The organism is Vibrio neptunius, from assembly GCA_019339365.1.
Lineage (GTDB): Bacteria > Pseudomonadota > Gammaproteobacteria > Enterobacterales > Vibrionaceae > Vibrio > Vibrio neptunius.
The window spans coordinates 1211104-1326446 of the sequence record CP079859.1 but is presented as its reverse complement, the minus strand read 5'-3'; the positions used below and the strand labels follow the sequence as shown (position 1 = coordinate 1326446).

General features: G+C 44.8%; 109 protein-coding genes, 21 tRNA genes and 11 pseudogenes (2 of these 141 only partly in view). 61 read left to right on the top strand and 80 right to left on the bottom strand.

Annotation, left to right across the window (positions count from 1 at the left end):
- The 3 genes from KW548_06470 to KW548_06460 all read right to left on the bottom strand — a co-directional run.
- Positions 1-1788 carry the 5' portion of a methyl-accepting chemotaxis protein gene (locus tag KW548_06470; GenBank protein QXX07615.1) on the bottom strand. Its footprint begins 84 nt before the window's first position, so 1788 of the gene's 1872 nt are visible here — the first part of the coding sequence; the start codon lies at positions 1786-1788; its stop codon lies beyond the left edge, outside the window.
- A 210-nt stretch (positions 1789-1998) separates the two neighbouring features.
- The gene (locus tag KW548_06465) at positions 1999-3075 is read right to left on the bottom strand and encodes an AI-2E family transporter (protein QXX07614.1); all 1077 of its coding nucleotides are present in this window, start codon (positions 3073-3075) and stop codon (positions 1999-2001) included.
- On the bottom strand, positions 3068-3304 hold the full coding sequence (locus tag KW548_06460) for a sulfurtransferase TusA family protein (protein ID QXX07613.1): 237 nt from the start codon (positions 3302-3304) through the stop codon (positions 3068-3070). Before KW548_06460 ends, KW548_06465 begins: the two co-directional genes overlap by 8 nt.
- A gap of 303 nt (positions 3305-3607) precedes the next feature.
- Here KW548_06460 and KW548_06455 point away from each other — a divergent pair, with 303 nt between their 5' ends.
- Genes KW548_06455 through KW548_06440 form a run of 4 tightly spaced genes read left to right on the top strand, consistent with a single transcriptional unit; the run spans position 3608 to position 6442 of the window.
- Positions 3608-5062, top strand: a complete 1455-nt coding sequence (locus KW548_06455) for a M48 family metallopeptidase (protein QXX07612.1) — start codon at positions 3608-3610, stop codon at positions 5060-5062.
- A gap of 48 nt (positions 5063-5110) precedes the next feature.
- Positions 5111-5455: an arsenate reductase (glutaredoxin) gene (gene arsC, locus KW548_06450; protein ID QXX07611.1), complete on the top strand. Its 345-nt coding sequence runs from the start codon at positions 5111-5113 to the stop codon at positions 5453-5455.
- Positions 5452-6018, top strand: a complete 567-nt coding sequence (gene wrbA, locus KW548_06445) for an NAD(P)H:quinone oxidoreductase (GenBank protein ID QXX07610.1) — start codon at positions 5452-5454, stop codon at positions 6016-6018. The genes arsC and wrbA overlap by 4 nt, the downstream gene beginning before the upstream one ends.
- A 4-nt stretch (positions 6019-6022) precedes the next feature.
- On the top strand, positions 6023-6442 hold the full coding sequence (locus KW548_06440; protein ID QXX07609.1) for a DUF2069 domain-containing protein: 420 nt from the start codon (positions 6023-6025) through the stop codon (positions 6440-6442).
- A 30-nt stretch (positions 6443-6472) separates the two neighbouring features.
- Here KW548_06440 and KW548_06435 read toward each other — a convergent pair whose 3' ends face one another.
- On the bottom strand, positions 6473-7681 hold the full coding sequence (locus KW548_06435) for a DUF2066 domain-containing protein (protein QXX07608.1): 1209 nt from the start codon (positions 7679-7681) through the stop codon (positions 6473-6475).
- Positions 7682-7929: 248 nt separating this feature from the next.
- Between KW548_06435 and KW548_06430 the strand changes: the two are divergent.
- A pseudogene (locus tag KW548_06430) lies at positions 7930-9173 on the top strand (uracil-xanthine permease family protein).
- A gap of 252 nt (positions 9174-9425) precedes the next feature.
- Here KW548_06430 and ybaK read toward each other — a convergent pair.
- From ybaK to hemA, 8 genes are all read right to left on the bottom strand, one after another.
- Positions 9426-9899, bottom strand: a complete 474-nt coding sequence (gene ybaK, locus KW548_06425) for a Cys-tRNA(Pro) deacylase (GenBank protein QXX07607.1) — start codon at positions 9897-9899, stop codon at positions 9426-9428.
- Between the two features lie 84 nt (positions 9900-9983).
- On the bottom strand, positions 9984-11645 hold the full coding sequence (ushA, locus tag KW548_06420) for a bifunctional UDP-sugar hydrolase/5'-nucleotidase UshA (protein QXX07606.1): 1662 nt from the start codon (positions 11643-11645) through the stop codon (positions 9984-9986).
- A 405-nt stretch (positions 11646-12050) separates the two neighbouring features.
- The gene (gene kdsA, locus KW548_06415) at positions 12051-12902 is read right to left on the bottom strand and encodes a 3-deoxy-8-phosphooctulonate synthase (protein ID QXX07605.1); all 852 of its coding nucleotides are present in this window, start codon (positions 12900-12902) and stop codon (positions 12051-12053) included.
- Between the two features lie 46 nt (positions 12903-12948).
- On the bottom strand, positions 12949-13758 hold the full coding sequence (locus tag KW548_06410; protein QXX07604.1) for a SirB1 family protein: 810 nt from the start codon (positions 13756-13758) through the stop codon (positions 12949-12951).
- Between the two features lie 19 nt (positions 13759-13777).
- Positions 13778-14161 (bottom strand): SirB2 family protein, encoded by a 384-nt coding sequence (locus tag KW548_06405; GenBank protein ID QXX07603.1) that lies wholly within the window; start codon positions 14159-14161, stop codon positions 13778-13780.
- A 2-nt stretch (positions 14162-14163) separates the two neighbouring features.
- Positions 14164-15033 (bottom strand): peptide chain release factor N(5)-glutamine methyltransferase, encoded by an 870-nt coding sequence (gene prmC, locus KW548_06400; protein QXX07602.1) that lies wholly within the window; start codon positions 15031-15033, stop codon positions 14164-14166.
- A gap of 3 nt (positions 15034-15036) precedes the next feature.
- A complete protein-coding gene (prfA, locus tag KW548_06395) occupies positions 15037-16125 on the bottom strand; it encodes a peptide chain release factor 1 (protein ID QXX07601.1) in 1089 nt (362 codons plus the stop codon).
- A gap of 54 nt (positions 16126-16179) precedes the next feature.
- A complete protein-coding gene (gene hemA / locus KW548_06390; protein QXX07600.1) occupies positions 16180-17436 on the bottom strand; it encodes a glutamyl-tRNA reductase in 1257 nt (418 codons plus the stop codon).
- 162 nt (positions 17437-17598) lie between these two features.
- On the opposite strand from hemA, the gene lolB reads away from it, so the two are divergent.
- The 25 genes from lolB (at position 17599) to KW548_06265 (ending at position 25122) form a co-directional block, all read left to right on the top strand.
- The gene (lolB, locus tag KW548_06385) at positions 17599-18216 is read left to right on the top strand and encodes a lipoprotein insertase outer membrane protein LolB (GenBank protein QXX07994.1); all 618 of its coding nucleotides are present in this window, start codon (positions 17599-17601) and stop codon (positions 18214-18216) included.
- Positions 18213-19085 (top strand): 4-(cytidine 5'-diphospho)-2-C-methyl-D-erythritol kinase, encoded by an 873-nt coding sequence (gene ispE / locus KW548_06380; GenBank protein ID QXX07599.1) that lies wholly within the window; start codon positions 18213-18215, stop codon positions 19083-19085. The genes lolB and ispE overlap by 4 nt, the downstream gene beginning before the upstream one ends.
- 29 nt (positions 19086-19114) lie before the next feature.
- The gene (locus KW548_06375) at positions 19115-20059 is read left to right on the top strand and encodes a ribose-phosphate pyrophosphokinase (GenBank protein ID QXX07598.1); all 945 of its coding nucleotides are present in this window, start codon (positions 19115-19117) and stop codon (positions 20057-20059) included.
- Between the two features lie 149 nt (positions 20060-20208).
- The gene (gene pth, locus KW548_06370; GenBank protein QXX07993.1) at positions 20209-20799 is read left to right on the top strand and encodes an aminoacyl-tRNA hydrolase; all 591 of its coding nucleotides are present in this window, start codon (positions 20209-20211) and stop codon (positions 20797-20799) included.
- 10 nt (positions 20800-20809) lie between these two features.
- Positions 20810-21901, top strand: a complete 1092-nt coding sequence (gene ychF / locus KW548_06365; GenBank protein ID QXX07597.1) for a redox-regulated ATPase YchF — start codon at positions 20810-20812, stop codon at positions 21899-21901.
- Between the two features lie 268 nt (positions 21902-22169).
- Positions 22170-22246, top strand: a tRNA-Met gene (locus tag KW548_06360).
- Positions 22247-22283: 37 nt separating this feature from the next.
- Positions 22284-22368, top strand: a tRNA-Leu gene (locus tag KW548_06355).
- A gap of 29 nt (positions 22369-22397) precedes the next feature.
- Positions 22398-22472, top strand: a tRNA-Gln gene (locus KW548_06350).
- A 79-nt stretch (positions 22473-22551) separates the two neighbouring features.
- Positions 22552-22628, top strand: a tRNA-Met gene (locus KW548_06345).
- Between the two features lie 47 nt (positions 22629-22675).
- Positions 22676-22760 (top strand) — tRNA-Leu (locus KW548_06340).
- A gap of 31 nt (positions 22761-22791) precedes the next feature.
- Positions 22792-22876: transfer RNA gene (locus KW548_06335), tRNA-Leu, on the top strand.
- Positions 22877-22906: 30 nt separating this feature from the next.
- Positions 22907-22981 (top strand) — tRNA-Gln (locus KW548_06330).
- Between the two features lie 129 nt (positions 22982-23110).
- Positions 23111-23195: transfer RNA gene (locus KW548_06325), tRNA-Leu, on the top strand.
- Positions 23196-23225: 30 nt separating this feature from the next.
- Positions 23226-23300: transfer RNA gene (locus tag KW548_06320), tRNA-Gln, on the top strand.
- A gap of 128 nt (positions 23301-23428) precedes the next feature.
- Positions 23429-23513 (top strand) — tRNA-Leu (locus tag KW548_06315).
- 30 nt (positions 23514-23543) lie between these two features.
- Positions 23544-23618: transfer RNA gene (locus tag KW548_06310), tRNA-Gln, on the top strand.
- A gap of 203 nt (positions 23619-23821) precedes the next feature.
- Positions 23822-23906, top strand: a tRNA-Leu gene (locus KW548_06305).
- A gap of 29 nt (positions 23907-23935) precedes the next feature.
- Positions 23936-24010: transfer RNA gene (locus KW548_06300), tRNA-Gln, on the top strand.
- 205 nt (positions 24011-24215) lie between these two features.
- Positions 24216-24300, top strand: a tRNA-Leu gene (locus KW548_06295).
- Positions 24301-24313: 13 nt separating this feature from the next.
- Positions 24314-24390, top strand: a tRNA-Met gene (locus tag KW548_06290).
- A 47-nt stretch (positions 24391-24437) separates the two neighbouring features.
- Positions 24438-24522 (top strand) — tRNA-Leu (locus KW548_06285).
- Positions 24523-24553: 31 nt separating this feature from the next.
- Positions 24554-24638 (top strand) — tRNA-Leu (locus KW548_06280).
- A gap of 29 nt (positions 24639-24667) precedes the next feature.
- Positions 24668-24742: transfer RNA gene (locus KW548_06275), tRNA-Gln, on the top strand.
- A gap of 205 nt (positions 24743-24947) precedes the next feature.
- Positions 24948-25032, top strand: a tRNA-Leu gene (locus KW548_06270).
- A gap of 13 nt (positions 25033-25045) precedes the next feature.
- Positions 25046-25122: transfer RNA gene (locus tag KW548_06265), tRNA-Met, on the top strand.
- Between the two features lie 232 nt (positions 25123-25354).
- Here the strand turns inward: KW548_06265 and KW548_06260 are convergent.
- The 25 genes and pseudogenes from KW548_06260 to KW548_06140 all read right to left on the bottom strand — a co-directional run bounded on the left by KW548_06260 (position 25355) and on the right by KW548_06140 (position 43951).
- Positions 25355-26488, bottom strand: coding sequence for a flagellin (locus KW548_06260; GenBank protein QXX07596.1), 1134 nt, complete (start codon positions 26486-26488; stop codon positions 25355-25357).
- 389 nt (positions 26489-26877) lie between these two features.
- Positions 26878-27117 (bottom strand): hypothetical protein, encoded by a 240-nt coding sequence (locus KW548_06255; GenBank protein QXX07595.1) that lies wholly within the window; start codon positions 27115-27117, stop codon positions 26878-26880.
- Positions 27118-27714: 597 nt separating this feature from the next.
- Positions 27715-28452: a hypothetical protein gene (locus KW548_06250; protein ID QXX07594.1), complete on the bottom strand. Its 738-nt coding sequence runs from the start codon at positions 28450-28452 to the stop codon at positions 27715-27717.
- Positions 28443-29129 (bottom strand): hypothetical protein, encoded by a 687-nt coding sequence (locus KW548_06245; protein ID QXX07593.1) that lies wholly within the window; start codon positions 29127-29129, stop codon positions 28443-28445. The genes KW548_06250 and KW548_06245 overlap by 10 nt, the downstream gene beginning before the upstream one ends.
- On the bottom strand, positions 29126-29692 hold the full coding sequence (locus KW548_06240; GenBank protein ID QXX07592.1) for an adenine glycosylase: 567 nt from the start codon (positions 29690-29692) through the stop codon (positions 29126-29128). Before KW548_06240 ends, KW548_06245 begins: the two co-directional genes overlap by 4 nt.
- The gene (locus KW548_06235) at positions 29665-30048 is read right to left on the bottom strand and encodes a hypothetical protein (protein ID QXX07591.1); all 384 of its coding nucleotides are present in this window, start codon (positions 30046-30048) and stop codon (positions 29665-29667) included. The genes KW548_06240 and KW548_06235 overlap by 28 nt, the downstream gene beginning before the upstream one ends.
- An 825-nt stretch (positions 30049-30873) precedes the next feature.
- Positions 30874-31716, bottom strand: a pseudogene (locus KW548_06230) (phage tail protein).
- A gap of 24 nt (positions 31717-31740) precedes the next feature.
- On the bottom strand, positions 31741-32355 hold the full coding sequence (locus tag KW548_06225; GenBank protein QXX07590.1) for a hypothetical protein: 615 nt from the start codon (positions 32353-32355) through the stop codon (positions 31741-31743).
- A 2-nt stretch (positions 32356-32357) separates the two neighbouring features.
- Positions 32358-33542, bottom strand: coding sequence for a baseplate J/gp47 family protein (locus KW548_06220; protein QXX07589.1), 1185 nt, complete (start codon positions 33540-33542; stop codon positions 32358-32360).
- Entirely contained in the window at positions 33542-33874 is a 333-nt protein-coding gene (locus KW548_06215; protein QXX07588.1) for a DUF2590 family protein, read from the bottom strand. Before KW548_06215 ends, KW548_06220 begins: the two co-directional genes overlap by 1 nt.
- A pseudogene (locus tag KW548_06210) lies at positions 33871-35741 on the bottom strand (phage tail tape measure protein). The gene KW548_06215 and the pseudogene KW548_06210 overlap by 4 nt, the downstream one beginning before the upstream one ends.
- A gap of 175 nt (positions 35742-35916) precedes the next feature.
- Positions 35917-36198, bottom strand: coding sequence for a putative phage tail assembly chaperone (locus KW548_06205; protein ID QXX07587.1), 282 nt, complete (start codon positions 36196-36198; stop codon positions 35917-35919).
- Complete coding sequence (locus tag KW548_06200; protein ID QXX07586.1) at positions 36195-36470, bottom strand: hypothetical protein; 276 nt, start codon at positions 36468-36470, stop codon at positions 36195-36197. Before KW548_06200 ends, KW548_06205 begins: the two co-directional genes overlap by 4 nt.
- Positions 36471-37058 carry a holin family protein gene (locus KW548_06195; protein ID QXX07585.1) on the bottom strand — a complete coding sequence of 196 codons (588 nt, stop codon included), beginning with the start codon at positions 37056-37058 and terminating at the stop codon, positions 36471-36473.
- Between the two features lie 3 nt (positions 37059-37061).
- Positions 37062-37484, bottom strand: coding sequence for a hypothetical protein (locus KW548_06190; GenBank protein ID QXX07584.1), 423 nt, complete (start codon positions 37482-37484; stop codon positions 37062-37064).
- Positions 37481-37708: a TraR/DksA C4-type zinc finger protein gene (locus tag KW548_06185; GenBank protein QXX07583.1), complete on the bottom strand. Its 228-nt coding sequence runs from the start codon at positions 37706-37708 to the stop codon at positions 37481-37483. Before KW548_06185 ends, KW548_06190 begins: the two co-directional genes overlap by 4 nt.
- A 7-nt stretch (positions 37709-37715) precedes the next feature.
- A complete protein-coding gene (locus KW548_06180; protein ID QXX07992.1) occupies positions 37716-38171 on the bottom strand; it encodes a DUF2597 family protein in 456 nt (151 codons plus the stop codon).
- A complete protein-coding gene (locus KW548_06175; protein QXX07582.1) occupies positions 38168-39289 on the bottom strand; it encodes a DUF2586 domain-containing protein in 1122 nt (373 codons plus the stop codon). Before KW548_06175 ends, KW548_06180 begins: the two co-directional genes overlap by 4 nt.
- Positions 39290-39309: 20 nt before the next feature.
- Positions 39310-39978 carry a hypothetical protein gene (locus tag KW548_06170; protein QXX07581.1) on the bottom strand — a complete coding sequence of 223 codons (669 nt, stop codon included), beginning with the start codon at positions 39976-39978 and terminating at the stop codon, positions 39310-39312.
- On the bottom strand, positions 39956-40438 hold the full coding sequence (locus KW548_06165) for a phage tail protein (GenBank protein ID QXX07580.1): 483 nt from the start codon (positions 40436-40438) through the stop codon (positions 39956-39958). Before KW548_06165 ends, KW548_06170 begins: the two co-directional genes overlap by 23 nt.
- Entirely contained in the window at positions 40438-40857 is a 420-nt protein-coding gene (locus tag KW548_06160) for a head completion/stabilization protein (GenBank protein QXX07579.1), read from the bottom strand. The genes KW548_06165 and KW548_06160 overlap by 1 nt, the downstream gene beginning before the upstream one ends.
- A complete protein-coding gene (locus tag KW548_06155) occupies positions 40854-41225 on the bottom strand; it encodes a hypothetical protein (protein ID QXX07578.1) in 372 nt (123 codons plus the stop codon). Before KW548_06155 ends, KW548_06160 begins: the two co-directional genes overlap by 4 nt.
- A 121-nt stretch (positions 41226-41346) precedes the next feature.
- On the bottom strand, positions 41347-42066 hold the full coding sequence (locus KW548_06150; protein ID QXX07577.1) for a terminase: 720 nt from the start codon (positions 42064-42066) through the stop codon (positions 41347-41349).
- 10 nt (positions 42067-42076) lie between these two features.
- Positions 42077-43087, bottom strand: a complete 1011-nt coding sequence (locus KW548_06145; protein ID QXX07576.1) for a phage major capsid protein, P2 family — start codon at positions 43085-43087, stop codon at positions 42077-42079.
- A pseudogene (locus KW548_06140) lies at positions 43087-43951 on the bottom strand (GPO family capsid scaffolding protein). Before KW548_06140 ends, KW548_06145 begins: the two are co-directional and overlap by 1 nt.
- Before the next feature lie 166 nt (positions 43952-44117).
- On the opposite strand from KW548_06140, the pseudogene KW548_06135 reads away from it, so the two are divergent.
- From KW548_06135 to KW548_06125, 3 genes and pseudogenes are all read left to right on the top strand, one after another.
- Positions 44118-45900: pseudogene (locus KW548_06135) on the top strand (terminase family protein).
- Positions 45897-46931 (top strand): phage portal protein, encoded by a 1035-nt coding sequence (locus tag KW548_06130; protein ID QXX07575.1) that lies wholly within the window; start codon positions 45897-45899, stop codon positions 46929-46931. Before KW548_06135 ends, KW548_06130 begins: the two are co-directional and overlap by 4 nt.
- Positions 46932-46996: 65 nt before the next feature.
- A pseudogene (locus KW548_06125) lies at positions 46997-47436 on the top strand (ogr/Delta-like zinc finger family protein).
- Here the strand turns inward: KW548_06125 and KW548_06120 are convergent.
- Complete coding sequence (locus KW548_06120) at positions 47437-47688, bottom strand: hypothetical protein (GenBank protein ID QXX07574.1); 252 nt, start codon at positions 47686-47688, stop codon at positions 47437-47439. It lies immediately after the preceding pseudogene.
- A 241-nt stretch (positions 47689-47929) separates the two neighbouring features.
- Between KW548_06120 and KW548_06115 the strand changes: the two genes are divergently transcribed.
- Positions 47930-48256, top strand: a complete 327-nt coding sequence (locus KW548_06115; protein QXX07573.1) for a helix-turn-helix domain-containing protein — start codon at positions 47930-47932, stop codon at positions 48254-48256.
- Between the two features lie 4 nt (positions 48257-48260).
- On the opposite strand, the gene KW548_06110 is transcribed toward KW548_06115, so the two are convergent.
- Together KW548_06110 and KW548_06105 are read right to left on the bottom strand one after the other, a co-directional pair.
- Positions 48261-48554 (bottom strand): hypothetical protein, encoded by a 294-nt coding sequence (locus tag KW548_06110; protein ID QXX07572.1) that lies wholly within the window; start codon positions 48552-48554, stop codon positions 48261-48263.
- A 12-nt stretch (positions 48555-48566) separates the two neighbouring features.
- The gene (locus KW548_06105; GenBank protein ID QXX07991.1) at positions 48567-51263 is read right to left on the bottom strand and encodes a replication endonuclease; all 2697 of its coding nucleotides are present in this window, start codon (positions 51261-51263) and stop codon (positions 48567-48569) included.
- A 70-nt stretch (positions 51264-51333) separates the two neighbouring features.
- Here KW548_06105 and KW548_06100 point away from each other — a divergent pair, with 70 nt between their 5' ends.
- Complete coding sequence (locus KW548_06100; protein QXX07571.1) at positions 51334-51654, top strand: hypothetical protein; 321 nt, start codon at positions 51334-51336, stop codon at positions 51652-51654.
- A gap of 133 nt (positions 51655-51787) precedes the next feature.
- On the opposite strand, the gene KW548_06095 is transcribed toward KW548_06100, so the two are convergent.
- From KW548_06095 to KW548_06070, 6 genes are all read right to left on the bottom strand, one after another.
- Positions 51788-52024 carry a hypothetical protein gene (locus tag KW548_06095; GenBank protein ID QXX07570.1) on the bottom strand — a complete coding sequence of 79 codons (237 nt, stop codon included), beginning with the start codon at positions 52022-52024 and terminating at the stop codon, positions 51788-51790.
- Entirely contained in the window at positions 52006-52470 is a 465-nt protein-coding gene (locus KW548_06090) for a DUF3850 domain-containing protein (protein QXX07569.1), read from the bottom strand. The genes KW548_06095 and KW548_06090 overlap by 19 nt, the downstream gene beginning before the upstream one ends.
- Positions 52467-52898, bottom strand: coding sequence for a hypothetical protein (locus KW548_06085; protein QXX07568.1), 432 nt, complete (start codon positions 52896-52898; stop codon positions 52467-52469). The genes KW548_06090 and KW548_06085 overlap by 4 nt, the downstream gene beginning before the upstream one ends.
- A gap of 64 nt (positions 52899-52962) precedes the next feature.
- Positions 52963-53310, bottom strand: coding sequence for a hypothetical protein (locus tag KW548_06080; protein ID QXX07567.1), 348 nt, complete (start codon positions 53308-53310; stop codon positions 52963-52965).
- Positions 53311-53322: 12 nt separating this feature from the next.
- Complete coding sequence (locus KW548_06075) at positions 53323-53865, bottom strand: phage regulatory CII family protein (protein ID QXX07566.1); 543 nt, start codon at positions 53863-53865, stop codon at positions 53323-53325.
- Between the two features lie 110 nt (positions 53866-53975).
- Positions 53976-54188: a hypothetical protein gene (locus KW548_06070; GenBank protein ID QXX07565.1), complete on the bottom strand. Its 213-nt coding sequence runs from the start codon at positions 54186-54188 to the stop codon at positions 53976-53978.
- A 149-nt stretch (positions 54189-54337) separates the two neighbouring features.
- On the opposite strand from KW548_06070, the gene KW548_06065 reads away from it, so the two are divergent.
- From KW548_06065 to KW548_06055, 3 genes are read left to right on the top strand one after another with little or no spacing between them, the layout of a single operon-like run.
- On the top strand, positions 54338-54997 hold the full coding sequence (locus tag KW548_06065; GenBank protein ID QXX07564.1) for a helix-turn-helix domain-containing protein: 660 nt from the start codon (positions 54338-54340) through the stop codon (positions 54995-54997).
- Positions 54998-55023: 26 nt separating this feature from the next.
- Positions 55024-55509 carry a hypothetical protein gene (locus KW548_06060; GenBank protein QXX07563.1) on the top strand — a complete coding sequence of 162 codons (486 nt, stop codon included), beginning with the start codon at positions 55024-55026 and terminating at the stop codon, positions 55507-55509.
- A gap of 2 nt (positions 55510-55511) precedes the next feature.
- Complete coding sequence (locus tag KW548_06055; protein ID QXX07562.1) at positions 55512-56555, top strand: tyrosine-type recombinase/integrase; 1044 nt, start codon at positions 55512-55514, stop codon at positions 56553-56555.
- Between the two features lie 458 nt (positions 56556-57013).
- Here KW548_06055 and KW548_06050 read toward each other — a convergent pair whose 3' ends face one another.
- The 16 genes from KW548_06050 to KW548_05975 form a co-directional block, all read right to left on the bottom strand.
- Positions 57014-57406, bottom strand: coding sequence for a hypothetical protein (locus tag KW548_06050; protein ID QXX07561.1), 393 nt, complete (start codon positions 57404-57406; stop codon positions 57014-57016).
- Positions 57407-57636: 230 nt separating this feature from the next.
- Positions 57637-58092: a hypothetical protein gene (locus tag KW548_06045; protein QXX07560.1), complete on the bottom strand. Its 456-nt coding sequence runs from the start codon at positions 58090-58092 to the stop codon at positions 57637-57639.
- A gap of 868 nt (positions 58093-58960) precedes the next feature.
- Entirely contained in the window at positions 58961-60100 is a 1140-nt protein-coding gene (locus KW548_06040) for a flagellin (protein ID QXX07559.1), read from the bottom strand.
- Between the two features lie 374 nt (positions 60101-60474).
- Positions 60475-61668, bottom strand: a complete 1194-nt coding sequence (gene flgL, locus KW548_06035; GenBank protein QXX07558.1) for a flagellar hook-associated protein FlgL — start codon at positions 61666-61668, stop codon at positions 60475-60477.
- 13 nt (positions 61669-61681) lie between these two features.
- Positions 61682-63556 (bottom strand): flagellar hook-associated protein FlgK, encoded by a 1875-nt coding sequence (flgK, locus tag KW548_06030; GenBank protein ID QXX07557.1) that lies wholly within the window; start codon positions 63554-63556, stop codon positions 61682-61684.
- A 279-nt stretch (positions 63557-63835) separates the two neighbouring features.
- On the bottom strand, positions 63836-64750 hold the full coding sequence (gene flgJ / locus KW548_06025; protein QXX07556.1) for a flagellar assembly peptidoglycan hydrolase FlgJ: 915 nt from the start codon (positions 64748-64750) through the stop codon (positions 63836-63838).
- 11 nt (positions 64751-64761) lie between these two features.
- Entirely contained in the window at positions 64762-65853 is a 1092-nt protein-coding gene (locus tag KW548_06020; protein ID QXX07555.1) for a flagellar basal body P-ring protein FlgI, read from the bottom strand.
- Between the two features lie 51 nt (positions 65854-65904).
- A complete protein-coding gene (flgH, locus tag KW548_06015) occupies positions 65905-66684 on the bottom strand; it encodes a flagellar basal body L-ring protein FlgH (protein QXX07554.1) in 780 nt (259 codons plus the stop codon).
- Between the two features lie 24 nt (positions 66685-66708).
- On the bottom strand, positions 66709-67497 hold the full coding sequence (flgG, locus tag KW548_06010) for a flagellar basal-body rod protein FlgG (protein QXX07553.1): 789 nt from the start codon (positions 67495-67497) through the stop codon (positions 66709-66711).
- 21 nt (positions 67498-67518) lie between these two features.
- Positions 67519-68268 (bottom strand): flagellar basal body rod protein FlgF, encoded by a 750-nt coding sequence (locus tag KW548_06005; GenBank protein QXX07552.1) that lies wholly within the window; start codon positions 68266-68268, stop codon positions 67519-67521.
- 214 nt (positions 68269-68482) lie between these two features.
- Positions 68483-69787 (bottom strand): flagellar hook protein FlgE, encoded by a 1305-nt coding sequence (flgE, locus tag KW548_06000; protein ID QXX07551.1) that lies wholly within the window; start codon positions 69785-69787, stop codon positions 68483-68485.
- 44 nt (positions 69788-69831) lie between these two features.
- Positions 69832-70545 (bottom strand): flagellar hook assembly protein FlgD, encoded by a 714-nt coding sequence (gene flgD / locus KW548_05995; protein ID QXX07550.1) that lies wholly within the window; start codon positions 70543-70545, stop codon positions 69832-69834.
- Between the two features lie 16 nt (positions 70546-70561).
- On the bottom strand, positions 70562-70978 hold the full coding sequence (gene flgC / locus KW548_05990) for a flagellar basal body rod protein FlgC (GenBank protein QXX07549.1): 417 nt from the start codon (positions 70976-70978) through the stop codon (positions 70562-70564).
- Positions 70979-71377, bottom strand: coding sequence for a flagellar basal body rod protein FlgB (gene flgB / locus KW548_05985; GenBank protein ID QXX07548.1), 399 nt, complete (start codon positions 71375-71377; stop codon positions 70979-70981).
- Positions 71378-71605: 228 nt separating this feature from the next.
- Positions 71606-72433: a protein-glutamate O-methyltransferase gene (locus KW548_05980; protein ID QXX07547.1), complete on the bottom strand. Its 828-nt coding sequence runs from the start codon at positions 72431-72433 to the stop codon at positions 71606-71608.
- 10 nt (positions 72434-72443) lie between these two features.
- Complete coding sequence (locus tag KW548_05975) at positions 72444-73370, bottom strand: chemotaxis protein CheV (GenBank protein QXX07546.1); 927 nt, start codon at positions 73368-73370, stop codon at positions 72444-72446.
- Between the two features lie 80 nt (positions 73371-73450).
- On the opposite strand from KW548_05975, the gene flgA reads away from it, so the two are divergent.
- The 3 genes from flgA (at position 73451) to flgN (ending at position 75032) form a co-directional block, all read left to right on the top strand.
- Positions 73451-74197: a flagellar basal body P-ring formation protein FlgA gene (flgA, locus tag KW548_05970; GenBank protein ID QXX07545.1), complete on the top strand. Its 747-nt coding sequence runs from the start codon at positions 73451-73453 to the stop codon at positions 74195-74197.
- Between the two features lie 82 nt (positions 74198-74279).
- Positions 74280-74594, top strand: a complete 315-nt coding sequence (flgM, locus tag KW548_05965; protein QXX07544.1) for a flagellar biosynthesis anti-sigma factor FlgM — start codon at positions 74280-74282, stop codon at positions 74592-74594.
- 12 nt (positions 74595-74606) lie between these two features.
- Complete coding sequence (flgN, locus tag KW548_05960; protein QXX07543.1) at positions 74607-75032, top strand: flagellar export chaperone FlgN; 426 nt, start codon at positions 74607-74609, stop codon at positions 75030-75032.
- A 63-nt stretch (positions 75033-75095) separates the two neighbouring features.
- Here the strand turns inward: flgN and flgP are convergent, their stop codons facing one another.
- On the bottom strand, positions 75096-75527 hold the full coding sequence (gene flgP / locus KW548_05955) for a flagellar assembly lipoprotein FlgP (GenBank protein ID QXX07542.1): 432 nt from the start codon (positions 75525-75527) through the stop codon (positions 75096-75098).
- A 9-nt stretch (positions 75528-75536) separates the two neighbouring features.
- Positions 75537-76172 (bottom strand): hypothetical protein, encoded by a 636-nt coding sequence (locus tag KW548_05950; GenBank protein ID QXX07541.1) that lies wholly within the window; start codon positions 76170-76172, stop codon positions 75537-75539.
- A gap of 164 nt (positions 76173-76336) precedes the next feature.
- Here KW548_05950 and KW548_05945 point away from each other — a divergent pair, with 164 nt between their 5' ends.
- The 5 genes from KW548_05945 (at position 76337) to KW548_05925 (ending at position 83050) form a co-directional block, all read left to right on the top strand.
- The gene (locus KW548_05945; protein ID QXX07540.1) at positions 76337-77470 is read left to right on the top strand and encodes a flagella assembly protein FlgT; all 1134 of its coding nucleotides are present in this window, start codon (positions 76337-76339) and stop codon (positions 77468-77470) included.
- Positions 77471-77522: 52 nt separating this feature from the next.
- Positions 77523-77599 (top strand) — tRNA-Arg (locus KW548_05940).
- A gap of 630 nt (positions 77600-78229) precedes the next feature.
- Positions 78230-81139, top strand: coding sequence for a protein kinase (locus KW548_05935; protein QXX07539.1), 2910 nt, complete (start codon positions 78230-78232; stop codon positions 81137-81139).
- 569 nt (positions 81140-81708) lie between these two features.
- Positions 81709-82260 carry a helix-turn-helix domain-containing protein gene (locus tag KW548_05930; GenBank protein ID QXX07538.1) on the top strand — a complete coding sequence of 184 codons (552 nt, stop codon included), beginning with the start codon at positions 81709-81711 and terminating at the stop codon, positions 82258-82260.
- Positions 82229-83050, top strand: coding sequence for a VUT family protein (locus KW548_05925; GenBank protein ID QXX07537.1), 822 nt, complete (start codon positions 82229-82231; stop codon positions 83048-83050). Before KW548_05930 ends, KW548_05925 begins: the two co-directional genes overlap by 32 nt.
- Positions 83051-83117: 67 nt before the next feature.
- Here KW548_05925 and KW548_05920 read toward each other — a convergent pair whose 3' ends face one another.
- Positions 83118-83891, bottom strand: a complete 774-nt coding sequence (locus KW548_05920) for a methyltransferase domain-containing protein (GenBank protein ID QXX07536.1) — start codon at positions 83889-83891, stop codon at positions 83118-83120.
- Between the two features lie 641 nt (positions 83892-84532).
- Between KW548_05920 and KW548_05915 the strand changes: the two are divergent.
- Positions 84533-85038 (top strand): annotated as a pseudogene (locus KW548_05915) (Fe3+-citrate ABC transporter substrate-binding protein).
- Between the two features lie 52 nt (positions 85039-85090).
- On the opposite strand, the gene KW548_05910 reads toward KW548_05915, so the two are convergent.
- From KW548_05910 to gltX, 3 genes are all read right to left on the bottom strand, one after another.
- Positions 85091-86041 carry an OmpA family protein gene (locus KW548_05910; GenBank protein QXX07535.1) on the bottom strand — a complete coding sequence of 317 codons (951 nt, stop codon included), beginning with the start codon at positions 86039-86041 and terminating at the stop codon, positions 85091-85093.
- A gap of 231 nt (positions 86042-86272) precedes the next feature.
- Positions 86273-86428 (bottom strand): hypothetical protein, encoded by a 156-nt coding sequence (locus KW548_05905; protein ID QXX07990.1) that lies wholly within the window; start codon positions 86426-86428, stop codon positions 86273-86275.
- Positions 86429-86552: 124 nt separating this feature from the next.
- Positions 86553-87980 carry a glutamate--tRNA ligase gene (gltX, locus tag KW548_05900; GenBank protein ID QXX07534.1) on the bottom strand — a complete coding sequence of 476 codons (1428 nt, stop codon included), beginning with the start codon at positions 87978-87980 and terminating at the stop codon, positions 86553-86555.
- A gap of 449 nt (positions 87981-88429) precedes the next feature.
- On the opposite strand from gltX, the gene KW548_05895 reads away from it, so the two are divergent.
- From KW548_05895 to KW548_05880, 4 genes and pseudogenes are all read left to right on the top strand, one after another.
- Complete coding sequence (locus tag KW548_05895; protein QXX07533.1) at positions 88430-91126, top strand: heavy metal translocating P-type ATPase; 2697 nt, start codon at positions 88430-88432, stop codon at positions 91124-91126.
- 8 nt (positions 91127-91134) lie between these two features.
- A pseudogene (locus KW548_05890) lies at positions 91135-91577 on the top strand (DUF411 domain-containing protein).
- Between the two features lie 303 nt (positions 91578-91880).
- Complete coding sequence (locus tag KW548_05885; GenBank protein QXX07532.1) at positions 91881-92480, top strand: porin family protein; 600 nt, start codon at positions 91881-91883, stop codon at positions 92478-92480.
- 192 nt (positions 92481-92672) lie between these two features.
- Positions 92673-94162 (top strand): annotated as a pseudogene (locus KW548_05880) (winged helix-turn-helix domain-containing protein).
- Between the two features lie 53 nt (positions 94163-94215).
- On the opposite strand, the gene hemH reads toward KW548_05880, so the two are convergent.
- The 3 genes from hemH to htpG all read right to left on the bottom strand — a co-directional run bounded on the left by hemH (position 94216) and on the right by htpG (position 98172).
- Complete coding sequence (hemH, locus tag KW548_05875; GenBank protein ID QXX07531.1) at positions 94216-95172, bottom strand: ferrochelatase; 957 nt, start codon at positions 95170-95172, stop codon at positions 94216-94218.
- Positions 95173-95305: 133 nt separating this feature from the next.
- Positions 95306-95950 (bottom strand): adenylate kinase, encoded by a 645-nt coding sequence (gene adk / locus KW548_05870; protein ID QXX07530.1) that lies wholly within the window; start codon positions 95948-95950, stop codon positions 95306-95308.
- A 317-nt stretch (positions 95951-96267) separates the two neighbouring features.
- A complete protein-coding gene (htpG, locus tag KW548_05865) occupies positions 96268-98172 on the bottom strand; it encodes a molecular chaperone HtpG (GenBank protein ID QXX07529.1) in 1905 nt (634 codons plus the stop codon).
- A 251-nt stretch (positions 98173-98423) separates the two neighbouring features.
- Between htpG and KW548_05860 the strand changes: the two genes are divergently transcribed.
- The 4 genes from KW548_05860 to KW548_05845 are packed head-to-tail and all read left to right on the top strand — an operon-like array spanning position 98424 to position 100888.
- On the top strand, positions 98424-99272 hold the full coding sequence (locus KW548_05860) for a transcriptional regulator (protein QXX07528.1): 849 nt from the start codon (positions 98424-98426) through the stop codon (positions 99270-99272).
- Positions 99273-99282: 10 nt separating this feature from the next.
- On the top strand, positions 99283-99798 hold the full coding sequence (locus KW548_05855; GenBank protein ID QXX07527.1) for a regulatory protein ToxS: 516 nt from the start codon (positions 99283-99285) through the stop codon (positions 99796-99798).
- Between the two features lie 49 nt (positions 99799-99847).
- On the top strand, positions 99848-100603 hold the full coding sequence (locus KW548_05850) for a sulfite exporter TauE/SafE family protein (GenBank protein ID QXX07526.1): 756 nt from the start codon (positions 99848-99850) through the stop codon (positions 100601-100603).
- A 6-nt stretch (positions 100604-100609) separates the two neighbouring features.
- Complete coding sequence (locus tag KW548_05845; protein QXX07525.1) at positions 100610-100888, top strand: SelT/SelW/SelH family protein; 279 nt, start codon at positions 100610-100612, stop codon at positions 100886-100888.
- Positions 100889-100914: 26 nt separating this feature from the next.
- Here the strand turns inward: KW548_05845 and yfcE are convergent, their stop codons facing one another.
- From yfcE to KW548_05820, 5 genes are read right to left on the bottom strand one after another with little or no spacing between them, the layout of a single operon-like run.
- Entirely contained in the window at positions 100915-101460 is a 546-nt protein-coding gene (yfcE, locus tag KW548_05840; GenBank protein QXX07524.1) for a phosphodiesterase, read from the bottom strand.
- 50 nt (positions 101461-101510) lie between these two features.
- Positions 101511-101915, bottom strand: a complete 405-nt coding sequence (locus tag KW548_05835) for a CBS domain-containing protein (GenBank protein QXX07523.1) — start codon at positions 101913-101915, stop codon at positions 101511-101513.
- Positions 101912-102262, bottom strand: coding sequence for a P-II family nitrogen regulator (locus tag KW548_05830; protein QXX07522.1), 351 nt, complete (start codon positions 102260-102262; stop codon positions 101912-101914). Before KW548_05830 ends, KW548_05835 begins: the two co-directional genes overlap by 4 nt.
- The gene (locus KW548_05825) at positions 102252-103046 is read right to left on the bottom strand and encodes a DUF1538 domain-containing protein (protein ID QXX07521.1); all 795 of its coding nucleotides are present in this window, start codon (positions 103044-103046) and stop codon (positions 102252-102254) included. The genes KW548_05830 and KW548_05825 overlap by 11 nt, the downstream gene beginning before the upstream one ends.
- A complete protein-coding gene (locus KW548_05820; GenBank protein QXX07989.1) occupies positions 103043-103777 on the bottom strand; it encodes a DUF1538 domain-containing protein in 735 nt (244 codons plus the stop codon). Before KW548_05820 ends, KW548_05825 begins: the two co-directional genes overlap by 4 nt.
- A 231-nt stretch (positions 103778-104008) precedes the next feature.
- Here KW548_05820 and KW548_05815 point away from each other — a divergent pair, with 231 nt between their 5' ends.
- The 5 genes from KW548_05815 (at position 104009) to KW548_05795 (ending at position 108472) form a co-directional block, all read left to right on the top strand.
- A complete protein-coding gene (locus KW548_05815; protein QXX07520.1) occupies positions 104009-104923 on the top strand; it encodes a TIGR01777 family oxidoreductase in 915 nt (304 codons plus the stop codon).
- A gap of 45 nt (positions 104924-104968) precedes the next feature.
- Complete coding sequence (locus tag KW548_05810; GenBank protein ID QXX07519.1) at positions 104969-105796, top strand: SDR family oxidoreductase; 828 nt, start codon at positions 104969-104971, stop codon at positions 105794-105796.
- A 301-nt stretch (positions 105797-106097) separates the two neighbouring features.
- Complete coding sequence (locus tag KW548_05805) at positions 106098-106952, top strand: co-chaperone YbbN (protein ID QXX07518.1); 855 nt, start codon at positions 106098-106100, stop codon at positions 106950-106952.
- Positions 106953-107087: 135 nt separating this feature from the next.
- Entirely contained in the window at positions 107088-108011 is a 924-nt protein-coding gene (locus tag KW548_05800) for an SPFH/Band 7/PHB domain protein (GenBank protein ID QXX07517.1), read from the top strand.
- Positions 108012-108019: 8 nt separating this feature from the next.
- On the top strand, positions 108020-108472 hold the full coding sequence (locus tag KW548_05795) for an NfeD family protein (protein QXX07516.1): 453 nt from the start codon (positions 108020-108022) through the stop codon (positions 108470-108472).
- A 540-nt stretch (positions 108473-109012) separates the two neighbouring features.
- On the opposite strand, the pseudogene KW548_05790 reads toward KW548_05795, so the two are convergent.
- The 4 genes and pseudogenes from KW548_05790 to zipA all read right to left on the bottom strand — a co-directional run bounded on the left by KW548_05790 (position 109013) and on the right by zipA (position 114568).
- Positions 109013-109805: pseudogene (locus tag KW548_05790) on the bottom strand (DUF2057 domain-containing protein).
- Positions 109806-109937: 132 nt separating this feature from the next.
- Positions 109938-110993: a porin gene (locus KW548_05785; protein QXX07515.1), complete on the bottom strand. Its 1056-nt coding sequence runs from the start codon at positions 110991-110993 to the stop codon at positions 109938-109940.
- Positions 110994-111486: 493 nt separating this feature from the next.
- The gene (gene ligA, locus KW548_05780) at positions 111487-113496 is read right to left on the bottom strand and encodes an NAD-dependent DNA ligase LigA (GenBank protein QXX07514.1); all 2010 of its coding nucleotides are present in this window, start codon (positions 113494-113496) and stop codon (positions 111487-111489) included.
- 155 nt (positions 113497-113651) lie between these two features.
- A pseudogene (gene zipA / locus KW548_05775) lies at positions 113652-114568 on the bottom strand (cell division protein ZipA).
- Positions 114569-114777: 209 nt separating this feature from the next.
- On the opposite strand from zipA, the gene cysZ reads away from it, so the two are divergent.
- Positions 114778-115343, top strand: partial view of a sulfate transporter CysZ gene (gene cysZ, locus KW548_05770; protein QXX07513.1) — the 5' portion only. 172 nt of this gene lie beyond the right edge of the window; 566 of the gene's 738 nt are visible here — the first part of the coding sequence; it begins with the start codon at positions 114778-114780; the stop codon falls past the right edge of the window.

Below are 115343 nucleotides of genomic sequence, written 5' to 3'. Positions count from 1 at the left end.
AGAGTCAGACACCTGTGTCGACAAGTCTTTAATCTTCACCGTGTTGCTGTTGATCTCTTCCGCCACTAAGCTCTGCTCTTCCGCAGCTGAAGCAATCTGCATGTTCATGTCGGTAATACTCTGAATCGCATCACGAATTTGTTGCAAAGACTCATTCGCTGCCTGAGCTTTTTCCACCGCGTCCACTGCCGTGTTCTTGCTTTCATGCATTGCCGCTGACACTGAACTTGCGCCCGCCTGTAGCTGCTCAATCATGCTGCGAATCTCGGTAGTCGATTCCTGAGTACGCTGCGCAAGTGTTCGAACTTCATCTGCTACCACAGCGAAACCTCGACCAGATTCCCCCGCACGTGCTGCTTCAATAGCCGCATTCAATGCCAATAGGTTCGTTTGATCGGCAATATCATTAATGACTTTAAGGATGGTTTCAATGTTGGCTGTCGCAGACTCTAGACCTTGCACTTCTTCAACGGCTTGATCGATTCGCGCCGACAATGCATCAATCGATGACGTGGTAGCACCCACCACAGAAGAGCCTTGCTGTGTCGCTTCATCCGCTTCTTTTGCGGCACCTGCAGCACCTTGAGCGTTGTTTGCAACTTCTGTTGCCGTCACAGCCATTTCGTTCATTGCTGTCGCTAGTTGCTCAAGTTCTTGCAATTGGCTGCGCATCGCCTCCGCTGATTCTTGTGAGCCCTGAACCGTCATTTCAGTACCACGAAGGATCTCAGCACCAATGGCTTTCGACTGCTGAATTTGCTTTTGCAAAGTTTCCGTAAAGGTATTGAAGCCTTCCGCCAGCTCAGCAAACTCCTTATCAGTGTTCGTGTCCAGACGTTTGGTTAAGTCACCCTGGCCCGAAGCAACGTCTTTGATGGCTTCGTTGAGTGTTCCTAGGGGACGCATCAGAACCTTGATTAAAAAGCTTAATACCGCAACGCTTAAGACCACACTTATCAAGGTATAAATAATTGAGCTGTTGCGCATCTCACTAATAGCTGCAAACGCGATGCTCTCATCAACAATCGCGCCGATATACCAGTTTTCACTTGGTACTTTAGTAAAGTGAACTAGGTAGGAGCGGCCGTCTTTTTCAATACGTTGATTACCCTCTTGAATAGTCGCTTCTGGCAAATAGGTAGTCAGGTTTTGGCCATTATTCTCGGCATCAGGGTGTGCGATAGTAGTCCCATCAGCGGCGATAATAAACAAGTAACCTGCATCCAATAGGTTGGCACTGTTAACTAAATCCGCTAACCCTGTTAACTCTAAATCGTAAAACATCGCTGCGGTAAACTGGCCATTGTCTCGAACTGGTGTACCGATAGAAATAATAACTTTCTTCGAGGAGATATCGACATAGGGAGCAGTGACGACAAGCTTGCCTTGCGCTTTGGCATCTTTATACCAAGGTCGGATACGCGGATCATAATCAGGACCAGCTTCCCAGCCATCATCATTTTCTACCACAAAACCATCCGCTTCATAGCCGTAACCAACCGCTAGGAAGCTCCCTTTGAGATTGGGTTTCTCAAGAATATCTTTAACTCGTGCTTTATTTTGAGGGTCGAGTTCCATCACCTCAGTGGTAGATTGGGCAAGGGATTTCTTACTCGCCATTTCTGACGTGACAGTGTTTTTCACTCCCTTTACCATCTCTATCAGACTGGTATCTACTAAGTCCTCTACTTCACTCTTTACTGTATTCAGTTGTTGCACCGAGAGTAATACAACGGTCACTAACAACAACGCTGATGATGCAGCAACGATTTTTTGACTAAATCTCATAGTGTCCCTCAAAGATTAATTCGTTTTTAATTTATAGTTGTTATATCTGTATCTAGTATTATCGTCCTAACTACAAAAGACTTAAGAAATTTCTTACAAAATTCATACTTTGTAAAACAATCTTTTAAAAAGTATATACCCTCTGCACAAATAAAAAGCCTCAAAGCTGTCGCTTTGAGGCTTTTTAACTAATAAATTTGTCGATTGAGCCTATCCGGGATGTGAATAGACTTCGTCTTCGTCATTGCTGGGCAGTGCATTCCAGACCGCCTTAACTAACGTGGCTAAAGGGATGGCAAAGAATACACCCCAGAATCCCCATAACCCACCAAATACCAATACAGCCACAATGATAGCCACTGGATGCAAATTCACCGCTTCAGAGAAAAGAACAGGAACCAGTACATTGCCATCCAAGGCCTGAATGATACCGTAGGCAAGCAATAACCAATAGAATTGCGGCGTGAACCCCCACTGAAACAACCCCACCATCGCGACAGGTACGGTCACCGCCGCAGCACCGATGTAGGGGATTAAAACCGATAAGCCTACAGCAACCGCAAGTAATACCGAGTAACGCAAGTCTAGAATGGCAAATGTCACATAACTCACACCACCGACTATTAAGATTTCCATTACTTTGCCACGAATGTAGTTGGAGATTTGATCATTCATTTCATGCCAGACTTTGGTCGCCAACTTACGATTCCGTGGCAAAAGGCCACTCGCCATGGCAATCATCTCTTGCTTATCTTTAAGCAGGAAAAACACCAGTAGTGGAACCAGAATGAGGTAAACGGCTAGGGTAGCAATGCTCACCAATGAAGCGAGTGAACCTTTAACAACCGTCTCACCCATCACAATGACTTGATTCTTCGCGTTAGTCACCAGAGATTCAACAATTTGGAAGTTATCCAACTCAGGATAACGTTGCGGAAGCTCCGCAATCACTTTTTGCAGTCCTGAATACATCGAAGGAATATCGTTAATAAGATTGCCGACTTGCTGCCAGATAGTTGGCACAAGGCCAAACACCGCTACCAACATCAAACTAGTAAAACCGAGAATCACTAAGATGACCGACAACGTTCTTGGAATACCGAGACGAGACAACTGAGAAACAGGCCATTCCAGCAAGTAAGCCAATACAATCGCAACAAGCAAAGGCGCGATCAGATTGCCGAAGAAATAAATCGTGATAAAACCGAAGAGCAGGATCGCAACCAAGCTCACAGCATGTGGATCAGAAAAACGTCGTTTGTACCAACGACTCACCATCTCAAACATTCGACAAGATTCCTTTAGTCACTTGCAAACAGTAATAACCATCCAGCTCTTCGCAGACCAACTCGAAGGATTGCTTTAGCAGGAAATGTTTTATATCGGACATCGAACTGGGATCTGAAACATAAATTGTTGTTTGTTGCCCCGCACATAACCCTGTAGTGTGACGCTTGGCAAGTAACAATGCCATAGGACAACGCTCTTGACGCAGATCCAAAAGATTCTGTTCCATTCTTTAGCTCGATGCTTATCATAGGGAGAATATTGTATAGTGTTTTTTTCCAAGCGTCAGTGCAAATACGTCGATGCGAAGAAAAGTTTCACTTTGTCATGACTTAATGCAATGGAACACTTTACACTCGACAGATGAAAGAAAGGCAGTCTATTCATCATTTGGTAGCCAATCGACGGTGAAACCAACTCAGTAAAAGAGTGTCAAACGCTATACCCCCAAGCCTGTGACATCGCTGATTATAACCGAATGACTCAGACTAAGTGGATAGACCAAATGATCACGGAGTATCACCAGTAAAATATGTTTAAACGTACGCGTTCACTTGTTTGCATTTGCTTAGCAACTTCGTTGGGTATCCAAACACCCACCTATGCCAATACACTCGACTTACCCGATATTGGTACGGCAGCCAGTAGCACTTTGACCATAGATCAAGAGCTACAGTACGGTGATGCCTACATGCGCATGCTGCGTAACAACCAACCTATCGTCAATGACCCAGTTCTGAATGAATATATTGACAGCTTAGGTCACCAGTTGGTCGCCAGCGCCAGTGATGTAAAAACCCCGTTTACCTTCTTTATGATCCGTGACCGCAATATCAATGCTTTTGCATTTTTTGGTGGTTACGTTGCTCTGCATACTGGGCTATTTCTTCATGCCAAAAGTGAAAGCGAGTTGGCTTCCGTTGTCGCACACGAGATAGCGCACGTTACTCAGCGCCACCTCGCCCGCAGTATGGAAGAACAAGCAAGGCGCTCTCCTGCAACGATGGCGGCGTTGGCAGGCTCATTGCTTCTCGCTATCGCTGCCCCTGAAGCGGGTATCGCCGCGATTACCGCAACCACTGCTGGCAATATTCAGGGCCAGATCAACTATACACGCAGCAACGAGAAAGAAGCTGACCGATTTGGCATAGACACACTCGCCAAAGCGGGTTTTGACGTGAACGCAATGCCGCGTTTCTTCAGCCGCTTAGCCGATGAATATCGATATGCCAGTAAGCCACCACCCATGCTCTTAACGCACCCGCTGCCAGAAGATCGTATCACCGACAGCCGAGCAAGAGCGCAAAATTATCCGGCAAGAAGAATCGACCCTTCACTGAATTACAACCTTGCTCGTGCTCGTATTGTCGCTCGCTATGCTAGTATCAATGCTAAAGCCGCCATGGATTGGTTGACTCGTACAGAGAAGAAGGCACCTGCGAGCCTGAAATCTTCGTTTCAATATGGTCGAGCTCTGGTCCACTTAGACAATAATGAGCTGGATCAAGCTAACACGATCTTACAATCATTGACTCAACAGCAACCGGACAACAACTTCTACTTAGACGCCATGTCCGATTTGTATATTGCGCAGAAAAAGGCTGGTGAAGCAGAGAAAATGCTGCAAAAAGCGTTGAAAAGTAAACCAAACAACGCCGTGTTAACCATCAATTATGCCAACGCTCTGATGAAGCAGGATAAAAATGCAGAAGCGGTGCGTGTCCTTCAGCGCTATACCCATGATAACCCTAACGATGTGAATGGTTGGCATTTACTGTCTGAAGCCAGTATTCATCTTGGCCGCAGCGACGAGGATCTTGCGGCTCGTGCGGAAATTTTAGCGTTGAAAGCCAATTGGAATAAGGCAATTCAGTATTACACTCAAGCCAGCCAACTGGCTGAACTTGGCAGCCTACAGCAAGCACGTTACGATGCACGCATCGATCAGCTTATGGTTCAGCGCGATCGTTTTATGGCTCTACAATAATGATGGAACGGATAGCACGCCGTTCCCAATAACTCGGAGACTCAACTTATGTCAGTCGTGATTTATCACAACCCTCGTTGCTCAAAAAGCCGCCAAACTCTGGCACTTCTGGAAGAAAAGAATATTCAGCCAGACATCATCAGATATCTCGACACACCACCGAGCGTGGCTGAATTAAAATCCCTGTTTGCACAGCTCAGCCTAGATAACGTCCGAGCTATGATGCGTACCAAGGAAGACGTTTACAAAGAGCTCAACCTTGCCGATGCAACAGACGAACAACTGTTTGAAGCAATGTCAGCTAATCCAAAATTGATTGAACGCCCTATCGTCGTCAGCAATGGTCAGGCGAAACACGGTCGCCCTCCAGAACAAGTGCTCGATATTCTATGAGTTGCCAGATTGTCGTTCTTTATTACAGCCGACACGGTTCTACCCTCGCATTAGCACGACAAATCGCCCGAGGAGTAGAATCTATTCCTCACTGCGAAGCCTTGATTCGAACAGTGGAAGACATAGATGAAAGGCAAACGGCACAAGATCCTGTACTGACGTTAAATGAACTGAAAGCATGTCACGGTCTCGCCATGGGTAGCCCGGTCTGGTTTGGTAATATGTCAGCGTCATTGAAACACTTCTGGGACCAGACGACTTCATTATGGGTGTCTGGCGATTTGATCGATAAGCCTGCATGCGTCTTTAGCTCATCTTCTAGTTTACATGGCGGGCAAGAGACCACCTTGCAAACCATGATGTTGCCTCTGCTACACCATGGCATGATGATCTTAGGGATTCCGTATTCTGAGCCAACACTGCACACCACGCAAACAGGTGGAACGCCTTACGGCGCGACATCGGTAACGCATGACGGATCATCGCTCAGTCAAGATGAAATGGAACTGGCACAACAACTGGGCAAACGCTTGGCAATCACTGCGTTAAAAATGAAGGACTGATGGCATGCAGGAAATGCAATCTCAAACCAAATTATTCCGGCTTCTAGCGTTATGTGGAAACCTCGGCCTGCTTGCTTGGGTGGCCTTATGGCAAATGAGCTTATCTCCTCACCCTCATATTGACAGTATTTCGCTTGCCATTGCTTGGAGCATTCCGTTGCTGTTGCCGTTACCCGGCATTCTAGCTGGAAAACCGTACACACACGCTTGGGCCAACTTCGTGCTGATGCTGTACTTTCTGCATGCTTTAACCATACTTTATATCGACGATGGTGAACGCTGGTTAGCAGGGGTAGAACTGATGCTTACTGCTGCGGCCTTCGCCGGTAACATTCTTTATGCACGCTCGCGTGGTAAAGAGTTAGGGCTCAAGCTCAAACGGCTGTCAAAAGTAGAAAAAGAAGAAAAAGAACGGTTCGAATAAAAAAGGTCTGGCATTTGCCAGACCTTTTTACTATTCAATCAGTTCATCAATGGTAGCCTGATCACTTTCAGGCTCAGAGCTTTCAGTCTCTTGGCCTAAGATAGTCGAGGGTGTACCTTGCCACTCATAGAGTAGGGTTTGATCTACAGGAGCAACGGTAGGTACATCCCCTGTGTGCTCTTCCGTATTCACAGGCTGACCACGACTAGCGACCTCTGTTGGTTGCTCTAAGAAAGACGGCGACTCACTTGTACTGTCCAGTTGTACCACTGGGCCCATTCGAAGGACTTCTTGTTCAAATTCTGCCTGAGAAGCGAGCAAGTGAACATTAAAGGTCACGTGATTACCCTGAATTTTCTGAATATCTAACGATGCTACTGAGCTCAGCGTCTTAAGCTGCTTTTCTAAAGTAAAAAAGTCGACAGCATTGTCTAGTGAAGTAAATCGTACCTTAATAGTTTCAGAAGATTCGCTGGCAACAACAACCGCACTCTTTTTCGCATAGTAGTCACTGATTTGGTTCACCATCTTAGCCGCTGAATCTGCACCACTGTTTGAACCAGAGACAGGGGCTTGGCGTGTTACACCGATGGTTGCAGGTTTTTGATCATACAAAGTCCAGCGCAACGATTTACCCTGCACTCGCACAACGATTACAGCATCAACGGGATAACGCTGGCTCGCTTCCCCAACAGGACGAGCAAAGCCACCCCACAGGTCAGAGGCAGCAACCCCGGTAATGTCGTCGAAATCTCCAACAGGTACAGTCAGAGGTAATCCACGCTTTTGAGCTTCAACGCGCATCTGATTCAATAATGGGGAATCTGAGTGTTCCCAACTAATACTGCGGTCATACTGTGTCTCTTCAACTAGCCATACCAGCAAGTTGGCACGGGCTGCTGGCCAGATCGGGAGCTGAGCCTGACTTAGTAGAGAGCGGATATGAGGAGCGCTAAACCCTAGTCGAAGTGTTTGCTGGCCATCAAGCTGACCGTAACTGATTTGCGAAAGGTACTGAGAATTTTGTTTCAGAGCCTTTTGTACGACCTGATTCGATAGCGCACTTTGATCGCCAGAAGCACGAACGATGATCTCTTTCATTCCATCAACACGAGCTTGTACGTCGGCATTTTCAACGCTTTGATCAAGTACAATCTCAGTTTGATATAAATCTACATTGGTCAAAGCAGCGGCAGGGAACCCCACCAGCCCTAAAGCCAACAAAACTAAATGGCGCATAGCTTTCCTAAGGTCAATTCTTCATTGCAGCTTCGGATGATAAGCAACTATCCCATCTTGAGCAACTAAAGGTCGGATTTATGTGTTTTAGCACCCTTAACTTATGACGCTAACAGATGAGTTAATTATTGTTTATTTGACCTACTTCAGATTGCAAACGATTGCCAAGGTGATAAAATCCCGCGAATTTTATTTTTCTGTTGAGCATTGACCTATTGCTCTTCGATCTAACATACAAGGAGTAAGCTATGAAAAACGCCATCCAAGGTGCGCAGATGCTATTTGTCGCATTTGGGGCTCTCGTGTTAGTGCCGTTGCTGACCGGATTAGACCCTAGTGTCGCTCTGTTTGGTGCAGGCGTCGGCACCCTTCTTTTTCAACTTATTACTCGCCGCTCTGTTCCTATCTTTCTTGCTTCCTCTTTTGCTTTTATTGCTCCTATTCTCTATGGAGTTCAAACTTGGGGTATTCCCGCCACTATGGGGGGCTAATGGCAGCTGGGTGCGTATATGTTGCTATGGGAGCGCTAATTAAAGCACGTGGTGTAGAAATTATTCACAGGTTGCTTCCACCCGTAGTTGTTGGACCAGTCATCATGGTAATTGGTTTAGGCTTGGCTCCGGTAGCGGTCAATATGGCGCTGGGCAAAGTAGATGGCTCACAAGTCATTGATGGCAATGCTTCTTTGGTCATCTCAGTTGCGTCTTTGTTAACGACCATCATTCTAAGCGTTTTCGCCAAAGGTTTCCTCAAACTGACCCCCATTCTCGGTGGTATCATTGTCGGCTATGCGCTGAGCCTAGGTTATGGCATCGTTGACTTCGAGCCAGTGCATAAAGCGGCTTGGTTTGCATTGCCAAACTTTACCACTCCAGAATTTAACATCAACGCCATCTTGTTTATGATTCCCGTCGCCATTGCACCTGCTGTTGAACACGTAGGGGATATGCTGGCAATCTCGAACGTAACAGGTAAGGACTACATTAAAAAGCCTGGCTTACATCGCACCATTGCTGGTGACGGTGTGGCAACCATAGCCGCTTCTATGGTCGGTGCTCCACCAAATACGACCTACTCAGAAGTGACGGGAGCGGTCATGCTGACTAAAGCGTTTAATCCTGTGATCATGACATGGGCCGCAGTAAGTGCGATTGTGTTAGCACTAGTAGGAAAGCTTGGTGCAGCACTGCAGACCATCCCTATGCCTGTCATGGGTGGTATTATGATTTTGCTGTTTGGCTCAATAGCCACTGTCGGTTTAAATACGTTGATTAAGAATAATGTCGACCTGCACAAATCACGTAACCTGGTTATCGTCGCAATCACCCTAGTATTTGGGATCGGTGGTATGGCTTTTGGTATCGGCGAGTTCAGCCTTCAAGGTGTGAGTTTATGCGGTATTGTAGCTATTCTGCTTAACCTATTGCTTCCAAAAGACTTGGGCGAAAACCACATCGTGGATAACGCGCAAATGGAAGAAGAAACGAAGTAGAATCGAGAAGTTTTGGAGGGTTGGCGTTTTGCGTCAACCCTTTTTGTTTCAAAGAATTTAACTAGTCATCCTCAAGAGCCAGTTGGGATATCTTCAAGCAAGTAGATAACATATTGAGATTCCCTACTCCTTCCTTCGTCAGTCTAGGGAATGACAGAACATGGTTGGGCAATATTCTCTCTCGCAGGGCGAAGCCCGATCTCGCTTTCTATAGCGAAGCGTTCCCGAGGATGCAGTCCGTCCCCTAACCCCCTACCCACACAACTCAGCAAACTGACCGCGGGTTAGGCTTGCTAAATCTTGCGGTGATAACTCAATTTCTAATCCTCGTTTACCCGCGCTGACACAGATCGTTTCTTGTTCAAAGGCACTTTGATGGATAAACGTTGGTAGAGCCTTTTTTTGTCCAAGTGGGCTGATGCCGCCCACGACATACCCTGTGGTTTTCTGTGCGATGTCCGGATTGGCCATCTCTGCTTTTTTGCCTTTTGCCGCTTTGGCTGCTTGTTTTAAATTGAGCTTCTTATCAACTGGAATCACCGCAACCGCGAGGTTTTTCGCCTCTCCATTTAGGCAAAATAGCAAGGTTTTGAACACCTGCTCAGGGTTTTGACCAAGTGCCTCTACCGCCTCTAAACCATAGCTTTCGGCTCTCGGGTCGTGATGGTACTGGTGAATGGTGTGAGCAATTTTTTTCTTCTTAGCGAGATTTATTGCAGGAGTCATACTCCCTCCAACTTTAGACAAACAAAAAGCGCTGCTCAAATGAGCAGCGCTTTAGCTTAAAGACCGTTATAAGTTGGTGTCAACTTACTTGTAAACAATCTCGCCAGCAGGAGCGTACTTGTTCACATCAACAGGGCTGTTCTCTTCTAGATACTCTTTTAGAACTTCAGCGTCTACGAAACCAGTGTTGACGTAGCCTGGGTGCCCTGTCAGTTTAGGGTAGCCGTCGCCACCAGCCGCATTAAAGCTTGGGATAGTGAAACGGTAAGTCTTATCTAAACGAAGCTGTTCACCACCGATCACAACATTCGATACTTTGCCGTTTGCCACTGTCATAGAAATACCGGCAAACTGAGCGTATGCACCAGAATCAATAGGTTTAGTTGCAACAACGTTCAGGTAATCCAGAACCTCTTTACCTGACATATCCGTGTAAGTGACGATATTCGCGAATGGCTGAACTTTCAGTACGTCTTTATACGTTACGTCGCCCGCTTCGATTGAATCGCGTACACCACCAGAGTTCATGACGGCGAAATCAGCTTTCGCACGTTCCATGTGTGCTGCCGCAATCAAACGACCTAGGTTAGTTTGCTTGAATCGAACGACATTACGGTCACCTTCTAGTTTACCGTTGGTGTCTGCAATCTTAATGTCCAACTGCGCTTTACCTTTTTCTTGGTAAGGACGTAGGAATTCCAGTAGCTCTTCATCTTGCTTGATTTCATCTTCAATAAGAACACGCTGCTTCTTACCGTCAATTTTAACCTTCTTCTTAAGGTTCACTGGGATTAGGTCATAACTCACCATCTCTAGCTCGCCATTACGGAATTCGTAATCTGCACGACCTACATATTTACCCCACTCATGAGCCTGAACAATGTAGGTACCGTTTTGCAGATCTGGCTTACATTCATCAGAAGGTTTGAAGTTCTTTTTAACGACATTTGGCGCTTCCATACAGACTGGTTCTTGAGAGTGGCCACCCACAATCATATCTAGAGAACCTTCATCTAGGTAACGAGCAAGAGCCACATCACCTGGTGCATTTACACCACGCTTACCATCTTCGTAATGGCCCATATGTGTAACAGCAAAAATCAAATCGGGCTTTTCTGTTTTTTTAAGCTCAGCGATCAACTTTTTCGCTTCAACTTTAGGATCGCGGAAATCGATACCATCAATAAACTCTGGGTTACCGATTTTCGCCGTATCTTCCGTGGTTAGACCAATAACAGCAATTTTAATACCCTGCTTATCAAACATCTGGTAAGCCTGGAACATACGCTTACCTGTTTCTTTATCGTAGATGTTTGCTGAAAGCATTGGGAAGTTAGCCCACTCTTGTTGTTTGAAAAGCACGTCAAGTGGATTATCGAACTCGTGGTTACCTAGAGCCATTGCGTCGTAACCGATTTTGTTCATACCTTTAAAATCTGGTTCTGCGTCTTGCAGATCAGACTCTGGCACACCCGTATTGATGTCACCACCTGAGAGTAAAAGAAGGCTTCCCCCTTCGGCTTCGACTTCCGCACGCAACTCGTCAACCAATGTTTTACGAGCAGCCATACCATACTCACCATATTTATTCTGCCAAAAACGACCATGGTGGTCATTGGTGTGCAGAACCGTCAGCTTATAAGTTTTATCCGTCTCCCACTCTTGTTGGGGTGCTGTCGCACAACCAGCGAGAGTTGCAAGAATCGCTGCGCTTAGTGCGGTTTTTACAATTAGGCGTTGCTTCATTGTTATACCTTTGAAATTTTTTGGGATTTTCACTGCATTAAATACCGAGTAGATTGAACAGACGTGGTCAGCAATTCATCGCTGATAACTCAGTAAAACTTGAACCAGTTTAAGTTAACCTATTTGGTGTGACATCTTGATTTCATATTTATGTAGAGCAGATCACCCTAATTGATATTTAAGTGTGTAACAAAGCAGCATAATTGCACTTGTTCTAACAAACGGTCACAAGCAAACGATTGACTGTGAGTGAATGTCACTAAACCGTTAGTGTGAGATTGACCGTTTTCTCAACACAGAACGAAAACATACTCGTCTTATTGAGCGAGGTCATCATGCATTTAAAGCGCTATGAAAACAAAAAAAAGGTGAGTCAATTGACTCACCTTTTTTAAACATCGAAGACTATTTAATCTCAATGTGCTCGAAGCCTTTAATCAAGTCATCCAGCGCTTTCATTTGCGCGAGGAAAGGTTCCAGCTTGTCTAACGGCAATGCTGATGGGCCATCACATCTTGCTTGCTCTGGGTCGGGATGTGCTTCAATAAATAGACCTGCAATTCCAGTCGCAAGACCCGCTTTTGCCAATTCAACCGTCTGCTCACGGCGACCGCCAGATGCTGAACCTGAAGGATCACGCATTTGCAGTGCGTGGGTCACATCAAAAATAATTGGGCTACCTTTTGACGCTTTCTTCATCACACCGAAGCCCAGCATATCAACCACTAGGTTATCGTAACCGTGACAAGAACCACGCTCACATAGAATGATATTGTCATTGCCGCATTCACTGAACTTATCAACAATGTTCCCCACCTGGCCCGGACTCATAAACTGAGGTTTTTTAACGTTAATCACAGCACCTGTTTTTGCCATCGCTTCAACAAGATCAGTTTGGCGAGCCAAAAACGCTGGCAGCTGGATTACATCCACCACGTCAGCGACAGGCTGCGCCTGAGCTTCCGTGTGTACATCAGTAATAATTTTCACACCGAACGTGTCTTTAAGCTCTTGGAAAATTTTCATTCCCTCCTCAAGACCTGGACCGCGGTATGAATGAACAGAGCTACGATTCGCCTTGTCAAAAGACGCTTTGAACACATATGGAATGCCAAGCTTTTCTGTCACTTTGACATAGTGTTCACAGATCTGCATAGCCAGATCACGAGATTCAAGAACATTCATGCCCGCAAACAACGTAAACGGCTTGTCGTTGGCAACTGGAATATCACCAACATGAACGATTTTCTGTTCCATTATTTTCTCTCTATTTCTATGTATATATGCCAACCTAGTGCTGGGCTTAATGTAGTGTCACTTGAGTTTCACTCATAGCGTTAACTTGATTTTTTAGCAGTTCAGCTGCCGGGTCATCGGGACATTGGTCGATAAAATACTGATAATCACTCAATGCCATCTGATGACAATCGAGCTGCTGATAGATAAACCCACGATCACGTATTTCATACGGGTCATCTGGAACAAAAGTCAGTGCTAAATCCGTGCACTTCAAGGCCAAAGTATAGCGCTCTTCACGCAGCAATGCGCTCTTGAGGAGCGCCAGCCAGCGGCCAATGACTGTCGGATTGTCAACCGATTTGAGATGCTCATGTTTCAGAGTCGCTAATGGCCCACTGTGACCAATCAACCACGCACCGAGTACATGCTTAGAGACGTACTCGCCATTGAACGGGTTGATAAACTGAGGGCTTTCTCCATACCACTCCAGCTTTAGCAAAAACTGACTTGGAAAGGTCACACCCGTAATGGGAAAGCCTAACTTGCGTCCTAAATAGAGTAATACCGCACCTAAGCTGACAGGAATACCCTTGCGACGTTCAAGGACTTTATCAATAAACGCATTGGAAGAATCGTAGTAAGCTTCCTGATCGCCAGTAAAACACCACTCGTGATAAAACAGTCTTAATAACGAATCAAAACGCTGCTTTTCGTCCGCATCTTGGCTCAAGTTCAGCTCTGCTTCTTTCAGTAATCGATGCAATTCTCTCTCGGCCCACTGATCATTGGTTGTAGGGTTGATCGCTTTATTCAGTATCAATGCCCCTTCTGCCAGTTCGATAGCGTCAAAATCTTCATCAAACAACTCAAGCATGAATATTACCTAGAACCTCTTAACCTAAAAATATTGGCGCTTTACTGATAGCGACTTTGCCAGCCATTGCTAACCAGCCTAATGCCCCAAAGAAAGAAAACGTACGCAGTAGTTTGTTTTTACCTAGTTTAAGTGCAAAGAATCCAAGTGCGATGTAGGCCAGTACACAAGTGATCTTCTCAGTCAGCCAAGGGGCTGCTGGTGTAAAAGGAATAAAGCCCGTGATAAATATCAGACCGATGCCAGACAACAATAGACAGGTGTCATTGATATGGGGAAAGATCTTAAAAAACTTCTTCTCAAGTAAACCTGAGTTTGCCATCATCATCGCATAACGAACAGACAATAAAGTGGCACTGATTGCTATCGTCAATAGGTGAAAGTGCTTTAAACCTTCGTACATAATTATCTCTCTTGCTTCTCTGGAGAAAATTGACCTATGGTTACGCGGTCGTTTTCGCCGTAGTCTTTATAAGTTGTAATATTGTGGTACCCCAGCAAGCCAAGAATCTCTCTCACTGCCATACCTTGATCGTAACCGTGCTCAAACATCAGCCAGCCATCGCACTGAAGGAAGTTGAGTGCCTGACTTGAAATATGTTTGATGTCAGCCAATCCGTTATCTTTTGCCACTAAAGCGCTCAGCGGTTCAAATCGCACGTCTCCCTGTGCCAGATGCGGGTCATGCTCTTCAATATAAGGAGGGTTTGATACTATGAGAGCAAACTTTGTACCACTTCCTATAGGTTCAAACCAGCTGCCTGATAAAAATTGTGCATTGCGAATACCCAGATGTTCAGCATTAGACTCAGCGAGCTGTTTAGCTTCTTGCTTAAGATCAATACCCCAAACTTGACGGTTTGGTAACTCTGAAGCAATGGCGAGCGCAATCGCACCGGTTCCTGTGCCTAAATCGAGAATATCACCTTGATTATCAATAGCTTTCTCTAGGGCAACTTCAACCAAACGCTCAGTATCTGGACGTGGAATAAGCGTACTAGGGGCGACTTTTAGCGGCAATGACCAGAACTCACGTTCCCCAGTAATGTAAGCGACAGGTTCGCCATTGATTCGACGCTGTAAGTTCGCTTCAAAAGCCAAGATAGCTTCTAAATCCAGAATTTTATCAGGCCACGTAAGCAGAAAGGAGCGAGGTTTGTTGAGGGTGTGGCAAAGCAATACCGCCGCGTCAAGAGAGGGCGAATCACTGCCACTCTCTTGAAGCCTATGGGAGGCACTTTTTAGTGTGTATTCAACACTGTGTAGTGCAGTCATTGATTAGTTGTTCTCAGCCAACGCCGCAAGTTGATCCGCCTGATGTTCCTGAATAACAGGTTCAACCAAGCATCCTAGATCCCCTTCCATGACTTCGTTAAGACGGTAGACAGTCAGGTTAATACGGTGGTCCGATACACGACCTTGTGGATAGTTGTAAGTGCGAATACGGTCACTACGGTCACCAGAACCAAGCAGGTTACGTCGAGTATCAGATTCTTCAGCAGCCCGTTTCGCTTCTTCCGCCTGAATAATTCGAGCGGCAAGTACCGACATCGCCTTCGCTTTGTTTTTGTGTTGAGAACGCTCATCCTGACATTCGACTACCGTTCCTGTCGGCAAGTGGGTAATGCGAATCGCAGAATCTGTCGTGTTAACGTGCTGACCACCAGCTCCAGAGGCGCGGAAGGTATCAATCTTTAGGTCAGCCGCTTTAATTTCTGGGATTTCCGCTTCTGGAATCTCGGCCATGATAGCCACAGTACATGCGGAAGTGTGGACGCGACCTTGCGATTCAGTCGCTGGCACACGCTGAACGCGGTGACCACCTGATTCAAACTTCAATACGCCATAAGCACCGTCTCCAGACACCTTAGCGATCATTTCTTTGTAACCACCGTGCTCTGCCTCATTCGAAGACATAACTTCAATACGCCAGCCATTTTTCTCAGCAAACTTACTGTACATACGGAAAAGATCACCGGCAAAGATACCCGCTTCGTCGCCACCGGCGCCCGCACGGATTTCTAAGAAACAGTTGCGGTCGTCATTTGGATCTTTTGGCAACAACAAAATTTGCAGCTCGTCACTGAGACGCTCGATAGTTTCTTTTGCTTCTTTGATCTCTTCCTGAGCCATTTCGCGCATCTCTGCGTCATCTTCCTTCGCCATTTCTTCAGCGGCTACCAAGTCTTCTTGAGCTTGCTGGTAAGCCTGAAAACACTTAGTGACTTCCTCTAACTGAGAGTACTCTTTTGATAAGGAACGGAATTTATTTTGGTCACCGATCACGTCAGGATCGCCAAGTAGATGTTGAACTTCTTCGTAACGCTCAACCAGTGTTTCTAGCTTAGTTAGAATCGAGGCTTTCATAGTTTTCTTAACTCAGGGTTCGATAAATTGGGCGTCTTTGACGGCCAAAAAAAATTAGGAGTCTTCCAGACCCAAACTTTGTCTTAGCGTAGCAAGCTTAGCTGGCTCGCCTTGCTCCGCCGCATTTTGTAAAGCTCGGGTTGGAGCATGAATCAATTTGTTTGTCAGTTTGTTGCTGAGTTCAAGCAGAACCTTTTCGGGCTCGACGCCTGCAGCTAATGACTGAAGGCTTTTGCTCAGCAGATCTTCTCGAATGTCGTTAGCCGACTTACGGTAGTCGCGAATACTGTCGACCGCTTGGAGAGAGCGTAGCCAAGACATAAAGATGGCGCTCTCTTCACTGACAATCGCTTCCGCCTGAATGGCTTCCACTTTTCGCTGTTCCATGTTGTTTTCAACAATTGACTGCAAATCATCCACAGAATAAAGGTATGCATCATCCAATTCCGCAACTTGCGATTCAATATCACGAGGGACAGCGATATCAACCAACAGAATTGGCTGGTGCCGACGAGCTTTCAGTGCACTTTCCACCATACCTTTACCAATGATTGGCAATGGACTGGCGGTGGAGCTTATCACAATATCAGCGCGCGGGAGATGTTCTGGTATCTCAGGCAAGCCAATAATCTGAGCCCCAAATTGTTCCGCGAGAGGCATAGCACGCTCTCTAGTGCGGTTAGCAACGATCATCTTACTACAGCCATTACTTGCCAGATGTTTAGCAACCAACTCAATCGTCTCGCCCGCCCCCACCAATAATACGGTCGAATCACGCAGTGATTCAAAGATGTGCTTCGCTAATGTGCAGGCTGCATAAGCGACAGACACCGCATTACCACCGATATCGGTTTCTGTTCTGACACGTTTTGCAACAGAAAATGTCTTCTGGAACAGTTTTTCCATCGCAGTATCAACCGCTTTGTGCTCACGAGAATCTGAATAGGCTTGTTTGACTTGTCCGAGGATTTGCGGTTCGCCTAATACCAAAGAATCTAAACCACAAGAGACTCGCATCAAATGACGAATAGCGGCTTGCTCTTCATGGACATAGAGGCTGGGTTTTAAATCTTCCGGGCTAACCTGATGGAATTGTGCCAACCAATCAATGACTTTGCTTTTTCCGGAAGACTTAACATCGCAATATATTTCAGTACGATTACACGTAGAAATAATCACACTGCCGTTTACAAGAGGGTTATCGCCTAACTGATTAAGTGCTTGAGGTAACTTCTCCGGTCCAAATGCGACTTTTTCTCGCAACTCTACCGAAGCTGTATTGTGGTTAATACCTATGGCAAGCAAAGACATGTAATCAAGGTTCTCTGAATCGGCGAATAAACAAATAAGAACGGAATTTTACTTGATGACCCAATTTAATTAAAGGGTATCCGGGATATGTTTTCATGACTTCGTGATTTCAATGATATAGTGTGGCACAAGATAAGGACTAAAATGGATAAATTATCAGCAATGGCGGCTTACTTTCGTCCCTTACTCATTTTTCTACTCTCTGGGTTGATTCTGTCTGGTTGTACCACGCTCAACACCAGCAAAACCAATGTCGAATGGCAAACTCATCAGCAACGCTTGGACAGTATTCTTCAGTATCAATCTAGCGGTAAACTGGGCTACATTTCTCCTCAACAGCGCCAATCTCTAAATTTTCATTGGAAACACAGTCCAGAGGCAAGTCAGCTTCGACTCACCACCTTTATCGGCCAGACTGCACTGAACCTGAAAAGTACGCCAATTGGTGCTTCAGTCGAAACCTATGAAGACCAAACCTACACTTCGCACGACGCCCAATCGCTTATTTATCGCCTAACAGGTCTCACCCTGCCTGTCGAGCAACTTAATAACTGGTTCTTAGGTAGCCCCATTGACGCTGACACGTACCGGCTCAATGACACCAATACTTTGGCCTCATTGACTAAACAGGTGAATGGGCAAATCTGGCAACTTGACTATCTTAACTATCAAGATATCCAGTATCAGGGCAGCGTTTTACCTTTGCCACAGAAGCTCAAGCTGAAACAAGGCGATATTTCAATCAACATCGTTATATCCAAATGGAATCTTGATCAATGATCAGCGAAACAACGCATTGGCCTTCACCGGCCAAATTGAACCTTTTCTTATACATCATAGGTCGCCGTGACAACGGTTATCACGAATTACAAACCTTATTCCAGTTTGTTGATCATGGTGACACCCTCACCATCACTGCTGATCAGAGTGGTGAAATCCGATTGACGCCCGATCTGCCGGGCGTAGCTTTGGAAGACAATCTGATTTGGCAAGCGGCTATGGCACTGAAAGCGAAATCAGATTGTTCATACGGTGCCCAAATTGAATTAAACAAAGTGCTGCCAATGGGCGGAGGCATCGGCGGTGGCTCATCAAACGCCGCAACTGTTTTAGTCGCCCTGAATCACCTATGGCAAACTCATCTATCAGAACACGAATTGGCGGAGATTGGGTTAGAGCTTGGCGCTGACGTACCCGTGTTTACACGAGGATTTTCGGCATTTGCTGAGGGCGTAGGCGAAGCGTTGACTCAGACTGAACCTGAAGAGAAGTGGTACCTCGTCGTTAGACCGGATGTGGCCATCGCAACTGTGGATATTTTCACTCACCCCGCCCTGACTCGAAACACACCAAAGCGTGATCTGGCAACACTTCTTGACAGCCCGTACGAAAACGATTGCGAAAAAATTGTTCGAATGCTCTACCCAGAGGTTGATAAGCAACTTTCTTGGCTGCTACAATATGCGCCGTCAAGACTGACGGGGACCGGATCCTGCGTTTTTGCTGAGTTTTCAAGCCAAAATGAGGCCAACAAGGTTCTTGAAAGAATGCCTGACAACGTCTCTGCTTTTGTAGCAAAAGGGAAGAACATTTCTCCTTTACATGAGACGCTCGCTAAGTATTGCTTAGCCCACAATATATCTATCTAAATACTGGACGCAACCCTGAGGTTTCCACCGTGCCTGATATGAAGCTATTTGCTGGTAACGCTACACCTGAACTAGCCCAACGTATTGCTGATCGTCTTTACATCTCTCTTGGTGATGCAAGTGTTTCTCGTTTTTCGGATGGCGAAGTCGCTGTACAAATTAACGAAAATGTACGTGGTAGTGATGTTTTTATCATTCAATCTACCTGCGCACCAACTAACGACAACCTAATGGAACTTGTAGTGATGATTGACGCAATGCGCCGCGCTTCAGCGGGCCGTATTACAGCAGTTATCCCTTACTTTGGTTACGCTCGCCAAGACCGTCGTGTGCGCTCAGCGCGTGTGCCAATTACAGCAAAAGTTGTTGCTGACTTCCTTTCTAACGTTGGCGTTGACCGCGTCCTCACTATTGACCTACACGCAGAGCAAATTCAGGGATTCTTCGACGTCCCTGTAGATAATATTTTCGGTACACCTGTTTTGCTCGAAGATATGGAAGCGAGAGGTCTTGAAAATCCAGTTGTGGTTTCTCCAGATCTTGGCGGTGTTGTACGTGCCCGTGCGACAGCTAAAGCTTTAGGCGACATCGATATCGCTATCGTTGATAAACGTCGCCCACGCGCGAACGTTTCCGAAGTGATGAACTTGATTGGTGATGTAGAAGGCCGTGACTGTGTGATCGTTGATGACATGATCGACACTGGCGGCACTCTATGTAAAGCGGCAGAAGCGCTTAAAGAGCGTGGCGCTAAGCGTGTCTTTGCTTACGCAACTCACGCAGTGTTCTCTGGCAACGCCGCTCATAACATCAAGAATTCGGTACTGGACCAAGTCATAGTGACAGATTCCATTACTCAATCAAAAGAAATGCAAGCTACGGGTAAAGTGACGACGCTGAGCTTATCGCGTATGTTGGCTGAAGCCATCCGTCGTATTAGCAACGAAGAGTCTATCTCTGCCATGTTCAACTAAGCTTGGATTAGATAAGAATGACTTAAAAACACCCCGCTTTGGGGTGTTTTTTTATGGCAATAAACTGGCAGTCAACGCACACCTCGCCCGAGCTAAGAAATCTGTGCTATCATACTGCGCTTTTTGAGATTCCAAGAGAGATCCTAACCTTGAGTCAACCGATCAAACTTCTTGTCGGCCTTGCCAATCCTGGGCCTGAATATGCCAGAACTCGCCATAATGCTGGGGCTTGGGTAGTAGAAGAACTGGCACGTGTTCATAACATCACACTGAAAAACGAAACGAAGTTTTTTGGCCTGACTGGACGCATTATGATCAACGGTCAAGATCTCCGCTTGCTTATTCCAACGACCTTTATGAATCTCTCTGGTAAATCGATTGCCGCACTGGCAAAGTTCTACCAGATAAAGCCAGAAGAAATAATGGTCGCTCACGATGAGCTAGACTTACCTCCCGGTATCGCCAAATTTAAGAAAGGCGGCGGGCACGGCGGACACAATGGCCTCCGTGACACAATTAGTAAGCTTGGCAATTGCAAAGATTTCTATCGTCTCAGGATCGGCATTGGCCATCCGGGGCATAAAGATAAAGTAGCGGGATTTGTTCTAGGCAAAGCGCCTGCCAAAGAGCAAGAGTTACTGGATGCAGCGGCGGATGAGTCCGTACGCTGTCTAGACATCCTAGTAAAGGATGGCCTATCAAAAGCGCAAAACCGTCTACACACGTTCAAAGCAGAATAAGGTTAATATCATGGGTTTTAAATGTGGCATCGTTGGTCTACCAAACGTCGGTAAGTCAACTCTGTTTAACGCACTAACTAAAGCAGGCATCGAGGCAGCAAACTTCCCGTTCTGTACTATCGAGCCAAATACTGGTGTTGTACCTGTACCCGATCTGCGCTTAGACGCGCTAGCAAAGATCGTTAACCCACAGAAAATCCTGCCAACAACGATGGAATTCGTTGATATTGCAGGTCTGGTTGCTGGTGCATCTAAAGGTGAAGGCCTAGGTAACAAATTCCTAGCGAACATCCGAGAAACTGACGCAATTGGTCACGTAGTGCGCTGTTTTGAGAACGAAAACATCGTTCACGTAGCTGGTAAAGTGTCTCCTATTGAGGACATCGAGGTTATCAACCTTGAGCTAGCGATGGCCGATCTAGATTCTTGTGAGCGCGCAATTCAACGTAACAACAAGAAAGCAAAAGGTGGCGATAAAGACGCTAAGTTTGAGCTAACTGTCTTAGAAAAACTACTTCCAGTTCTGACCGAAGGTGGCATGGCCCGCACGGTTGAGCTGGCAAAAGAAGAGCTGGCAGCGATCGGTTACTTGAACTTCTTAACCCTCAAACCAACGATGTACATTGCCAACGTCAACGAAGATGGTTTTGAAGATAACCCATACTTAGACGCAGTACGTGAGTTTGCGGCAAAAGAAAACAACGTTGTTGTACCGGTATGTGCTGCGATTGAATCTGAACTATCTGAACTGGAAGATGAAGATCGTGAAGAATTCCTTGCAGACATGGGCATTGAAGAACCAGGCCTGAACCGTGTGATCCGCTCGGGTTATGAGCTACTCACGCTACACACTTACTTCACTGCAGGCGTGAAAGAAGTTCGAGCATGGACGATTCCGGTTGGAGCAACAGCACCGCAGGCAGCAGGTAAGATTCACACGGACTTTGAAAAAGGCTTTATTCGAGCTGAAGTCGTTGGCTACGATGATTTCATCGAATTCAACGGTGAAAGTGGTGCAAAAGATGCGGGTAAGTGGCGTTTAGAGGGCAAAGAATACATCGTCAAAGATGGTGATGTCGTTCACTTCCGCTTCAACGTTTAATTTCTTCGCAAATCATTGACTTTCAAAGCCAGCACGAGTGCTGGCTTTGTTGTTTCTGAATCTTTGACGCCTATATTAAGTTAGCTAATGGGTCACACTTTGTTATCACTTTTCGGTGATTAACACGCCTCTTTGTTTAAAAAGAAACCGAACAGTTGATTTATCCCGATTTATTCAAAAAAACTATTGACGCCTTTGCTCCAACTTCGCATAATGCGCGCCGTTCCCGATGATAAGGTCAACTATCTGAAAGAACTCAATATGGTATGGCTACGTAGCTCAGCTGGTTAGAGCACATCACTCATAATGATGGGGTCACAGGTTCGAATCCCGTCGTAGCCACCATTCCTAAAACCTTTTACGAAAGTGTTTAGGAATAGATGCGGAAGTGGCGGAATTGGTAGACGCACCAGATTTAGGTTCTGGCGCCGCAAGGTGTGAGAGTTCAAGTCTCTCCTTCCGCACCATATTTAGATAGCTTCTTGCTATCGCCTGCAGGTCTATCGCCAAGCGGTAAGGCAGCGGCTTTTGATGCCGCCATTCCCTGGTTCGAATCCAGGTAGACCTGCCATTTATTTAAAGTGTTAAGCCTTTTAGAAAAAGGGCTTGTCACTAAGAGCGCGAAAGTTTATATTGTCTCGCTCACGAGTGGCTACGTAGCTCAGCTGGTTAGAGCACATCACTCATAATGATGGGGTCACAGGTTCGAATCCCGTCGTAGCCACCATATATTTCGATTGCTAGCTCAGGCTAACAGTCCTGTAGATTCAAGACGCGGAAGTGGCGGAATTGGTAGACGCACCAGATTTAGGTTCTGGCGCCGCAAGGTGTGAGAGTTCAAGTCTCTCCTTCCGCACCATCTTGATATAAAATCTACGTAAACAATTTATGCGGAAGTGGCGGAATTGGTAGACGCACCAGATTTAGGTTCTGGCGCCGCAAGGTGTGAGAGTTCAAGTCTCTCCTTCCGCACCATAAATTGAATAGTCTAAGACTATGCCCTGCAGGTCTATCGCCAAGTGGTAAGGCAGCGGCTTTTGATGCCGCCATTCCCTGGTTCGAATCCAGGTAGACCTGCCATTATTTATAGGTTCAGTGGATAACATCATTTGATGCCTCGTCTATTGTCCCTGGTTCGGCTCTAGGTAGCCTGCCATATACAACGTTATTGAGACTTTACCAATTGTCTTGATAACTACAGATTAAGTTGCGGAAGTGGCGGAATTGGTAGACGCACCAGATTTAGGTTCTGGCGCCGCAAGGTGTGAGAGTTCAAGTCTCTCCTTCCGCACCATTATATCGATAGCTTCTTGCTATCGCCTGCAGGTCTATCGCCAAGCGGTAAGGCAGCGGCTTTTGATGCCGCCATTCCCTGGTTCGAATCCAGGTAGACCTGCCATTATTTATAGGTTCAGTGGATAACATCTTTTGATGCCTCGTCTATTGTCCTTGGTTCGGCTCTAAGTAGCCTGCCATATACAACGTTATTGATGCTTTACCAATTGCATCAGTAACTACAAAATTGATGCGGAAGTGGCGGAATTGGTAGACGCACCAGATTTAGGTTCTGGCGCCGCAAGGTGTGAGAGTTCAAGTCTCTCCTTCCGCACCATTATATCGATAGCTTCTTGCTATCGCCTGCAGGTCTATCGCCAAGCGGTAAGGCAGCGGCTTTTGATGCCGCCATTCCCTGGTTCGAATCCAGGTAGACCTGCCATTATTTATAGGTTCAGTGGATAACATCTTTTGATGCCTCGTCTATTGTCCTTGGTTCGGCTCTAAGTAGCCTGCCATGTTTATAGGTTCAGTGGATAACATCATTTGATGCATCGTCTATTGTCCCTGGTTCGGCTCTAGGTAGCCTGCCATATTCAACGTTATTGATGCTTTACCAATTGCATCAGTAACTACAAAATTGATGCGGAAGTGGCGGAATTGGTAGACGCACCAGATTTAGGTTCTGGCGCCGCAAGGTGTGAGAGTTCAAGTCTCTCCTTCCGCACCATCTTTAGATAGCTTCTTGCTATCGCCTGCAGGTCTATCGCCAAGCGGTAAGGCAGCGGCTTTTGATGCCGCCATTCCCTGGTTCGAATCCAGGTAGACCTGCCATTATTTATAGGTTCAGTGGATAACATCATTTGATGCATCGTCTATTGTCCCTGGTTCGGCTCTAGGTAGCCTGCCATTATTTATAGGTTCAGTGGATAACATCTTTTGATGCCTCGTCTATTGTCCCTGGTTCGGCTCTAAGTAGCCTGCCATATTCAACGTTGTTAAGACTTTACCAATTGTCTTGATAACTACAGATTAAGTTGCGGAAGTGGCGGAATTGGTAGACGCACCAGATTTAGGTTCTGGCGCCGCAAGGTGTGAGAGTTCAAGTCTCTCCTTCCGCACCATACTTAATCCATCGGCTACGTAGCTCAGCTGGTTAGAGCACATCACTCATAATGATGGGGTCACAGGTTCGAATCCCGTCGTAGCCACCATTTATTTCGATTGCTAGCTCAGGCTAACAGTCCTGTAGATTCAAGACGCGGAAGTGGCGGAATTGGTAGACGCACCAGATTTAGGTTCTGGCGCCGCAAGGTGTGAGAGTTCAAGTCTCTCCTTCCGCACCATCTTGATATAAAATCTACGTAAACAATTTATGCGGAAGTGGCGGAATTGGTAGACGCACCAGATTTAGGTTCTGGCGCCGCAAGGTGTGAGAGTTCAAGTCTCTCCTTCCGCACCATATTTAGATAGCTTCTTGCTATCGCCTGCAGGTCTATCGCCAAGCGGTAAGGCAGCGGCTTTTGATGCCGCCATTCCCTGGTTCGAATCCAGGTAGACCTGCCATTATTTATAGGTTCAGTGGATAACATCATTTGATGCCTCGTCTATTGTCCCTGGTCCGGCTCTAGGTAGCCTGCCATTATTTATAGGTTCAGTGGATAACATCTTTTGATGCCTCGTCTATTGTCCCTGGTTCGGCTCTAAGTAGCCTGCCATATTCAACGTTGTTAAGACTTTACCAATTGTCTTGATAACTACAGATTAAGTTGCGGAAGTGGCGGAATTGGTAGACGCACCAGATTTAGGTTCTGGCGCCGCAAGGTGTGAGAGTTCAAGTCTCTCCTTCCGCACCATACTTAATCCATCGGCTACGTAGCTCAGCTGGTTAGAGCACATCACTCATAATGATGGGGTCACAGGTTCGAATCCCGTCGTAGCCACCATTTATTTCAATTGCTAGCCCTAGCTAACAGCCCAGAACACACAAGTTTTAAAAGTTAAAGTCCCTCTTCGTGTACCAGGCTCATATCAAAATCAGAATTATCATACCCAGCTTTATGCTGGGTTTTCTTTTTTTGGCGCTCACTTTTTGCTTTCCTCACAACATAAAAAATCCAGCCGAAGCTGGATTTTAGTTAAAGTCATGACTGTCTAATATGCTGAGAAATTACTTTCTTAGCCTAGAAGCCCCAACGCTGAGTTGGGCGCCTGCTTTGCTTGAGCAAGAACGGAGCTAGAGGCTTGAGACAAGATCTGAGCTTTTGTTAATGCTGTCGTTTCTTTGGCAAAATCAGTATCTTTGATGCGGCTCTTAGATGCATTTACGTTTTCGTTAATGTTATCTAAGTTATTGATCGCATGGCTAAATCGATTCTGGAAAGCGCCAAGTTCCGCACGGTGGCTATCGACAAATTTCAACGCTGAATCGACAATCGCAACCGCTTCTTGAGATCCAGCAACCGAAGTAACGTCGATGGTGTCCACCGTTACCGCTTGGGCTGGTCCCATGCTCAATTCACCGGCTAATGCACCACCGAATGTCACATCACTGGCAACACGGTTGTTATCAGTAAAGATTTGCAAATTACCATCCTCACCGACAGAGGCTTTGACCATATCAGTCTGACCATTGATGTACGTAGCCAGCTCCTCTATATCATCACCTTCTTTCGCCGTAATTGTGATGTTCTGCTGTTCACCAAACACATCTGTGAGAGCGAGAGTGAGATCATTGGAACCCGCTTGCACCTCCCAATCTTTGTCTTTGGCATTTGCTGCAGCATAGCTGTTACCACCCATCATGGTGTTGTCGCTGCGCAAGTTGTTGAGTGTCAGCATGACTGCTTCACCATTGTCTGCGCCAATCTGGAATGATTTGGTTGAGAATGTACCGTTCAGTAATTTATTGCCACCAAATGAGGTAGTTTCGGCAATACGGTTCAGTTCATCGTTCAGTGCCGTGATCTCTTCCTGAATCGCAACACGTTCAGACTTAGAGTTTGAGCCGTTTGCAGATTGTAGTGATAGATCGCGCATACGTTGCAGAATATTCGTTGTTTCATTCATCGCGCCTTCAGCAGTTTGCGCTATTGAAATACCATCATTCGCATTACGTACAGCAACATCTAACCCTCGGCTTTGTACATTCAAACGGTTAGAGATCTGCAAGCCTGCTGCATCATCTTTAGCACTATTGATTTTAAAACCAGAGGATAAACGTTCCATTGAGGATTGCTGTGCATTAGATGCGCTATTGAGGTAGCGCTGCGCAGTCATTGCCGCAACATTTGTGTTTACATTAACCGCCATAGTGGTTACTCCTATTGATTTTCCGTAGATCGGAAGTTTCGAAAGGTTTCCGACGTCTCGGTAAACCAAGTTCTCTCAAAGTAACCTTATTAGCGACGATAAAATGATTATCTTTAGAGCAATTTTTAAAATTCCTACGAAAACTAGGGAGAAAAGCAAAAATGTTGACCTCATCTTCAGATATGAAATCTATTGCTAAAGTTTTTGTCGAGGCAGCCGGGTAGATGCTAAAAGGTAGGGAGTTAAATTGAGAAGGCTGATGTAAAGTGCCGCTTCGACGGGCAAAAGAAAAGCCCCTTTTCATATTCGAATTAAAATAACCGTTAAATAACAGATATTTATATTTTAAAAATTAATACAGTGGCGACAAAGTGGCGACGCATAGGGAATTATATGCTCGGTTTAGGCGATTGAACCGGCACATATTTTCGTAAAATGAACTCTTCCCCTTTATATGTAAGATAAGGGAATGGGCAGACTAAATAGACCTCTCTATTACAGTTCGAACACGTGTGTCGCCATTGGTTATCCATTGGTTCAGTGGTGTGGTCTACTCGGAATACACCACCGTTGCATTCATCGCATTCAAACTCAACGATCTCTGCTGCGATAGGTTTACTTTTCTTCATAACCTTACCAATAAAATCCTATTTTTCGTGGGTGCCGCTTTCCACTGATAATACGTAATTTCCGCATCACTACGCCAGATCAATTTTGAAAAAACAAAACAAGTGTTAAAACACGCCTCAACCCTTGCTACTACTGGCTTCAGCACAAACAAACACGATCCTATTTTTAACACCACAGATCATTAAAAAACACACGAAAAAACCATCACCTATTTAAATTCAATAACTTAGAAAAAAGACAACTAGTTTCCTGATCTTCATTTTTGCAAAACAGATCAATTAATTTCATTTGTAGAAATTTTGTATCGCGCAATATGCGGCGTTTTGTGACTCCTTGAAATTCTGCCCCACTCCGCTATCCGTAAGGCTTTAACGCTTCTCAGAGCCTGATTTAGCTCCGTTAAATTTCACAAAAATGGAATTTCAATAAACTACCACACGAAAACATCGCAGGTGGGGAGGGGGAGTGATTTTTACGTCATCTAGTCGTTCGCTGTCGTGGCAATCCATCGGCTGTTATCCACATGTCGGTTCACTGAGGTTTAGGCAAAAAGAAACGCAGCCTATTGACTGCGTATTGCTGTGGGGTGTTAAGGATTAAGATTTGGTGATAGGCGTAAGTCTATCTTTTAGTCCAGTACTACTTTTACCATGTCCAGTAAACGTAGCCGATTGAATTGGCGCGGTTGTTGGGGCTCCACTTTCTGGGCTAGTGTGTGTATGTGCTGCACATGTATCGGATAAATCAGTGACTACTTGCATCAACTCACCTAGCAAGTTGAGTACGTTCTCACTTTCGGAACCTAGCCACGTCTTAGGCGAACGGTAGTCTTGTTCGGTGCTTGCGCGAACTTCTCTTAACTTACAGTGCAATTGCGCCAATTTATCGGTAATACTGCGAAAGTTACCAGACTGATCAACGTGGTGGTAAACACCTGGCCTTTGCTGGTATCGACTTTCACCAGCTTTGATTGCTGGCAGCTTCCAGCCCAGCCCCAATACCGTTCGAATGAATGGTTTATCAGGTTCACCATTAGCGAAGCCAATTTCAACTATTGCGCCAATCGCTGGCGGTTCTAATCGCCCTGCTTGTTCACCAATACCTGGCACTGGTAAAGGTACTGCTTGCATGATCGGCACATCTTTACGTTCAACTAACTTGCTATCAAGTAACTGAATATCTGCGGCATAGTGAGGATAAAAACGCTCTGATAAATCGCCCTCTTTCGGTAGTTCGGGCAATGCTACGACCTTTGCAAATTGAGGTAAATGCCAGTTACCTGTTAGTTCTGGGAATAGTCGGTAGACAATACGCTTAATTGTTTTTACGTCCATGTTATGACCGTCTCCGTTCCTATATGTTCAACGGTGGCTAGCTTGCGACCATTCACGATCACACCTGGTTTAAAGTGTGGCGTGCAAGGAACAGTTGCCGTTTTTTGTGCTTGGTGTGGATTGAGCATATTGACGGGAATAGTCGCTGGCTTGTCTGCCCAATAACTATCTGCCCAACTACCTACATATATTTGTCCATTACCTTGCTGCTGCCAGATGTAATCAGAAATACTAAAGGCCTGTGCTATCTCATCAAGTACCCGATAGCCATTACCTGTCGAATAGAAACAAGGGATAGCACTATTAGCATAAGCTCTGTCAGGGACCACAAACTGCAGCCCTGTTTGTTGAGTGATATTACTAAGCAATTGAACAAGCGTTGGATGTCGCATGATCACATTCAAAGGATGATAAAGTGCTGCGGCCAGTTCTCTACAGAAGATCACCACGTAACCTGATTTATCTGGTGAAACCCTTTCGATAAATCCTGTCAGTACACGCCTAATGTTATTACCCCAACCCAATTCGATAGCGACTTGCTGCATTGGGTCAGCTTCACCTTGTATCGTTAGCTTTGCTCTGCCTGGTGCATTATCAGAAAATGTCAGCCTATGTTGGCTGACTTTTCTTGGCTCACTGCCAACATAACATTGAATGGTAAACTCTGGTGTATTCATGCCAGTGCCTCATCGACTGATTGCAGATACCCCATTACACCTGTCATTTCCACTTCAGTATCCGGTGGTGTTTCTGTAGACGCTGTTGGTGGTGTGGTTGGCGTTTCTACCCCTGCGGCTTTTTGCTGTGCTGCTGGTTTTGGCTCTTCCCTGCTTTCGGCTCGCTCTGCCACACTCATATGTTCAACAAGTTCAAAACTAATTAACCATTGACGCAGTTGTGCGTCCTCTTGTGCTGTCATCGTACCTTGGAATTTAACCTGGCTAACCTTTAGCGCATTAGCGGTGCGGTTATCGATGCGGTAGATCACTCTTGCACCGTCAAGCTTTGCTCCAGCCAATGTGTAGAGTTGGTTTAATGTTGGAGCTTTGTTATATGGCAAAGTACCTGTTACTGCGAGAACCTTTCCTTTGTCGCCTGTTTCGGCTTGGTCAGTGGATGCAGAGTTGCCGGACATATCCTGTCCGGCAAGCTGTTGTCTTGCAGTGACCTTTAAGCCTTTAAGGGAATTCGGACTGCAGAGAGTGAAAGCATTTAAGCCACCTCTGGCGGAGTCGGCCACGGGTTTTCATCTTTTATCTTCTGTTTAGCGCCTGCGGCTTGCTGCTTCAACTGCAGAGCCTCCGCCTCCTTTCCTTCGTCCATTAGATCCAACGCTTCCATTTTTAATGGGTCACACATTTGGGCATACAGAGTGCGACGTTTGTCATCTACTTGATTGTATTCAGCAATGTATTTATCACTAGAATCAATCACCCAGTTCCCATTAGCGTATTCAAATGCATGGGTGGGGCGGCTCGTTTCAGTTTCAATCCATTGTGGATTATCAACTAGCCAACTCTCTAGATGCTTTTGATTGGTAAATGATTTACACAAGAACTCTTTAGATTGGGGGTTGTACAAGTTAAATGATTTCATCTATAGCACTCCATACACTCCAAAAACCGCGCCCGTATAACCGACATTAAACAGAAACGTTTTAGCGGTGGTATCCGTAACCTCTTCGAGCCCACCCATTACTGTATAGTTTGACAATGGCTCTGGATCGTTCATCACAATCCCAAACAACCTATTTCCAGTAGCTCGGCTAGATGGATGAAATTGTGAATATTCGCCTTTCATAGTGACCGTCCCCGTAAGAACTTTAGCAACGATTAGTAGACCTTTTAAATCACTGGTTTTATACCCCGTATTACTCCAGTCCAATAAAACACCATTACCCCACCCTTCCTCTGTTGTAATGAGCGGTACAATATTCGACTTCGCACTGTCTGCATCACTCAAAGGTAATGGAGGGGCCTTTTGATGAGACAAACACGGAGCGCCAATATCGTAATAGGTAGGTTGAGTATTAATATCCATCCATACATGCGTGCTATCTTCCCTGATAGTTATCTCGCCAACATCCGTAGAGTACCTACGCAAGCCGTCTTTACCTTCAATAGAGGCAATCAAGTCAGACGCCTTAGGCAAACCAGATTTATTTTTTTTGTATTTCCTAGCAATAACCGCTGTTGAATGACCATTCCGTATTAGTCTTCCATCACTGAGCGAAGCAATAAGGGTTCCGGACTTTACAAACCAACCTTTGGAAAACTCCTGACCAACAGTGAATGTTTGTTCTACTTCGGTCAAGGTTCCGTCCTTACCGGGAACATTAAAGTTCTGGTTTTCCCAAAACAGGTTCCTTACTGATTGTCGGCTTTCTTTCACATACTGTGGGTGAGGATCACTATCCGCCACATGCTTAGCCAAACCACCCTTTACACGCAAATCCACTATTGAGCCATCGGCCTCAATTCGTGCCACTTTCGCTACATAGTGAGGTCGGTTTTCGCTATCAGTGTAATCCACTAAGTCATCAGTAGTTGATACGATTTGGAACAGGTTTTCATGCTTAGAAAGTGCGGTACCATCCCGGTAAACATCAACCCATAAAGTGGTTGGCTTGCTATCGACCGTTTGCACCGTTGACAGTGCATTTTGAATGCGTAGACCACCGACATAGGCAACACCTGGTGCAATCATGTATTTGGTTTGGTCAAATTCGTGGCGTGTTACTTCAAAGCCATCAACGAAAGCGGTATGACCATAATTATCTAGGCAAGATAAGCGGTGGTCTTCATCCATTCCTTTCAATCGGGCTTGGTAGTCTATTTGCCATGTCGCGGCATCAATTGTCACATTCGCAGCCGCCGCAGCGCCATCGAACTGCATTAATAACGACTTCGTTAATGCCATTCCCGTTTCTTTGATTTCGGTAGCTTTGTAAACCACCATACCGCAGCTATTCGGTACGTTCTTGTCACGTAGGTACATCGCGTTGAAAGTGAATGGTGCTGTGCTACCTGAGATCACCACGGAATAGACGACCGAATTGCTGCCAGATTTACCAATTTGGTCTACGTCTTGTTGAAACACCCATTGTTCCAATGGTGGCAGTGACGCAGTACGGTCAATCGGTTGAGACAAATCAAGATCAGGAATCATCGCAAAAATGATTTCGTTGAGTTCAGTAGGCTGCTTCAGCGAAACCTTGTTTTGCAGGTACTGTTCAAACTCTAATGGGATAGCCGTTTGGCTCATGGTTAACGCTCCCTTTTACTTTGTTCAGTTCAGGCGCGCCATTGACGCGGTGAAAATCTGTTGATTGTGTTCGATGCGTTTTTCTCGCACCGCCACGGTGGATTCATCATTGGCTTTTGCAGCGTAAAGGTTGAACCGTTGACCAAACGCTGCAGCAATCATTTTCAGCGTTACCGGATAGGTCACATTGAACTGATAACGACGACACGTGCGACCGTATTGGCGAATCATGGCATTCATGAGCCAGTTCTTTTGGGCCAATTCGCTGTCAGCAGTTTCGATGGTAACAACGTCCCATTGCTCTTGGTCTTGACGTTCGTGGATTTCTACCCAGTCGACGCCCAACTTAGCAAACATGTTTTTAAAGCCGGCTGTCTCACCACCATGACGGGCAAACGAATACGCGTTGGCGACACGGATACGAAAAATCATTTCATCTTCACGTTCTAACGGCTCGATGTCTCGTTCCCAAGCCATCAGGCGAACAATGCCAATTGGCGCAGTGAGTGGGTCATGCTTTTTGAGTGGCATTCGCAATGCTTCGTCCACTCTTAACCAGTAGTTACGCAGTGCATTGGCAAACTTTGCCAGCTCACCTCTACCCATCCAGTACTTGAATTTAATTGGTGGTAGTTGCATAGCTACTCCTGCATTTTTATCGTTAGCGTAGACAGGCGCGGAATTTTCAAACTGCTCACAATGTCTTCTTGTTCGAATTGCAATGACTCGATGCCTTCAAGCAAGGTATGTAGCTCACCTTCTAGGCGTGAAAAGCTAAAACGACCAATGGGATTCGTCGGTGTCACTTTATAATCACTGTTTTCACGAAATGCCGCTCTCACTACATTTTCGATGTTTGCTTTTAACGTCACACGCTCTTGCTCTGTTAGCTTCGCTTTCGGCCAGACTTTGACACTGATAGCGTGTTGGGTTTCTGGCATCGCTTTCACCAACAAATCATCGCCATGTCCATGCAAACCAGTGGTTGTCACTTCGTGATTTAGAGCGTCGATCAGCGCTTGTGATGGATTACCCGTATCTAACAAGATCAGTGCGTTTGCGGTACCTGGTCCACGTGGGGCGTTATGCTCAAAATAGATGTTATCGTCTTGAATACCTGCTTTCTTCATCAGCAAGGAACGGTAAGCCGCATCAATGTGCCATTTAGCAACCGCACTCCACTGGTTACGCACACGTAAACGCAGTTCGTCTTCGTCTTCATCGTCTGCGCCCGCTTCTATCAACCATTCATCTTCATTAGTTGCAGCGGCAATACCCGAAATAGCAACGGGGATCACATGGTAGTAACCACCGCCCAAGTTATAAGCCGCACCTTTGTGTTCAGCTTCGACGGTTGCTGAAACAGTGGTTTCGTTCTCTGGCATCGTCGTGTCTTCCAGCACTTTTACTCGATAAATAGTGCCGTTAATCGGTACCGTTTGAACCCATGTGTCTTTAGGGATAATGAGTGCCGGCCCCTGCAAAGCAGCACGTTGAAAAACAATGGTACCTTTCGCCTTGGTTTTGGCTTTTGGCGCGATATCCACTTCCCAAGCTTTGAGTTTCAAAGACTCACCGAACGCAGTGGCTAGAAACGTATTGGGCAGGACGTATTTCACTAACAGGTTTTCAATCAGCCAAACGGTTGAGACGATCACGGCTTGCTCTATCATTCGCCAGAAAGGAGAAAAGCGGCTGTCGTTATTAATCACGCTACCTGCTTTATCCATCTCTTCTTTGAGCACCTTGCGCCAGCTCTCTGAATCCGTGGGAATGCCAGACTCTTTCAGAATTTCTTTGTAATCGGGCTTTGGAATGTTTGCCATTAGCTCTCAACCCCTATTTCGATGTCGCCAAAGTCACGTGTGGTTGCGAAAATCCAGATTTTGCCTAGTTCTGGCTCTTCCATTCGAACGGTACCTGGTACCAAGCGAATCTCTTCTTCAACCAAAAGCTCTATTTGCTTTTTAATATCACTGCGGCCATCACGCGACTTTTCACCAATCAAAGCCACTGCTAAACCGCTTTCGATAATGGCGTGTTTGATATCTTGGGCGATCACGGCTCTGTCTTGAATCATCACTGGATTTCGACCAGCATCTAAAACGACATCACCGTTTTCTATGAGCAAATCTTGGTACAGGTAATCTTTGGTCATGGCGCGGCCATCTCTAGTTCATTAGCCATATCTTGTGGGCTATTCATGTAGGTTGGGTAAATGTTTACGCCGCCGTAATGCGTCGAACTTCCTTGGTTATAAGTCGACATCTGACGAGCAACACCACCTTGTTGAACTCTCGCTTTTGGCGTGGCTTGCTGGACTGCACCAATGGTTTTACCTGGTGCTTCATCATCACCGAAATCTGGTATCCAACTGATCACGGTTTTAAAGCCTTCTCCAATCCAGCCGAACAGGTTTTCAAACACGGCTTTCACTTCATCTACAATGGCAAATAGACCGTCAAAGCCCGATAAGTCGGTAAATCCGCTTGTTACCCATTTCCAACCACCATAGATAGCAGCGAACAAAGCTCGAATAGGTGCAGTGATTGCGGTTAAGATTTGGAACCATGTTGTGTCGCCAAAGCTCGCTTTTAGATCATCCCAGTAGTACATGAGCCCGATGACTGCAGCACCTGCCGCAACACACGCCCCGACGATTAGAATGATTGGGTTGGCGGCCATAACAGCATTGACGGCAAACATGACGACCTTTAACAGTCCAAGGGCTTTTGAAACACCGCCAACGGCAAACATAAAGGCTTTTAGAATAACGCCATTAAGCAGTGAAACTGTCACGCCAAGCATTTGAAATGCACCCGTTAACATGGTGATTACCCCCCTGCAGCGACTAACCCAAAGAACGCAACCGTTGCATATCCAACATATCGAGTAATGTTTGGGAACAACTTGGTCCACTCGACAAGTTGCATTGCGCCATCTGCCAAACCTTGAACCATTGGCAACAAGGACGGAAGCAAAGCAGTACCAATCGCTGCTCTAATTGCATAAATTCCCTGCTCCATTCGCTCCCATTGGTCGGTCATTGCACCTGCCATCTGTTCAGCAGCGTCGAGTCCTTTCACCTGACCTAGTTGCTCTATTGAACCGGCTAAACCATCGGTGTTTTGCATCAGCAATTGGATCATTGCTGTGGCTTCTTGCGAACCAAACGCTTTTGACAGTTCCGCAGCTTCCGCAACCGAAATAGTTTCACCATATCGTTGCTTCAACTTTCCTAGAATGTCGACGATTGGAAGCAACTGCCCCTGAGAGTCAGTGAACGACATATTGAGGGTGTCTTGTGCTTTGGCTGCACCTGCTAAGAACGCTCGATACTTGGTACCTGCTTCACTACCACTCATGGTCGATTGAAGAGTGCCAAGAATAGCCATTTGCTCGGTCATCCCAACACCAACAGATGTCGCTGCAGCACCTACCGAAGTAAATGCAGATGACATTTCCGAACCTGTGGTTTTGAAGATTTGAACCGCTTTAGCAGTTTGACCACCAAGCATATTTACCCAATTGGCTTTACCCATATCGTTAGCGGTGTTCTGGAATATTCCATACATGGTGCCAACGTAATTGGTGATGGTTGCTGTATCTGCTTTCGTGGCAGCGGCCAACACACCAGAGGCGCGAGTAAATTGGGACAACTCATTGCCAGCCAACCCAGCAATTGCAGATTGAATATCATAGGAAGCGGCGACAAAATCAGAGGCCGACTTGCCATATTCAACAGAGAACTGTAGTGCGGTTTCCGCCAAGTTCTTTAACTGAGCATCAGCAACACCCAGTGATTTTACTTCACCTAGTGCTCTGTCCATCTCAATCGCTGGCATTAACGCTTGTTGCAAAGCAATACCAGCACCAGCGACGCCAGCCGCACCCGACACCATCGTGTGTGTACCGTCTCGGTAGGAAGAAGCCATACTACTAAACTGGCGCTGAATATTGCCCAGCGGTTTACTAATTTGGTCTATCAATCCAACTGTGAATCGTAGTGGTTCTGGTAAAGACATTCGTTATCCTGCAAAAGCTTTCGCTGTTCCGTTCGCATTAGAAATCGTGGTGTTATCCCAGTGTTGTTTCTCTAACCAAACCGCTTGAGCCAAGCTCATTTCTGTATCGGGTTCGTGGGGCAACCATTTCCTTCGTAATGCGTACATCTGGAGTAAGTCGCTTGATTCGAGCGACTTAACCAGCGCTTCTATTTTTTACTGAGATCGCCACCTTCGGTGCATACTCACCCACTAACGTCCCTGCCACCTGAATCATTGCGCCAGCGTTGTCTTCATCGAGCTTGCGTAATGTTTCTTTCTCTTCATCGCCTTGTGCTGACTGCATTACAAAGTTGTGCGCTGAATCGGTCATGTCACCACGTGCCATCGCACCGACATACTCACCGTAAAGCTCTGGTGTTGGTGCAAACTGAATATCTGAACCTGCAATCGTTAGGACGATAGTTTTCTTGCTCATGTGATTTTCTCTCTATCTAATTTCGTTTCTAGACGGTCGAACCGTCCGTTAATGGATTCTTTAAGGTCGTCCACGGCTTCCCTAAGCTCGTGTTTCGTTGCGTATTTCTCTGCGTTATCTGCTCTCATCCTTTCGATAGCAATTTCATTTTGATGAGTGCGCTGCATTAGCCTGTTTGCTGTGCTATTGGATTTCTCTGCACGTGTGTACACAAAGCCAATCAGAGTCAGTAGAAAAGCAGCCACTGCCAACCACACGCGCAAATCTTCCATTTAGCCTCCTTGCGTAATGGCTTGCTTTAAGCTCCCGATAAACCCTGCAGGTTTAGCACCGTGAGCGACTTGCTTATCTTGGCTTCGCTTATGGATGCTGATACCCAACACGGCTAGAGCAACACTAAACAAAGGAGTAAGAGCCACAACACTATTCACAACGCTGGCTGCTTGCTCTGGGTGGAAAACCAGCGCAAAAGCCAAGCCGAAGAAAAGCAGGGACCAAGCCAAACACATCGCATAACCAAACGTTGGTCGCCAACGTCGAACATAGACGTCATTGCTGGCTAACTCGGCTTGCTGGGTTGCGGCTTGAGTGGTAATCGCTAACTTGCGTTCTTCGCTTTCAATCTTTGAGTGACTCAAAGCCAACTCTTGCAGTTTGATGCGTTCATCACTTTCAAGTTGTTTGAGCTTTAGCAGTGCATCAGGATTGTTTCGCAACTCTTGTTCGATAGCTTCTGGTGTATTTTCTACCCCTAAAGTGCTCGCCACCATCGCACCTACGGCACCACCTGCAGGACCACCGATCACCGTGCCAATCATTGGCGCTGCTGTCGCAATTAATGATTTAACGCGTTCCCACATAGCTCAGTCCTTTACGATGGTTAAAAAAGCCGGTTGACCATCAAGCTCATGCATCAATGCTTCAAATGCGGCTTTTGAATTCACCACGGCCCATTCGTTCCCAACAAAACCAAAATCAACACCTGGTGCTAAACAGCCTTGAAGTTGGCTTGGTGTGTTCGCTTTATGGATCAGGATGTGAGTTCTTAAACTCGGTCCCTGACGGGTAACGCCCATTTCGCCAGCTTCTAGTGCATAGCAATCACCAAACTTAGGCGATTTATGTGGCAGAATTTGATAAGAACCCTCTGGCACACACGATTTACCAGGCAGGTTATTTCGCCAACTGCGTTCGGCAATCACACACACTTGGCTTCCATCTTCACGGTGAAGTGTTCCAAAAGTGCCGTCTTGAAAATATCGGCGTTTCAATACGAATCGTTTCAACGTTTTGCCCTCTTCTCTAGAAGTTGTTGGCAAGCTACACAGGTGCAGCAGTGAGGCAGATACTTTCGGCGTGCGGCTGGGATTTCCTCACCGCATTCAACGCAATGCGTTTCGCCGTTCGGGTGCTGCGCTTTCGCTTTGGCACTGGCAGCCAATTGCTTGGCCAGTGCCATTTCCGTTTGTTTGGTTTCGATACCGCTTGCATGATCAAATAAGTCCGGCATCTACCACCTACCCTATAATGTCGGCGGTTTCTTCGGGGCGTAGGTATGGCACGCCATTGATATTGATAAAATCAGGATCCGTTACATCGAACGGAATCTTATGAACCAGCGCACTGCCACCGTTGCTATCTGCATCAATCAGGTCAGAGATTTTTAACTTGATACCAAACATCTCTACTTTGAGTTCGTCACGCTCGGTTTTTCCGTAGCCCATCGCGTCGAACGCAGGCAAACCACGGAATGAGCCTGCGCCAGCGGCAGCTTTCATCAGCAAGTTAAATTGACTTGTGATCAGTTCTAATTCCCCAGACGCTTCGACATCGCCTTCTACAAATCCATCAGGTACGCCATTGGTTTTGGTCACCGCACTATTGTCAGTGATAGAAACTGTCCATTTCTGCGCACTGATCTTGAGGTCATTTAAAGTGAATTTGAGATTCTTACCGGAAATGCGCATGTTTATGCCTCCTGATCAGCTGGGTTAGACAGGTCTAGCGCAACATTGACGATAATGTGCTTAGGGCAGTTATGCGGCTGCACCATTAAACCGATCACCACTTTTGATTTAGTCATCCATTGGATAGTCACATCGCCATCACGTGGCGGCATGATTTCACCTGGGAATTGAATATCACCGAGTTGAATACCTTTGCTCATTTGGCGCATGTCTTTGGAGAAATACTGCTTATTGAGCTCGATAGACTCTGGTGTAGAGTTGAGGATTTTGTCACCGATACGACGAATCGCTTTCACGCGGACACGGCGATTAAGTTTGTGCACTGGACGGACATACTCTATGTACTGATAGTCACCGCCTTTTGCTTCGAGTGTCGTGGCATCGGTCCAATAAATCCCCTCATAGTCGGCATACCATTGCGGCACTGAATATCGAGCGCTGGCAAGTGCTTCAATGGTGGACATTTCAAAGGCTTTGCCAGCACTGTCTACTGGTGCATCTCCCAAGCCCAACACGTTGCCCGTTGCTACCCGCATAGGTGTATCTGCTACCGTGACACTGCGATCACACAGGCGACCAGCTAGCACACCGATGTTATTGCCGTGCAGTTGCGGCACTGGTACCACCATATTGGCGGCAACATCTTTGACCAGTGCAAGCATGGCCGTTTCGTATTCAGACCACGTTTGGTTTGCGGAATCGATACCCGGTACTGCAGCCAAGATGAACACCCAACGGCCTAGTTTACTCACTAGCTCGTTGTGTTTTGCCATCATGTCATCGAAAGCGCCTTTATCCGTGGTCTTGTCTACCAGAACAATACCTTCAAACGAATCCGTTTTATTGGCTTCATCTACTGCACTCGTCCAAAGTTCTGCAGCCGTTAAGCCATAGATTGCGGCAGTCCAGTTTTGCTTTCCGTTGAGTTGAGCGGCGATCACATTCGCCCCTAACTCATCATCTGCGACAACACCTGAAAGGTCTGTCATTGCCGAAACACGAGTGACTTCGCCTTGTAGTTCTGCTTTTGACGTCATGCCAATGAAAAGCAGATGGCGTTCAATTTCGGGGATATCGCCTTGCCCCAAGTTCAAGTTATTGACTTCTACCTTTCCGGTTGCCATCAGTTCTATCCTCTTTTCGCCTAGCGGTGCTTGGCTTTTTCGATGTTGCGTAACAGTCGTTTGGTGACCAGTTCTTTTCGTGTTCCAAGCAACTCACGTTCTGGTGTTTCTATCGTCCAGCTTTGTTTGCCTTTTGGACTACCTGAACGCATCATGCGGATAATTAGCCCTGCTTGACCTAACGTCAGTCGCTTTTGAATATTGCGTTTACTTAGGCGATTAAATCCGCCACCTTTTCGCCTGATTTTGTAACCTAATCGGCGCAGTGCATGGGCTTGTTCGTCAGTGGCTTGCGCTTCATAATCAGGTTGACCAAACCGTTTGTTCTGGCTCTTTATGTGCTGCCTGGCGGTGACCGTCTCTGTCCTACCTTGTTGATGAACAGCGGCTTTTTTTGCCTGAATTCGGCTTTTCCACGTTAAGTCGAGATCCTTTGCTCCGTTCTTAACGTAGGGTTCCATCCCGTTGGCGAAGCTCGTTAGTACTGCACCTTCGCCTTTCTTTCGCTTGTCATACGCTTTGTTTTTCGTGTCTTTCTGACGCTTAATGCGGCTTCGGGTATTGCGTATTTCCCAGCGACCTAAATCTTTTAGAATCCAAAATCGTTTCTTGGGTGGCAGCATCAACGCTTCAAGTGCTTTTCTGGCACTGATTGCATCATTGGCGTTAAGCGTTATCGTTGGCTGCATTGGTGATTTCACCTTCTTCCGCTATCCAGATTTCTACTGGATTTACTCGATAAGTTTGGCCATTCCAAAGCACTAACCCTTTCGGGTCTGGTATCAACTCGATGGGTTCTTCAAAGGCAATTTTTATTAATACATCTGCGCTTTCTTCGTTGTTTACGTCGATCTCAATATCAGGGTTGCCAAGCTCTTCGTTCTCGTCCCTTTCAGGGTCAAATTCAGCAATCCAACACGCCACCAACGCGAGCAACGTGTTTGGGTCTAATTTGTTGTGAGGGAAGTTCTCGATCAGTATCCCTGCTTGGTAAAACCAGTTAGCAATTCGATAACCGCCATTGCCTCTGTCTTCACCATTTACAATCAACTCACCGCCAGCTTGAGTGGCATGAATCTTTTTCGCGTGGACGTTGCCGTTCAGTTGCTGACATAGGTATTGGTGTAAGGCTTGTAATTTGGTTTTCATCAGATCAAATCCACCTTGTTGACGCTTCTACCAAGCAACAAACTCATGTCCCGTTTTGCTTGAGTTCTAAATCGGTCAGCCTGTTTGAAATCGTCTTCGGCTGTATTTTCTGCCGCTTCTCTTCGGTCTTGAGTTGCGAACTCTGGCAGTAAGTCAGCATGAGCGGTTCCATACACCGCACGCTTATAAACGGATGCTTTCAGCGTATTGAATGCCGGTGCTTCACCATCAACCAACAATTCATCCAGTTCACCTTGCACGTACAAGCTCGCGGCTTGAAGTGCCGTAATGATTGAGCTTTCATCGAACAGCGAAGGAATGCGTCTCATCTGGCGAAACTCACTGGTTTTCAGCACAGGCCAACCACCGGACTCGATGTCTGTATTTGCATTTTCTTCGACGTATCCACCAAAGCTCATCGTTCAACACTCGCCATTTGATCAAGAACGGACGTAACTAACGATGCAATCAGTGCGGCTATTAACCAGACTGCTCCCGTAATCCAATAACCAAAATAGATAAACGTGCAGCCGATCAGTGTCACGAGTGTTGATTGCAATTTGCTCTGCCAAGGCTTCAACCCAGATGTTCTAATCCGATCCGCAAAGTCATTTAACTTCTTGTCATCAAAGAGTACGAAGAACATACAAATCAGTAATGCTGCATTGATCCAAGCGGCTACCAGCATGAGATTGACCACTCCTTCACTGACATAACCCAACTGGTGACTAACTAATGCCACTATCACTAGCATCAAAGTAACTATCCATTTAACTAAGTTCTTCATGATCAATCCTTACGATTTTTCAAAATAGGTGCGCTCTTGCCACTGGGTCGACGGTTTACAATGAACCTTTGTGGTTATTGCAACCTCGCCAGCCGAGCGCGGTGGCGTAGGAGTCTTTGAGTTACAGATTTTTGCCTTCTTGTAAGGCGTTAATCCGACTATTAATTTTGTTGATGTGCGTTTTCACCTGGGCTTTTTCGCTTTTGTCGTCAGCGTGCTCAAGCAGCACTAATGCTTTTTGTAGCGTTTCAACACAACCCACCGAAGAGGCGAGCGGTTTGCCTTCTTCATTCCGAATCAGGTGCAGCCCTGCAAATTTGAACCATTTGGCATGAACCTCTTCATGCAAGCGCCAGTCTTTTTCTATTTTCTCGAATACCTGGCTAAAGTACGGTTCTACACTTCGACCTTCTGCAGACTCTTTCTCTGCCCACTGCAGAACAAAATCAGCACAGACGGTTCCCCAGTCTTTTCGACGCCATCCCTCTGGAAGAGGCAAGCCCAAATCGATCGCTTTGAAACACCAGTCGATTGCCAATTCAAGTTCTTGAATATCAAACAACCACACGATCATGTCGCTAAAAATAGGGTTCGAATAAACGTCACCATCTTCTAGGTATTTTTCGATATACGGCTTGTACTTAGGCACTAATACAGAGCGTTTATGTTCCACTCGATCAGCAATGGCGTTAAAGCCTTTTAAGTGCTTGCGGTCTTCTTCGAACTCGATGAGCTTGATATGCAGGCTGTCGGTATCGGCACCAGAAACCTTTTCTGGTGCAGACGGGTTAGCTTGCCGCTCTAGTATTTGTTTACGCTGCCTTGCTAATGAGCTAACCATGTTTCACCCCTTATGCTGCCGTCGCTGGCGCAACAACAGTGACCGCTTCAATAGCAGCAAACTTTTTAAGGTTGCCTACTGCATAACCTTCCATACGGATATGGTTTTGCTTAAAGCGAAGCTCGTCTTCGTCGTTCTTCTGCTTGCGCCACTGCGTACCCTCCTGCGTTAGGATTTGCAGGTTTTTGGTATTGGTTACCCAAATTTGATTGGCAGGGAAGAACGGCGGTGTGTAAGCCTTTTTACCTGCAATCGTCTTAGCTAGACTTTGTGCAGCTTTGTGTTCCGTTGGACTATCTGCAGCTTCAAGTAGACGGTGCTGTTCAGCAGCAACTAAGTCAGAGCCAACCAACACGACAAGATCCGGATCTTGACGGTGCTCTGGCGCAATGGTGGTGTTGATTAAGTCTTGAGTCAGTGAATCAAGATTTTTGTATGAATCAGGTGTTGTACCCGTTGGGTCGAGGGCGGCTGACGCTAACACTTGAGCTGCCGCTTTCTCTTTTACAATTTTTAACCAGCCCTTGTTGACATCTTGGCCTAACGGATTAGCAACTGGGTCGGTTTTGGCTGCGATAGACGTACCATTGAAACCAATACGCAGCATATCCAGTGCAAAACGACGAGAAATGGCATTTTTCATCATCTTTAACCATTGGTCTTTGGAACCGGAGTTGGCCCATTGAGTCATGGTTTCCCACAGAATATGTGCGCCTGAATCGGTCTTGGTCAGTTCGTAGGTGTTACCACTTTGTCCCACTTCAACGCTAAAGCGTCCAGTATCGGAACGACCTGTCGACAGACCATCATCGCCAACATCGACCACTTGGCCTTTAATTTGTTGAACAGGCAGTAGTGAAACCATTCCAAGGAACGCATCAGACTGCATAATTGCTTGGCGCAGTTTAATTTCCATTGGTGGTGTTAGATTAAACGACTGTGTACCCTGCGGAGCGTTGGCGGCTGATAGCGTTGCTGTGCAGAACTCTTGTAAATAGGTGGTTGATAGTGCATTCAGCATTAAAACATCTCCTTAGATGAGAACTTTTCACTGACACCCGATGGATTAGGCTCTTGATCAGGTACTTCTTTTGATAGTTCAGCGAATTTAGTTTCTAGGCCGCTCACTTTCTCAAGCAACGGATTGAGTTTTTTATCCAGAGTCGCAGAGAACTGCTCAACCGTTGGGCTTTGGTCTTGTTCTTCTACTGGTTGTTCTGGGGCTTCCGCATTGAGGTTGAACTCTTCGGCCAGTTCCTTTTTGAACTCGCTTTTGAATACAGAAAACTGCTCTTTTAGAGCGGCTTTGAGTTGCTCTTCGGTCACGTCGGTGTCCTCTACTATTGATGGAGTTTCTGGCTCTTCATCGCCAGAAGAGAAAAATTCATTGAATGCCGCAAAGAAGCGGTCTTTCTTGGTGAAACAGGCTGAGAAGTCGACTTCTTCAAGAGCACTGCATTCAAGTTCGGTGGTTTCGCCTTGCTTTCGCGAGAATTGAAGGAGCGATGTACCTGTGGAGGCTGGGGAGTCAGTCGCAGCTAGGCCCATTAAATAGCAACGCCCTTCGCCCTTGTAATCGGGATTTGGTTCGATAGATGTAAATAGCTTTTGCTTTTTGCGGTTGGCTTCCAGCATGTAATCGTTAGGCTCAAGCTTTGCGAACAAGCGTAATTTGCCGTCTTTTTCTTCCGCTTTTAGCTCAACCACTTTGCCCCAGTTTTCACCGTAACCATAAAAACGGCGGTGCTCCGGCCAAATCAGTGCGGTGTACTCTTTTGCTGTCATAACTTGCGGCCATTTGCTCTATCCACTCACGGGTAATTTTTCTCCCGTCAACGGTTGGGCCTTCTGTTGCAATGATTTTCCAGTCACTAGTTTTTGGCATTGTTGTACTCAAGCTTGTCAATCACATCTCTGTTTGAGCAAACAATACGCCTTTGAATAAGTCGTTTCAGCCACTTCAATTCCTAGAAATTCGGATTTCGCCCATATCCGAATTCATCCGAATTTTGCTTAGTCATTTGCGAGTTTTCGGGGCGTATGATGCGCTTATGGCCTATTCAGATGAAATAAGAGAAGCCGCCAAAAGGATGTATATCCGTGGCGTACTTCCTAAAGAAATAGCAGCGGAACTGAGCTTAAACAGTTCACGCATTGTTTATACCTGGGCGGAAAAATTCGGCTGGGATTTGCTCGTTAACGATTTGTCTGTTGAAGAGATGGTTAACCGCCGTTTAGCGGTGTTGATTGATAAAGACGAAAAGAGCGACCAACAGCTCAAAGAGATGGACCGTCTTATCGAACATCACGTTAAACTGCTCAAGGCGAATGCTGACGCTAAAGCCAAAGCTGAACGCATGCTTTCGCAAGGCAACTCGAATTCGAATGATTCCGAACAGTCTAATCAAAGCCGCGGTGGTAGTGGCAACAGCAAGAAAAAAAGGCAAAGGCAAAAACAACATCGAGCACCTTTGTGAAGGTGACTTTGTCGATTGGCATGAATCGCTATTCGAATATCAGCATGTCATGCGTAACAACATTAAGCAGCGTATTCGCAACATCCTTAAATCACGCCAGATTGGTGCGACTTACTATTTCAGTGGTGAAGCCTTAGAAGACGCAATTCTAACGGGCGATAACCAAATATTCCTTTCAGCTTCTCGCGCTCAAGCCGAGGTTTTCCGCAGCTACATTATTGCAATTGGTAAAGAGTTCTTAGACATCGAGTTAACTGGCAACCCGATCATTCTTTCTAATGGTGCCGAACTTCGCTTTTTATCAACCAACAGTAAAACAGCCCAGAGTTACCACGGCCATGTTTATGTCGATGAGTATTTCTGGATACCCAAGTTTGACGAGCTGAACAAACTTGCTTCAGCTATGGCTACGCATAAGAAGTGGCGCAAAACTTACTTTTCTACGCCATCATCGAAGATGCACCAGGCTTACCCATTTTGGACAGGCGACCAGTGGCGCAAAGGCAAAGATTCTCGCGCAAAGATTGAATTCCCGACCTTTGAAGAATATCGCGACGGAGGCCGACTCTGCGATGATAAACAATGGCGTTATGTTGTCACCATTGAAGATGCGGCCAACGGTGGTTGTGACCTATTCGATATTGACGAACTGCGTGAAGAGTACAGCCAAGACGATTTCGAAAACCTGTTCATGTGTGTGTTTGTTGATGGGGCCCTGTCTGTATTCAAGTTTTCAGACCTTGAAAAAGGCATGGTGGATGCCGCCCACTGGCAAGACTTCAAGCCAAATAACAAACGTCCTTTTGCCCATCGAGAAGTTTGGTTGGGTTACGACCCAAGCCGAACCCGAGACAACGCATGTTTGGTGGTCGTGGCTCCGCCTGTCGGAGCGGGTGAAAGGTTCCGCGTACTAGAAAAGCACTATTGGAAAGGGCTCAACTTCCAATATCACGTTTCAGAAATCGAAAAAGTATTTGAGCGCTATAAGGTAACTTATATCGGAGTAGATACCACTGGCATTGGCGGTGGTGTTTGGGATTTGATTTCGAAGAAGTACCCGCGTGAAGCTCACGCAATCCACTACAGCAACGAAAACAAAAACCGCCTAGTGATGAAGATGATCGACATCGTAGAGGCCAAACGAATTCAATTTGATGCCGAACACAAAGACATTGCAATGGCGTTTATGGCGATTAAGCGAGTACCAACGGCCAGCGGCAACGCCATGACATTCAAAGCAGAACGCAGCCAAACCACAGGCCACGCCGATGCATTCTGGGCTATCTCACACGCCATTATTAATGAGCCGTTAGACCACTCAACACCAACTAAATCAACTTGGGCAACCGCAGCATGACAGAACAAACCGATCACTTAGTAACACAAGAATACAACTCCCCATCATCGGTGTATGGCGTAGACCTTGGCGCACCTGAATCCATTGATTCAAATAGTTGGATGACAAACTACACGGACTTGTTTTACAACGACACTGACGATTATTGGGAACCGCCAATCTCACCCGAAGGGCTAGCAGATATCGCAAGGGCAAACGCCTACCATGGTTCGCTATTGGTTGCCCGTGGCAATTATGTCACCGCTCGTTTTCAGCAAGGTGCCATCCGTCGAAAGCAAATGCTGGCTTTCTGCCGTGATTACTTCCAATTTGGTCATGGTGCATTATTGAAGATTCGAGATCACTTTGGTCGAGTAGTCCGCTTTCATCCATTACCCGCTATGTACCTTCGTAAACGCAAGAATGGGAAAATTGTTATTTTGGAGCGTGACAACAAACAACGCACTTACAACCCAGATGATGTCATTTTCTTGAGCCAATACGACCCACAACAGCAGGTTTATGGTTTGCCTGATTATCTAGGCAGCATTCAAAGCAGCATGTTGAACCAAGACGCCACGTTGTTCAGACGTCGATACTTCAAGAACGGTGCTCACATGGGCTTTATCTTCTATGCCACTGACCCGAATCTAAGTGATGATGATGAAAAGATGTTAAAAGAGAAGATCGCCAGTTCGAAAGGGGTTGGTAACTTTAGAAGCATGTTTGTGAATATTCCCAATGGTCATGAAAAGGGCATTCAGTTGATACCCGTTGGCGACATAGCCACAAAGGATGAATTCGAGCGAATTAAGAACATCACCGCTCAAGACATCCTTGTAGGTCACCGATTCCCTGCAGGGAAAGGGGGAATGATGCCGCAACCTGGTTCAAACTTCCCTGATCCAGAAAAGGTCGGTCGTGAATATGACAAAGACGAGATAATTCCCGTATGCGAACTGATTATGGATGAAGTGAACAATGACCCGGAAATCATAAGCTTAAAAAGTCTGCATTTAAAGTTTGATGTAGTGGGTGGAGACCAAGCATGACACTGTACAAAAAACCATATACTGACGTATTATTAGACTGTCAGTCAGTTATGTTAGGTCCAAATATGAAAGTGCTTTGTAAGTGCGGAAAAGCCTCGTTTATTAGCCGCGAAAACCAAACAGAAGAAAACGCCGCCGAATTGCTGTGTTCATGCAGTGACCCAACATGCGGTCATACCTTTGTTAATTCGGTTGCCTATAAAAAAACTCTAAAGCAATCCGCACTTCACTTAGGTATTGGAGCTACATTCTCAAACGGTAGGGTCACATGTGGTTGCGGCTCCAATGCTGTCATTAATAAGACGAATCGCCTCTCAATAGATTGCGCTGATATGTATTGTGAGTGTAAGAATGAGTCTTGTGGGCATCAATTTGTCATGTCTTCTTACTTCAGCCATTCGCTTAGCCCATCCGCGAAAACGACCAGCGAACTGGCCGTTTCTTTGATTCGAGCCCTCCCCCTCAACAGAGGCATGAGCTCAACCAACAACTTTCAATGTTCTAGTTATTTTCTGAAAGCAGGATTTTCTATATCTGAAGCCATCTCGATGATACTCAAGATGGCTTTTTGTTTTTCTGCATCCAAATTGCCGTTCATGTCTGCCATGATCAGTCCCGAGATGTACACCCCAGCTTGCTGCATAACTCTGCTTGCTTCACTACACGCAACACCATCTATTACGATCTGCAAAGCTGCAAGGGATACATCTTCCTTACCGTAAGTCTGACCTACAGCTACTTCTTTTAAACCAGACATTTAGCCTCCTAACTGACGATTTTACTGTATATTAATACAGTAGTTTTTGACTAACAAATTTATTGTGATGTTTTGTCGCCTATAATTTTTAGTAATGCGACATAAACTCATACCTAGCTCGCGCATAATACATAAGGTGCATACCCGTAAAACCTATGCGGATCACCATTCCATAAAGGCTCGTCACCGTTGGCATATAAATCGCAATTACTAGTCAGGAGTGACTTAGGAATCTGACTCTGTGCCTAAAAAAAACAAACAATTAGAGCCAATAATTGAGTATTTGATCCAATTAAGGGTTCAAAATCGCAAAAGCCAAGAGCAAATTGCGAATCAAACTAGTATCTCGCTTACGTCTTACCAGCGCATCGAGCAGGGAAAACGCGATCCTAGACTGAGCGAGTTACAACGGCTATTTGAATACTACGGTATTACTTGGTTGGACTTTGCGTGGGCTGAACTTGAAAAACGGTCAATCAGTGAGATGGATTTGGCGGCGGCTATGAAGCATGTTCCAGTTCATATCCGCCAACCAATACTTGAGTTGATAAAGGCTGTTAGTATCTAGAACATTATCTTTGGGGTTTTCTCGATTTTACCTGAAAAGGGAAAAAACACTGTCGACTATAGCTGCCACTTGGCCCGTGACCAGAAACGGTAAGTAATGGCGACTCTTTACCGCGTACAGCACTCTCAAGTTCCCCTTTACTTATTGTCGTCATTTTAGGGCTCCACCCGAAAGTTCTAAGCAATGCTGAATCTTCACCCTCACTAATATCTAAAGGGAAACTGCTAGGGTTCTTAATTGCTTCAACAATCTTTTCTAAAACTATTAGGGCTTGTTGTTCTTGTTTGTTCAATTTCATAGTTCCTTTCTCCTACATTAACGGCCAGTCGTCCCCGTCAGGGAAAATCGACAGGTCAGGTTGTTGATACTCTTGCTTTTCTGGTTGGGCGAATAGGTTGTCCCAACCCTCGAAGTCCATCCAATTGGTGTCCTCCGAACGTTGACGGCTCACTTCTACCAACTGGGCAGGGCGTTTATTGCCGCGTTCGTCTAACTCCGCTGGGCGGATTTGAATACTGGTTGCATCGTCGATGCGAATTGAACTGCCTTTTAACAGTGCGGCCAGTGTCGCTTCATCAATGTTTGGTGGTGAATCCACCATTTTTCTCTTTGGATTTAATAAACGGGTAAGCTGATCGCTGACCTGTACGATCGAAGGCTCCGTACAGTTATTGACAGAACTCCGAGAGGAGCCAAAGGCTCCAATTGCGGTCGCGTCGCTCCCTTGGGTGCACGCTTCAGCATCTTCGTTAACTTTTGATTTTTTGATAATCGTCCAGACTTTAGTGCGGGTTTTGACGGTTTCTTCTGGTGTGGTGAAACCTTCAATCTTACGGACGTCTTCGCCATGTGGTGAGGCAAAGGGTAGAACCTGATAAGAGTTCACGATAAGCAAATCATCACGCTTAACGAATGGACCACCTTGCCCCATGATGTAGCCTTTCCAATTTCCATGGTCAGCAGCCGCAAGCGTACCTGCGATTCTTGATTGTTTTGAATCGCCTCGCGCTTGGTAGCTATCACCGATCACTTGCATCAACTCTTTGTTGGTTATCAACTTGCTAGGCTTGATTGGCCCAACCAAATCACGTTGCAGCATCGAGTAAATAGTGAGTAGGTCGACACGCTCTTGCATGAAGAGGTATTTCATAAACGCTTTTTTGTTTTGGCTAGCGAAGCGGCGTAGTTCTCGGTAAGTGGTCACTGGCGCACCACCGAAGAACTGAAACTGGCGAATGTTCCAACGGCTCTTCCACGCACTAACATTTTTAGCCATGGCTTTGACAGATTTTCCAGTTTCGTCTGAAACCTCATCATCCATCGCATAGCCATCAATGTTCTTTGAAATGTATTTGGCAATGTAGCCCGTAGCTGTACCTTGTTCTGGATCGATAAAGCCCACATCACAACGGGGTGTGTAATCTAGGTTAAGTGTGGTTAACCCCTCCTGCTTTATTGGCCAGACTTGCACTGACTCTGGCAACTCCACACGAGGGCGGCGAGTCATTGGTTTAACAGGAAAATTGTTTTCGTAGACCTTTTTGTAAACCTTGAATGGGTTTTCAGCGGTTGGCTGCACGTAGTTAAATGACGCCACGGGCAACCACTGTTCTTTAGGGAGCAACTCTGCACAATCTTCCTTCACGGCGTATTGAATAAAGATATTGGTAATGCGCAGTACGTCTTGGGGCTTTACCCAAATGAGCAAGTGCCAGTGCGGAGTGCCATCATGATGCGGCTCGGCAACACGTACACCGAACCAACGCAAACCTAATCGGCCTAGCTTGGCGCGAATTCGTTGCCAGACATTGTTTAAGTATGATTGTGCATCACGCGGGCTTGCTCCGTTCCAATGGTCAATAAAGCCGCCTTTGTTGTAGCTGTTGTGGTATTTCGAAGGAGTGGTCAGCGTAAGAAACAATCCCTGTAAACCCAGCTCATCGCCAATGTTTTCAAAACCTCGGCAGCGGGTCATAAGCTCATGACGACGAATCGCAGGGTTAGAAACACTCTTGAGCACCATGTCTGCAAGCTCTGCTTTTTCTCCCGTTTCTTCATCAAGTAGCGACCTGTTTTTGATAGCTTGCCAATTATTGTGGTCCTGCTCTTTATGTTCGCGAACACAATCCCAACTCGCATAAGGTGACGCTTTTGAAGAAACTTGACCCATAGCAATTGCTAGGTGTTCACGCATGATTTTTCGTGCTTTCGCTAAGCAACGCAGCCACCACTTTTCGCAGCGAGTCTTTGAGATATGTTGGAAGACATTTTCAGGACTAAGCTTTTTTCCTGCACCAGGTGGTTTAATTCCAAACCCTTGAATCAGCTCAGCCGTCTGGCGGTATAAAATCAGCGCGGCAAACTCCTCTCCTTCTGGAGTATCACAGTCTGTGTCTTCGGTGAGTCGGGTTTGGAATTTAACGACTATGCAAGACAGCTTGAATGCCATCTCCTTTAATTCGCTTTTTTCCAACTCGGCCAGTAAACGATTCTTAACTGGTTTATGGCTTGCTTTCACTTCACCAAAATCAAACGAGCCTTGCTCTGGTTTTAGGTATTCTGGTTCACGGTGCTCTGTAAAGAACGCGGGGTGAAATGGATCGTCCCCTTCTCCGAATTCTTTAGACAGCAGCGCTACTTTTTGGGTGGTTGGTAGTAGCTTGTATTTTTCAAGTACCATCAATGCACGTTCGGAGGCAGGTGCCACTTTCGTGCGAAGATATGTATTGGCTTTTTGGTATCCACCTTTTTCGCAGAGATCGACATAGCGGCGAACAAAGTACTTGGTTAGATAATCAGGCAGGTCTTTAATCCTGTCTGAAATCCACTCAAAGTCCCTTGGGTTAGCTTCAAACAATCGACGCTCAACAACGCTTAAGTCATCAGGCTCTACTTGTTTTTTGGGATGATAACTTGGCTCAATGCAAGCATCCCTCTCGTCAATAGCAACAAGAGGAGTTCGCCATTTAAACTTTAGAGGTGTTAGGGGATGGTAGTAAGTTAGCATTTTCAATCTGTCTCACTGGAAAACAACTTTCACATATGATTTAGTTGGCATATCAAAAGGATGGAAAGTTATGAAAACAAAGAAATTTACGAATCGCGGAATAGAGCCTTCGCAAGAGCCACAGATAGCCGCATTTGTTGAACAATGCCCGCCCTCACCTAGAACGGGCATGATCATGCGTGTTGCGATACTCGCCAACGCACAAGATGGACTCACAGAACCAAAGCCATATCGAACGTTCAAAACCATTGGCAAAGACGAATACTTTTCACTGTGTGAACACCTTGAAAGCATTGGTTTAAGTGAGTACTCCATTAAAAACACAGACTTCGATGCCATTTTTTATGAGCCAGTATTTGAAATGGAGTTCTTCAACGAGGGAATGCTGTAGCCCTTTCTTACATCTCTGAACTCTTGTCTGAGTACTTCTAAGCCAAAAACAGAAGCTACTTTTCGAACGTAGATTTTGGTGTAGTAGTAGCGAGTTGGCGTTAGCATTCCTATTTTTGCTTTGGTCGCTGTAATCATGCTGCCTCCAATTCTTGAGTTGTCACCAACATATAGCCGCCTTTGCCACTTCCCTTGCTGAGAATGCCTCTATCAACTGGGGGAATCACGCAGCAGTCGAGAACACTGCAAGCTTGGTTTACGGCATCAGCCATTGATTCAAAGTCACCAATCAGTACATTAGCCACTTCCTGCGTGTCTTCATGGCGAATAATTCCGCCATCCGGACAAAGCGCTATCGCTGCGTATTGCATGGCTCACCTCCTACTTTCACAACAAGCTCGTTAGCCATATCAATAAATGCACGAGCATCATTCGCCGTTCTTTCAGCATCTGCAGTGGTATGCCCTGACTGCTTGATGATGTCGTGGCTTGCATCAATGCAGTCACACGTTTCCTGCAGACGATCACGTAAAAAGCAGATCAGGTTTAGAGCTGATTTGCTGGTACCGCTTTTTAATGACAGGACACACCAACCCTCTGCGATACCAAATTGACCACCGTGTAAAACGTGGCTAACTTCGGCATTCGCTTCTTGTCCGGTGTATTCACCGTTTAAATCGATTTCACGCAGGTGTAAGCAGTCACCCGTTTGATAATCACGATCATTGATGCGGACTTCGTGTGTTTTGCGGTGGGCGAGAACGTCAGCAAAATGGACGGATTGAATTTTTAGTTCATGAATAGTGCGGTTGCTCATGCTTCCACCTCTGCTTTTGCTTCGGCTTCTTCACGGGCTTCAATGATTAGCTCTGTTAGTTGGCTTTCGATAAATAGAAGCTGTTCAAGAGCATTCTTTCTGTCAACGTATACGCATTCGAACATCAATTTTTTGCGGTCATGCGATTGGTAATCAGTGCTTGCTTGATTAACATAAACTTGGAGTTGTCTTACATGCCCTGAAAATTCAGTAAACACATGAATCACATCAGTGTTCGCAATCGCCAGCGCATTAATTGCGTTAACGATGTCCAATACTTCTCTATCCGTATTCAAACCACTAAGTAATTTCTGTTTATATGCCAATGCTTCAGCAGGTAGGCTTTTGTTACCGATAGAACCAATGTTAGCGGTTAACGCTTCATCTATGAGGTTTCTTGCTTTGGTTAGTTTTTCATATGTATTCATCTTCTATGCTCCTACGCTAAGACGAAAAAAAAGCCCCCTTTTACAGGGGCAAGGCTGGCTAGGTTTAATGTGTACTACTGAATTGGAAATGCTTGAGGCGACGAACATCACCCAACTTGTTGTCGAACCCGACAATCGCATCTTTCAGATACCCCATACCCTTGCGCACTTTGTGCAGCTCTAGGTCTGTGAAATCGTCAAAATCTCTTTGATAGTCTCTAGGGGGCATCCCACCTGCGATCAGGATTAAGCCGCGAGTTTTATCGGGTAGAGAGTTATAAAAACTGCGGATCTTGCAGCGTGTCGCTGCGCCATTGAACAAGGCTCTGCAAGACGCAATGCTCACTGCTGCATCTGGTGTTGTTTGTGTTGTTTGGAATTCTTCTTGTTGTGTAGTAGCTAACTGACTCATGGTTGTCACTCCTTAGGCAAAGCCGGGCATAGGCGCACCATTAGCCAGAAAGTCTGTGCCCATCTGTACTAGGGGCTGCAGGCCTGTGGTGCGGTTTTCAAGGTCATTGATAAGCAAAACGAGGTTGCCCAAAGCCGCTTGTGCTTTGGCGAGTGTTTTGCGTTTGGTAGATCGCGGTAAACGCTCTGCATTGCAGATATTCAATGCATTGCTAGAAAGCTCACCCGAATCGGCCGAGAGTTGAAGCACTCTCTCTAGATAGGTTTTCTGCTCTTCTGCGGTTTGTGGTACCGGAACAGTAACGACTCCATCTTCTGAAAAAATCGTGTTTGGGATGGTGTAGTCGCCCGTGACTTTGCAGATCATGGCCATTATTGGCGCGGGTAGATGGCGTGGCTGCGCTGGATTAAGCATGTTTCTCAATGCCTGACCATCCATGCCAATTGCTCTAGCCACTTTCTCAATGTCGTGATTGACAACAAAATCACAACAAACAGCGTCATAAGATTGTTGTTTGCGTTCACGTAATTCAAATATGGCGTTATTCATCGTCATAACTCAAACTCTTATAAGAACGGAGGAACGAGAATGACTGCCCACGCGAAGACGTGTAGCCACAATGGGCAGTAGTTTTTAGTCGGGGTTAAGGAGGAAAAGCGCATGACTTACCCTAGCTTCTCTAACGTTTCACGAGCTGCGATTTCATACATCGCAACCAAGTTCACTTCTGGGTTGTCACGAGGGTTTAGTTTGTTTCTCAGTATGATGCGACCGTCATTAACCATGTCGGTGAAGGTTGAGTTCGCAATTCCGGTAATGTCTTGAAACTTACGTTTTGGAAGAAATGCGACCAAAGGCGGTTGGGCTAGTATCTGCATGATGTTATCCTGACTCGTTAAATGACTAACTGTGTGTTTTCGGGTTTGTCCGGTTCGAAGCGTCATCGTCCGAAAACAATATGAGTATAGATCGTCAAACATCGAATTTAAAAGCGATAAATGACAATTTAGGATTAAAAGTGTGATCTATGGATGCAAATAGCAAGATTATTCCGCCATTTGAATATATGAAAGGTACTGAATTCACTAAACAGCTAAAGAGAGTTACTGGCTGTGTAGACTTTCAAGAGCTTGGATTGTTACTTAACGTCCCTAAAGCCACATTTAGCACCTGGAACACGCACGACAGAACGTCACATGAGCTAATCGTGCGCTTACACCTAGCTCTAGGGATTCCGATTGAAGAATTAGCTCTGAATCCTGAAGACCGAAAACTTGCAAACCAAGTAAAGGAACCTGCAAAACTCTATAAGGTTAATAGTGAAGATAAGTCACAAATCGCTAAACAGCATTCTGTAGTCGTTCTGTCCTCTTATTGCCTCACTAATGGTCAGTTGATTGAAACTGGCGAAATTCCTTATTCAGTTCGCATGTTCAATAGTTGGGATTTGTCTTCTAGTGAAACAATTGAAATTGAAACTAATGAAGGACGGTATCTGGTAGACAAACGGTTTACAGATCCCGTAAGCGGATACTACTTGATTGATATGAATGGTCGTATGTCGATTAACCACATTCAAATGCTACCGAACAAACTAGCTATTGTCTTTGGTGATGCGACCGTAGAAGTTGCCGAAGAGGACATCAAGGTTGTCGGTCGTGTGGCAGTAAATTTAACGAAACAATAATTTTTAAATTGGTTAGGAATAAAATCATGAAAACTAAACACTTACTCTTCTTATCAATAAGTGCAAGTTTAGGCTTAACAGGATGTGGTGGTGAAGCCAACGAGCAATTTAAAGTCAATAGCGTCACAGCATCTGATTTCGCCTATACAATGGCAAACCAACCTGCTGTAGATTTGCAGCTTCAACAGAGTGAAAACAATTTTTGCCAAATCACCTTGCTACGTTCAAATGTTAAAGAAGGGTTCACAGCGTCTCTTAAACAACAAAGTACTGGTTCTTTAAGCTCTAGTTGTTATTGGAATGGTAATTTGTACATTCAATCTTCTAAGCACCCTACGATTGCCAACCTGAAAATCAATAAGATCGACGAAACCAATCAGTCTGCTTCATTCACTACTTCACTAAAGCTTGTAAACAATAAGACGCTTGATAGTTACTTCGAGATTAAAGATGTCACTTTCACAGTAGCAGGTCAGCAATACACCAATTTAACGACGATTCCCTCTGAATAAAAATGACCGTTCGTAATCTAAAAGACGGCAGTAAAAAACCTTGGTTAGTAGAATGTTACCCAAACGGGCGCGCTGGTAAGCGCGTCCGTAAACGTTTCCCAACTAAAGGTGAGGCTAGCTCATTTGAAGTTTACTTGATGCGACAAGTAGACGATAAACCTTGGCTCGGAGATAAGCCCGATCACCGTAGACTTAGCGAGTTACTTGAGGTTTGGTGGCAGGTTCATGGTCATACAATAAAGTCCGGCAAAGATATTTACCGAAAAACAGCGCTTACTATCAAAGAACTGGGCGACCCTGTCGCTTCTACTTTCACAGCAAAACAGTATCTTGAATTTAGGGCCAATCGAGTCAGCCACTTTCACAAAGACGATAAAAAGTCTTTGTCTCCGGTTTATCAAAACTTTCAGTTGTCTTTGCTGCGGGGAATGTTTAGCCGGCTAATCAAGTACAAGCAGTGGAAGTTACCCAACCCACTTGAAGAACTAGAGCCAATCAAAACCGATCAACGCTCATTGGCGTTTTTGGCAAAACCAGATATACAAGTATTTTTAGACCAACTGATTGGGTTCGATAACCATTCCGTTAAGTCGGTTTCTATTCCGCAAATTGTCTTGGTTGCTAAAATTTGTTTGGCCACTGGTGCTCGAATTAGTGAAGCACTATCGCTTAAGTGCTCTCAAGTCTCTAAGTACAAGCTGACTTTCACAGAAACGAAAGGTAAACGCATTCGTTCGGTACCAATTTCAGAGAACCTGTACAATGAGATCATGGATATGGCGGTTAGCAACAACGATGTGTTTTCCACCACTTATGGTTCTGCTCATCGCTACATAAAGCAAGCACTACCAGGCTATGTTCCAGATGGACAGGCTACCCATGTTCTGAGGCACACTTTCGCCACTCACTTTATGATGAACCGTGGCGACATTCTGATTTTGCAGCGAATTCTTGGGCATCAGAAAATTGAACAAACGATGGCCTACGCACACTTCTCCCCTGACCACCTTATTCAAGCAGTGCAGCTTAATCCGTTAGAGAATTAGTTTCGGCCAAGATTTACGAAGTGGTAATGAAAGTTGCTCTAGTTGCAACTTGGCTTGGGACAGAGGCGTGTCAGGGTCTCTTCTAATTTAGCGATCCTTGAATAACTTTTCGTATACCAAAATGCGGAAAGTCACCGCTTGGTGAGGTGCCTTTTGTGATAAGAAATGGACAAAACTGAGTCAATAACTTCGCTAAATTAGCAAGTGATGTATTAACTAAGGTATGGCATCGCTGAGATGATTTAAAATTCTGTTTTTGGATTTTGATAAGAAAGGACGCATGTGCTTCGCCGTATGAATTCGAACTCTCGATTACAAGCCATTAAAAATAAGTTTCTTATTTTCAAAAATTTAATGACAGGGCAGTCCTTAGCTTTGTACCAGTTCTTTGTACCACTTTGTTCTTGTCAAAGAGAAGGATTGATAAGTCGACTCCTAATTAAAGCTAAGCAGCTTTCTTAACTACGTGCTGCTATAAACTGAAGCAACTCAATACCTTCATCTGTTAACTGATCACCGGTATCAATGATGTCAATTGCTTGATGACCATCCGAGAACAAACTTCTTATACCAGTTAAAGCTCCACCGTTAAGGCCAACTACCAAGCCATTGTAAATCCTGTTCATTACCACTCTAAAAAAGGTTCTGATTTCACCGTGAGTCATAGACAGTGTCTGCTCTACACCAATAACATCATTAACTATTGTCTGAAGTATGAATACCCTATATGGGCTAATCTCGATACCTTTATAGTCCAACGCTTCTGGAAGCTCAGGCTTCTTATCAATCGTTGGATTGTTCATTTCCACTTTTGCCCCTTTAATAGCAGTTACAACAGTATCAACGTCCATCACAACATCATTGTGAGTTTCTACAGAACATTCCCCTTCCGCATTAATGTACTTTTTCCACCACTGATAAAGCTATCGCTTATCCGAATCCCATAATTATCTTGGCCACCGTCATCAATATCATGAAAGCCAAAGTATTCTCTACAGTCAGGACACTTGCTAGGTCTTGCAGACAGCAGCATACTGATATTCAAGCCACAGTTAGAACAGTTGACATGATATTTTTTCATTTACCTTTCCACATCAGTATCATTGACTTTTACAACACCTTTATTAGATGCCTTTGCAACTGCTTCGTAGTTCTTTATCCTGCCTCCATTAATTATTACTTCTCCTCCAGAATCAGCTTCGAATGCTCTTGGCTTCGACTGAGACCTTAGTTCTTCAACGTTATCCACTTTATTACTTTGTACTCTCTCTTGATGCTCTAGGTAACGATCTATTAATATCAGAACAATACCCAAGATAATTAAACATACTGATAGCAACGGGGTGAATGAAGGCGCACTATAGCCGTCTGACTCTGATACTAAGTTAAAAGTATTTCTTATTAAGTCATCTAACAATGGGTACCAATACGGATATAAGCCACCAGTAAAGCCCCCCGTAATCAAAAGGCCTCCCATCAAAGTACATTGATTCGGTTTCATTTCTTTTCTTATCTTTATAACGGATTTCACTATCATATTTCACCTCCCCTCGTTCTAAAACATCCTTTATATGCATATGGTAGTATTTGTTCAATATTCAAGCCCTGTATGTAGCATTCTTCCAAGTCAGCGTATTAATAAGGCATACCCATATGGCTGCAGTCAAATCATGATCGGACAATACCCATTAGGGTTAGTTTGCATTTATGAGCGCTATAACTTTGAGCATATCTAAGAACCAAGTGAGTACATTTAGTGGCACGTATCGCTTACTGATGATAATCCATTGAGACACCAAAAGGCCCTTAGCTACATCATCTTACGAATATTCGTATAACTTTTATAGGGCAAATCACCATGAACAGGTTGCGAATGAGTAATTGCACTAACTGAAAATGGGGCAACATCGAGATAGATTCATTAACCTCAACGGTCCAATGTTGGGGAAAAATAATCAGCCTTCATTGTTTAGAATCACTTTCCCCCTTCGACACCAACGCTTTTTAGTGGCGACAATATGGCGGCAAAGGCCACTTTCAGCCGTTTTCATTCGGCCAAATCTGTGTATTTTTGTTCAAACGAGAGTTTATCAAACTGTAAAACCAGAGCCATAAAATTTCATAAAAACAACAGTTTAAAATTAACCAATGACTAGTTAATTTGATTTGGTGGATTTTGGAAGACATAAAAAGAAGAAAAGCCCCTTTTCCTTTGAGAGAACCGGGGCTAGTGTGGTAGCCATTGTGGAGATCGAGAGAAATGATCACAGCCTGGCTGCCGTGTGCATAAGTCACTCAGTGATAAAAGCGGATGTGAGAGAGCTCTTAAAACCTAATCACTTATGCTTGCCGAAACATCTTCACTAACCCCACGTCTAGGTTAATGCTAGTGAAGATATTTACTACTACTGCAATAAAGACATTGCAGAGTTTGGCAACTGTTTTGCTTGGGCTAGAATAGAAGTACCAGCCTGTTGCAGAATTTGTGCTTTCGTCATCGCAGTCGTTTCTTTCGCGAAGTCCGTATCTCGGATTCGACTGTTCGATGCTTCTACGTTTTCTTGGATATTCGCCAAGTTGTTAATACTGTGGCTTAATCGGTTTTGTTTCGCGCCTAAGTCAGCACGTTGTGAATCAACGTATCGCAGAGCAGCATCCACAATACCAACCGCATTTTGTGCACCACCAACGGTGTTTACATCAATGTTTTGAACGGTTGTGTTCAGGCCTGGGCCACCATTTAAGCCCAGCTCTGTAGCAAGACCACCGGATATATTCAGGTTACCCTCCAGATTCGGCTCTGCGGCAAAAATTTGCAGTTTACCTTCTTCATCCACAGACGCTTTCAATTTATCTGTCTGACCATTGATATACGTCGCTAGCTCTTCTATATCATCGCCATCTTTTGCAATGATATCTAACGTGATGGCTTCACCGTCTTTTGTCGTGAACTCAAACTTGAGGTCCTTCGCCGTTGGTGAAACACCCCAGTCTTTGTTCTTTGGCTGTTCGGCAATAAATGACTGACCACCCATACGGAAATCATCCGCACGAATGCTGGTGAGGCCCATGATAATCGCTTCACCTGAACTGGCACCTATCTGGAACGACGCTTCACCAAACGAACCGTTGAGCAGTTTACGACCACCAAACGAAGTCGTCTCCGCAATACGGTTCAATTCATCTTGTAGCGCCTCGACTTCTTCATTAAGAGCCTGACGCTCTGACGCAGAGTTTGTCCCATTTGCTGACTGCAACGATAGATCACGTATACGCTGTAGGATTAACGTAGATTCGTTCATTGCACCTTCAGCGGTCTGAGCAATAGAGATACCATCGTTAGCATTTCGCATGGCAACATCCAGACCACGTGATTGTGCTGTTAAGCGATTTGAGATCTGAAGACCCGCAGCATCATCTTTTGCACTATTGATTTTCTGACCTGAAGATAACCTTTCCATCGAGGTGTTGAGATCACCTGTGGCCTTATTCAGGTAACGTTGGGCAGTCATTGCCGAAACGTTAGTATTTACAGTAATGGTCATAGTTTGCTCTCCTAATGAGTTCGCAAGTGCTTTGCGAAGCGGCCAGCTTAATCTCAGTTGGAAGCACTGACCGTAAATGACTTGCTAAGCAGAAAGTGCCTGCTTAAAACCTGTTCGTTAAACTCTTGGTTTTATCGATACAAGTAGTGTGCCAACTTTAAAGAACAAATAATAAATTAATTTTATTCATTATTTTCATGTAGTTAATGAGACTCTTACGTTTATAGGTATGTGCTCATTTTATCACCACACTCTGGCGGCAATGACCTTGCCGCCTATTTGCCACTTGGTTGCCACCACCATGTAAACAGGGTTTCTGGTCAACCAGCTATGTCTGACTTCGCACATACGGCTTAGCACGTATGGCATTGAAGTTAGATATAGTTAAACAGTGTTAAATCTTTCGTTTTGCCAAAGGCTTGTTGAGAAGCTTGGAGCGCTCGCGAGTTTTCATTGAACTCTATAATCGCATCGGCATAGTCAAGGTCTTCAAAGTTACTCTTGGACTTCGCCAAGGTCATTTTGAAGTCGTCATGCTGTTCTTCTTGGATATCCAGTGTACTCAGGCGAGCACCGACATCTGTTCTTGCCTTATTCAGGTGAATAAATGCCGCATGGAACTCTTGAGTAATCTGATGAAGCTCTGCAGTGTTCGATGTATCAGATACTGACCCTTCTGCTAATTTCATCGCTTGCTTAAACGTGTCGAAGATACTGTACGTTTTTCGCGGCTCTAAGGTAATCGCATCCCCTTTGGTGATCTGGCCCTTAACCTGAATCGTGACGTCTTCAAACTTAATCCCAATTGCAGGATCAAAATTATCTGCTTTCACGACCGCTCCATCACGCTCAAGCTGATAGCCATAATTACCATCGGGCATATCAACAAACGTCACTTTGTAAGTCGATTGATCATCGGGATTAGTATTGATCGCGCGCTCGAGCAATAGCTCAGAAACACCTTTGAGGTCATATTGAGGCTCAAAGTCTCCATAAGGGTTGTCGATTTCCATAAACAGCTTGCTGCCCGGATCATTGATGGGCATTTCCAAGCTGTTAGAGATCTTCATCTTACGTTGGTAATCATCACCGGCGTAAACCACATCACCATCTTTATCACGGAAAAACGGCTGGTTTTTCGGCTTAGTCCCCGCAAAAATATAGTTACCTGATTCATCTTGCACATTGGAAAGATTGAGGAAATTATTCGAAATTTCCAACAACTCACGGCGCTTCGCGATTCGATCTTCAGGTGATAAAGAACCATTAATCATCTCCATGACCGTACGCTTGGCTTCATCAGCATACTGTTCCGCATTGGAAATAATTACTTCATGGTGCTCTAGACGGTTGCGACTAAGTACAATCGCATCGGTAAACTGGCGTAACTGCTCTTTCTGTTGACCAATGTTTTGGATGTAATGCGTCGCTAACGGATCATCACTGGCTCGCATTAACTTCTTACCCGAAGCTAGCTGAGCTTGATTGTGGTGAACTTTGGCTTCCTGGCGGCGTAGATCATTCTGTACCGATTGATAGTTATGGAAGCTGGAAATACGATTCATCATTTATCTGCCTCCTCTATCTCAACGCCAATATGGTGTTAAAGGTATCGTTCGCCGCTTGCATAATGCGAGATGATGCCATGTAAGCCTGCTGAAACTTCATCATGTTGGCAGCTTCTTCATCAAGGTTAACCCCAGAGATAGAAGCGACCCTTTCTTGCGCGGCTTCTTTCTCCAGACGCGATACGTCGGTTAAGCGAGACGCCGTGGACATTTGCAGGCCTACATCAGTATTCAGGTTATGGTAGATATCCAATACCGTTGATTCACCATCATTGAGGTGCTTGTTGGTCTGGATATTCTGCATTTTCAGTAAGTTGCCGTTATCACCTTCGGATGGGACAAGGTTTGCCGTGAACTTGTCATTAGCAATCGCCCCTGCAGACAACTCAAACGTGGTACCTTGCACGGTCACAGGCCCTGTAGGTGGGTAAGCCTGAGGTTGAAGTAGAATCTTACCTTTGGTGTCTGTGACGGCAAACTGCTTGCCATCTGGTGAAATAATCACCTCAAATTCGCGTAAGTCACCCGCTGTATCAATAGAAAAGGTGGCGCTTCCCTGAGCAAACGTCGTTGAGGCTTCGTAACTCTGTGCAGCAATAGCAGAAGGGTCATTGGTTGCCATCTTCATTTGCGCAGCCCCATTGCGGGTCGGTCTGATCAATACTCGCTCACCCGCCTGTAGACCGTTGTTGATGTCAATGCGAATACCATCGAGCGATATTGAGTTTCCGACCACAGGAACAATCGACATATCACCATTTGGACGCGTTATGTAGTAGTCACCACCATTAAATTGAAGTGAATACTGGCCACCCACCAATTTATTGGTGTCTTCGATGTATACTTCAAGATCAGCAGTAGAGTTAGAAGAGGTGATAACACGAGACTTAGCCACCACTTCAGAGTTTACGTCGGTAAAGACTAACCCACCGATGTTACCTCTGAGATCTAAACCTTGAGATTGAAGTTCGTTCACATCATAAGAAAAAGCGGTCGCCATCCTACCTAATTCATCCATCAGATAAGGGATCTTCTCATCACGCATCGTCAGCATCGCACCGAGTTTGCCATCAATGTCTTTCGTGGTGATGGCTTTAATGCCTTTGCCTTCTATCATTGCTAAACGACGCTGATGAACATCAGGATAGCCATCAATCATTTTCAACTGGCTAGCCTCAGTGCCTGAGACTAGGGTGTGTCCATTACCAATATGAACGTTAAAACCTTCTGCGTTTTTACGCGGCGTTACCGTCACCTTAGTGTATTCGGACAACTCTGTTATTAGCTTCTCATGCTGATCCATTAAATCATTATGCGGGCCAGGAGTACGCATCATCAAGCGATGTAAGTCTCTGATTTCCAAAGCGAGCTGGTTGACTCGTTCAATACCGAGATCAAGTTTTTTGTTCGTAACATCTGACTGCCGACGTATCGTTTCGTGAAAGTCATTGAGGTTTTGGGTGATCAAATCCGCTTTTTCCAGCACCACTTTTCGTGCCCCAACGTCATTGGGACTATCAGCTAATGACTTGACAGCATCAAACCATTCATTGAGGTTTTCAGGGATTTTTTTCGAAGCGACCGATGACAGCATGTTGGATAACATTTCTAGATTAGCCTCATCATCGACCTTGTGCGCGTAATTCGTCGTTGAGATGTTCATCTCGTTGACGGCAAATTGATCCCAAGAGCGGCGAACTTTTTCCACATGCACGCCCATGCCATAGGTTTCCCCACCATATTGGCGTGGCATATTCGCACCTTGGATCACCGACTGACGGCTATAACCCTCTGTATTGACATTAGAGATGTTATGGCCCGTGGTGTTAAGTTGTCTCTGAGCCGTCAGTACGCTTTGCGAACCAAGATTCAGAAGATCAGACGCCATATAGCCCCCAGGAAACCTAATAAAATCAGTAGAACTGAATAACTTAGTTAACTAAAAGCAATATGTGTGCCAAATGCGGGATGCGGGATGCGGGATGCGGGATGCGGGATGCGGGATGCGGGATGCGGGATGCGGGATGCGGGATGATTTTATCTAATTGGAGAGAAGCTCTGTCAATAGCTCCTCTCGCCTCTCGAAACGGAGTGTTCTGTAGGACGAAGTCCGTTCCGATATCTGTAGGGCGAAGCCCGTTTCAGTATCTCAGGACGAAGTCCATCCTTACATCTGATCGATTTGCGCTTTAACCCTTAGTACCTTATCTGCATACTGCGGGTCGGTCGCATAACCTGCCTGATGAATACCGTGAATAAACTGTTCATTGTTACCTTGATGACGAAGCGCCATTGTATAGCGAGGGTTGTCATTCAAGAAGCGTACATAATCATTAAAGCTTTCTTCAAAGTTAGCGTACGAACGAAACGCCGCCTTTTCTTTTACCGGAACACCTTGATGATATTCAAGGGTTTGTGTCGCCACTTTATCTCCGCTCCAGCTCTTGTCAGCTTTGATGTTAAACAAATTGTTGCTGCTACCACGACCATTACTGACCATCTTTTGCCCCCATCCCGTTTCCAACGCTGCCTGAGCCAATAGCAAAGATGAGTCTACGCCTAGTGCTCGTGCTGCTTTATCAGCATACGGTTTCATTGAGGTTACGAAAGACTCCGGAGACTCGAATGAAGTCGATGTTGGGGCACTGGAAGCAACAGGCTCAAGTTGAGGGTTCTCTCGGCGAGATTGACGAACATGGTCAATTTTGTTCATCAAAGCCTCAAAATCGGCTTCGCGAGTGGCGGCATTAGGGTTTTCCACTGATCCTGAAGTGAGCTGAGCTACTATCATATCTGCTAACCCAAGAGAGCCAGAGGAACTGAGTTCACTCGCCATTTGCTCATCCATCATCTGGCGATAAAATTGCTGATTTTGGCTGTCCATCAGGCCAGATTCAAATGTCGAGTTCGCATCACGCATCGACTTAAACAGCATAGAAGTAAAGATAGCTTCGAACTGCTTCGCGGCTGCACTCAGTGCTTCCCTTTCACTGTTTTCATCTCCATCGACCGCTTTTTGACGTAATTTGTCGAGATTAGCGATATCGTGAATAAACCCGATATCTTTTCCATTGTTAATCATAACGCTTCTCCTTAGATTACGATCAACTGACCTTCAATGGCACCTGCTTGTTTGAGCGCTTGGAGAATAGCCATAAGATCTGACGGCGCAGCTCCGACTTCGTTAACCGCACGAACGAGATCATCTAGCGTCAGTCCTGGTTCGAACTTAAACATTTTTCCTTGCTCTTCGGTCACTTCAATATCCGTGTCTGGCGTAACGACTGTCTCGCCACCACCAAACGCGTTTGGCTGACTAACATTAAGATTTTCTTTGATAGCAACAGTCATTCCGCCATGAGTCACAGCCGCTGGTTTGAGTCGAACATGCTTGCCAACAACAATGGTACCAGTACGTGAGTTGACGATAATTTTTGCAGAACCTTCAGCAGGGTTAAATTCGAGGTTCTCAATTGCAGACAGGAACGAGACTCGTTGAGAGATATCACGTGGAGCACGAACTTTAACGGAAGTGGCGTCAATCGCTTGAGCCATTTGTGGACCAAGAAAGTTGTTGACCGCATCTGCCATACGCTGCGCAGTCGTGAAATCAGATTCTAATAAGTTAAAGGTAATGTAATCTCCGCGAGCAAATGGTGATGGAATTTCACGTTCAACGATCGCACCATTAGAAATCATGCCCGCCGTTGGATTATTACCGACAATTTTTGAACCATCCGCTCCAGTCGCACTAAAACCACTGACGACCAAATTACCTTGAGCAACGGCATAAATTTGCCCATCAAGACCTTTTAGCATCGTCTGCATCAAGGTGCCGCCACGCAAGCTTTTCGCTGAACCGATAGATGAAACAGTGACGTCGATGGTCTGGCCTTGCTTAGAAAAAGCGGCTAAGTCAGCAGTAACAATGACGGCTGCGACGTTCTTTGATTTCGGTTTAGTGCCAGGGGGAAGCTGAATACCAAAATTTTCGAGCATGGCGTTAAAGCTTTGATCAGTAAAAGGCGTCGACTCCCCGGTACCAGGTAATCCAGTGACCAAACCGTAGCCAACCAATTGGTTACTACGTACCCCTGCGACTTGCGACACGTCTTTGATACGTGCAGCGTAAGCGTGCGTCGATACAATAATCATGCTGATCAGTAACAAAAATAGCTTCTTCATCGGGATACCTTTACTCAATACTCTGCGCCAAAACTTCGACTTCAAGCTGACTTATAAAGCCACATTAAAGAATCGTGCCAAGAATCCAGGTTCTTGCATATCTTGTTGAGTGCCAGTACCTGAATAGCGAATTCTAGCGTTAGAGATGCGGTTCGAGGCTATTGTATTCTCATAGGAAATATCATCTGGGCGAATTGTGCCGCTTAGACGGATATATTCATCCCCAGTATTGAGCGTTAACCATTTTTCACCACGAATCACCAAATTGCCGTTTGCTAGTACTTCAACCACTTCAACAGTAATTGAACCGGAAATACTGTTACTCTGGTTTGCGGCCGCACTGCCACTGAACTTGTTATCATTGCTCAAATTGTACGAGAAGTTGTAATCACCAATGTTAAGTTGCTGACCACCCACTTCTAGTGGATCCATTGACGCATCATTGTTTTTCGACAAATCCGCATCGGAGCTTTTTGCAGCTTTGGTATTTTCATCTAAAGTCACAGTAATGATGTCACCCACACCACGCGGTTTGGAATCATCATAAAGACTAGTCGCCTGAGTCGTATTGAAAAGAGACCCTGTTTCTGCCGCATAATGCTCTGGTTTATGCTTTGGATGGATTGGCGCCCAAGCAGGGTCACCTGCTACGGGATCGGTTCTTCCACGAAGGGAGTCAATAATACCAGAGCTTCCGTCTTGGGATTTATCCCCTTCAACGGCATCGACCGTCGTCGTCCCCTGAACAACATCCGATGACTCAATGGGTGCTTCCAGCATTGAACAGCCTGATAGTAGAGCGATAGCTGTTATGGTCAGTAAGCGATTCATAGGTGATTCCTCAATTTCTCAAGCTTATAGCTGCTGGTTAACGAAGCTCATCATCTTATCAACAGCTGAGATTACTTTTGAGTTCATCTCATAAACACGTTGAGCTTCTATCATATTCACCAGTTCTTCGGTGACATTTACGTTCGACGTTTCCAACATGGATTGACGGATATCACCAAAGCCATCAAAGCCGGGAACCCCTTCTTGAGGATCGCCGCTTGCACCAGTCGGCAAGTATAGGTTTTGTCCAATAGGCTCGAGGCCTCCGGGGTTAACAAAATCTACGGTTGCTATCTGACCAACGACTTGGTTGTCTTGCTGACCACGCACTCGCACAGACACCTCACCATCCGTACCGATCGTAATACTTATCGCATCTTCAGGAATGGCAATTTCTGGCTCGAGTGGGTAGCCTGCACCAGATGTCACTACGACACCTTCGTCATTAACGGTGAATTGGCCATTACGGCTATAACCAATGTTGCCGTCTGGCATTAGGATCTGGAAGAAACCATCACCTTCGATCATCATATCGAGACTATTATTCGTGGTCTGAGTGTTGCCTTGAGTATGAACTTTTTGCGTCGCAACGACTTTTGAGCCTGCACCCAGCATCAAGCCGCTTGGCAGTTCTGTGTTTTGCGAAGACTGACCACCAGGCTGGTTGATGTTTTGATAGAACAAATCTTCGAATACCGCACGGCTTTTTTTGTAGCCCACTGTTGAGGCGTTCGCCAAATTGTTCGAAATCGTTGAAATATTGGTTTGCTGAGCGTCTAGGCCCGTTTTACTTACCCATAATGCCGGATGCATATCTCTCTCCTAATAATCTGGTTAGCTCATGCGAAGCAGTGAATTAGACGATTTGTCCATCTCTTCTGCTGTACTCATCATCTTGACCTGCATCTCGAACTGACGCTGGAGGTCAATCAGATTGGTCATTTCGCCAATTGCATTGACGTTACTGCCTTCCAACGCACCGGTCAGCAGTTTGACGCCGGCATCCATTTCGTATGCGGCATTAGGATCTTTGGCACGGAATAACCCGTTGACATCTTTGTAAAGTGACTGGTTATTGGTACTGGTAAGCTTAATTCGATCGACGATTTCAATCGCGTCTGCTGGCGCACCTTGCGGAACCACAGAAATCGTACCGTCTGTACCGACTTCAATCTTGCTAACTGGGATAGGTATCGTAATTGGTGCTCCAGTCTCTCCCAAGACTAAGTTGCCATTCCCCGTTGTCAGCATGCCATTAACATCAACATTCATGTTGCCATTGCGTGTCAGGCCTTCTTTACCTGTGTTATCAAGAACGGAGATCCAACCTTGATCCTGAATGGTGACATCTAAGTCCCGTCCTGTGGTAATCACGCTACCTTGCTGAAAATTATGGCCCGGACGCTCTGTCATGCTGAAGACACGGCTTGGCATACCATCACCGTAGGCTTGCATAGAACGGGCTTGCGCCAAGTCAGCACGGAAACCTGTGGTGCTGACGTTTGCTAGGTTGTTCGCTCTAAGCTGCATAGCCTGCATATTCTGCTTTGCGCCACTCATAGCAAGAAACAGTGCACGATCCATAATTTGCTCCAATAATCACAATTAAGATCAATAAAGCAAATGGTATGCCAACTTTAAAATCCATTAAATATCAATGTTTTATGGTTTTTTTATTGATAGGGAAGAGAAATAAATGAAAAGAATTGCCACGGGTGGCAATAATAGCAAGCTGGTTGTTGCCACCAGCTTGCTATTCAGATGATTGCGGAATGTCTTTAAACTCTCAGAACCGTGGTTAACGAATCTGCAGGATGTTCTGTTGAGTTTGGTTATGCACTTCTAAAGAACGTGAGTTAGCTTGGAAGTTACGTTGCGCCGAGATCAAGTCAACAAGCTCCTGAGTCATATCAATGTTTGACTGCTCTAGAGTACCGCTGCTGATGCTACCGAATGAACCTTTGTTTGACTCACCCCAGATCTTGTCACCAGAGAACTGAGTAGCATCCCACTGTGTACCACCCTTCTTGTCCAGACCTTGTTCGTTAGCAACACGAACTAAAGAGACACGCCCAAGAATAATGTTTTCACCGTTTGAGTATGTACCTAACACGCTACCGTTCTCGTCAAAATCAACTTTAGTCAAGAAGCCTGTCGTCGCACCATCTTCATCAAACTTAGTTAGCTCAAACGGCGCAGCAAACTGAGTCGCACTGTCTAAATTAAAGTTCAGAGTCTGGTTTGCGTCTGCACCGTTTAGATCGACTGGGTTAGCGCCCGTACCTAAAGGTTCAGAAACAATATTTTGACCATTGTTGAGGCTAGCGAGAGTACCGTCATTGTTGAACTTCATACTATGACCAACATGACCAGTAGGTGCCGAAACGTCGCCACCAACAATGTTAATCGCCTTCTCACCTGCACTATCAGTCACGGTGTAGTAGGTTTGCCAAGTGTTAGGCTGATTCTGGTCTTTAAGGTAGTAAGTTGTCATCTTGTACGATTGACCCATTGAGTCATAAACCGTAGAAGAGGTTGAACGGTTGTAGGTTTCAGGATCTGTGAAATCAAACAGGGCAGGATCTTTCAGATCACCATTCGCTGGCAAGTTGACGCCGACTTCAATGTTTGCAGTCTGCTTCGGTTTACCGAACTCTTTCGGAATATTAATTGGCGAAGGCTCGTAAGACAGAACATCACCAGTATCTTTGTTCACTTGATAACCCAACAAAAACTCGTCGTTCGACGTAACCATGTAGTTATCTTTGTTTAGGTGAAAAGCACCATTACGCGTTAACTCATTGGTTGTTGGCGTTAGTCGATCTTTTGCTACCGCAAAAAAGCCAGTGCCGCTAATACGCAAATCCATTGGGTTGTTAGTATAGATACTAGAACCTTCATGAAATTGCTGAGCAACTTTTTGAGCTTGTACACCTTGTCCAGGTGTTGTTTTAGCGTGAGTAAAAAGTGAGTTTGAGTAAACATCGCCGAACTCAGCACGAGACTCTTTGAAACCAAAGGTATTCGCGTTCGCAATGTTGTTACTGGTTGTGTTCAGATCTAACTGAGCTGCGGACAAACCGCTTAATGCAACATATGACATTCCAAAATCTCCTAATCTAGCTAGCTTTACTACATCAAGTAGAGTTACGCTTTGCCAACTTCTAGTACTTCAGCAAGTCGAACTGGCGACTCAAAGCCAGCCAGATTGAGTAGTACGTTACCATCACCTTTACCGAGCAAGACGCTATTTACGTTAGCGTAAGTCGAAACTTCAAAATCTTTCGCCTGCCCGTCCAGCAAACCTGATGCTTTCACATTGTATTTGCCAGCCGGCAATGGATTACCGTTTTGATCTTTACCATCCCACTCAACGCGGTTGTCACCTGCAGGTTTTGAACCGACATCAAAGGTACGGATTAGCTGCCCCATTTGGTCTTCAACTCTCACCATCAAGTTATCAACGGATTGAGGCAGTTTGACCATAGCAGCCATGGCTCCGTCACCAGCCTTCACCCCAGCCGCCCCTGGAACTAAAACGTCCCGACCGACAAGTGATGATGCCTGAAGTGCTTGGTTGGACGTCATCGATGCATTCAGTGTTTCAAACTGATTGTTCATTTTTCCGATACCATCCACCGTCGCAAACGACGCCATTTGAGCAATCATCTGGTCATTGCTAACCGGCTTAAACGGATCTTGCTGGGCAAGCTGCTTGGTGAGCAAAGATAAGAAGTCTTCTTGTTTAAGATCCTGCTTACCTGTTGTTTCATCAGGCTTATTCTTGTCCTGAAGTTGTTTAAGCTGGTCAACATAGGACAAGCCACTCTGACCAACATTATTATTAATGCCCCCGGCCATATGTTACCTCCTATCCTTATTGACCCATCTGCAGCGTACGCAGCAGCATTTGTTTGCTTGCATCTGCTACTTGCACATTCGTTTGATATGAACGAGAAGCAGATATCATATTAGCCATCTCTTCCATCACATTAACGTTTGGCTTGTAGATATAGCCATCGTCATTAGCGAGTGGGTGATCTGGGTTGTACTCCGCATCAAGCGGTTTATCACTTTCAACTATCCCCAATACTTGCACCGGCACCGTATGGTCTCGACCATACTTAGCCTTACTTAACTCAGCACCAAATACAGCGTGGCGAGCTTTATAAGTGTCTTTCGCAGAGCTAGAGACACTATCGGCGTTTGCCAAGTTGCTTGAGGTTGTATTTAGACGAACAGATTCAGCGCTCATGGCAGAACCAGTTACATTGAAAACGTTAAACAAGCTCATCTAGTTACTCCCCTTTAATGCTTTCGTTAAGTTCTTGAATTTACTTCCTAAGAAGTCAAGTGATGCCTGATGTCTAATTTGGTTTTGCATAAACAAGTTACGTTCCAAATCTACATCCACCGTGTTGCCATCACCGGTGTCAGGTTGAGTCGGAAGTCGATAAAGCACTTCCCCAGTCACTTGTGTAGAGGCAGGAATGTGCCGACTGTCGGTACGGCTAAGTCCAATGCTTGCCTCCGACGTTGCCGCCTGCAATGCCTTTTGGAAGTCCATGCCTTTCGATTTATAGCCAGGAGTGTTCGCCTGAGCAATGTTGGTGGAAATCACCTCAGCATTGCGCTCACGTACGCCCACCGTGTATTGGTGGATACCTAATGCGTTGTCGAAAGATATAGCCATGTTAACCTCTACATAAAAAGAACTGACCGTTACTACTGAATAACAAAGCAATTAGCGTACCAACTTTAATCGAATCCTAATTTCTTTGTCATAAGTCCATCAGCAAATACCACGCCAAAGTGTGAAATTGTGGTGCCATGGAATGTCCCTATAAGTATAGAGACATAATACCAATACGAAAAAGCCCAGCGAGTTGTCGTCGCTGGGCTTGAATGAAATGAGTAAAGCTTATTTAAGTTTATAAATAATACCTGGGTTACAGCGGACCATCTCGAAACGGTCAGTTAATCCAGTTAAAGACTCAGACGCTCCAAGTAGTAGATGTCCTCCTGGGTTTAAACTGTTAGCCATCTGGTTTAAAACCTGAGATTTCATGTCAGGAGAGAAATAAATCAACACGTTACGACAGAAAATGATATCGAACTTACCTAACAAGGCATAACTGTCCATCAGGTTTTGAGGGCGGAAATTAACCAAACGCTTAACGTTATCTTTGACCTTCATCCGGCCATCGCCAGCGTCCTCAAAGAAATTTCGACGACGCTCAGGAGACAGACCACGCCCAAGCGCAAGGTTATCGTAAACACCGGCGCGACACATATCCAGCATACTCGCAGAAATGTCTGTTGCCGTGACAGATACGTTGGGCAACATTCCTGGTTTGCGTTGTTGAGTTTCGAGAATAGTCATCGCCATGGAATATGGCTCCTGACCAGAAGAACTCGCTGCTGACCAGATTTTTATTGGTCGTTTGCTTGCCGCCGCTTCCGGCAGCAGTTTATTAGCAAGGACTTCAAATGGGTAAGTATCACGAAACCAAAGCGTTTCGTTGGTTGTCATAGCATCCACAGCGGCAACACGTAACTCTCGGTTACGACCAGTGACAACATCTCGAAGAAGATCGGACAAAGAGCTGAGCTTAAACTTTGTCACCAGAGGGCTCAATCGACTCCTCACTAAGTATTGCTTGCTGTCACCCAGCACAATACCACATTGAGATTCTAAGAAACGGCTGAAATCACGATACTCTTGATCGCTTATAGTTATCGCTGTCATTTACTTCTCTTTATTCAGTAAGCGCAGTCTTCACTGCATTACCAAGTTCATCAGGGTTGAATTTCGCAATAAAGGAGTTAGCTCCTACACGCTCAACCATCGCTTGGTTAAATACACCACTGAGTGATGAATGGAGAATAACATAAAGATCTTTAAGATCAGGGTTACGTCTTACTTCTGCTGTTAAAGTATAGCCATCCATTTCTGGCATCTCTATGTCGGAGATAACTAATGAAATCTGGTCGTAGATACTGCCTTCCGCAGCCATTTCAACCAATTTTTCATAAGCTTGCTTTCCATCAATAACAGCTATGGCTTCAAAGCCCAGTGATGTAATTGCACGTTCAACTTGCTTACGGGCAACAGTGGAGTCGTCCGCGATTAAAATTCGGCGAACTATCTCTTTCTGTGACTCGACCTGAGCTATCTCCTCGCCGATTGAGGCGTCCATTGTTTCGTCAACTGGCGCGATTTCTGCAAGGATTTTTTCAACATCGAGGATCTCGACAAGCTCGTTATCAATGTTAGTGACTGCCGTCAAATAATTGGATTTACCAGCGCCTTCAGGCGGTGGCAGTATCGCTTCCCAGTGCATGTTAATGATACGTTCTACTGATGTCACAAGGAAAGCTTGGATCGTACGGTTAAATTCAGCAATAACAACAAACGCTTTTTCAACATCCGTAGTCGGACGACCACCAACAGCTAAACTCAAATCAATAACTGACACAGTATGGCCACGGATATGAGCCACACCTTTGACTAAATGGTGCAAGTTTGGCATCGAAGTAAGCTTGGGGCACTGAAGTACCTCTTTTACTTTAAATACGTTTATCCCGTAGCGTTGTCGCCCCATCAGGCGAAACGTTAAGAGTTCCAATCGGTTTTGACCGACGAGTTGCGTACGCTGATTCACCGAATCAAGAATACCCGACATAAGCTCATCTCCATCTCAAACTTTCATGCTAAAAAAATGGTAGTCTACTAACGGCCATGTAAAACTATTAGAGAAACAGAATGACATACTTAAAATCACACTTATGCTCATTTTCCATAACTAATTGTAGAGCTTTCTATAAAAACTTTTATAAGTCTATCGTCTTTTTATGCTTTTTCTTTAGTTTTTCAGCAACATCAGCCACACCTGAGCAAATTATCACTATCCAGAGAGCAGCAGAAGAGTACGTTCTATCAACCATCGAATGGCCTTTAGGTGGTACACTGGACGCAAGAGCGGCAAACATTGACAGCCGTGTCTCCGCCACTGATTGCCCTAGCCCGCTAGACACATCCTCCTCCTCTACCAACCCTAACGCCAGTAACATCACAGTGTTAGTAGAGTGTAGCGAAGATAACTGGAAATTATATGTTCCCGTCAGACTAACTCGTTCTGGTCCTCAAGTTGTGCTCGTTGGTCCGCTTAGTCGAGGCCAAGTAATCTCTCGACAAGATGTCACTATTAATATGGTAGACTTGCAACGCTTCAGGCGGCAAGGCTTTTCCAACATTGATGCCGTAATTGGGGCAAAAACAAAAAAAAATCTACGTGCTGGCGAAGTCATTGAAAGCAATGATGTATGTGTAGTTTGCCGCAATGAAACGGTCACAATCAAAGCGATAAAGTCAGGTATGACCATTACAACTAAGGGCACAGCACTCACAGATGGGTCACATGGTGAGCAGATAAGAGTGAAAAATATAAAATCCAACCGTATAATTGAAGGTAGGGTCACAGGGATTTCTGAGGTGACGGTTGTTTTTTGATCGATTTAAAAAAAACCTAAAGTAATCCCTGCTCTAGTCGATATTGACAACATAAGATTCTAAACACGAAAGGCTCACATATATGGCAGGCATTGATAATATACGCTCTGGACAGACGGTGACAACGTCGACGAGAAACACAGCGCGTAATGAAAGCAGCCCTTCTGCAACGGATTCAGCAAAAAAATCTGAAGTTGCACAAGACTCTGTATCCTTAAGTCAACAAGGTAAGGCAGTCGGTGAAATGCATACCCAACTTGCTAGCCAGCCAAGCTTTGACCAGGCCAAAGTTGCCGCTATCAAAGAAGCCATAGCAAATGGCTCTTACAGCGTTGACCCTCAAAAGCTGGCTGACAATATGATCAAGTTCGAGAAAGAACTTGGCGGTTTCGAGTAACGAGTTTCTGTCATGGCAGGCCTAAGCAGTTTAATTGAGTTTCAACTCAAAAGCGCAACCGATCTTTCATTGCTGTTGGAGAAAGAGAAAGTGGCCATTGCTAGCAGAGTCGCGAAAGACATTGAACAGCTTGCCAAAGAAAAACTGACATTAATTAACCAACTTCAACAGACCGACCAACGCATTGGCCAACATCCAGATGTTGCGACTTTATCTACCGACCCAGAGTTGAGCCCTCTGGTTGAGCAGATTCGATCCATCGTCCATGACTGTCAGCAAGCAAATGCAATCAATGGTGAAGCTCTTCAACGGGCACAGTTGAGCTTTAATAAACTCAATAACTTGATGCAGCAGACCCAAGGTAAACTCGGTATGACCTACACTGCAGAGGGTCAGACCAAGAATGTCACAACATTAGGCACGAACATTAAAGCCTGATTTGCTTGAAGACAAAAGCGGCAATGATTGCCGCTTTTTTTGATCGAAGATTGGTGGAGATATTTAGAAAAGAGTTTGCTGGCGTTTTTCTGGCACAGCCTGCACTTCACCATAGTCACGCAATTTATCCATCTTTTTGATGTCCAGTCGCAATTCAGTCACGTAGCTGTCGCCCACTTTATAACTGCGGACTACTTCAGCACCACGAATAACACCGTCGACCGCACCAGAGGTTAGTTCAGTACCTAGACGTTGATCCTGCAGATCGGCTCGGCCGCTCACTCGCATGCCATATACTTGCTCTGCAAGCTCCCGATAGGCGTCAATCTTAGAGGCACGCATTGCTCGTACCTGACGCTCTTCATCTGTGCGACCTTTCTGCTCACTAATATTAGCGTAGCCAACCGCTGTTAACCAATCATCTGGACGCATATTCTGCAACGGTTGGCAGCCAAGCATAATTAATGCAACTGCCAGTAAAAATAGCTTCTTCATCTCAACTCCCTATGGACGTAAAATAACCGTGTAAGGTTGTCTTATTGTAGGGTCTGAGCGAATCAAAACACCGTCTTCAGTTCGGATACTGTTGAGTGTATCTAGGTCGCGACCAATTCTATCGGCAGGTAAGAAGCCTTGAGCAGTGGCAACAACCACACGTGACTGCATACCCACAACACGAGCGTTGACCAAAACTCCGCCTTCCTGACGAAGCATGGTCCCGGTCAGGACATACTGGATATCTTGCTCCTGAGACAAATCTTTCCAATCACGACTGAAGGCGAAATCACCTTGCTGAGTCACTTGAATGGAACCCGTCGTTTTGTAGTCGACTACTTTAAACCCTCGGCGCTGGAATTGATGAATAAACCCTTCCGAGACCGAGTTCCCTAACCAGTTTGTTGCATCCATATTTTGTAGATCGACAAAAGAGGTAACGGCAATCGGTGTCCGCGCTGACACACTGGTGTTCGATACCATCAAATCTTCGGTCATACTCTCAATAAAGAAGTCAAGAGTATGACGCGGACTCTCCATCAGCATAAACTGAGAGCCGGGGTACGGTTCTTTACCGTTATAAATTGGAGCATAGGCACAGGCGGTGAGAAACACCACTGGCACTAGCGTTAGCCATCTTTTCATTCTCTAATCTCCGATACATATTAGGCACTGATTGGTTCCATTTCCTATCTCTCATAAAAAGTGGAACAGTCTTTGCTTTTCTAAATCTGTAACCATTCAGAACGGCAATGCCTAAATCAGCTAAGATAGAACATGCAAAAAATGAACCAATTTGGAATCTGAGTATGAAAAAATCACTTCTTGTCCTAATTTCAACCATTTACGCTTCGCTTTACGCGACTATAGCGTCTGCTGGATGGTATGAAGTGACGGGTACCGCTACTGTGGTTTCCTCTGAAGAGGTCGCTCGTATTCATGCCTTGGAAGACGCCATCTATAAAGCCATCAGCTTTTCTGGCGCTGACATCGGCAGTATTTCAAACTTAAGACCGCTGCTCGAAAGTGACCGTAAGGAGTATCAATTCAGCAATACCGAAGTTCGCTATATTTTGGTCGATGAGCAAAAAGTGCGCAGTGGCGTCATGTTTGTCAAAGCACGTATTGATATCTACCCATCGGCAACAGGTTGCCATGTCAGTCAATACAAAAAAACGTTTCTGGTCGGCAATATCGACGTGGAATCCCCTCAACAGGCCGTCATGGGCCAAATTTATAGTGTGGGGGACGATTTTGCGACTGTGATTAATCGCCAACTTGACCAACAATCCGCAAGTTTTGTCTCTGTTGGTACCACAGACTATCAAATAAGCCAGCGTTATCCGGAACGTCTTAAAATGATCGCACAAGACACAGGTGCTCAATACATCATCGGTGGCGTTATCACCGACTTAACTGCCACCATTGAGCAGAAGGTGTTAAGAGACGATATCATCAACCGTCAGTTTGCGCTGGAAATGACCGTATTCGATGGCAAAACTGGTAATGAAGTGTACAACCGCAATTATCGTGAAGTGGCGCGCTGGCCATTTCCAAAAACCAGTCAAGTCGATACTAAAAGTGCTCGTTTCTGGGCCTCAACATACGGTGATATGATGCTGCGAGTCAGCCGTAACATCATGCTAGATTTGGAATCGGAAGTATCGTGTAAGATTACGCTCCCAGAAATCATTTCAAAGTGGGACAATGTCCTTACTATGGATTTAGGCCGCATCCACGGCGTTCAGCAAGGGGATAAGCTCAAACTTTGGCATACAGGATCCTTTATAGACCAACGCGGTTTACCGCGTAATAAGGTGACAGAATCGAACATTACTCTCACAGTCTCCCGTGTGTATGAAAACGAAGCAGAGCTGACCGTTGATCAGCCTGAACTGGCGGGCAGTATTCAGATTGGCGATGTGATGCACAAGATGCTTTAAATCAGTAAGTTAGGGTTTAACAATCTGATTCAATTGAGTATCATGAAGCCAAGCTCCCGTGGCACAGCTGGATAGCGCGATCCCCTCCTAAGGGATAGGTCACAGGTTCGAATCCTGTCGGGAGCGCCAGATAAATAAAGGCCTGAGAGCAAATTTGCTGTCAGGCCTTTTTGGTATTTGTGTTGCCAATATGTCGCTGAAAATAGCCTTTGAACCAAAATCATGGCCGACTTAAAGTCCCTTACTTCTACTAGATTGAAGCCCATCATATGGCATAACCGTTAAGGGGCAGCCTTTCACACAAAGATACTTCCCTGCTGAAATTAGAGAGGTGAACAAGGTATTCGCAACATAAACGTAGACAAGGTAAGAAATGCACAGGCCGCGACATGCCCCTATTTTGCCTTCATTGGTCCTCGTATATTTATCCATGACAGAGAATTACCGTCGTTAAAAATGAGACTTTTGGCTTTGCTCAACACCGAACGGACCTAAATAAACCTAAAAGCCCATTGCCAGCCCTAACTATACCAACCCACTCATTCACCCCATCAATGAAAAAGAGCAAGGCTACGTATCTACATGAAATTAAGTGTTAAAATTATCAGCCATAGATTAGCAAGCCCTTGTTGCGTCTAGGCTAAAACGTTCTAAAGCCCAAAAAATAAAAAAAAATATAAATCAATTTATGAACCCTGACGAAAAGTGATTTGTTATAAATCTGAGCTCATTTTAATCAACTAGAGCTTGAAATCGTTTATGAAAAAAATACAACACTCACAGAAGAAAACCGGAAGGTTATCTTTGTCCAAAATATCTTTAGGGATATTGTGCGCATTAGGATGCATTGGTGCTGCCAATGCGGCAGATCATCAACTGAATGAACAACGAGACTTAAGAGAAGCATTGGAACTTTCTCAAGCATTGGAAATATCAAAACAACAAGCCGCACAAGAGCAGCAACTGCGTGATAACGAAGCGCGCGAGCTGGCGGAAGCTATCGAACTGTCGAAAGCATTGGAGCTGTCTAAACAGCAAGCTCTCAAAGAACAACAACTGCGTGATAACGAAGCGCGCGAGCTGGCGGAAGCTATCGAATTGTCGAAAGCATTGGAGCTGTCTAAACAGCAAGCTCTCAAAGAACAACAACTACGTGATAACGAAGCGCGCGAGCTGGCGGAAGCTATCGAATTGTCGAAAGCATTGGAGCTGTCTAAACAGCAAGCACAAAAAGAACAAAACCAGCTTGAAATTGATACGGCTAATATTCTCGAAAGCCTTAAAGGCCTCGGCATGCCGTTGGAGGAAGACTATCAGCCACACATTTCTGAAGTTGAAGTGATTGAGGACATCCAAGAGCCAGTTGATTTTTATGCTGCCATGGGTGCACCAGTCCACCTTAGTGAACAGGACTTAAGCAAACCGCTCGCACCCATCACATCAACCAAAAAGGTTGATGGCATTGCTTCTCAAGAAAAAGAAGCGCTTGATGCCCTGATGGCTAAGCAAGAAGAAAAACAGCTTGAAATTGACACGGCTAATATTCTCGAAAGCCTTAAAGGGCTCGGCATGCCGTTGGAGGATGAGCATCAGAAATATATTTCTGAAGTTGAAGTGATTGAGGACATACAAGAGCCAGTTGATCTTTATGCTGTATTGGGCGCACCAGTCGTTGTTGGTGAAGAAGACTTAAGCAAGCCGCTCGCACCCATCACATCAACACAAAAGGTTGATGGCATTGCTTCTCAAGAAAAAGAAGCGCTTGATACGTTGATTGAGCAATCAAAGCAATCCTCGTTGGTCGATGGAGACTCTACCGAGTTAAATATCGACCTCAGCAAAGTACTTGAAGGCTTAAAAGGTTTAGGTATGCCGTTGGAGGATGAGTATCAACCATATATTTCAGAAGTTGAAGTGATTGAGGACATTCAAGAGCCGGTTGATCTATATGCTGTGTTGGGCGCACCAGTCCTTGTTGGTGAAGAAGACCTAAGCAAGCCGTTCGCACCAATCATCTCAACCCAAAAAGTTGATGGCCTTGCGTCTATAGAGTTATTAAACGAACCTCTAGAAGAACAACCGCATTCTGCTCTGTTAGACTCCCTATATTCGGTAAAAGCAAAGATTGCGAGAGATGCCGATGCTGAGCAAGGTATATTAGCGATGCAAGTGGGTGATGAATTTGAGATCATTCAAGATAAACATATGCCATGGCTATGGGCTGCAAATCGAGAGACAGGCGAAGCAGGTTGGGTAAACTTTGCTGATACAGAATATACACAAAGAAGCTTAGATCTCTTTAAACGAAGAGACTTAGCTCAGCTAAAAGCAAAACAAGCCCGCGAAGCTGCATCGTTCACAGTAAAAGCCATTGGCTATTTTGACGCTGCTGCTTTCGAGGGCACTGAAGAAATTGAACGTCTGACGAATACCAAGGTCTTCTCCTTGGAAGAAGGCGAACAGTTTTACATCACGGACTACAGCGAAGATTGGTGGGAAGCGATTGACGCTCAAGGTAACACCGGGCTCGTCCCATCCAACCTAGTGGAAATTGTTGAAAAAATGACAGGGCTTGAGCATTCTGCTCTAGAAAGACATGCCTCTATCGTGTCCCCTAAACATGTTGATCAATCTATGGGCTTAACCCATGTAGAACCAGACCTGATCAAAGGTACTGAGCTAAAGGCCTCTAAGTACAAACTCGCTGATGAAAAAGACTTTTACTTTAGAGCTCGACTACTCAGCGAACTTCATGCACAAAATGCACAAATATTTGGGCAGAGTGCTGGCAGTTTAGAGGGTATTTACGCAGGGGTTGATTGGCATGTAGGGGACAAAATACAGAGTGGTGCTTTTGGTGCTATCTATCCGATTACCTTTACGTTGCCAAGTGGTAGCGCAGTGCAAATGGCCCTGAAAGTGATCTCCAGCTACAAGGTAGACATCAACAGCATTAACAATGAACTTGGCATGCTCAAAAAATTCAATGGTCATCCACGTTTTGTTTCATACTACGGTTCATACCAAACCAAAGAGGGAGATTACATCATCGCAATGGAGTTGATGGAAGGAGATGTTTTCGATGAGGCGATTCCATATACCTCAACAATGTTTACTCAAGTCGTTGATGCTTTAGCGGAACTAAGAAAAGAAGGCATCTTCCATGGGGACATAAAAGCCGAGAACGTTTTGCATAAAAATGGGCAATATTATATGGCAGACCTAGGTGGTTCAAAACAAGCCTATTTCGGTGTTGAGCACCCTCACGTGGCGTTCACGTGGTTAACTAGTGCTCCGGAAATAGAACATGTTCCACATTTCGCGCTGACTCGCCAGAACTTAGCTCAAGAAAATCCTTATTTACTTGACCCATTTGCTGCCGATGTATTTTCTGCGGGTATGACACTTATGCTTAAGAAGCACGAGAAATTTGCCGCCGAAGTATGGAAAACGATTACCGATGAACGCGATACTTACGCCAGCGAACACGAAATGGATCGTATGTACAAAATGACGTTAATTCGTGAATTTACCGCGTTAGTGCAAGCTAAAGATGGCCGTATGGATGCAGAAGATACGCTTTTAGCTCAGATGGTTAAACCTAACCCTGAAGAGCGAATTACCGTTGCGGAGCTTCAACGAGCTCTACTCAAGCAGCGCCTAATGTAATCAATATCCATTTGAAATTCCGGCTTTCTATCCGGACATAAATCTCTGAGGGAAAGGACTCCCCCATTTTCAACGTCATCGAATCAAAAAATAACGACGTTCCAGCAAACTCCTCAATTTAAGCCCCCTCCCCTGAGCTAACCCATAATTTTTTGACGTGAGAAAGTAACACTATCAGTGTCAGCAATATAACCTCATTTTAAGCATAAAAAAGCCCCTTTCCACTCAAGAAAGAGGCACACCAACATAGCGTTACACAAGGGTCTATAATTGGGTTTCTAACCTAAAAGACTTAACAGGCTATTTCCAATTCGAACATCGAAACCAAACCAACTTGCCCAGATATTCATTGTACGTTGCATTTCAAGTCATTAACGGCAGCATGACCCGTCATTGCTTGTATAACATCACATAGCACAACTCCGAATAATCCAAGACTAAATCTTGAGATTTTCGACAAAAAAGAGCTTAATATATGAATCATAACGTTGTCAAATGTGAAACTTTTTTCAACAAAAAATAATCTCATACTGTGTAACAGTTCATAAAACACAATTCGGAGAAGTATATTGAAAGATGTCAGCACTATCGGCGGGCGACTAAAAGAAATTCTTTTTGTTAAAGGTGTTTCTGCAGCTGAGCTATGTAGAAAAGTGGGTATTGAGAGAGGCTACATGAGTAAACTTCTCAATAACAAAATTAAAAACCCGCATAAGAATATGACCCAAATAGCGAAAGCACTTAATGTATCCTACGAATGGCTGATGACAGGTGTTGAGCGCAATGGTACCTATGAGCGAGATTACGATGTAGAAGGTATAGTTAATTCTAAGCTTCAAAAGATTGGTTTTTTTGAAACTGGTATGCCAATATCCAAGTTCCACAAGCTTATATATAATGATGAGTCCATCAATATAATTAGCACTAAGAAACTTGGTGCCGGAAACTATTTATTTCAAAGCGGTGAAGACATTATCGAGTTATTTAGAGTAGATAATTTTATAAATTTAACTTGGTATCCTCACGAACCTGAAAAAGATTACATCCCAATTGGCAAGGTTATCACTAAAATCAGTAAGGAACATATCAATGACAAGAAGCTTAAACTTGTTGAAGGTTGAGAATGGCTTAATATATTACACAAATGAAGATAACGACTACGTCTTAAGTTCGCCAGCTAGGGGGCTGATTAACAAAGGACTTGTCGTATTCTTCAAAAAGGAACATCGAGACTTAATCCACGCCATGGACCCCATGACCAAATTTGATATTAAATGGTACGGATTCCTCACTGCACTTTACCTTGCGTCACTATTAGTTGCAGTTCCTATGTCACCTCACAGCGTTGAAATATTCGGCACTTGGCAACCAGCGGGTATTTTAATTTTTCCGCTCACCTTCTTGGTTCTCGATACTATTAATGCAACATTGAGATATGAGTATGCAAAATCTACCACTTACTTTGGTGCTGGCATGTGCGTATTGGCATCAGGATTAATAGCACTCACTTTTTCTACTTTTGATATTCAATCCCCTTATAAAGAAGTCTTTGAACCACTTATTTATTTATATCTAATTAATAGTCTATGTATTCTATCAGCCGACCAAGCAAACAACTTTATTTTTAGAAAACTCAGTATAAAACTGCATAAAGCACCTATTTGGGCACGTTCTATTATTTCAAGCACAATTGGTCAGGCCCTGTACACGGTCATTTGGATAGGATTATTCTTTAATTCTGCCACATCGTTAAGTTTACTACAGAAAATTGCTGACAATTATTTATTTAAAGTCGGTTACGCTGTCGCTCTTCTCCCTATTCTCTACGCTCTCGTGTTTACCTACAATACCCTAAAAGTAAAGAAACAGCATGACTTTGCTAAGTTAGATGAAGACTCAAAGTATGCATAACTAACACATCTCGATATAAAAAAGCTCAGATAACCTATCCGAGCTTTTTGTTATCTGCTTATCTCTCTTATGCCTTACCAAAACTCGCAATCAACCTGAAGATACAAACATCAAAGCTCTCACGACTCTGCGAGACCTCTTCAATATAACTTTCTAGATCGCCAGCGAAGGACGAAGGAATCGATAGTGTGTAACTTGAAGCTGAGGTATACACTTTGTAGGCCCCTGACATAAAGAACTTTTTAAACTCTTCACCTGTGAAAACATACTCGAACTCTCTAGGTGTGATTGAAAGGACACTAAACCCTCTCGACTCAAACATTTCTTTGTATTCCTCTGGGCTTTCCAAATGCATACAGGGCATACGAAAATTTTGGCCAAGTTGTGGATAGTAGGCACGGAAAAACTCCGCCATCAGAACCATGATCTGAGGACACCATTCCTGCTTATAGGGGGTTTGAAGAACGAATACACCATTCACATTGAGCGCATCCTTAATGTTAGAAAGCGCAGCATCATAATCCTGATACCACTGGAACGATGAATTCGATGTGATGACATCAAATTTGAGTTCCGTAGTGAGCTGACGAACATCTGCGTGTTCGAACTGAACCGGACTGTCAGGGTATAACTTATGTGCCTGCTCAAGCATTTCCTTCGAGGCATCTATAGCCACCATTACCTGAGGATTCGAGTATGCCTGTATAAGGTGAGAGACTTTCCCGGAACCGCAACCAATATCAAGCAAACGCCCTACTTGGGTTGGTAAGAGCTGAATTAACTCTTTCGCTGCATCAAACTGAACGATGCCATTGCTGTGGTATTCTTTACTGTAATTCATAAGTGGTCGCTCTTGATCTCAAGCCGGTCATGATAGTCTAAAAGCGCCTACATCGCAGCGATAGGTACTTCAAGAATTACACGTGTTATATACCATTCTCTTAACAAACAACGAGGACAAAAGATAGGATTAACACTGGATTCGAAAGTCATTTTGAAAACAGGTTACATCCAATAATGATATTGTCTTGTTTAGCAACATAACCTTTAAGCTCGGATGGCTGAGTTTTTGTCATCAGATCATACGCCAAACCTGACACGATTAAACCTTCCGTCTGACCTTCTTTGTCAGCAAATGTATTCCAAAAATAGACATCTAATTAACCTGATACTTTACTGTTGCAACATCCATGACGCCAAGATGCTACAGCCTACTGTAGAAACTGACCATTCAAGGACCGTTAGAACAACGATAGCTTAAAAACTCCACCTCTCAACTCATGTCAATGTACAATATTCTGTGCAAAGAGCATATCGACATGCAGCAATAGAATACCAGCCTATATCATAGACATATCACTGAGATATCAAGACCCGACCATAGCATTTCTTCAAATCGATTCTATGGCTGAAAATCAAGGCTTCAACAATTGAGGACATTCAACTAAAATAGCTATTAACAAAACTATTCATAAGAAGTTAATGAAGAAAAGTAACTTGACCACTAACACTGGTCATCGCTTTATATCTAAAGCTAAGACTGCGTTTAAAATTCATATTCATACTCCTGATGATACGGTACTCCACCGCTCAGTCGGCTACGTGAGAATTGGTGATAAGAAGGGGTTAAAGAAAGCCATTAAACTTCGCAATGAACTGGGCAGTGCTATGTGGGGTAAGTTTTGGCGCAAGTTACTCAAAGACCCTTACTTAATGACCCGCCTTCCCCACTCGGTAGAACCCAAAATCATTTTCAAACCTCGTCCCACCAAAACTGATCCAAACGCCAAAGATGAGTGCTACATCGCCGCTTGGCGCAACTACGACGAAAAAGGAAAATTGATCTACAAAAGCGTGGTATGTTCAATAAAAAAACATGGGCGACTTGCGGCTTACACTAAGACCAAAAAGCACTGCTAGAGGCCAATAAAGACAATTTGGAAATCCTCGAGTTCATGGGTCGCCTCAACAGCATCGACCTGAAATAAAAAACACCCCTGACTCTCATCAGAGGTGTTCCAAAGTGCAATTCAAAAGTCGTTATTGGGCCTGATACTCAAAGGCTGGCACCATAATTTCGACACGTCGGTTTTGCTCACGACCTTCTCTCGTTTCGTTAGAAGCAATCGGATTATTTTCTCCTTCACCACGCGCCGTAATTCTTGAGGAATCAATCCCTTGTTCTTGTAGCACTTCAGCCACAGCTTGAGCGCGTTTTTCAGAAAGTTTCTGGTTATATGACGCGGCACCGCTAGAGTCAGTATAACCGACAACTTCAACAGTAGACTGAGGGAATTTCGTCATAAAGGTGACCAAATCGGCCAGCATTGTTTTGCTTTGTGGTTTCAACTCTGCACTGTTTAGTGCAAAACTGCTGGAATCCACAACTTTGGTTTCAAACGTCTGGATAATTGGCTCAACGACAACGACTTCCTCAACCATCAATTCTTCTTCCACTGGTTGCTCTACTGCTTCATCACTACCACCAAATTTTGCTATGAAGCCAAGCGTCAGTGCATTGCCCTTAAAGCGATGAGTATCAACGTTAATGTCCGTTAAACGCTGGTATTCGAGTTGAAAATCAATGGTTGGCATAAAGGAGTACGTGATACCCAATGCACCAAGTAACGAACTGTCATCTTTGTCGCCGTACTCAACATACGCACCACCTAGTTTAGCAAAAGCATCCAATCTTTCCGCTATAGGCATGGTCAATCGAGGGGCAAAAGAATAAGAGCTCAAACCCGCGTCAGTGTACCCAAACCCAGTGGTCTCACCCAAGGTATCTAGCCCTATTTCAAGGCTGATCATATCATTAAACTCATAACCAGCGAATGACCCCAAAGCCCAAGAGCTGTCATCACATGGGCCTGTAGAACAAGAGTCATTGAGCCAAGATGCCCCAGCTTTGGCACCTAAGTAGAACTGAGCGTTCGCCGATGCGGATGCAAGAAGAAGTGTAGTGGAAATGACCGCTGCTAATTTTTTCATTATGTTGTCCTTATTACTCTCAACGCGTAAATGCCGCAACTAACATTCCACACTATAACAATCAATAAGTTACAGTATGGCCACACTAACAGTACACCTTGGTACATAAAATGTACAAATAGGTTTGTAGACTGATTTCACTTTTTGGGGATTAACGAGTTACTTTCTCATAAATATGACAAAGCCCTGTTGATTCAGGGCTTTGAATAACTCTTTTTGTGAGCCGTGCAGTTAAGGCTGAACTTGATACTCAAACTCATTCATTGTGACTTCCGCCCGGCGATTCTTGATACGTCCTTCACGAGTTTGATTGGATGCGACTGGATTCGCTTCACCTGCACCTTCTACATGAATGCGTGAGTGGTTTACACCATAGTTTTCAATGATATCCGCGACAGACTGAGCAACCTGGTTAAGGAGTTATATCGACGTTTAAAGTTTTTAAACAATACGAAGACATAAAAAAACCGTAGCCTTAAGCTACGGTTTATATGCTTGATTGTGTTTTTTATTATGCGTTAGCTTCACGCTCTGCAATAAACGCAATCGCCATCTTGATACGAGCAATAACGCGCTCTTTACCTACAAGCTCCATGACAGCATCAACAGAAGGAGACTGGCCGCCACCTGTTACTGCAACACGCAGTGGCATACCAATTTTACCCATACCGATGTCTAGCTCTTCACAAACGGCTGCGATGACGCCATCTTTGATGTTCGCTGTTGTCCACGCTTCTAGCGCTTCAACTTTTGCTAAAGCCAACTCTAGCGGGCCTTTAGCGACACCACGTAGGTGCTTCTTAGCGGCGCCAGCTTCAAACTCAGAGAAATCTTCGTAGAAGTAACGGATTTGCTCTGCAAGCTCTACGAGAGTGTTACAGCGCTCACCCACAAGCTTGATCACTTCTGTGATTGCAGGACCGTTGTCAATGTTTAGATTTTGGTTGTCTAGATGCCACTGTAGGTGTTCAGCTACGTACTCAGGCGTCGAAGCCTTGATGTAATGGTTGTTTAACCAAAGCAGCTTTTCCGTGTTAAACGCCGACGCTGATTTAGAGATGGCATCTAGAGTGAATAGATTGATCATCTCTTCTTGAGAAAAGATTTCTTGATCACCATGAGACCAGCCTAGACGCACTAGGTAGTTATTTAGAGCATTGGGTAGATAACCTTCGTCACGATATTGCATCACTGATACCGCGCCGTGACGCTTAGACAGTTTCGCGCCATCATCGCCTAGGATCATTGCACAGTGCGCGAATGTAGGCACAGGTGCACCTAACGCTTCATAAATGTTGATTTGACGAGGCGTATTGTTGATGTGGTCTTCACCGCGAACAACATGAGTGATCCCCATATCCCAGTCATCCACAACCACAACGAAGTTGTAAGTTGGAGCACCATCAGTACGACGAATAATAAGATCATCTAGCTGGCTGTTTGCGATTTCAATGCGACCACGGATCTGATCATCGAATACCACACTACCTTCTTTCGGGTTACGGAAACGGATAACAAACGCATCGCCTTCTTTCGCTTCTGCGTTTGCTGCAACGATTTTCGGGTGATTCGCATCGTAACGCGGCATCTCTTTTGCAGCTTCTTGCTCAGAGCGGATTTCGTCTAGCAGCTCTTTAGACGCATAACATTTGTAAGCTTTGTCTTCTGCTAGTAGCTTATCAACCATTTCGTTGTAACGGTCAAAACGCTTTGACTGGAAGTAAGGGCCTTCATTCCACTCAAGCCCCATCCACTGCATTCCTTCAAGGATCGCATCGACGGCTTCCTGAGAGTTACGTTCTAAATCCGTATCTTCGATACGTAGAACGAATTCACCGCCTTGGTTTTTAGCAAAAAGCCAAGAGTAAAGTGCAGTACGCGCACCACCAACGTGAAGGTAGCCTGTTGGGCTAGGAGCAAAACGAGTTTTAACCGTCATGTAAAATACCTTGATTTGTCTAGATGACTACACCAATCATTAGAGTCTATGAATGGTGCCAAAATTGCGCGTATTTTAGCACCGATGTACAAATCTACAATCCGTCTTATACAGAATTCACGGTTGATTGAGATGTTTTCTGACCGTGAAATAAATCTTTACCGTGGTTGCCACTTGATGGAGAGAAACACGCGTTGCACAAACTGGACTCTACGTCGCATCTGCGACCAGTAGTCGTCGATAGCAGGAAGGATAACGCCCGTTAAGAGCAATATAATTATAGATAAACAGTGGTGATGACTTTATTGAAATACATCGTAAGCTAAACCATAGCGAACTCGGCTATCTCGTCAGTTTTGACATTTTGGTATTTCTTCATTGACAGTGCTTGACCTTCCCCTTGAGGTAAGGTTTATTCTCAGCAACAGTTCATCGTTGAGGGTTATGTTATGCGTCAGTTCGACATTCCACTATCTGGTTTAAGCTGTATGGGTTGCGCTCGGAAAGTTGAGCGAGAACTTACCTCTCAGCATCGGGTCAGTATCCATGATTTAACGCCACAGTACATTACTCTGGATAGCGACAGCCGCTTTGCGGATTTAGAAAAGTCAATTCAATCTCTAGGGTATCAGGCAGGTCATCAGTATCAGTTCGACCTATCAGGACTAAGCTGCGGTAAATGTGTGGCCAAACTTGAGTCCGCTTTAAAAGAAAGTAACGATATTGGCCAATTTGATGTATCGAAAACTAGGCTTTCTCTTTCGACGTTACTCACACAGCAACAAGTAAAAGATCTTGTCGCCTCTCTCGGTTATCAGGCCGGAGAGCCTGAGGCAGAAATAAAAGAGCCAACGGCTCAACCACAAAAAATCACTCAGCCAAAATCGCACCTTCCTCCTTCCAATCGTAATGAAACCCTTCATTTTTTGATTTCAGGGATGACTTGTGCCAGTTGTGTGGCGTCTGTTGAACGAGCACTGACCCAGGTAGAAGGCATAGCCAAAGCTCAAGTTAACCTTGCGGAGCAAAGTGCCTTAGTTTTCAGTACCTATAAAGACAGCAAAACCGTTAACGCTATAGCCAATGCAGTAAAAGAAGCTGGCTATCAGGCTGAAATTGTTGACGACCCAGCAACACAACAAGAGAAGCAACAGGCCCAACAAATGGCCGTGCAAGCTCATCATAAGAAAAGTGCATGGGCAGGTATTGCCATCGGCGTACCACTCATGCTTTGGGGTGTGTTGGGTGGCAATATGATGATTCGTACCAGTCAGGATCAGTTAATTTGGGGCGTCGTTGGGGTTATTTGTTTCTGGCTTCTTACCACCGCAGGAAAAAGCTTCTTCTCCAACGCTTGGCAAGCCCTTACACACAAGCGTGCAACCATGAACACCCTCGTTGCGCTGGGTACGGGTGCCGCTTGGCTGTTCTCAATGTTAGTTGTGGCTTTCCCAGATTGGTTTCCACCAGCGTCACGCCATGTTTACTTTGAAGCCAGCGCGATGATTGTCGGTCTGATTTCTTTAGGCCATTACATTGAGGCAAAAGCGAAAGCCAAAACCACTCGTTCTTTGCAGGCTTTGATTAAACTTCAGCCTAATGAAGCCGTGTTGATTACCGAATCTGACGACCAAGTGATTGCCATTGACCAGATAACAGAAGGTATGCAACTGCGAATTAAACCCGGTGAAAAGGCTCCTATCGATGGGCGCGTCGTTTCAGGTGAGTCTTACCTAGATGAATCTATGCTGACTGGCGAACCTGTCCCCGTCTACAAACAATGTGGCGATACGATTTCTGCAGGTACGTTAAATCAGGATGGCAGCTTAGTCATTGAAGCAACGGGAGTGGGTAGCAATACCATGCTGTCGCGGATTATTACCATGGTGCGGGAAGCGCAAAGCAGCAAACCCGCCATCGCCAAACTGGCGGATCAAATTTCGGCTGTCTTTGTCCCTGTCGTTGTCGCGATTGCTCTGTTCTCTGCCCTAGTATGGTTTATGGTTGGCCCTGAGCCGAAAGCGAGCTACATGTTGGTCGTTACCACCACTGTACTGATCATTGCTTGTCCGTGTGCGCTAGGTTTAGCGACCCCACTATCGGTGACTGTTGGTATTGGTAAAGCCGCTGAAATGGGGATTTTAATCAAAGATGCAGATGTACTTCAGTCTGCAAGCAATATTGATACGGTGGTTTTTGATAAGACAGGTACATTAACTCAGGGCAAGCCTGACGTTCAGCATATCTTCGCTCTTAATCAGGACGATCAACAACTGCTAACCGCAGCGGCTAGCATAGAGCAATACTCAGAGCATCCACTGGCAAAAGCCATCGTCAAGCAGGCTCAAGAACATCAGCTTAGTTTGGGTGAAGTTCGCGATTTCAATAACATGCGCGGCATGGGAGTGACTGGTGTTTTAGAAAATGAAAGTATCGCGGTGGTGTCTTTGCCTTATGCTCAAAAACAAGAGCTCAAGCTTGAAGGACTTGAACAAGAACTGCAGCGCTGCGCAAATAATGCTTGGACCCCAGTGATTGTCGTTCAGCAAAATCAGGTATCAGGTTTAATCGCCATCGCCGACCCAATTAAACAAGATGCGAAGCAAGCGGTGGATGCCCTACGCTCAATGCAAATTACTCCGGTCATGTTAACCGGCGACAACCAGCATGTTGCTAAGGCGATAGCCCAGCAACTCGGGATCGAACAAGTAATATCTCAAGTACTACCAGATGAAAAAGCAGGCCATGTGGCTAAAATTCAGGCAAGCGGAAAGCGCGTTGCTATGATTGGTGATGGAGTCAACGATGCGCCCGCTCTCGCGCTGGCAGATATTGGTATCGCCATGGGTAGCGGTAGCGACGTCGCAATCGAAAGTGCACAAATGACCTTACTCAACTCATCACCGCTGGCCGTTGTTAAAGCCATCGAACTTTCCAAAGCAACGATTAAAAACATGAAACAGAATTTATTCGGTGCGTTCATTTATAACTCTTTAGGTATTCCAATCGCAGCTGGCGTACTGTATCCAGCCTTCGGATTTTTGCTCAGCCCAGTCGTCGCTGGCGCAGCAATGGCACTCTCATCAATCACCGTTGTGAGCAATGCCAACCGATTAAGACTTTTTAAATCTTCGATTCGTTCATAGAGGTGTGTATGAAAACTCAAGTTATTTCCTTTGCGTCCCTGCTTTTACTGTCCAGTCACGCCCTAGCGGCAGAGGTACTAAACCACAAGTCACCCTACTGTGGATGCTGTACAGAATGGACTAAACACATGCAAGAAGCTGGATTCACGGTTGAAGAAAAATTGCACGATGATATGAATTCATTAAAACAAAAGCTGGGGATAAAACCACAATTGGCCTCATGCCACACTGCTGAAATTAACGGTTTTGTCTTTGAGGGGCACGTTCCAGCACAGGACATTAAAGCTTTTTAGACAACCCACCTAAAAATGCGAAAGGTTTAGCCGTTCCTGGTATGCCGATGGGTTCGCCTGGTATGGCGTACGGCAATGAAAAAGACGCCTATTCGGTTTATGCGTTTAACGAACAAGGTCAGGTATTCGCGTACCGTTCTTACCTAGGAAACAAGTAATAACCATTTATGTTGATACATTTATATTTTTAAACGCCTGACTTTTTGAGGCGTTTTCCTTTATCACAAACCAAACTAACAATTTAAAATCAAGTCATTAGATAAAAAATGTAACTTATTTCAACTATTTTTAATTTTATTTTTAGCTTCTTTCAACACGCTCAGTTAACTTCCCTCCGGCGAAAAAGCGAGCATACGTGACGCATTTCTCATATTACGGTTAATTGATGATAACCACTGTTTTTCATCAAATCAGCCCAAGCAATCACAACTCAATACAAACCATTATTTGAGCGTAAAACGATGAAAAAAACTCTACTTGTAGCAGCATCAGCTGCACTAATTTCAATGCCTTCACTTGCTAATGAAAACTATATTGCAGTTGAACTAGGCGCTGGCTCTTACACCACATCTGGCCAACATGCCAACTCATACTTTATCAATGACGATACGGGTTTCTTAAGCCTTAAAGGTGGCCACTATTTCAGCAACAACGTACGAGCTTATGGATACCTTCAAGCTGGTGCAGAATCTAGCGTAGAATACCAAGACATCCTTGGCTCTACCTTTGCTAAGTTTAGTACTACCACTCATGAGTTTGGTGCAGGTGCTGATTATCTTCACAACCTAACAGACAAGTTCTACCTTCTAACTGGTGGTAACCTAGGTATTTATAACAGTACCTATGAAGTCTCTGCTAATGGTCTTTCAAAAGACAGTACCAACACAGGTTTAGCGGCTGGCGTAAACTTGGGCTTGGGTTACAACTTTACGGATAACTTTAGTATGGAACTTGGCTACCGACACAGCCGTTTCTTCGGAAATGATCACGAGGTTGGTGTCATTAAACTGAGTGTGGATGCTTCAAACACTGGTTACCTAAACGCTAGCTACTCTTTCTAAGCTAACGCCATCAGGTGTGGTTGGACTCACCACACCTGAATTTCCTACCTCTATCACTTAAAATTAAACAATCTCGGTTCAAGTTCTCACATTTGAGACACCCAACATCACGTTCAGGACTTATAAGCAACCTTGATATTGCGGTAGAATTCGCGTCCTCTGTTCCATCACGACGTACTTCGATAGCACTGCATGAATCTACTTGAAAAAGCCAAATCAGAACAATGTAATATTGCTATTGCAGATCTTACCTATAATCCAGTGGATAAAACTCTCCATTCCAAACAAGGAGAAATATCTCTTGAACCAAGAAACTTGGCGTTACTGGAAATTTTACTCACAAACGTTGGAAACCCAACGTCAATTGAAGAATTTATAGAGTCGGTCTGGGAAAGTCAGTACATTTCCAAAAATGTGGTTACCAACAGAATTAGCCTATTGCGTAACCTCTTCCGTGAACACTCTGAAGAAGCCGATCCATCTAAGATCATCATCACTTACCCAAAACGGGGCTATTACATTCCAGAAAGCGGCGTTCAGCTTGTGGCAAAAACATCGGACTCGAACAAAGCTCCTCAAGCAGCTAACAAGATCGTTGAAAAAAACAAACAGCGCTACGCTATTTTTCTTGGAGTTTAAACTTGATATTGAGTGCGATCGCAGTAGTGTTCGCGGTCCACACTTGGTCTCATTTTGAAGAAGACAAACAAAGTCATACTCTGCATATCCCTCAGGTTAGGCTGCTTCTCGATAGTATCAACCATGAAGAACAGAGCTTGAACCGAACAGTACTCAAACTAAAAGCGCTAATCTTGCATTCTCAAAGTTGCTCTCCGTATATTCACCTATCGAATATGAGTTCGCCAACCTACTACCTGCACAGTCTAAGCGAACATGACAATTTCCCCGGTTCAGAAGCCTTCTATGACTCAGACTACACGCTGAACTTTAACTTATGGGAAGAGGCCAATGGTATATTGAACTTGGAGAGCCTTCTTCATCACTCTGCGTCAGGCCGTGTCGCATGGCGCAAAATATATCAACTGAATCCTCCCTATTTGGCGGCGACGATTAACCAGCTCAATGTGGATTTGAGTGAATACTTCAAGCTCCCGCAGCCAATAAAACCGTTAGCCTCAAAGTTGTCTAGCCAAATTGTGCCTGTATCAGAGCTGCCCCTTGAACAACTGCTCTCACGCCAGCTCTCTGGGGTTGAAGTCCTGTTTTATACTCGAGAATTACTTTTTACTCACCAATCTAGCGATGGATTAAAGCGTTGGATAAAAAAGGTGAGGAAGCAAACTCCCACTCCCCCACCCGATCTGCATATGCTATTAGCACTCCTCACTTATCGTTCGGGTGAAGTTGAACGCAGTTTACGAATGCTTCAAAGAGAGTATGTGACCGAGATACCAGAAAATGCACTGGTTTTGCTACTGCAAGCCAACATCAACAGAAAGATAGGCAACAAGCAAATGTATGTCGCTCTGTATCTAAAAGCTATTTCTGCCCTCACCAGTATCATTGAGGCTGAGCGGGTACTCGAGCATTACTCTAGCTCCGACAGACAACAGTCATGCCTTGACCTTTGGGGTGAGGCGCTAAAAGGCGTCAAATATATTCAGGAACCACAATCTGTTTTATGGAAGGGGATTGAACGATTCTGCCAACCCTACGATTGATCATTGAAAAAAATCCACCTCGTAAGGTGGATTTTCTACTTAATCTCGCCAACTTAATGACCTATCAACTCACGCATCATCTTAATATGAAGGTCATCATCGTTTAAGCAAGGTATAAAGTTAAAAATCTCTCCACCATGCTCAATGAAGATCTCCTGACATTGCTCAGAGATCTCTTCTAGAGTTTCAAGACAATCCGCTGAAAATGCTGGCGTGAGAATGTCCAGATTCTTAATGCCTTTTGCAGGTAGCTGTTCCAACGTTTTATCAGTATATGGCTTTAGCCACTCTTCACGACCAAAACGGGATTGATAAGTCATGCCCATCTGGTCTTCGCTCAAACCTAATTCCAGTCGTAACAATTCTGTGGTCGCTTCACAGTGCTTGGGATAAATATCCCCATTATCTGCGTATCGCTGAGGAATGCCATGGTACGAACACAGTAAATAATCACCACGTCCTTTTTCTGCCCAAGAGCGCCTGACACTCTCTGCCAAGGCTTTAATGTAAGTTGGATGGTCATGATAGTCGCGGAGCATTTTATACCCTGGCATCACTGGAATATTTTTAAATGCTTTGGTTAAACCATCTGATACGGCTGCAGTGGTTGTGCCCGAGTATTGTGGGTACAGTGGTAATACAATGACCTCTTCCACGCCTTTTGCTATTAAGGACTCAATCCCTAACTGGAGGCTTGGACTGCCATAAGTCATGCCGAGTTCGACTGGAATATCGATAGATTTGGCTAGTTTCTCCGCTTGACGTTTAGAGTAAACCATGAGAGGCGATCCCTCATCCATCCAAACACTTTCGTACAACTTGGCAACTTTGGGTGAGCGAATAGGCAAAATGACGCCATGTAGAATCGGACACCATAACCAACGTGTCATATCTACAACACGTTGGTCATGCAAGAACTGACTGAGAAAACGCTTTACTTCGGAAGCTGTCGGTGCTTTTGGTGTACCTAGGTTAACCAGTAGCACACCTTGTTTTTTATTGTTTTGCATAGGACCCTATCGACACTTTAAAAGAGGCTGTACGTTGAAAACTTCTTGATCGATCAATATGTAGCGATAAAAAAAGCGACCCTTCAGGGTCGCTTCTACTATATCAAACTTTTAATTTCTGCCGTTAGCAAAATTAAGCCAATGCTTTCTCAATATCAGCGCTTACTTCTGCTACTTGTTTAGTACCGTCGAACTTAAGGTACTTGGTGTTACCTGCTGCCGCTTCTTTACCGTAGTAATCGATAAGCGGTGCAGTTTGCTCATGGTAAACACCCAAGCGTGCACGAACAGTTTCTTCTTTGTCATCATCACGAACAACCAGATCTTCACCTGTCACGTCGTCTTTGCCTTCGACTTTCGGCGGGTTGTACACTACGTGGTAAGTACGGCCAGAAGGTAGGTGAGCACGACGACCAGCCATGCGTTCAACGATAACGTCATCCGCAACATCAAATTCAATAACGTAATCGACATCAACGCCCATTTCTTTCAGACCATCAGCCTGAGGAATCGTGCGCGGGAAACCATCTAGTAGGAAACCTTTTTCACAGTCATCTTGAGCAATTCGCTCTTTGATTAGACCTAGGATAATTTCATCAGAAACTAGCTGACCAGCATCGATAACAGCTTTAGCTTGTTTACCAAGCTCTGTACCTGCTTTGATAGCAGCACGTAGCATGTCACCAGTAGAGATTTGCGGAACACCGTATTTTTCCATGATGAAATTTGCTTGTGTGCCTTTACCTGCACCTGGAGCACCTAGAAGAATGATGCGCATGTTGAATCCTCTTAAGATAATGATGATTTATACCGAAGCTCACTATGGTGTTCATAACAAACAACAGCCTTAGCTCACGGTAAGTTTCGGTATAACTGTTCTTTCAATTGACAATAAAACAGGCGTGCACATTACACGCCTGCTCACTTTGTTTCAAGATTGCATTCTACCACACAATCTGTTCGCGTAGCGCAGCTTAAGACTAAAGAATGCTTAAACACTCACATTAAGCTGCAAACTTACGTTGTTTTATTCACGATAAGCGCAAATAAATCAAAAAGCCCGCATGATGCGAGCTTTTTATTACCGTTTGACTATTAACCCTTAGTCAAAAGCGAGTTGATGGCGCCTACAAATTGAGACGGGTCTTCCATCGAACCACGCTCAGCTAACATTGCCTGACCAAGAAGCACTTCGACCCAACGACCAAACGCTTCTTCATCGGCTTCATCCGCCATGCGTTTGACAAGCTGGTGTTCTGGGTTGATTTCGAAGATGTACTTCACTTCAGGTGCAGCCTGACCAGCGGCTTCAAGCAATTTCGCCATTTGTGTGCCCATTTCAAAATCATCGGTCACAACAACCGCTGGTGTTGAAGCTAGCTTGAACGTAGTACGAACTTCTTTTACGCGTTCGCCTAAGTAGTCCTTGGTACGTTCAACAACAGACTTAAACTCTTCTTCGGTCTCTTTCTGCTTTTCTTTTTCTTCTTCGTTCTCAAACTTGCTCAGGTCAAGGCCAGCTTTAGTGATCGACTGGAACTGCTTACCATCAAACTCCGTTAGGTAGTTCATCAACCACTCATCGATACGATCAAACATCAGAATGACTTCGATGCCTTTTGCTTTGAACTGCTCTAAGTGGGGGCTGTTCTTCGCAGCAGCGTAGCTATCTGCTGTCAGGTAGTAAATCTTATCCTGACCTTCTTTCATACGCTCTACGTAAGAGGCTAAACCGACCGTTTGCTCCGAGGAATCCACTTCTGTAGAAGCAAAACGCAGCAAACCAGCAACTTTTTCTTTGTTGCTCATGTCTTCTGCAGGGCCCTCTTTTAGCACCAGACCAAACTCTTTCCAGAATGACTGATACTTCTCTTCGTCATTTTTCGCCATGCGCTCAAGCATCGTAAGAACACGCTTAGTACAAGCGTTGCGCAGAGATTGAGTGACTTTGTTGTCCTGTAGAATTTCACGTGACACGTTCAATGGCAGATCGTTTGAATCAATTAAGCCACGAACGAAACGCAGGTAAGAAGGCATGAATTGCTCGGCGTCATCCATGATAAATACACGCTGAACGTACAGTTTGAGACCCGATTTGTGGTCACGGTTCATCATGTCCCAAGGCGCTTTAGCTGGGATATACAGTAAGCTGGTGTAATCGTTCTTACCTTCAACACGGTTGTGGCTCCACACTAGTGGATCAGCGAAGTCGTGCGAAACGTGTTTGTAGAACTCTTGATACTCTTCTTCAGAGATATCAGATTTGTTGCGTGTCCAAAGTGCTTGAGCTTTGTTGATTTGCTCCCACTTCTTCTCACCTGTTTCTTTACCTTCTTCGTCGCGCTCAGCAGTCTGAATGGCAACAGGGATACCAATGTGATCCGAGTACTTGCTGATCACTTCACGCAAGCGCCACTCGTTGAGGAACTCTTTACCTTCATCACGCATATGAAGAACGATATCAGTACCACGAGACTCTTTTGAAATGGTCTCGATAGTGTATTCACCTTCACCAGCAGAGTGCCACTGAACCGCTTCATCAGCAGATAGGCCAGCAGCACGCGTGCGCACTGTCACTGCATCGGCAACAATAAATGCAGAGTAGAAACCTACACCAAACTGACCAATCAGTTGAGAATCTTTAGACTGGTCTTCTGACAGCTTTGAGAAAAATTCGGCTGTCCCAGACTTTGCAATCGTACCCAGATGCTCAATGACATCATCACGGCTCATGCCAATACCGTTATCTGAAATAGTCAGCGTATTGGTCGCTTCATCAAATGACAGTTTCACACCTAATTCAGCGTCACCTTGATATAAATCAGGGTTGGATAGCGCCTGAAAACGCAGCTTATCTGAAGCATCAGAGGCGTTCGAAATCAGTTCGCGTAAAAAAATCTCTTTATTGGAATAAAGAGAATGAATCATTAAGTGAAGTAGCTGTTTTACTTCAGATTGAAAGCCACGAGTTTCTTTGTTTTGTGTTGCTGTTTCGCTCATGCTAACTCCATAACATCTATATTTATCAGCTTTCCGCGTTGTCAGCGGAGCCAATACTGAGATAATCTGCAAGTTAACATGAGGGTGACAATTGTAAATTCAAGGTCAAAAATTATAAAAACAATGTTTTTTTGATCTTATATTGACTATTCTTACACCTCAAAAAAATCAAAAAAACTAAACGTTAGCTCCCTGAATCAGGGTTTTTTGCGCATCTGATGAAATCTATACAACGATAATGGTCATATCCAATGAGTAACATAGGCACTAAGTTTAATCTTGCTAACAGATTCTCTTTTGACCCCAATACGAACTCCCTAGTGGACAAGTTAAACGACAGTGAAGTCATTCGTCTGGGAAGTAATGAAAGTCGCATTCTGCTTTTACTGTCAGAAAAGCCCAACGAAATCGTATCTCGCAACGAGTTGCATGATTTTGTTTGGCGTGAGCAAGGCTTCGAAGTCGATGATTCAAGTCTGACTCAAGCTATTTCAACTCTGCGCAAGCAACTTCAGGATTCAACTAAATCTCCTCAATATGTCAAAACCGTGCCAAAACGCGGCTATCAGCTCATCTGTAATGTTGAGCGCACAACGCCATTGATGAGTGGTGAGACACCTTCAAAAGAAGACGTTTCAGAAGAATCGGAAGAACAGTTAACAGAATTGACCACCGAATCACAGTCAAGCGAATTGACGCCGGATGAAAAAGCAGCCCATAGCGCAACCGCGCCTACCACAGGTAAATCAAAATGGGTGACGCGTATCATGCTGCTTCTCGCTATTTTGATGCCTTTGTGCGTCATTCTATTTACCAATCCAGCTGAATCAAAATTTCGTCAAGTTGCTGTGTATGACGGAACTCCAGTGATGACACCAGTTAATCATCCTGATCTGAGCAAATGGTACCCATCCATTGAACAGTGTGTGAAGCGTTATAACGCTGCTCATTCAACGGTCGCTCCTGTAGAGGTGATTGCAACAGGAGGTCAAAACAACCAGCTGATTCTTAATTACATTCACTCTCTTGACAGTTCAGGCGAAAATATCACTGTTCGTATTTTTGCTGACCAAGAAGACCTCAGTAAAGTTTGTCAATAGGAATAAAGACATGAACCAAAAAATCGTAGCTGGATTACTTGTTCTGTCAGCGCTGTTCAGCAGTTGGCTTTACTGGGGTAGCGATCTAAAAGTGGAGCAAGTACTGACCGCGAAAGAATGGCAGTCAAAAATGGTAACTGTGATCACAGATAGCCTGCAAGAAGAGTCTGTTGGCCCGCTTCGCAAAGTGGAAGTCACTTCCAATGTAAAATATTTACCTAACGGTAGCTACATTCGAGTTGCTACGGTTCGTTTGTACGCTAACAATGCGAAAAATGAGAACATCATCAGCATATCTGAAATAGGCGAATGGGATATTAGCGATAACTACTTGCTGGTTTCACCTAGCGAGTTCAAAGATGTTTCTTCAGCACAAAGCAAAGACTTCACGGCTGATCAGCTTAAACTGATTACGCAGATCTTTAAGATGGACGCTCAGCAAAGTCGTCGCATTGACATTGTGAATGAAAAAACACTGCTTCTGACGAGTTTAAGCCACGGTTCTACAGTACTTTTCTCTAACTAGTTTCAATCAAAGGGGGGCGTGATGTTCCCCTACTTTACTTTTACTAATCATGGATTGGATTTCCTCACTAGGGCTGCTGATTGGCTCGTTTTTCTCAAACACGCTTGCTTCTCTGTCGGGTGGTGGTGCCGGACTCTTGCAATTCCCCTTGCTTATTTTCTTTGGCCTACCATTTTCCGTTGCCCTAGCAACCCATAAAATCGCTAGCGTTGCTCTCGGCCTAGGTGCAGCCTTCACTCACATCAAGCAAAAAACGATACCTTTCAAAGTCGCTCTCTATCTTATTGCTGTCGGTAGTATAGGGGTCATCATTGGCGCCAATATCGTATTGAAGATTCCAGATCAACTCGCCGAAACACTGTTAGGTATGATGATTTTAGCGATAGGTGTCTACTCTCGACTAAAAAAACAATTGGGTCAAAAAGAACTTCCAACAAACCGTCATACGCTAGGTTGGATATTCGGCGGGCTGGGCCTGATTGTAATTGGGATAATTAATGGCTCTCTCACGGCGGGCTCTGGGCTATTAGTGACTATCTTCTTAGTTCGCTGGTTTGGTTACAGCTATAAGCAGGCTGTCGCGTTAACAATGATTTGCGTCGGGCTATTTTGGAACGGCATTGGCGGTGCTGCGGTGGCACAAGCAGGCGCCCCAATTTACTGGCCATGGCTACCCATCTTGTTGCTCGGTTCCTTCCTTGGCGGAGGACTAGGCGCTTACCTGAGCACTCGTTATAGTAATCAGGTTATTAAGGTTTGTTTTGAATTGCTGACCTTTGCGGTCGGCATCAAGTTATTACTGTGAGTGTTTATGGACAAAGCAAAAATCGATATTTATTACTGTCGCCAATGCAATTGGATGTTGCGATCTACCTGGCTATCTCAGGAGCTGCTACATACTTTCAGTGAAGAGATCGAAACCGTCTCCTTGCATCCCGATACAGGCGGTCGCTTTGAGATTCATTGCAATGGTCTTCTTATTTGGGAAAGAAAGCGTGATGGTGGCTTCCCAGAAGCGAAAGTACTGAAACAGAAAGTCCGAGATATCATAGATCCAGAAAGGGACCTTGGCCATTCTGATACTAAGTAAAAAATGCCCGTTTTAGCGGGCATTTTTTATAGTCGAATCGAGGCTAGCACCTGATTATCGAAGGTCACCACTTTTAGATCCCCTTCTTCATAGACACCGAAACTAGGTTCAAAACCATTACGTGGAAACGTCACTGAGCCTGGGTTAAAGATGACTTGTTCCCCTTGCCACTGCGCAACAGGCACATGGGTATGACCATGGGCAATCACGTCCCCACGCTTTAAAGGAGGACGTTTGTCCGTGTTATACAGATGACCATGAGTAACAAACAAGCGATGGCCGCTCTCAAGCAACACCCATACGTAATCCATCATCATTGGAAATGAGAGCAACATCTGATCCACTTCACTGTCACAATTACCTCTTACCGCAATAATCTGGTCGGCGTATTGATTGAGTCGTTGCGCGACTGCTGGAGGGTTGTAACCTTCCGGTACCTGATTGCGCGGCCCGTGGTTAAGAATATCCCCCAATAAAACTAAAGTCTCAGCACCAGATTGGTCGAATTGTGACAGCATTTTCTCGGTTGTGGGCAAACTGCCATGCAAGTCTGAGGCAAAAAATAATTTCATGACATCGTTTCCTCAAAAAAATTGAGGCTATTTTACGGACTCAACATTGTTTAGTCATCTCTCGCCATGCCATTAATCACAATATTGTTGTAGCTTACCATCCCTATAACCTGACCATTTTCAATCACGGGAGCTCGACTGATGCCAAAACGTTCGAATAAACGAGCGCAGTATTTCACATTCATGTCGGGATCCACCGATAAAGCCGGTTTTGTCATGATCTCATAAATATTGATCCGATCAGGCGAGCGATTCTTTGCCAGCACTTTTTTCGCAATGTCATTCATTAGCACCAGACCGAACTCATCGTCTTCGTTCCGCTTGTTCACAACCAAAGCTTTCACTTCATGGCTGCGCGCTAGCTGAATACCCTCCCTGACGGTCGTGAGCCCATCAATCATGACATAAGAACTGACCATCACATCGCGTACACGGATTTTTTCATGACTGCTCATAATTCGTCCTCTACTACTTTGGTTAGTTTTTCTACCTGATGAGCAACGCCGACTGCATCTTCAATGTCGATCTGTACCGCTATTCCCTGCCCCGACTCCTGATCAAATTCCCCTACCTCGCTGATGGTTTCAAGAATATGACGAGAAAGGTGCTCTTCGACAACGAACAGCAATACGTCTTTTTGCACTTCTAGGGTCAAACCAAAAAAGGTGCGCTTCTTATTTAGACCTTCCCCTCTGGCGTGATTAATTACCGTCGCACCTGTCGCACCCGCATTTCGTGCAGCATCGACTACTTTTTCAGTTTGACTGTCTTCCACAAAAGCCAGTATCAATTTAAAGCGCATTTTCACTATCCTCCTGCGCTGTGTCTCTGTTGAGCCAGCGAGTGATTTGGGCATAACCCATAACAGAAATCATCGGAAACAAACTGGCAAAGGCAATCAAGCCAAAGCCGTCAATCATAGGGTTTCTTCCAGGAACTGTAGACGCAAGCCCCAAGCCTAACGCTGCGACCAAAGGCACGGTGACAGTAGATGTCGTGACGCCACCAGAATCGTAGGCCAGCGGGACAATTAACTTGGGGGCATAAAACGTTTGGATAACAACAATAATATAGCCCGCGATAATATAGTAATGGATAGGGTCACCAACAACGATCCTATAACTCCCCAATGAGATACCCATTGCCACTCCTAACGCGACGGCTATCCGCAAACCGTTGACACTGATTGAGCCACCCGACACTTGGTTGGCCTTAATGGCAACGGCAATCAAAGAGGGTTCAGCGATTGTTGTACTAAAGCCGATACAGAAGGCGAATAAATACACCCAGTAATAGTCCTGCCAACCAATCTTCCCTGATACGCTAGTTCTAAATTCTTCTAAAAAAGCTGGCGCCGTCAACTGAGTTGCCATCGTTTCCCCCAGAGGGAATAGCGCAAGCTCTAGACCAATCAGGAAAAGAGATAGACCAAGAATGACGTACCCGAACCCAAGCAATACTTTGGGTAGATTCGTTACCGGGCGGCGTAATACTGCAAACTGAAAGCCGAAAATAATCGATGCGATAGGGATGACATCGCTAATAGTGCCAAGGAAAGTGTCAACAAAGTGCGACCATTCAATCATGCCACCACCATTCCATAAACCATCACAAACATCATAGGCAACAAGGAAGCAAAGGCGATTAATCCGAAACCATCTATCATCGGGTTACGACCTTTAATGGCCGATGCAAGCCCAACGCCGAGAGCTGTCACCAATGGCACCGTTATCGTTGAAGTCGTCACTCCCCCTGAGTCATAGGCCACCCCGATAATGCTGTCAGGGGCAAACATCGTTAGTATTACCACACCAACGTAGCCGCCTATAATCATGTATTGGATTGACCATCCTTTTAGAATTCGAAGTACGCCAAGCATAATGGCAATACCAACAGAGAGAGCTACCGTATAACGCAAGCCATTAGCGTAGTCATCCATGGCAACATCCTCTGAGGCAATCATGCCCCCTTCTGCTGCTACTTCTGCGGCCTCATCCGCGACTGCAGTTAAAGCGGGCTCAGCAATCGTCGTTCCAAAACCTAGGCAGAAGGCGAAGATCATTAGCCAAAACACACTCCCCTTGCGAGCAAATGCCTGAGCCATGGACTCACCGATTGGAAACAAACCCATCTCTAAACCGAAGATAAAGAAGGTCAAACCCATCACGACAAGCATCAATCCAAACAATATCGATAGCATGTTAGGCAAGGGTTCTTGCAACACCACAAGTTGGAAAAAAGCAATTACAGCAACAATCGGCAGCAAATCTCGTAAGCTGCCTAAAAACGCTGTGAGCAGCGCAGCAATTGCCTGCATAGACACCTCTTTGTCGGTGAAGTACTTGTTGATGATGGCAAATAGAATGACCGTTTGGTGTGACTCATATAGCGGGATGACCAACAAAAGTAACAAAATGTTAATTTTGTGATGGCTATTAGTTTTACATAATCAGTGATCCTAACGGTGGCTAACTCGCTATAATTACTAGAATTAGCCAAATTAAATTCGGAGTGATCTGATATTAATAGAGGAGCAAAGGAGAGCGGAATGAAAGTACTACTCACTGGTGGCACAGGTTTTATTGGCAGAGAATTGCTGAAACACTTCACAACGTATGAAGTGGTTTTGCTCACCCGTTCCCCTGAAAAAGCGAAAGCGGTCGTCAATCACGCTGATTTAGGCAACATTACATACGTATCTGAGCTAGAGCAGTACCATGATCTCAATGAATTTGATGCCGTCGTCAACCTAGCTGGTGAGCCTATCGCGGACAAGCGCTGGAACGAGAAACAGAAAAAAAACATCTGTAAAAGCCGTTGGAATATCACCGAAAAAATCGTTGATTTGATTCACGCTAGCACCTCTCCACCAGCCGTTTTTATCAGTGGGTCCGCTGTCGGCTATTATGGTGACCAACAAGATCACCCCTTCGATGAAGGTCTGCATGTTCACCACGAAGGTTTCCCTCATCATGTTTGTGCAAAATGGGAACAGATCGCGAATCGCGCTCGTTCGGAATCGACGCGAGTCTGTATACTCAGGACTGGGGTGGTTCTCGGTCAAGATGGTGGCGCACTGAATAAAATGTTGCTGCCTTATAAGCTAGGCTTAGGTGGACCAATCGGTAATGGTCAACAATACATGCCATGGATACATATGTTAGATATGGTCAGAGGTATCGTCTACTTGCTCGAAACGGAGCATGCGCACGGGGAATTCAATTTATGCGCGCCTCACCCCGTGACTAACGAGCAATTTAGCCAAACATTGGCGAGGTCACTCAAACGCCCTCATCTTTTGTCGACCCCAAAATGGGCGCTTCGTCTGGCAATGGGCGAAAGCTCGATTCTTTTGTTCGATAGTCTGCGAGCAAAACCCAAAAAGCTCACTGAACTAGGATTTCGTTTTAGTTACTCCCGCTTAGAGCCTGCACTAAAAAATCTGTTACAACATCGCGAGTAATCTTTTATTCTAGTTGATATCTGCCTCGCTAGAAGAAAGGAATTCATGTCTTACTCTATTCTTATCACAGGTTGTTCCACAGGGATCGGCTACGTCTGCGCGCATGCACTTCATCAAAAAGGTTATCAGGTCATCGCATCGTGTCGGCACTTTGCCGACGTAGAACGTTTACGCAGTGAAGGCCTGACATGCATTCAGCTTGATCTTTCCGACAGCGATAGTATTTCTAATGGGGTTAAGCAGGCATTGTCACTGACGAACGGGAAACTTGATGCCCTGTTTAACAATGGGGCTTACGGTCAACCAGGAGCCTTGGAAGATCTCCCTACTCAAGCCTTAAGAGAACAGTTCGAAACCAATTTTTTTAGTTGGCATCAACTCGTTCAAGAGGTTTTGCCTAGTATGCGCCAAAATGGAAAAGGGCGGATTATCCAGAATAGCTCAGTGTTAGGCTTTGCCGCCATGAAGTATCGAGGAGCATACAATGCCTCTAAATTTGCTCTGGAGGGCTGGACGGACACTTTGCGTTTGGAGTTGTTTGGGAGTGGTATACAAATCAGCTTGATCGAACCAGGTCCTATTGAGACCCAGTTTAGACAGAATGCATTGCGTGCCTTTCTGAAATGGATTGATATAAATTCAAGCGTGCATCACCAGCATTATAAAGAGCAGTTGGAAAGACTAGAAAAAGAGTCATCAAACAATGCATTTGTTTTACCAGCAGAGTCATGTATTGCTCCTTTGTTGCATGCGCTAGAGTCAGATACCCCCAAAGTTCGCTATCGTGTGACTACGCCAACCAAAGTATTTGCAGTACTAAAGCGATTACTCCCTAGCCGGCTACTCGATCGCATTCTACAAAAGGCTGCTTAAAAATAAATCATCGAGTGTCATTTTTTCGTCATAATAAGACGCTAATTTAGCCATTGAAGTTGTTCACTTCATGACCTCATCTAAGCGTTACATTCGGTAAAAACATGACATTGAACCAGCTAAACTGGCTAAGTGTGGGTGTTGCGCTAACGCTGTTTATCGTTTTATAAACACCTTCGCTTGCATTAGGCATCATTAACACCGCTATGGAGGGCGGTGTTTTTGTATCGGCTATTCCCTTGATATTGGCAGCTGCTGCCCATATGTTGGTTGTATCGAACTCTTTGCAAGGAATCACCAAATGCAATCTCCTTTTATTGTGGAATTGAACGAGCAAAACTTCCGTCAAGTACTCGAAGGCTCAATGCAAACACCGGTCCTGATTCACTTTTGGGCACCAATGAGCCAAGAAAGTACACAAGTTATTCCGGATCTGCAAAATCTCGCGCAACAATACAACGGGGCTTTTACACTCGCGCTCTTAAACTGCGAGCAAGAGCAAATGATTGCAAGCCAATTTGGTGTCCAGGCCCTGCCCACCATTGCGCTGTTTGTTAATGGTCAACCTGTCGATGGCTTAGGGGGTCCCCAGGAGCTCACCGCGATTCAGGCGATGCTAGCCAACCACCTTCCAAGCCAAGATGATCTGAATCTGAAACAAGCTCTAGAACTCATTCAATCTGGTCAGCATTCTCAGGCTTTAACACTGCTACAAGCACTACCTGATGAAATCAAGCAGAAAGGTGATGTAAAGCTCGCTTTAGCAGACTGCTTGTTAGAGAATCAAAGCTATGACCAAGCCGAAGCCTTACTCGATACCATTCCTATGGAATATCAGGACAACTACTACAAAGGCTTAGTGGCAAAGATGGAGCTGCACGCCCAAGCGGCAAACAGCCCTGAAATCCAATCTCTTGAACAGGCGCTAAGCGATAGGCCTGAAGACGCTCAAACAGCCGCCGAACTCGCCCTGAGTTACCATCAGGTCAACCGGGATGAAGAGGCACTAGAAATACTATGGACGTTCTTAAGCAGTGATTTGAATGCTCTGGATGGCGAAATGAAAAAGCACTTTATGGATATTCTAGCAGCACTAGGACAAGGAAATCCAATTGCCGGAAAGTACCGTCGACAACTCTACTCTGTACTCTATTAGACTTCCTAAAAACCTTCAAAGCCGGCATGTCCGGCTTTAATTTTATACGAATTTGGTACAAGTTCTCATTTATGTCATTGTACTGGCACATAAATTAAGCAACAATCGACATATTAATTTTTCAAGGACTCAGATATGGCTATCGACTCTCTCATTACCATCGGCATTTTTCTCATTGTCGCTATTGCATTTATTATTGCCAGTGTCAAAACTGTACCTCAGGGTAACCACTGGACTGTAGAGCGTTTTGGTCGCTACACCCTCACTCTAAAACCGGGACTGAACATCATCATTCCTTTTATTGACGGTATAGGTCATAAAATCAATATGATGGAGCGCGTGTTAGACATCCCCGCTCAGGAAGTCATTTCTAAAGACAATGCTAACGTCACTATTGATGCCGTCTGTTTTGTTCAAGTAGTGGATGCTGCAAAAGCTGCGTACGAAGTCAATGATCTAGAACACGCCATTCGTAACCTAACTCTTACTAACATTCGTACCGTGTTAGGCTCAATGGAACTTGATGAGATGCTGAGTCAACGTGATATGATCAACAGTAAACTGCTGTCCATTGTTGATGAAGCGACTAACCCTTGGGGCGTAAAAGTCACACGGATTGAAATTAAGGATGTTCAACCACCAGCCGATCTTACTGCCGCAATGAATGCCCAAATGAAGGCAGAGCGAAACAAACGTGCTGAAGTCCTAGAAGCGGAGGGGGTTCGACAAGCTGAAATACTACGTGCCGAAGGCCACAAGCAGTCAGAGATCCTCAAAGCTGAAGGTGATAAACAAGCCGCTATACTTCAGGCAGAAGCACGTGAACGTGCTGCTGAAGCAGAAGCTCGAGCGACGACTATGGTTTCAGAAGCGATTGCTCAAGGTGACATGCAGGCGGTTAACTATTTTATTGCCCAAGGGTATACCGACGCATTGCGTGCGATTGGTCAAGCTGAAAATGGCAAAATTATCATGCTCCCGCTTGAAGCAACAGGGCTGATGGGTTCAGTCGCTGGTATCGCAGAAATGTTCAAGCATCAATCCGATCAAAATAAATAGAGGCCCTCTTGTTCGAATTACTCGATTCTCTCAATTATTGGCACTGGTTAGCGTTCGGGCTGGCTTTGCTGGCTGTGGAGTTGCTGGGTACTGCTGGCTATTTTCTATGGCTAGGTTTGTCGGCGCTCATCATCGGTTTGCTACTCACTATGCTTCCGATGAGTTGGCAACTGCAGTGGATTGCTTTTAGCGTCTTTTCTTTGATGACCACTTGGTTATGGTGGAGGAGACAATTTAAGAAAGACGTCTCTGACGATTTAAACCGAGATTTAAACCAGAAACAGAAGCAACTTATTGGTCAGACTGTACTGATTGAGGAAGATCTGGCGCCTGGAAAACATCGCATAAAAGTGGGAGACACCACTTGGTCAGCGCAAACCGAACATACGATACCCGCTGGTGCACTCGCAGAAATCACTCAAGTAGACGGTATTATTCTCACCATACAAGAAAAAAAATAATCTCTATCTCAAGCTCTTTGTCTCAGCAAAGAGCTTTTTCTTATCTAGCAACACTTTCTTTGCAGTAAAAAGCTATAGTTTTAAATCACTTAATGCATTATCGTCTTGAATTAAGTGACGAGTTAAATCGGAAAATAACTTGAATCGAACTCAATCTTCTCATTGCCCATAAAACAACATTTCAAATATATCATTTAGTTATTAATTTACCTTAAGTAAAAAGTAATGGTTATTTATTAAAGCGAATTTTAAATAACAAAACTTTTTTTGATCTTTCATCGTCAAGCGACATACTGATAAATATCTCTTTAATGATTTTTAGCGAGGTGTTTAATATGAAGTATTTAATTGCGTTAGCATGCAGTCTTACTTTTAGTTTTTCGGTAGCAGCACAATCACCCGTAGGAAGCACTGCTTCGGGTCCAATAGTGAAATGTGAATTAAGTCCAGGGGTAGTTGAACGTATGCCAATCGTTATATGTAAAAACAGCGATGGTACGGTAATGAGATGAAAAAAGGAGCCTTTCAGCTCCTTCTTTTTTATAATTCTAGCAGTTGTTTAATGACTGTTTTTCTTTCTTCTTTTGTTGCTTTTTCATACCAGTAACCAAACATTTCTTGTTGTTTGCTGTTTGTTGTGAGGATAACTTTGCTTGAGTTACGATTTTCAACCGCCCAACTCAATAGCTCATCACGTTGTTCTTTAGGCGTTTGCTCAAACCAATATTGTGTCATCTCTATCGCTTTTGAAGAATTACCATCAGTCTCAATTGTAACGGGAACAGCCACTGAAGCTGAAGCAACATTATAATGTGCACTATTCACAACCGCTTCAATGTAGCCAGCTGGGATTGAGAAGGTCATGTTATTCGCATTTGAAGCAGCGACATTAAATACAAGGTCTTGATACGGCTGCTGCTCGAGAAACTGGCTAGACACTGGGAACTTGACGAACTGAGTTTGGGTACACACGTCACTACAGGTTTCTGCCGATGCAGCGTAAGGTTTTAAAGCCTCTTTTCTATTGATGCCTTCAACCGTGACTGATTTAAATTCGCTATAGTTTTTAAAGTACTGCAATTCCATTTTAATAAATGAGTCTGGCACATTTTTTTTTCTGTACTGGAACCACATAGTTAAGCTCTAATGATGACTTCACCAACTGACTTCCGTTCACTTCAAGTGCATCAGGCTTGAGTGATTTACCAACAATAATTTGATAGTTCTGTTTTGACTCGACTCGCTTTACTGCATCTGTAAAGTCGCTAGTTGAATCTAATGTAGTACAACCTACCATCAATAAAGGAAGTGACGCTAAAATAATTTTCTTCATATAAACCACCCTGGATATAACTTCGTTATATACTATTCGAATTACCCTTTATCTTCAGGCTCTACCTCTCAATACAATAAAAGCTGGCCAATAATGACCAGCGTATCTTACTAAGAATGAATGTTGATACTCTTAGAAACCGTATTCTAGACCAACACGAACCACGAATGTTTCCGTATTTGTTGCACCATCAGCTGACAATATATCGCGCTGTGCAACACGCACGTAAGGTACAAAACCATTGTGAACATACATTAACTGACCGGAAACAACGCTGTCTTCGTTGTTGATTTTTACTCCTGCTGTTTCTGAATCCATATTGGCTGCATAACCTAGCTTAAAGCCCCATGGTCCGGTCCAATACTGGCCGATAACAGAATATGAATCCTGCTCAGATTTTGAACCACCTTGTACATCAGATTCACCTGCTTTATATGCTGCAGATAAACCAAAGCCAGCAGGAAGAGACGCTTCAAAACCAACTAAGTAGCCGAAAGTATCAGCTTTAGTACCCGCATTTGCATCAGTCTGACGATCCGTTTCAGTTTCCAGTGCAGCATGGAAAGTTAGGCTATCATTCAGACGATAGTGCGCCGCTGCACCGTAGAAATAATTATTTTTTACGCTTGCCTCACCGCGCCCCGTAGCCAGATTGAAAGTGAAACCGTTGTAATCAACTGAATCGTAGCGTGCCATATCGCCATGACGGTCACGATTGTATGACACATCACCGCCCCAATCCCAAACAGCACCTAGGCCAGGGTTTGCGTAAGGCCAGTCAATTACTTCATACATGGGGGTAAGCATACGACCAAAGCGTACCTTGCCCCAGTCACCTTGCAGACCAAGGAAAGTATCACGGTTGCCTAATGATGCACCATCGCCATTTTCCCCAACGTAGCCAGACTCTATCTGCATGAAAACATTTAAATTCTCGTACATATCTTTACTAGCGCGAAAACCAATGCGTGATTCATTCTCGTAGTCATACCCCGTGCCAGTATCAGTAGTCACACCAGCTTTCGTCTCTTCAGAGTCATAATTTACGATTGAGATTGCTGCCACACCGTAAGCTTGTACATTGAAGTCAGAGATAATACCAACCTGAGATGATTCAGCTGCTAAAGCACCTGTAGAGACCATCGCCACTGCTGCACCAAGAAGAGTGCGTTTGAACATTTTTTCCATGGAAGAACTCCTAAAAATGAATATAGCTGTTTTTGTTGTTCTCACCTCAAGTTGGCCGCCGAAGGGAGAATCATTTCCTATGATGAAAGTAAAAGATTGATCACTCACTCTTCTCTTTCTAATTTGCATACACTCGGTGTATCCATGGACTTAAGACTAACTTCGCGATAAAAAACATCAATCAGAACTTAATTTTCAAATAAAAAAATATGACCCGCTACAAACTTTTATAAACACAGTGATCAAGATCTAACTCCGTCATTATCAAGCACATCAAATAAATTAAACAAATAAAAATCAACAACTTAAAAACAAATACCATGTAGGAATAGTTTGAAGTGACTCGCATAAAAATAGTGAAAAAGAGAAGTTTATCAGTTATAAGATCTTGATCACTGCATTAATATTGGCCTCGATAATCGTTAAAATCATCAGTATTTTTACCACAAAAAAAAACCACCCGTATGGGTGGTTTTTTCTAATTGAACTGGCTTTAGATTAGATTAACTAAATCCTGTTCAGTTTGGATTTCGATACCTAATTCTTGAGCTTTAGCAAGTTTAGAACCTGCATTTTCACCAGCAAATAAAATGTCTGTTTTCTTGCTCACACTGCCTGTCACTTTAGCGCCTAGCCCCTGCAATGCGGCTTTGGCTTCATTTCTAGATAGTTGTGACAAAGACCCAGTAAGCACCACTATTTTTCCTGCTAGCGGTTGGGGAATGTCTCCGCTCGGTTCTTCAATCTCAGGCCATACTATCCCTTGGTCGAGAAGACTTTGGATAACTTGTTGGTTTTTATCTTGAGCAAAGAAAGCGATGATATGATTGGCAACGATATCGCCAATATCAGAGACTTCAATGAGTTGTTCAAGATTGGCAGTTTGAACTGCATCTAGAGTTTTAAAATGCTGAGCTAAATTGGCCGCTGTAGCTTCACCAACTTCTCGAATACCAAGGGAATAGAGGAATCGAGGCAATGTCGTCTGCTTAGCTTTGTTTAATGCATCAACAATATTTTGCGCTGATTTCGGCCCCATACGATCAAGGACAGTTATCACCCCAGCGGATAAACTGAATAAATCTGCTGGCGTTTCAACCATCTCTCGATCCACTAGCTGTTCAATGACCTTCTCTCCAAGCCCATCGACATCAAGAGCTTTACGAGACACAAAATGTCTCAATGCCTCTTTACGTTGCGCCTGACAAACTAAGCCACCAGAACATCGCGCAACCGCTTCACCTTCAATACGTTCCACCTCTGAACAGCATACAGGACACTGTTTTGGAAACACGATATCGCGAGCATTATCTGGTCGACGCTCTTCAATCACAGAAACTATTTGTGGAATCACGTCTCCTGCACGGCGAATGATGACGCTATCACCGACTTTCACACCAAGGCGCTCAATCTCATCTGCATTGTGCAATGTTGCATTGCTGACCGTCACACCGCCGACAAACACTGGCTCCAGTTTGGCTACAGGTGTAATCGCTCCAGTCCTTCCGACTTGGAACTCAACATCATTCAGCAAGGTGATCTCTTCTTGCGCAGGAAACTTGTAAGCAATCGCCCATCGTGGTGCTCTAGCAACAAAGCCTAACTGTTCTTGTAATCCAATATCGTCGACTTTAATCACAACCCCATCGATTTCATAGGGTAAAGCTTCTCGGCGCTCTAAAATATCTTGATAATAAGCTTTTACTTCGGTCAAATTAGCAACTCGACGAGTTTCAGGGCACATTGGTAGCCCCCAGCCTTTCAGTTGCAGAAAGCGCTCATAATGGCTTTCAGACAATGCAGTTCCTTCAACAACACCAACGCTGTATGCATAGAAACTAAGAGGACGTGTGGCTGTAATACGGGAATCCAATTGACGTAAACTGCCTGCTGCTGCGTTACGTGGATTCACAAAGACTTTCTCGCCCTTTTTCTGGGCTTGCTGATTCAATTTGTCGAAGCCTTCTTTTGGCATAAAGACTTCACCACGTACCTCGATACGTTGCGGCCAACCCTGACCACTCAATTTGAGCGGAATGGATTTGATGGTGCGGACATTCTCAGTAATATTTTCTCCCGTAGCGCCATCACCTCGAGTCGCCGCCTGAACCAAAATACCATTCTCATACAGTAAACTTACAGCCAGACCATCCAGTTTAGGCTCGCAGCAGAAAACCTTGAAATCGGCAGAAGGTATGCGATCAGACATACGCTTGTGGAAGCTTTCTAGCTCGCCATCATCGAATGCATTGTCCAATGACAACATCGGAATCTCATGGGTTACAGATTGGAACCCATCAAGCGGCTGTCCACCTACACGCTGACTTGGAGAATCCAAAGTGACCAGCTCAGGGTTGTCGGTTTCGAGCGCTAATAGCTCACGCATTAATCGATCATATTCAGCATCAGGGATCTCAGGGTTGTCTTCAACGTAATACTTAACACCGTGGTAATGGAGGGTCTCACGCAACTGATTGAGCTTTTCTTGAATCTCTTGTGACATAAATAACTCTGTACTTAATCGTTTTAACGACCGATATCGTATTGATGTCGGGATATAATTTGCAGGAGTATGAACAGGCTTTGTCAGGTTAGCAACTATGCCATGTTCCAAAAGAAAGGCTCCGGATTCGGAGCCTTGATTGAATTAAGAGTAGCTTAAGCAGACTCTGCTGTTTTGAAACTCTGAATCTGCGCTCGGTATGCATCTAGACGGTTTGGCGTCATTAAATTGCGAGCATCATCGAGTACATTTGCGCCTAAATCATCGGCTATCTGCTGAGCTGTTTTTAGCATCAACTTAAAATTCTGTTCAGGGTCACCGTAACATGGGAGCGTCATAAAGAATGAGATACCTTTGGTTGTAAACGCCGCAGGATCGGTATGTTCAAGCGTACCAGGTTGCATCATATTAGCGACGCTAAACAGCACCTTACCTGTCCCAGACAAATCTGAATGACGATGGAAAATATCCATTTCACCGTAAAGTAAACCGTTCTGTTCCATGCTATCAAATAGCTTTGTTCCAACAAATGGCTCAGTCCCTGCGCAATGCACATTGAGCACGATAACTTGCATTTCTGGCTCAGCCGAAACGACTTCAGGCTCATGCGTGTCATTGACGAATAAAGGTTCCGTGTCTTGTGGCTCTGAGGCCACAACTGACTCCACATTCGCTTCAATATCATCCAACACTTTGGTTGAGATAGATGGCACGTCCAGTTCAGGCTCTTCGTTGACCTTTTTTTCAGCCGATTCAGAAGGCAAATCAAGTTGACTCACTGTCTTAACGTCGGCGTCAACATAACCATCAATCAACGGATCAGCGGCCAGCTTCTCTTCAGCGAAATCAGGCTCTTTGCGCTCTTTACGAATGATTTCAAAATCATCTTCGGGTGCAAATGCACGCTCTGGCACCGTATCAGGAGCATCCTCTTTGTCAGCATCCAATTTACGAAGAGGCTTACTGCCAAACTTGGCTTTTCCTTCTTTTTGCTTGTCCATAAACCGTGGAACAGTAGCGCTGCTATCGCTAAAGCCCCGACGATTATGAGTACAAATCGCAATTCCTGCATTTTTCGCTCTCAAATTACTCGATACATGTAGACCTTAAGCCAACTTATCGAATCTGGTTAAACCTTTCTATATCTAACTCTACCAAAACTCTCACCCGTTTTAGAACAACTTAATGTGAGAAGTTCATGCAATGTTGTGATTTTGAACACGCTTTTTTTCTTGTTAAGATAAAAAGCGTTCGATTTCACACCACCAACAGTCAGGGCTTATGAATTCAAAAATACATCAACGTTCCGGTTTCGGTTACTTCTTTTATGGCCTTGAACTTGCGGTCACACCTGGTATCCGTCAATTTGTTCTGCTGCCCTTACTCGCAAATATTTTGCTTGTAGGAGGGGCACTATTTTATCTGTTTTCGCACTTAGACGTATGGATAGAACAGTTAATGGGACAACTCCCTGGGTTTCTGTCTTGGCTAAGCTATATTTTGTGGCCACTATTAGTATTGACAATTTTAGCGACTTTCTCTTATTTCTTCAGCACATTAGCAAATTTTGTCGCCGCCCCCTTCAACGGTTTATTGGCTGAAAAGGTAGAAGAACACCTAACTGGGAAAAAGGTCAATGAGGATGGAATGTTTGCGGTTGTGAGGGATACTCCCAGAATTCTCGCACGAGAATGGCGAAAGCTACTTTACGTTTTACCAAAAGCCATTGGCCTGTTTATTTTGTTGCTGATTCCCGCCTTGGGACAGACACTCGGTCCCGTTCTGTGGTTTGGATTTACGGCTTGGATGTTGGCCATCCAATATTGCGACTATCCTTTTGACAACCA

Excerpts from the sequence above, each read along its gene's own strand:
- KW548_06465 (QXX07614.1), bottom strand. The coding sequence starts at position 3,075 with ATGTTTGAGATGGTGAGTCGTTGGTACAAACGACGTTTTTCTGATCCA.
- KW548_06460 (QXX07613.1), bottom strand. The coding sequence starts at position 3,304 with ATGGAACAGAATCTTTTGGATCTGCGTCAAGAGCGTTGTCCTATGGCA.
- KW548_06455 (QXX07612.1), top strand. The coding sequence starts at position 3,608 with ATGTTTAAACGTACGCGTTCACTTGTTTGCATTTGCTTAGCAACTTCG.
- arsC (QXX07611.1), top strand. The coding sequence starts at position 5,111 with ATGTCAGTCGTGATTTATCACAACCCTCGTTGCTCAAAAAGCCGCCAA.
- wrbA (QXX07610.1), top strand. The coding sequence starts at position 5,452 with ATGAGTTGCCAGATTGTCGTTCTTTATTACAGCCGACACGGTTCTACC.
- KW548_06440 (QXX07609.1), top strand. The coding sequence starts at position 6,023 with ATGCAGGAAATGCAATCTCAAACCAAATTATTCCGGCTTCTAGCGTTA.
- KW548_06435 (QXX07608.1), bottom strand. The coding sequence starts at position 7,681 with ATGCGCCATTTAGTTTTGTTGGCTTTAGGGCTGGTGGGGTTCCCTGCC.
- ybaK (QXX07607.1), bottom strand. The coding sequence starts at position 9,899 with ATGACTCCTGCAATAAATCTCGCTAAGAAGAAAAAAATTGCTCACACC.
- ushA (QXX07606.1), bottom strand. The coding sequence starts at position 11,645 with ATGAAGCAACGCCTAATTGTAAAAACCGCACTAAGCGCAGCGATTCTT.
- kdsA (QXX07605.1), bottom strand. The coding sequence starts at position 12,902 with ATGGAACAGAAAATCGTTCATGTTGGTGATATTCCAGTTGCCAACGAC.
- KW548_06410 (QXX07604.1), bottom strand. The coding sequence starts at position 13,758 with ATGCTTGAGTTGTTTGATGAAGATTTTGACGCTATCGAACTGGCAGAA.
- KW548_06405 (QXX07603.1), bottom strand. The coding sequence starts at position 14,161 with ATGTACGAAGGTTTAAAGCACTTTCACCTATTGACGATAGCAATCAGT.
- prmC (QXX07602.1), bottom strand. The coding sequence starts at position 15,033 with ATGACTGCACTACACAGTGTTGAATACACACTAAAAAGTGCCTCCCAT.
- prfA (QXX07601.1), bottom strand. The coding sequence starts at position 16,125 with ATGAAAGCCTCGATTCTAACTAAGCTAGAAACACTGGTTGAGCGTTAC.
- hemA (QXX07600.1), bottom strand. The coding sequence starts at position 17,436 with ATGTCTTTGCTTGCCATAGGTATTAACCACAATACAGCTTCGGTAGAG.
- lolB (QXX07994.1), top strand. The coding sequence starts at position 17,599 with ATGGCGGCTTACTTTCGTCCCTTACTCATTTTTCTACTCTCTGGGTTG.
- ispE (QXX07599.1), top strand. The coding sequence starts at position 18,213 with ATGATCAGCGAAACAACGCATTGGCCTTCACCGGCCAAATTGAACCTT.
- ychF (QXX07597.1), top strand. The coding sequence starts at position 20,810 with ATGGGTTTTAAATGTGGCATCGTTGGTCTACCAAACGTCGGTAAGTCA.
- KW548_06260 (QXX07596.1), bottom strand. The coding sequence starts at position 26,488 with ATGGCGGTTAATGTAAACACAAATGTTGCGGCAATGACTGCGCAGCGC.
- KW548_06255 (QXX07595.1), bottom strand. The coding sequence starts at position 27,117 with ATGAAGAAAAGTAAACCTATCGCAGCAGAGATCGTTGAGTTTGAATGC.
- KW548_06250 (QXX07594.1), bottom strand. The coding sequence starts at position 28,452 with ATGGACGTAAAAACAATTAAGCGTATTGTCTACCGACTATTCCCAGAA.
- KW548_06245 (QXX07593.1), bottom strand. The coding sequence starts at position 29,129 with ATGAATACACCAGAGTTTACCATTCAATGTTATGTTGGCAGTGAGCCA.
- KW548_06235 (QXX07591.1), bottom strand. The coding sequence starts at position 30,048 with ATGAAATCATTTAACTTGTACAACCCCCAATCTAAAGAGTTCTTGTGT.
- KW548_06225 (QXX07590.1), bottom strand. The coding sequence starts at position 32,355 with ATGCAACTACCACCAATTAAATTCAAGTACTGGATGGGTAGAGGTGAG.
- KW548_06220 (QXX07589.1), bottom strand. The coding sequence starts at position 33,542 with ATGGCAAACATTCCAAAGCCCGATTACAAAGAAATTCTGAAAGAGTCT.
- KW548_06215 (QXX07588.1), bottom strand. The coding sequence starts at position 33,874 with ATGACCAAAGATTACCTGTACCAAGATTTGCTCATAGAAAACGGTGAT.
- KW548_06205 (QXX07587.1), bottom strand. The coding sequence starts at position 36,198 with ATGAGCAAGAAAACTATCGTCCTAACGATTGCAGGTTCAGATATTCAG.
- KW548_06200 (QXX07586.1), bottom strand. The coding sequence starts at position 36,470 with ATGGAAGATTTGCGCGTGTGGTTGGCAGTGGCTGCTTTTCTACTGACT.
- KW548_06195 (QXX07585.1), bottom strand. The coding sequence starts at position 37,058 with ATGTGGGAACGCGTTAAATCATTAATTGCGACAGCAGCGCCAATGATT.
- KW548_06185 (QXX07583.1), bottom strand. The coding sequence starts at position 37,708 with ATGCCGGACTTATTTGATCATGCAAGCGGTATCGAAACCAAACAAACG.
- KW548_06175 (QXX07582.1), bottom strand. The coding sequence starts at position 39,289 with ATGGCAACCGGAAAGGTAGAAGTCAATAACTTGAACTTGGGGCAAGGC.
- KW548_06170 (QXX07581.1), bottom strand. The coding sequence starts at position 39,978 with ATGCAGCCAACGATAACGCTTAACGCCAATGATGCAATCAGTGCCAGA.
- KW548_06165 (QXX07580.1), bottom strand. The coding sequence starts at position 40,438 with ATGAAAACCAAATTACAAGCCTTACACCAATACCTATGTCAGCAACTG.
- KW548_06160 (QXX07579.1), bottom strand. The coding sequence starts at position 40,857 with ATGAGCTTTGGTGGATACGTCGAAGAAAATGCAAATACAGACATCGAG.
- KW548_06155 (QXX07578.1), bottom strand. The coding sequence starts at position 41,225 with ATGAAGAACTTAGTTAAATGGATAGTTACTTTGATGCTAGTGATAGTG.
- KW548_06150 (QXX07577.1), bottom strand. The coding sequence starts at position 42,066 with ATGGTTAGCTCATTAGCAAGGCAGCGTAAACAAATACTAGAGCGGCAA.
- KW548_06145 (QXX07576.1), bottom strand. The coding sequence starts at position 43,087 with ATGCTGAATGCACTATCAACCACCTATTTACAAGAGTTCTGCACAGCA.
- KW548_06130 (QXX07575.1), top strand. The coding sequence starts at position 45,897 with ATGACAGAACAAACCGATCACTTAGTAACACAAGAATACAACTCCCCA.
- KW548_06120 (QXX07574.1), bottom strand. The coding sequence starts at position 47,688 with ATGTCTGGTTTAAAAGAAGTAGCTGTAGGTCAGACTTACGGTAAGGAA.
- KW548_06110 (QXX07572.1), bottom strand. The coding sequence starts at position 48,554 with ATGAAATTGAACAAACAAGAACAACAAGCCCTAATAGTTTTAGAAAAG.
- KW548_06105 (QXX07991.1), bottom strand. The coding sequence starts at position 51,263 with ATGCTAACTTACTACCATCCCCTAACACCTCTAAAGTTTAAATGGCGA.
- KW548_06100 (QXX07571.1), top strand. The coding sequence starts at position 51,334 with ATGAAAACAAAGAAATTTACGAATCGCGGAATAGAGCCTTCGCAAGAG.
- KW548_06095 (QXX07570.1), bottom strand. The coding sequence starts at position 52,024 with ATGCAATACGCAGCGATAGCGCTTTGTCCGGATGGCGGAATTATTCGC.
- KW548_06090 (QXX07569.1), bottom strand. The coding sequence starts at position 52,470 with ATGAGCAACCGCACTATTCATGAACTAAAAATTCAATCCGTCCATTTT.
- KW548_06085 (QXX07568.1), bottom strand. The coding sequence starts at position 52,898 with ATGAATACATATGAAAAACTAACCAAAGCAAGAAACCTCATAGATGAA.
- KW548_06080 (QXX07567.1), bottom strand. The coding sequence starts at position 53,310 with ATGAGTCAGTTAGCTACTACACAACAAGAAGAATTCCAAACAACACAA.
- KW548_06075 (QXX07566.1), bottom strand. The coding sequence starts at position 53,865 with ATGACGATGAATAACGCCATATTTGAATTACGTGAACGCAAACAACAA.
- KW548_06070 (QXX07565.1), bottom strand. The coding sequence starts at position 54,188 with ATGCAGATACTAGCCCAACCGCCTTTGGTCGCATTTCTTCCAAAACGT.
- KW548_06065 (QXX07564.1), top strand. The coding sequence starts at position 54,338 with ATGGATGCAAATAGCAAGATTATTCCGCCATTTGAATATATGAAAGGT.
- KW548_06060 (QXX07563.1), top strand. The coding sequence starts at position 55,024 with ATGAAAACTAAACACTTACTCTTCTTATCAATAAGTGCAAGTTTAGGC.
- KW548_06055 (QXX07562.1), top strand. The coding sequence starts at position 55,512 with ATGACCGTTCGTAATCTAAAAGACGGCAGTAAAAAACCTTGGTTAGTA.
- KW548_06050 (QXX07561.1), bottom strand. The coding sequence starts at position 57,406 with ATGGACGTTGATACTGTTGTAACTGCTATTAAAGGGGCAAAAGTGGAA.
- KW548_06045 (QXX07560.1), bottom strand. The coding sequence starts at position 58,092 with ATGATAGTGAAATCCGTTATAAAGATAAGAAAAGAAATGAAACCGAAT.
- KW548_06040 (QXX07559.1), bottom strand. The coding sequence starts at position 60,100 with ATGACCATTACTGTAAATACTAACGTTTCGGCAATGACTGCCCAACGT.
- flgL (QXX07558.1), bottom strand. The coding sequence starts at position 61,668 with ATGATGAATCGTATTTCCAGCTTCCATAACTATCAATCGGTACAGAAT.
- flgK (QXX07557.1), bottom strand. The coding sequence starts at position 63,556 with ATGGCGTCTGATCTTCTGAATCTTGGTTCGCAAAGCGTACTGACGGCT.
- flgJ (QXX07556.1), bottom strand. The coding sequence starts at position 64,750 with ATGATTAACAATGGAAAAGATATCGGGTTTATTCACGATATCGCTAAT.
- KW548_06020 (QXX07555.1), bottom strand. The coding sequence starts at position 65,853 with ATGAAGAAGCTATTTTTGTTACTGATCAGCATGATTATTGTATCGACG.
- flgH (QXX07554.1), bottom strand. The coding sequence starts at position 66,684 with ATGAATCGCTTACTGACCATAACAGCTATCGCTCTACTATCAGGCTGT.
- flgG (QXX07553.1), bottom strand. The coding sequence starts at position 67,497 with ATGCATCCGGCATTATGGGTAAGTAAAACGGGCCTAGACGCTCAGCAA.
- KW548_06005 (QXX07552.1), bottom strand. The coding sequence starts at position 68,268 with ATGGATCGTGCACTGTTTCTTGCTATGAGTGGCGCAAAGCAGAATATG.
- flgE (QXX07551.1), bottom strand. The coding sequence starts at position 69,787 with ATGTCATATGTTGCATTAAGCGGTTTGTCCGCAGCTCAGTTAGATCTG.
- flgD (QXX07550.1), bottom strand. The coding sequence starts at position 70,545 with ATGGCCGGGGGCATTAATAATAATGTTGGTCAGAGTGGCTTGTCCTAT.
- flgC (QXX07549.1), bottom strand. The coding sequence starts at position 70,978 with ATGAGCTTGTTTAACGTTTTCAATGTAACTGGTTCTGCCATGAGCGCT.
- flgB (QXX07548.1), bottom strand. The coding sequence starts at position 71,377 with ATGGCTATATCTTTCGACAACGCATTAGGTATCCACCAATACACGGTG.
- KW548_05980 (QXX07547.1), bottom strand. The coding sequence starts at position 72,433 with ATGACAGCGATAACTATAAGCGATCAAGAGTATCGTGATTTCAGCCGT.
- KW548_05975 (QXX07546.1), bottom strand. The coding sequence starts at position 73,370 with ATGTCGGGTATTCTTGATTCGGTGAATCAGCGTACGCAACTCGTCGGT.
- flgA (QXX07545.1), top strand. The coding sequence starts at position 73,451 with ATGACATACTTAAAATCACACTTATGCTCATTTTCCATAACTAATTGT.
- flgM (QXX07544.1), top strand. The coding sequence starts at position 74,280 with ATGGCAGGCATTGATAATATACGCTCTGGACAGACGGTGACAACGTCG.
- flgN (QXX07543.1), top strand. The coding sequence starts at position 74,607 with ATGGCAGGCCTAAGCAGTTTAATTGAGTTTCAACTCAAAAGCGCAACC.
- flgP (QXX07542.1), bottom strand. The coding sequence starts at position 75,527 with ATGAAGAAGCTATTTTTACTGGCAGTTGCATTAATTATGCTTGGCTGC.
- KW548_05950 (QXX07541.1), bottom strand. The coding sequence starts at position 76,172 with ATGAAAAGATGGCTAACGCTAGTGCCAGTGGTGTTTCTCACCGCCTGT.
- KW548_05945 (QXX07540.1), top strand. The coding sequence starts at position 76,337 with ATGAAAAAATCACTTCTTGTCCTAATTTCAACCATTTACGCTTCGCTT.
- KW548_05935 (QXX07539.1), top strand. The coding sequence starts at position 78,230 with ATGAAAAAAATACAACACTCACAGAAGAAAACCGGAAGGTTATCTTTG.
- KW548_05925 (QXX07537.1), top strand. The coding sequence starts at position 82,229 with ATGACAAGAAGCTTAAACTTGTTGAAGGTTGAGAATGGCTTAATATAT.
- KW548_05920 (QXX07536.1), bottom strand. The coding sequence starts at position 83,891 with ATGAATTACAGTAAAGAATACCACAGCAATGGCATCGTTCAGTTTGAT.
- KW548_05910 (QXX07535.1), bottom strand. The coding sequence starts at position 86,041 with ATGAAAAAATTAGCAGCGGTCATTTCCACTACACTTCTTCTTGCATCC.
- gltX (QXX07534.1), bottom strand. The coding sequence starts at position 87,980 with ATGACGGTTAAAACTCGTTTTGCTCCTAGCCCAACAGGCTACCTTCAC.
- KW548_05895 (QXX07533.1), top strand. The coding sequence starts at position 88,430 with ATGCGTCAGTTCGACATTCCACTATCTGGTTTAAGCTGTATGGGTTGC.
- KW548_05885 (QXX07532.1), top strand. The coding sequence starts at position 91,881 with ATGAAAAAAACTCTACTTGTAGCAGCATCAGCTGCACTAATTTCAATG.
- hemH (QXX07531.1), bottom strand. The coding sequence starts at position 95,172 with ATGCAAAACAATAAAAAACAAGGTGTGCTACTGGTTAACCTAGGTACA.
- adk (QXX07530.1), bottom strand. The coding sequence starts at position 95,950 with ATGCGCATCATTCTTCTAGGTGCTCCAGGTGCAGGTAAAGGCACACAA.
- htpG (QXX07529.1), bottom strand. The coding sequence starts at position 98,172 with ATGAGCGAAACAGCAACACAAAACAAAGAAACTCGTGGCTTTCAATCT.
- KW548_05860 (QXX07528.1), top strand. The coding sequence starts at position 98,424 with ATGAGTAACATAGGCACTAAGTTTAATCTTGCTAACAGATTCTCTTTT.
- KW548_05855 (QXX07527.1), top strand. The coding sequence starts at position 99,283 with ATGAACCAAAAAATCGTAGCTGGATTACTTGTTCTGTCAGCGCTGTTC.
- KW548_05850 (QXX07526.1), top strand. The coding sequence starts at position 99,848 with ATGGATTGGATTTCCTCACTAGGGCTGCTGATTGGCTCGTTTTTCTCA.
- KW548_05845 (QXX07525.1), top strand. The coding sequence starts at position 100,610 with ATGGACAAAGCAAAAATCGATATTTATTACTGTCGCCAATGCAATTGG.
- yfcE (QXX07524.1), bottom strand. The coding sequence starts at position 101,460 with ATGAAATTATTTTTTGCCTCAGACTTGCATGGCAGTTTGCCCACAACC.
- KW548_05835 (QXX07523.1), bottom strand. The coding sequence starts at position 101,915 with ATGAGCAGTCATGAAAAAATCCGTGTACGCGATGTGATGGTCAGTTCT.
- KW548_05830 (QXX07522.1), bottom strand. The coding sequence starts at position 102,262 with ATGCGCTTTAAATTGATACTGGCTTTTGTGGAAGACAGTCAAACTGAA.
- KW548_05825 (QXX07521.1), bottom strand. The coding sequence starts at position 103,046 with ATGATTGAATGGTCGCACTTTGTTGACACTTTCCTTGGCACTATTAGC.
- KW548_05820 (QXX07989.1), bottom strand. The coding sequence starts at position 103,777 with ATGCAGGCAATTGCTGCGCTGCTCACAGCGTTTTTAGGCAGCTTACGA.
- KW548_05815 (QXX07520.1), top strand. The coding sequence starts at position 104,009 with ATGAAAGTACTACTCACTGGTGGCACAGGTTTTATTGGCAGAGAATTG.
- KW548_05810 (QXX07519.1), top strand. The coding sequence starts at position 104,969 with ATGTCTTACTCTATTCTTATCACAGGTTGTTCCACAGGGATCGGCTAC.
- KW548_05805 (QXX07518.1), top strand. The coding sequence starts at position 106,098 with ATGCAATCTCCTTTTATTGTGGAATTGAACGAGCAAAACTTCCGTCAA.
- KW548_05800 (QXX07517.1), top strand. The coding sequence starts at position 107,088 with ATGGCTATCGACTCTCTCATTACCATCGGCATTTTTCTCATTGTCGCT.
- KW548_05785 (QXX07515.1), bottom strand. The coding sequence starts at position 110,993 with ATGGAAAAAATGTTCAAACGCACTCTTCTTGGTGCAGCAGTGGCGATG.
- ligA (QXX07514.1), bottom strand. The coding sequence starts at position 113,496 with ATGTCACAAGAGATTCAAGAAAAGCTCAATCAGTTGCGTGAGACCCTC.